Annotated in this window: 118 protein-coding genes, 5 tRNA genes and 2 pseudogenes (2 of these 125 only partly in view); 63 read left to right on the forward strand and 62 right to left on the reverse strand. The window is 61.4% G+C overall.

Going from position 1 to position 111378, the window contains the following annotated elements; translation table 11 throughout:
- The 6 genes from QM694_RS01115 to QM694_RS01140 form a co-directional block, all read right to left on the reverse strand.
- On the reverse strand, positions 1-204 hold the 5' portion of the coding sequence (locus QM694_RS01115; RefSeq protein WP_415005110.1) for an O-acetylhomoserine aminocarboxypropyltransferase. It extends 1074 nt beyond the left edge of the window; only the first 204 of its 1278 coding nucleotides appear in the window; its start codon is at positions 202-204; its stop codon lies off the left edge, out of view.
- A 76-nt stretch (positions 205-280) separates the two neighbouring features.
- Entirely contained in the window at positions 281-814 is a 534-nt protein-coding gene (locus QM694_RS01120) for a cytochrome b (protein WP_415005111.1), read from the reverse strand.
- Between the two features lie 53 nt (positions 815-867).
- On the reverse strand, positions 868-1398 hold the full coding sequence (locus QM694_RS01125) for a CoA-binding protein (RefSeq protein ID WP_415005112.1): 531 nt from the start codon (positions 1396-1398) through the stop codon (positions 868-870).
- Between the two features lie 56 nt (positions 1399-1454).
- Positions 1455-1823 carry a VOC family protein gene (locus QM694_RS01130; protein ID WP_415005113.1) on the reverse strand — a complete coding sequence of 123 codons (369 nt, stop codon included), beginning with the start codon at positions 1821-1823 and terminating at the stop codon, positions 1455-1457.
- Complete coding sequence (locus QM694_RS01135) at positions 1820-2611, reverse strand: enoyl-CoA hydratase (protein WP_415005114.1); 792 nt, start codon at positions 2609-2611, stop codon at positions 1820-1822. Before QM694_RS01135 ends, QM694_RS01130 begins: the two co-directional genes overlap by 4 nt.
- Positions 2608-3327: a hypothetical protein gene (locus QM694_RS01140; protein ID WP_415005115.1), complete on the reverse strand. Its 720-nt coding sequence runs from the start codon at positions 3325-3327 to the stop codon at positions 2608-2610. Before QM694_RS01140 ends, QM694_RS01135 begins: the two co-directional genes overlap by 4 nt.
- A gap of 251 nt (positions 3328-3578) precedes the next feature.
- Here QM694_RS01140 and rplM point away from each other — a divergent pair, with 251 nt between their 5' ends.
- Genes rplM through QM694_RS01155 form a run of 3 tightly spaced genes read left to right on the forward strand, consistent with a single transcriptional unit; the run spans position 3579 to position 5413 of the window.
- Positions 3579-4043: a 50S ribosomal protein L13 gene (gene rplM, locus QM694_RS01145; RefSeq protein WP_415005116.1), complete on the forward strand. Its 465-nt coding sequence runs from the start codon at positions 3579-3581 to the stop codon at positions 4041-4043.
- A 5-nt stretch (positions 4044-4048) separates the two neighbouring features.
- Positions 4049-4543, forward strand: coding sequence for a 30S ribosomal protein S9 (rpsI, locus tag QM694_RS01150; protein WP_415005117.1), 495 nt, complete (start codon positions 4049-4051; stop codon positions 4541-4543).
- 12 nt (positions 4544-4555) lie between these two features.
- Positions 4556-5413, forward strand: coding sequence for a carbohydrate ABC transporter permease (locus QM694_RS01155; protein WP_415005118.1), 858 nt, complete (start codon positions 4556-4558; stop codon positions 5411-5413).
- A 200-nt stretch (positions 5414-5613) separates the two neighbouring features.
- Here the strand turns inward: QM694_RS01155 and QM694_RS01160 are convergent, their stop codons facing one another.
- The 3 genes from QM694_RS01160 to QM694_RS01170 all read right to left on the reverse strand — a co-directional run bounded on the left by QM694_RS01160 (position 5614) and on the right by QM694_RS01170 (position 8671).
- Complete coding sequence (locus QM694_RS01160) at positions 5614-7425, reverse strand: PHA/PHB synthase family protein (protein ID WP_415005119.1); 1812 nt, start codon at positions 7423-7425, stop codon at positions 5614-5616.
- A 659-nt stretch (positions 7426-8084) separates the two neighbouring features.
- On the reverse strand, positions 8085-8459 hold the full coding sequence (locus QM694_RS01165; RefSeq protein ID WP_415005120.1) for a type II toxin-antitoxin system VapC family toxin: 375 nt from the start codon (positions 8457-8459) through the stop codon (positions 8085-8087).
- A complete protein-coding gene (locus tag QM694_RS01170; protein WP_415005121.1) occupies positions 8459-8671 on the reverse strand; it encodes an AbrB/MazE/SpoVT family DNA-binding domain-containing protein in 213 nt (70 codons plus the stop codon). The genes QM694_RS01165 and QM694_RS01170 overlap by 1 nt, the downstream gene beginning before the upstream one ends.
- A gap of 123 nt (positions 8672-8794) precedes the next feature.
- Here QM694_RS01170 and QM694_RS01175 point away from each other — a divergent pair, with 123 nt between their 5' ends.
- From QM694_RS01175 to QM694_RS01190, 4 genes are all read left to right on the forward strand, one after another.
- Positions 8795-10096, forward strand: a complete 1302-nt coding sequence (locus QM694_RS01175; RefSeq protein ID WP_415005122.1) for a homoserine dehydrogenase — start codon at positions 8795-8797, stop codon at positions 10094-10096.
- Positions 10097-10232: 136 nt separating this feature from the next.
- Positions 10233-12011: a single-stranded-DNA-specific exonuclease RecJ gene (gene recJ / locus QM694_RS01180; protein WP_415005123.1), complete on the forward strand. Its 1779-nt coding sequence runs from the start codon at positions 10233-10235 to the stop codon at positions 12009-12011.
- A gap of 52 nt (positions 12012-12063) precedes the next feature.
- Positions 12064-12139: transfer RNA gene (locus QM694_RS01185), tRNA-Glu, on the forward strand.
- Between the two features lie 54 nt (positions 12140-12193).
- Complete coding sequence (locus QM694_RS01190) at positions 12194-12706, forward strand: hypothetical protein (protein WP_415005124.1); 513 nt, start codon at positions 12194-12196, stop codon at positions 12704-12706.
- A gap of 20 nt (positions 12707-12726) precedes the next feature.
- Here the strand turns inward: QM694_RS01190 and QM694_RS01195 are convergent, their stop codons facing one another.
- Complete coding sequence (locus tag QM694_RS01195) at positions 12727-14625, reverse strand: putative bifunctional diguanylate cyclase/phosphodiesterase (protein ID WP_415005125.1); 1899 nt, start codon at positions 14623-14625, stop codon at positions 12727-12729.
- 212 nt (positions 14626-14837) lie between these two features.
- On the opposite strand from QM694_RS01195, the gene QM694_RS01200 reads away from it, so the two are divergent.
- Together QM694_RS01200 and QM694_RS01205 are read left to right on the forward strand one after the other, a co-directional pair.
- Positions 14838-15752: a class I SAM-dependent methyltransferase gene (locus tag QM694_RS01200; protein ID WP_415005126.1), complete on the forward strand. Its 915-nt coding sequence runs from the start codon at positions 14838-14840 to the stop codon at positions 15750-15752.
- Positions 15753-15855: 103 nt separating this feature from the next.
- Positions 15856-16971: a calcium-binding protein gene (locus QM694_RS01205; RefSeq protein WP_415005127.1), complete on the forward strand. Its 1116-nt coding sequence runs from the start codon at positions 15856-15858 to the stop codon at positions 16969-16971.
- Between the two features lie 20 nt (positions 16972-16991).
- Here the strand turns inward: QM694_RS01205 and msrA are convergent, their stop codons facing one another.
- From msrA to QM694_RS01230, 5 genes are all read right to left on the reverse strand, one after another.
- Entirely contained in the window at positions 16992-17717 is a 726-nt protein-coding gene (gene msrA, locus QM694_RS01210; RefSeq protein WP_415005128.1) for a peptide-methionine (S)-S-oxide reductase MsrA, read from the reverse strand.
- Positions 17718-17726: 9 nt separating this feature from the next.
- Positions 17727-19520, reverse strand: a complete 1794-nt coding sequence (locus QM694_RS01215) for a cytochrome c biogenesis protein DipZ (protein ID WP_415005129.1) — start codon at positions 19518-19520, stop codon at positions 17727-17729.
- The gene (gene msrB, locus QM694_RS01220; protein WP_415005751.1) at positions 19517-19954 is read right to left on the reverse strand and encodes a peptide-methionine (R)-S-oxide reductase MsrB; all 438 of its coding nucleotides are present in this window, start codon (positions 19952-19954) and stop codon (positions 19517-19519) included. Before msrB ends, QM694_RS01215 begins: the two co-directional genes overlap by 4 nt.
- Positions 19955-20133: 179 nt before the next feature.
- Positions 20134-21141: a phosphotransferase enzyme family protein gene (locus tag QM694_RS01225; RefSeq protein ID WP_415005130.1), complete on the reverse strand. Its 1008-nt coding sequence runs from the start codon at positions 21139-21141 to the stop codon at positions 20134-20136.
- A gap of 56 nt (positions 21142-21197) precedes the next feature.
- Positions 21198-22139 carry a succinylglutamate desuccinylase/aspartoacylase family protein gene (locus QM694_RS01230; protein WP_415005131.1) on the reverse strand — a complete coding sequence of 314 codons (942 nt, stop codon included), beginning with the start codon at positions 22137-22139 and terminating at the stop codon, positions 21198-21200.
- 273 nt (positions 22140-22412) lie between these two features.
- On the opposite strand from QM694_RS01230, the gene ehuB reads away from it, so the two are divergent.
- The 4 genes from ehuB (at position 22413) to QM694_RS01250 (ending at position 25384) form a co-directional block, all read left to right on the forward strand.
- Positions 22413-23291, forward strand: a complete 879-nt coding sequence (gene ehuB / locus QM694_RS01235) for an ectoine/hydroxyectoine ABC transporter substrate-binding protein EhuB (protein ID WP_415005132.1) — start codon at positions 22413-22415, stop codon at positions 23289-23291.
- Positions 23292-23297: 6 nt separating this feature from the next.
- Complete coding sequence (gene ehuC / locus QM694_RS01240; RefSeq protein ID WP_415005133.1) at positions 23298-23954, forward strand: ectoine/hydroxyectoine ABC transporter permease subunit EhuC; 657 nt, start codon at positions 23298-23300, stop codon at positions 23952-23954.
- 5 nt (positions 23955-23959) lie between these two features.
- Positions 23960-24616: an ectoine/hydroxyectoine ABC transporter permease subunit EhuD gene (gene ehuD / locus QM694_RS01245; protein ID WP_415005134.1), complete on the forward strand. Its 657-nt coding sequence runs from the start codon at positions 23960-23962 to the stop codon at positions 24614-24616.
- A gap of 138 nt (positions 24617-24754) precedes the next feature.
- On the forward strand, positions 24755-25384 hold the full coding sequence (locus tag QM694_RS01250) for a VPLPA-CTERM sorting domain-containing protein (RefSeq protein ID WP_415005135.1): 630 nt from the start codon (positions 24755-24757) through the stop codon (positions 25382-25384).
- Positions 25385-25453: 69 nt separating this feature from the next.
- Here the strand turns inward: QM694_RS01250 and QM694_RS01255 are convergent, their stop codons facing one another.
- Together QM694_RS01255 and QM694_RS01260 are read right to left on the reverse strand one after the other, a co-directional pair.
- Positions 25454-25756 (reverse strand): alkylphosphonate utilization protein, encoded by a 303-nt coding sequence (locus QM694_RS01255; RefSeq protein WP_415005136.1) that lies wholly within the window; start codon positions 25754-25756, stop codon positions 25454-25456.
- A gap of 255 nt (positions 25757-26011) precedes the next feature.
- Positions 26012-26950: a cupin domain-containing protein gene (locus tag QM694_RS01260; RefSeq protein WP_415005137.1), complete on the reverse strand. Its 939-nt coding sequence runs from the start codon at positions 26948-26950 to the stop codon at positions 26012-26014.
- A gap of 94 nt (positions 26951-27044) precedes the next feature.
- Here QM694_RS01260 and QM694_RS01265 point away from each other — a divergent pair, with 94 nt between their 5' ends.
- Positions 27045-27788 (forward strand): SDR family oxidoreductase, encoded by a 744-nt coding sequence (locus tag QM694_RS01265; protein WP_415005138.1) that lies wholly within the window; start codon positions 27045-27047, stop codon positions 27786-27788.
- A gap of 13 nt (positions 27789-27801) precedes the next feature.
- Here QM694_RS01265 and QM694_RS01270 read toward each other — a convergent pair whose 3' ends face one another.
- The 4 genes from QM694_RS01270 to QM694_RS01285 all read right to left on the reverse strand — a co-directional run bounded on the left by QM694_RS01270 (position 27802) and on the right by QM694_RS01285 (position 32460).
- The gene (locus QM694_RS01270) at positions 27802-28518 is read right to left on the reverse strand and encodes a hypothetical protein (protein WP_415005139.1); all 717 of its coding nucleotides are present in this window, start codon (positions 28516-28518) and stop codon (positions 27802-27804) included.
- Between the two features lie 46 nt (positions 28519-28564).
- Complete coding sequence (locus QM694_RS01275; protein WP_415005140.1) at positions 28565-29902, reverse strand: acetyl-CoA hydrolase/transferase family protein; 1338 nt, start codon at positions 29900-29902, stop codon at positions 28565-28567.
- An 81-nt stretch (positions 29903-29983) separates the two neighbouring features.
- A complete protein-coding gene (locus QM694_RS01280; protein ID WP_415005141.1) occupies positions 29984-31810 on the reverse strand; it encodes a CopD family protein in 1827 nt (608 codons plus the stop codon).
- 68 nt (positions 31811-31878) lie between these two features.
- Entirely contained in the window at positions 31879-32460 is a 582-nt protein-coding gene (locus QM694_RS01285) for an SCO family protein (protein WP_415005142.1), read from the reverse strand.
- A 118-nt stretch (positions 32461-32578) separates the two neighbouring features.
- Here QM694_RS01285 and QM694_RS01290 point away from each other — a divergent pair, with 118 nt between their 5' ends.
- From QM694_RS01290 to QM694_RS01300, 3 genes are read left to right on the forward strand one after another with little or no spacing between them, the layout of a single operon-like run.
- Complete coding sequence (locus QM694_RS01290) at positions 32579-32848, forward strand: hypothetical protein (protein ID WP_415005143.1); 270 nt, start codon at positions 32579-32581, stop codon at positions 32846-32848.
- Positions 32849-32860: 12 nt separating this feature from the next.
- Positions 32861-33292, forward strand: coding sequence for a hypothetical protein (locus QM694_RS01295; protein WP_415005144.1), 432 nt, complete (start codon positions 32861-32863; stop codon positions 33290-33292).
- Positions 33293-33302: 10 nt separating this feature from the next.
- Positions 33303-34049 (forward strand): SDR family NAD(P)-dependent oxidoreductase, encoded by a 747-nt coding sequence (locus tag QM694_RS01300; RefSeq protein ID WP_415005145.1) that lies wholly within the window; start codon positions 33303-33305, stop codon positions 34047-34049.
- 3 nt (positions 34050-34052) lie between these two features.
- On the opposite strand, the gene QM694_RS01305 is transcribed toward QM694_RS01300, so the two are convergent.
- Complete coding sequence (locus QM694_RS01305; RefSeq protein WP_415005146.1) at positions 34053-34472, reverse strand: VOC family protein; 420 nt, start codon at positions 34470-34472, stop codon at positions 34053-34055.
- Between the two features lie 14 nt (positions 34473-34486).
- Here QM694_RS01305 and QM694_RS01310 point away from each other — a divergent pair, with 14 nt between their 5' ends.
- The 8 genes from QM694_RS01310 (at position 34487) to QM694_RS01345 (ending at position 40365) form a co-directional block, all read left to right on the forward strand.
- Positions 34487-35245 (forward strand): SIR2 family NAD-dependent protein deacylase, encoded by a 759-nt coding sequence (locus QM694_RS01310; RefSeq protein WP_415005147.1) that lies wholly within the window; start codon positions 34487-34489, stop codon positions 35243-35245.
- 311 nt (positions 35246-35556) lie between these two features.
- Positions 35557-36138: a cold-shock protein gene (locus tag QM694_RS01315; protein ID WP_415005148.1), complete on the forward strand. Its 582-nt coding sequence runs from the start codon at positions 35557-35559 to the stop codon at positions 36136-36138.
- A gap of 56 nt (positions 36139-36194) precedes the next feature.
- Positions 36195-36659 carry a DUF192 domain-containing protein gene (locus tag QM694_RS01320; RefSeq protein WP_415005149.1) on the forward strand — a complete coding sequence of 155 codons (465 nt, stop codon included), beginning with the start codon at positions 36195-36197 and terminating at the stop codon, positions 36657-36659.
- A 48-nt stretch (positions 36660-36707) separates the two neighbouring features.
- Positions 36708-36784, forward strand: a tRNA-Pro gene (locus QM694_RS01325).
- Positions 36785-36813: 29 nt separating this feature from the next.
- On the forward strand, positions 36814-37122 hold the full coding sequence (locus QM694_RS01330; RefSeq protein WP_415005150.1) for an ETC complex I subunit: 309 nt from the start codon (positions 36814-36816) through the stop codon (positions 37120-37122).
- A 1-nt stretch (position 37123) separates the two neighbouring features.
- On the forward strand, positions 37124-38251 hold the full coding sequence (locus QM694_RS01335) for a sterol desaturase family protein (RefSeq protein WP_415005151.1): 1128 nt from the start codon (positions 37124-37126) through the stop codon (positions 38249-38251).
- 20 nt (positions 38252-38271) lie between these two features.
- Positions 38272-38348: transfer RNA gene (locus QM694_RS01340), tRNA-Arg, on the forward strand.
- Positions 38349-38433: 85 nt separating this feature from the next.
- On the forward strand, positions 38434-40365 hold the full coding sequence (locus QM694_RS01345; protein WP_415005152.1) for a UvrD-helicase domain-containing protein: 1932 nt from the start codon (positions 38434-38436) through the stop codon (positions 40363-40365).
- Positions 40366-40538: 173 nt separating this feature from the next.
- Here the strand turns inward: QM694_RS01345 and QM694_RS01350 are convergent, their stop codons facing one another.
- From QM694_RS01350 to QM694_RS01360, 3 genes are all read right to left on the reverse strand, one after another.
- On the reverse strand, positions 40539-41144 hold the full coding sequence (locus QM694_RS01350) for a carbohydrate binding domain-containing protein (protein WP_415005153.1): 606 nt from the start codon (positions 41142-41144) through the stop codon (positions 40539-40541).
- 301 nt (positions 41145-41445) lie between these two features.
- Positions 41446-43185, reverse strand: coding sequence for a gamma-glutamyltransferase (ggt, locus tag QM694_RS01355; protein WP_415005154.1), 1740 nt, complete (start codon positions 43183-43185; stop codon positions 41446-41448).
- Entirely contained in the window at positions 43182-44084 is a 903-nt protein-coding gene (locus QM694_RS01360; protein WP_415005155.1) for a DUF4424 family protein, read from the reverse strand. The genes ggt and QM694_RS01360 overlap by 4 nt, the downstream gene beginning before the upstream one ends.
- Before the next feature lie 198 nt (positions 44085-44282).
- Here QM694_RS01360 and QM694_RS01365 point away from each other — a divergent pair, with 198 nt between their 5' ends.
- The gene (locus QM694_RS01365; RefSeq protein ID WP_415005156.1) at positions 44283-45164 is read left to right on the forward strand and encodes a hypothetical protein; all 882 of its coding nucleotides are present in this window, start codon (positions 44283-44285) and stop codon (positions 45162-45164) included.
- Positions 45165-45224: 60 nt separating this feature from the next.
- Here QM694_RS01365 and QM694_RS01370 read toward each other — a convergent pair whose 3' ends face one another.
- The 3 genes from QM694_RS01370 to QM694_RS01380 form a co-directional block, all read right to left on the reverse strand.
- Positions 45225-45743 carry a CreA family protein gene (locus QM694_RS01370; protein ID WP_415005157.1) on the reverse strand — a complete coding sequence of 173 codons (519 nt, stop codon included), beginning with the start codon at positions 45741-45743 and terminating at the stop codon, positions 45225-45227.
- 47 nt (positions 45744-45790) lie between these two features.
- Complete coding sequence (metC, locus tag QM694_RS01375) at positions 45791-46984, reverse strand: cystathionine beta-lyase (protein ID WP_415005158.1); 1194 nt, start codon at positions 46982-46984, stop codon at positions 45791-45793.
- A gap of 692 nt (positions 46985-47676) precedes the next feature.
- Positions 47677-47847, reverse strand: coding sequence for a hypothetical protein (locus tag QM694_RS01380; protein WP_415005159.1), 171 nt, complete (start codon positions 47845-47847; stop codon positions 47677-47679).
- Between QM694_RS01380 and QM694_RS01385 the strand changes: the two genes are divergently transcribed.
- The 5 genes from QM694_RS01385 (at position 47840) to QM694_RS01405 (ending at position 52017) form a co-directional block, all read left to right on the forward strand.
- Positions 47840-48052 carry a hypothetical protein gene (locus QM694_RS01385; RefSeq protein ID WP_415005160.1) on the forward strand — a complete coding sequence of 71 codons (213 nt, stop codon included), beginning with the start codon at positions 47840-47842 and terminating at the stop codon, positions 48050-48052. The two genes, QM694_RS01380 and QM694_RS01385, sit on opposite strands and share 8 nt — an antisense overlap.
- A gap of 47 nt (positions 48053-48099) precedes the next feature.
- The gene (gene gatB / locus QM694_RS01390) at positions 48100-49581 is read left to right on the forward strand and encodes an Asp-tRNA(Asn)/Glu-tRNA(Gln) amidotransferase subunit GatB (protein WP_415005161.1); all 1482 of its coding nucleotides are present in this window, start codon (positions 48100-48102) and stop codon (positions 49579-49581) included.
- 132 nt (positions 49582-49713) lie between these two features.
- Positions 49714-50493 carry a glutathione S-transferase family protein gene (locus QM694_RS01395; protein ID WP_415005162.1) on the forward strand — a complete coding sequence of 260 codons (780 nt, stop codon included), beginning with the start codon at positions 49714-49716 and terminating at the stop codon, positions 50491-50493.
- A gap of 21 nt (positions 50494-50514) precedes the next feature.
- The gene (locus QM694_RS01400; RefSeq protein WP_415005163.1) at positions 50515-51510 is read left to right on the forward strand and encodes an endonuclease/exonuclease/phosphatase family protein; all 996 of its coding nucleotides are present in this window, start codon (positions 50515-50517) and stop codon (positions 51508-51510) included.
- Between the two features lie 237 nt (positions 51511-51747).
- A complete protein-coding gene (locus QM694_RS01405; RefSeq protein WP_415005164.1) occupies positions 51748-52017 on the forward strand; it encodes an SEL1-like repeat protein in 270 nt (89 codons plus the stop codon).
- A gap of 11 nt (positions 52018-52028) precedes the next feature.
- Here the strand turns inward: QM694_RS01405 and QM694_RS01410 are convergent, their stop codons facing one another.
- Entirely contained in the window at positions 52029-52307 is a 279-nt protein-coding gene (locus QM694_RS01410) for a hypothetical protein (RefSeq protein WP_415005165.1), read from the reverse strand.
- A 147-nt stretch (positions 52308-52454) separates the two neighbouring features.
- Between QM694_RS01410 and QM694_RS01415 the strand changes: the two genes are divergently transcribed.
- The 7 genes and pseudogenes from QM694_RS01415 to QM694_RS01445 all read left to right on the forward strand — a co-directional run bounded on the left by QM694_RS01415 (position 52455) and on the right by QM694_RS01445 (position 57040).
- Positions 52455-52547: transfer RNA gene (locus QM694_RS01415), tRNA-Ser, on the forward strand.
- A 194-nt stretch (positions 52548-52741) separates the two neighbouring features.
- Positions 52742-52966, forward strand: a complete 225-nt coding sequence (locus tag QM694_RS01420; RefSeq protein ID WP_415005166.1) for a hypothetical protein — start codon at positions 52742-52744, stop codon at positions 52964-52966.
- A 19-nt stretch (positions 52967-52985) separates the two neighbouring features.
- Positions 52986-53192 (forward strand): annotated as a pseudogene (locus tag QM694_RS01425) (SOS response-associated peptidase); the annotation flags it as partial.
- Between the two features lie 573 nt (positions 53193-53765).
- Positions 53766-54206 (forward strand): TadE/TadG family type IV pilus assembly protein, encoded by a 441-nt coding sequence (locus QM694_RS01430; protein ID WP_415005167.1) that lies wholly within the window; start codon positions 53766-53768, stop codon positions 54204-54206.
- Positions 54207-54208: 2 nt separating this feature from the next.
- Positions 54209-55912 (forward strand): TadG family pilus assembly protein, encoded by a 1704-nt coding sequence (locus QM694_RS01435; RefSeq protein WP_415005168.1) that lies wholly within the window; start codon positions 54209-54211, stop codon positions 55910-55912.
- A gap of 151 nt (positions 55913-56063) precedes the next feature.
- On the forward strand, positions 56064-56705 hold the full coding sequence (locus tag QM694_RS01440; RefSeq protein ID WP_415005169.1) for a hypothetical protein: 642 nt from the start codon (positions 56064-56066) through the stop codon (positions 56703-56705).
- A gap of 92 nt (positions 56706-56797) precedes the next feature.
- Positions 56798-57040, forward strand: coding sequence for a hypothetical protein (locus QM694_RS01445; RefSeq protein ID WP_415005170.1), 243 nt, complete (start codon positions 56798-56800; stop codon positions 57038-57040).
- A gap of 1716 nt (positions 57041-58756) precedes the next feature.
- Here QM694_RS01445 and QM694_RS01450 read toward each other — a convergent pair.
- The gene (locus QM694_RS01450; RefSeq protein WP_415005171.1) at positions 58757-59092 is read right to left on the reverse strand and encodes a helix-turn-helix domain-containing protein; all 336 of its coding nucleotides are present in this window, start codon (positions 59090-59092) and stop codon (positions 58757-58759) included.
- Between the two features lie 3 nt (positions 59093-59095).
- Positions 59096-59287, reverse strand: coding sequence for a ribbon-helix-helix domain-containing protein (locus QM694_RS01455; protein WP_415005752.1), 192 nt, complete (start codon positions 59285-59287; stop codon positions 59096-59098).
- A gap of 117 nt (positions 59288-59404) precedes the next feature.
- Here QM694_RS01455 and QM694_RS01460 point away from each other — a divergent pair, with 117 nt between their 5' ends.
- The 5 genes from QM694_RS01460 to QM694_RS01480 all read left to right on the forward strand — a co-directional run bounded on the left by QM694_RS01460 (position 59405) and on the right by QM694_RS01480 (position 61688).
- Positions 59405-59734, forward strand: coding sequence for a hypothetical protein (locus QM694_RS01460; RefSeq protein ID WP_415005172.1), 330 nt, complete (start codon positions 59405-59407; stop codon positions 59732-59734).
- A 120-nt stretch (positions 59735-59854) separates the two neighbouring features.
- On the forward strand, positions 59855-60295 hold the full coding sequence (locus QM694_RS01465; protein ID WP_415005173.1) for a hypothetical protein: 441 nt from the start codon (positions 59855-59857) through the stop codon (positions 60293-60295).
- Positions 60292-60975 carry a hypothetical protein gene (locus QM694_RS01470; RefSeq protein WP_415005174.1) on the forward strand — a complete coding sequence of 228 codons (684 nt, stop codon included), beginning with the start codon at positions 60292-60294 and terminating at the stop codon, positions 60973-60975. The genes QM694_RS01465 and QM694_RS01470 overlap by 4 nt, the downstream gene beginning before the upstream one ends.
- On the forward strand, positions 60972-61433 hold the full coding sequence (locus QM694_RS01475) for a hypothetical protein (protein WP_415005175.1): 462 nt from the start codon (positions 60972-60974) through the stop codon (positions 61431-61433). Before QM694_RS01470 ends, QM694_RS01475 begins: the two co-directional genes overlap by 4 nt.
- A gap of 9 nt (positions 61434-61442) precedes the next feature.
- Complete coding sequence (locus QM694_RS01480; protein WP_415005176.1) at positions 61443-61688, forward strand: hypothetical protein; 246 nt, start codon at positions 61443-61445, stop codon at positions 61686-61688.
- A gap of 43 nt (positions 61689-61731) precedes the next feature.
- Here QM694_RS01480 and QM694_RS01485 read toward each other — a convergent pair whose 3' ends face one another.
- The 21 genes from QM694_RS01485 to gph all read right to left on the reverse strand — a co-directional run bounded on the left by QM694_RS01485 (position 61732) and on the right by gph (position 77583).
- Positions 61732-63321, reverse strand: coding sequence for a hypothetical protein (locus QM694_RS01485; RefSeq protein ID WP_415005177.1), 1590 nt, complete (start codon positions 63319-63321; stop codon positions 61732-61734).
- Between the two features lie 57 nt (positions 63322-63378).
- Positions 63379-63579 carry a hypothetical protein gene (locus tag QM694_RS01490; RefSeq protein WP_415005178.1) on the reverse strand — a complete coding sequence of 67 codons (201 nt, stop codon included), beginning with the start codon at positions 63577-63579 and terminating at the stop codon, positions 63379-63381.
- Positions 63580-63590: 11 nt separating this feature from the next.
- The gene (locus QM694_RS01495; protein WP_415005179.1) at positions 63591-63992 is read right to left on the reverse strand and encodes a hypothetical protein; all 402 of its coding nucleotides are present in this window, start codon (positions 63990-63992) and stop codon (positions 63591-63593) included.
- A complete protein-coding gene (locus tag QM694_RS01500; protein WP_415005180.1) occupies positions 63989-64429 on the reverse strand; it encodes a DUF5681 domain-containing protein in 441 nt (146 codons plus the stop codon). The genes QM694_RS01495 and QM694_RS01500 overlap by 4 nt, the downstream gene beginning before the upstream one ends.
- Positions 64426-64845 (reverse strand): hypothetical protein, encoded by a 420-nt coding sequence (locus tag QM694_RS01505; RefSeq protein ID WP_415005181.1) that lies wholly within the window; start codon positions 64843-64845, stop codon positions 64426-64428. The genes QM694_RS01500 and QM694_RS01505 overlap by 4 nt, the downstream gene beginning before the upstream one ends.
- Positions 64845-66494, reverse strand: coding sequence for a hypothetical protein (locus tag QM694_RS01510; RefSeq protein ID WP_415005182.1), 1650 nt, complete (start codon positions 66492-66494; stop codon positions 64845-64847). The genes QM694_RS01505 and QM694_RS01510 overlap by 1 nt, the downstream gene beginning before the upstream one ends.
- Positions 66494-68728: a hypothetical protein gene (locus QM694_RS01515; RefSeq protein WP_415005183.1), complete on the reverse strand. Its 2235-nt coding sequence runs from the start codon at positions 68726-68728 to the stop codon at positions 66494-66496. The genes QM694_RS01510 and QM694_RS01515 overlap by 1 nt, the downstream gene beginning before the upstream one ends.
- Positions 68729-68739: 11 nt before the next feature.
- On the reverse strand, positions 68740-69123 hold the full coding sequence (locus QM694_RS01520) for a hypothetical protein (RefSeq protein WP_415005184.1): 384 nt from the start codon (positions 69121-69123) through the stop codon (positions 68740-68742).
- A gap of 4 nt (positions 69124-69127) precedes the next feature.
- Positions 69128-69313, reverse strand: a complete 186-nt coding sequence (locus QM694_RS01525; protein WP_415005185.1) for a hypothetical protein — start codon at positions 69311-69313, stop codon at positions 69128-69130.
- A 182-nt stretch (positions 69314-69495) separates the two neighbouring features.
- Complete coding sequence (locus QM694_RS01530; protein ID WP_415005186.1) at positions 69496-70587, reverse strand: PAN domain-containing protein; 1092 nt, start codon at positions 70585-70587, stop codon at positions 69496-69498.
- A gap of 122 nt (positions 70588-70709) precedes the next feature.
- Complete coding sequence (locus tag QM694_RS01535) at positions 70710-71432, reverse strand: hypothetical protein (RefSeq protein WP_415005187.1); 723 nt, start codon at positions 71430-71432, stop codon at positions 70710-70712.
- A gap of 5 nt (positions 71433-71437) precedes the next feature.
- Positions 71438-71653 (reverse strand): transcriptional coactivator p15/PC4 family protein, encoded by a 216-nt coding sequence (locus QM694_RS01540; protein ID WP_415005188.1) that lies wholly within the window; start codon positions 71651-71653, stop codon positions 71438-71440.
- On the reverse strand, positions 71653-71955 hold the full coding sequence (locus QM694_RS01545) for a hypothetical protein (RefSeq protein WP_415005189.1): 303 nt from the start codon (positions 71953-71955) through the stop codon (positions 71653-71655). Before QM694_RS01545 ends, QM694_RS01540 begins: the two co-directional genes overlap by 1 nt.
- Positions 71945-72136: a hypothetical protein gene (locus tag QM694_RS01550; protein ID WP_415005190.1), complete on the reverse strand. Its 192-nt coding sequence runs from the start codon at positions 72134-72136 to the stop codon at positions 71945-71947. The genes QM694_RS01545 and QM694_RS01550 overlap by 11 nt, the downstream gene beginning before the upstream one ends.
- 5 nt (positions 72137-72141) lie before the next feature.
- On the reverse strand, positions 72142-72333 hold the full coding sequence (locus QM694_RS01555) for a DNA-binding protein (RefSeq protein WP_415005191.1): 192 nt from the start codon (positions 72331-72333) through the stop codon (positions 72142-72144).
- A 122-nt stretch (positions 72334-72455) separates the two neighbouring features.
- Positions 72456-73055: a hypothetical protein gene (locus tag QM694_RS01560; RefSeq protein ID WP_415005192.1), complete on the reverse strand. Its 600-nt coding sequence runs from the start codon at positions 73053-73055 to the stop codon at positions 72456-72458.
- A gap of 100 nt (positions 73056-73155) precedes the next feature.
- Entirely contained in the window at positions 73156-74379 is a 1224-nt protein-coding gene (locus tag QM694_RS01565) for a tyrosine-type recombinase/integrase (RefSeq protein WP_415005193.1), read from the reverse strand.
- A gap of 206 nt (positions 74380-74585) precedes the next feature.
- The gene (locus tag QM694_RS01570) at positions 74586-75476 is read right to left on the reverse strand and encodes a hypothetical protein (RefSeq protein WP_415005194.1); all 891 of its coding nucleotides are present in this window, start codon (positions 75474-75476) and stop codon (positions 74586-74588) included.
- A gap of 5 nt (positions 75477-75481) precedes the next feature.
- Positions 75482-76492 (reverse strand): hypothetical protein, encoded by a 1011-nt coding sequence (locus QM694_RS01575; protein ID WP_415005195.1) that lies wholly within the window; start codon positions 76490-76492, stop codon positions 75482-75484.
- Positions 76493-76767: 275 nt separating this feature from the next.
- Positions 76768-76843: transfer RNA gene (locus QM694_RS01580), tRNA-Val, on the reverse strand.
- A gap of 65 nt (positions 76844-76908) precedes the next feature.
- Positions 76909-77583 (reverse strand): phosphoglycolate phosphatase, encoded by a 675-nt coding sequence (gene gph / locus QM694_RS01585; RefSeq protein ID WP_415005196.1) that lies wholly within the window; start codon positions 77581-77583, stop codon positions 76909-76911.
- 80 nt (positions 77584-77663) lie between these two features.
- Between gph and QM694_RS01590 the strand changes: the two genes are divergently transcribed.
- The 7 genes and pseudogenes from QM694_RS01590 to QM694_RS01620 all read left to right on the forward strand — a co-directional run bounded on the left by QM694_RS01590 (position 77664) and on the right by QM694_RS01620 (position 83766).
- Positions 77664-79139: an NAD-dependent succinate-semialdehyde dehydrogenase gene (locus QM694_RS01590; RefSeq protein WP_415005197.1), complete on the forward strand. Its 1476-nt coding sequence runs from the start codon at positions 77664-77666 to the stop codon at positions 79137-79139.
- Positions 79136-79832, forward strand: a pseudogene (gene rpiA, locus QM694_RS01595) (ribose-5-phosphate isomerase RpiA). The gene QM694_RS01590 and the pseudogene rpiA overlap by 4 nt, the downstream one beginning before the upstream one ends.
- A complete protein-coding gene (gene gor, locus QM694_RS01600; protein WP_415005198.1) occupies positions 79829-81196 on the forward strand; it encodes a glutathione-disulfide reductase in 1368 nt (455 codons plus the stop codon). Before rpiA ends, gor begins: the two are co-directional and overlap by 4 nt.
- A gap of 51 nt (positions 81197-81247) precedes the next feature.
- Positions 81248-81757 carry a sigma-70 family RNA polymerase sigma factor gene (locus tag QM694_RS01605; protein ID WP_415005199.1) on the forward strand — a complete coding sequence of 170 codons (510 nt, stop codon included), beginning with the start codon at positions 81248-81250 and terminating at the stop codon, positions 81755-81757.
- Positions 81754-82512 (forward strand): anti-sigma factor family protein, encoded by a 759-nt coding sequence (locus QM694_RS01610; protein ID WP_415005200.1) that lies wholly within the window; start codon positions 81754-81756, stop codon positions 82510-82512. The genes QM694_RS01605 and QM694_RS01610 overlap by 4 nt, the downstream gene beginning before the upstream one ends.
- Positions 82513-83118: 606 nt before the next feature.
- Positions 83119-83304, forward strand: coding sequence for a type II toxin-antitoxin system Phd/YefM family antitoxin (locus tag QM694_RS01615; protein ID WP_415005201.1), 186 nt, complete (start codon positions 83119-83121; stop codon positions 83302-83304).
- A gap of 42 nt (positions 83305-83346) precedes the next feature.
- Positions 83347-83766 (forward strand): GFA family protein, encoded by a 420-nt coding sequence (locus QM694_RS01620; RefSeq protein ID WP_415005202.1) that lies wholly within the window; start codon positions 83347-83349, stop codon positions 83764-83766.
- A 53-nt stretch (positions 83767-83819) separates the two neighbouring features.
- Here QM694_RS01620 and QM694_RS01625 read toward each other — a convergent pair whose 3' ends face one another.
- Entirely contained in the window at positions 83820-84410 is a 591-nt protein-coding gene (locus QM694_RS01625; RefSeq protein WP_415005203.1) for a DUF1989 domain-containing protein, read from the reverse strand.
- A gap of 39 nt (positions 84411-84449) precedes the next feature.
- On the opposite strand from QM694_RS01625, the gene speB reads away from it, so the two are divergent.
- From speB to QM694_RS01670, 9 genes are all read left to right on the forward strand, one after another.
- The gene (speB, locus tag QM694_RS01630) at positions 84450-85409 is read left to right on the forward strand and encodes an agmatinase (RefSeq protein ID WP_415005204.1); all 960 of its coding nucleotides are present in this window, start codon (positions 84450-84452) and stop codon (positions 85407-85409) included.
- 56 nt (positions 85410-85465) lie between these two features.
- On the forward strand, positions 85466-88387 hold the full coding sequence (gene ileS, locus QM694_RS01635; protein ID WP_415005205.1) for an isoleucine--tRNA ligase: 2922 nt from the start codon (positions 85466-85468) through the stop codon (positions 88385-88387).
- Between the two features lie 2 nt (positions 88388-88389).
- Positions 88390-88887 carry a signal peptidase II gene (lspA, locus tag QM694_RS01640; protein WP_415005753.1) on the forward strand — a complete coding sequence of 166 codons (498 nt, stop codon included), beginning with the start codon at positions 88390-88392 and terminating at the stop codon, positions 88885-88887.
- 45 nt (positions 88888-88932) lie between these two features.
- Positions 88933-89370 carry a hypothetical protein gene (locus tag QM694_RS01645; protein WP_415005206.1) on the forward strand — a complete coding sequence of 146 codons (438 nt, stop codon included), beginning with the start codon at positions 88933-88935 and terminating at the stop codon, positions 89368-89370.
- A 23-nt stretch (positions 89371-89393) separates the two neighbouring features.
- Positions 89394-91118, forward strand: a complete 1725-nt coding sequence (mutL, locus tag QM694_RS01650) for a DNA mismatch repair endonuclease MutL (RefSeq protein ID WP_415005207.1) — start codon at positions 89394-89396, stop codon at positions 91116-91118.
- A 169-nt stretch (positions 91119-91287) separates the two neighbouring features.
- Positions 91288-92325 (forward strand): MBL fold metallo-hydrolase, encoded by a 1038-nt coding sequence (locus QM694_RS01655; protein WP_415005208.1) that lies wholly within the window; start codon positions 91288-91290, stop codon positions 92323-92325.
- A 1-nt stretch (position 92326) separates the two neighbouring features.
- Positions 92327-92911: a histidine phosphatase family protein gene (locus QM694_RS01660; RefSeq protein ID WP_415005209.1), complete on the forward strand. Its 585-nt coding sequence runs from the start codon at positions 92327-92329 to the stop codon at positions 92909-92911.
- A gap of 378 nt (positions 92912-93289) precedes the next feature.
- Positions 93290-93496, forward strand: coding sequence for a hypothetical protein (locus QM694_RS01665; RefSeq protein WP_415005210.1), 207 nt, complete (start codon positions 93290-93292; stop codon positions 93494-93496).
- Positions 93399-99935 carry an RTX toxin gene (locus QM694_RS01670; protein ID WP_415005211.1) on the forward strand — a complete coding sequence of 2179 codons (6537 nt, stop codon included), beginning with the start codon at positions 93399-93401 and terminating at the stop codon, positions 99933-99935. Before QM694_RS01665 ends, QM694_RS01670 begins: the two co-directional genes overlap by 98 nt.
- A 14-nt stretch (positions 99936-99949) precedes the next feature.
- Here the strand turns inward: QM694_RS01670 and dhaK are convergent, their stop codons facing one another.
- From dhaK to dhaL, 6 genes are read right to left on the reverse strand one after another with little or no spacing between them, the layout of a single operon-like run.
- Entirely contained in the window at positions 99950-100933 is a 984-nt protein-coding gene (gene dhaK / locus QM694_RS01675; protein ID WP_415005212.1) for a dihydroxyacetone kinase subunit DhaK, read from the reverse strand.
- Positions 100930-101334, reverse strand: a complete 405-nt coding sequence (locus QM694_RS01680) for a hypothetical protein (protein ID WP_415005213.1) — start codon at positions 101332-101334, stop codon at positions 100930-100932. Before QM694_RS01680 ends, dhaK begins: the two co-directional genes overlap by 4 nt.
- Before the next feature lies 1 nt (position 101335).
- A complete protein-coding gene (locus QM694_RS01685) occupies positions 101336-102910 on the reverse strand; it encodes a phosphoenolpyruvate--protein phosphotransferase (protein ID WP_415005214.1) in 1575 nt (524 codons plus the stop codon).
- Complete coding sequence (locus QM694_RS01690) at positions 102903-103184, reverse strand: HPr family phosphocarrier protein (RefSeq protein WP_415005215.1); 282 nt, start codon at positions 103182-103184, stop codon at positions 102903-102905. Before QM694_RS01690 ends, QM694_RS01685 begins: the two co-directional genes overlap by 8 nt.
- The gene (dhaM, locus tag QM694_RS01695; RefSeq protein WP_415005216.1) at positions 103181-103573 is read right to left on the reverse strand and encodes a dihydroxyacetone kinase phosphoryl donor subunit DhaM; all 393 of its coding nucleotides are present in this window, start codon (positions 103571-103573) and stop codon (positions 103181-103183) included. The genes QM694_RS01690 and dhaM overlap by 4 nt, the downstream gene beginning before the upstream one ends.
- A complete protein-coding gene (gene dhaL, locus QM694_RS01700; protein ID WP_415005217.1) occupies positions 103570-104172 on the reverse strand; it encodes a dihydroxyacetone kinase subunit DhaL in 603 nt (200 codons plus the stop codon). Before dhaL ends, dhaM begins: the two co-directional genes overlap by 4 nt.
- A gap of 143 nt (positions 104173-104315) precedes the next feature.
- On the opposite strand from dhaL, the gene QM694_RS01705 reads away from it, so the two are divergent.
- The gene (locus QM694_RS01705) at positions 104316-104522 is read left to right on the forward strand and encodes a hypothetical protein (protein WP_415005218.1); all 207 of its coding nucleotides are present in this window, start codon (positions 104316-104318) and stop codon (positions 104520-104522) included.
- Between the two features lie 177 nt (positions 104523-104699).
- On the opposite strand, the gene QM694_RS01710 is transcribed toward QM694_RS01705, so the two are convergent.
- The gene (locus QM694_RS01710) at positions 104700-106235 is read right to left on the reverse strand and encodes an LTA synthase family protein (RefSeq protein ID WP_415005219.1); all 1536 of its coding nucleotides are present in this window, start codon (positions 106233-106235) and stop codon (positions 104700-104702) included.
- A 197-nt stretch (positions 106236-106432) separates the two neighbouring features.
- Between QM694_RS01710 and QM694_RS01715 the strand changes: the two genes are divergently transcribed.
- A complete protein-coding gene (locus tag QM694_RS01715; RefSeq protein WP_415005220.1) occupies positions 106433-107062 on the forward strand; it encodes a Crp/Fnr family transcriptional regulator in 630 nt (209 codons plus the stop codon).
- Here QM694_RS01715 and QM694_RS01720 read toward each other — a convergent pair.
- Positions 107059-108234, reverse strand: a complete 1176-nt coding sequence (locus QM694_RS01720) for an aminotransferase (protein ID WP_415005221.1) — start codon at positions 108232-108234, stop codon at positions 107059-107061. The genes QM694_RS01715 and QM694_RS01720 overlap by 4 nt on opposite strands.
- A gap of 68 nt (positions 108235-108302) precedes the next feature.
- Here QM694_RS01720 and QM694_RS01725 point away from each other — a divergent pair, with 68 nt between their 5' ends.
- Together QM694_RS01725 and QM694_RS01730 are read left to right on the forward strand one after the other, a co-directional pair.
- Positions 108303-109274: a quinone oxidoreductase family protein gene (locus QM694_RS01725; RefSeq protein WP_415005222.1), complete on the forward strand. Its 972-nt coding sequence runs from the start codon at positions 108303-108305 to the stop codon at positions 109272-109274.
- The gene (locus tag QM694_RS01730; protein WP_415005223.1) at positions 109274-110836 is read left to right on the forward strand and encodes a tetratricopeptide repeat-containing sulfotransferase family protein; all 1563 of its coding nucleotides are present in this window, start codon (positions 109274-109276) and stop codon (positions 110834-110836) included. Before QM694_RS01725 ends, QM694_RS01730 begins: the two co-directional genes overlap by 1 nt.
- Here QM694_RS01730 and QM694_RS01735 read toward each other — a convergent pair.
- Positions 110833-111378 carry the 3' portion of a trypsin-like peptidase domain-containing protein gene (locus QM694_RS01735; RefSeq protein WP_415005224.1) on the reverse strand. Its footprint extends 282 nt past the window's final position, so the window shows 546 of its 828 coding nt (coding positions 283-828); the start codon falls outside the window, past its right edge; the stop codon is at positions 110833-110835. The two genes, QM694_RS01730 and QM694_RS01735, sit on opposite strands and share 4 nt — an antisense overlap.

The raw sequence follows: 111378 nt of genomic DNA on the forward strand, positions 1-111378 counted from the left end.
GAGCACCGCCTGGGTAGGATTCATGATGCGGGTGTAGATATTGCCAAAGGCACGCAACGCGAAAAGGTCTGCGGCGTGTTTTACGTCATCGAAGACATAGGCGGTGGTCTGGTAGATCGGCGTGATGCGCGCGCCGGTCGCAGGATCTGGCGATGCCCCGGCGTGCAGCGCCAGCGTGTCGAAACCGGGTTTCCTCTCGGCCATGTCGTTCTCCCATGTGAAACAGGGCGGGAACCTTACCCTGCCTTTGGGAGAGCGGCAATTGCGGGAAACTAAACGCTCACATCGGCCGCATGCGCGACAGGAGATTGTCCCGGTTGATGAATTGATGCTTCAGGGCGGCCAGCACATGCAACGCCAGAAGCGCGATGGCGATATTGGCGCCAAGCCCGTGCATCTGCCCGAACGGGATGTCGGTGGCGATAGTTGGGAGGTGAAACAGTCCGAAAGCCTCGGCATTCTGGACGCCCGGCCTTGAACCTGAAAACCGCGAGAGAGTAAGCCATCCGGTGAGCGGGAGACTAATCATCAGCACATAGAAAAACCCATGCAGGATGTGAGCGCCGAGGGTTTCGCAGCGTGCGGTGGAGGGGGGAAGGGGCGGCGGCGGATTCATGAAGCGCCATGCCAGCCGGAAAATGGACAGCGCGAAGATCGTGACACCGATGGTGATGTGGAGCGATGGGCCGAATGCGTCTTCCGAGCCGCGCGGAATCCGGATCAGGTCTTCGCCCCAGAACAGCATGTAGATCATCAAGGCGGCGATGATCCAGTGAAGGGCGATGGCCACAGTGGTGTAACGGTCTCTTTGCATCCTGTTCTCCGTTCTTGTGGAAGACGGGCGCCAGGCAAAATTCCGTCGCGCGTTCAGTCTTTCGGCGCGAGGCCCAAGCTCTGCACGCGGCCGCTGGGATGCAAGGTTTGCTTGCGCGAAGAGATGACGCTCGGACTGCCGCCCACCCAGGCCCATTCGCCGGAGAGCTTGCCATATTCCATCTTGGGGCAGCGGTTCATCACCACCTTGATGCCTGCCGCCTCTGCTCTTGCCGCAGCCTCGTCATTGCGAACGGTAAGCTGCATCCAGATTACCTTGGGCAACGGAGAAAGGGCCAGGGCTTCATCGGTGATGGCGCCAGCCGCTTCGGAGTTGCGGAAGATATCCACCATGTCGATGGGCTGCGGGATATGCTTGAGGCTTCCATAGACCGTGCGCCCGAGGATTTCCTTTCCCGCCAGGCCGGGATTGACGGGGATTACCTCGTAACCCTTGTCGAGCAGATATTTCATGACGAAATAGGACGGCCGTAATTCATTTGCCGACGCGCCAACCATGGCGATGGTTTTCACCGTACGCAGGATGTCGCGGATATAGGCTGAATCGTAATTGTCGTGGTTCATGGCAGTTTCAAATGGCCGTTGTCGTCAAACGGGAAATGGGGATTGTAAGCCACTTCTCAAAGATGTCCGTCTGGATCGGTAAAATATCCCGAATAGCCGCCCCAGAATACCTTTTCCGCCGGGTTGACGATTTTTGCACCTGCCTGTTGCGCCTGCTGCATGACAGCGTCGGTCTCTGCCTCGCTGGAGGTATTCCACGCCAGCGACATGCCGCGAAAACCTGGCGGATGATCTGCGGACAGATGCGCGTCTTCCGCCAGGGCGTCGTGGCCGAACAGCCCCAGCACGATGCCGTTCATGTCAAAGAAGCAAACGCCTTCCTGGCTTGCAGAAGATGCCGTGAGCCCGAGGCGTTCATAAAAATTGCGTGCCCGCTTGAGATCAGAAACACCGAGCGTGACGAGTGTCAGGCGGGGCGAGATCATCCATGCGTCCATTCGGGCGGGCGCTTGGCGATGAACGCGCCGATGCCTTCCGCGGCATCGCGTGTCATCATGTTCTCTGCCATCACCTGCGCCGTCATGGCATAGGCGTCGGCGAGCGGCAGGCCGAGCTGCGGATAGAACGCCCGCTTGCCGATGCCGATGGTGTGCGAGGATTTGGACGCCACTTTCGCGGCAAGCGCCGCCACGGCCCCTGGCAATTCGTTGGGTGACACGACCCTGTTGACGAGTCCGAAGCGCAACGCATCCGCAGCGGAAAACACATCGCCGGTGAGCAGCATTTCCATGGCCTGTTTGGGCGATACATTGCGCGACAAGGCAACCATGGGCGTGGAACAGAACAGGCCGATGTTGACGCCCGGCGTGCAGAAGCCTGCCGCATCGCTCGCCACCGCCAGATCGCAACTCGCCACAAGCTGGCAGCCGGCTGCGCTCGCAAGCCCCTGTACGGCAGCAATGACGGGGCGCGGATGATTGACGATACTCTGCATCAACCGCCCGCAGCGCGTGAAAAGTCCGGAGTAATAGGCCGCTCCCTTGTCCGCGTCGCTGCGGCGGGCGGTTAGCTCTTTCAGATTGTGCCCCGAACAGAAGGCAGGCCCCGTGGCAGCGAGCACGATCACCCGCGCATCCGGATCATTGCGCGCGCCGTCCAGCGCATCTTCGATGGCCGCCATCATGGCTTCGGACAGGGAATTGCGCGACGCAGGATCATTCAGCGTCAGTGTCAGCACGCCACCGCTGAGCGCGCGGTGAAGAAGCCCGCTCATTCTTCCTCGGAATCGAGCTGCTTCAGCTTTTCGGCGTAAGCCGGGTCTTTCATCAATTCTGCCATCACCTTCTTGTTGTTGTCAGAAGGGAGCGTGGCCTTGAGCGAAGCGATCATCCTGTCCTTGATGTCCTGGGCCAGCGTGTTGTCATTCTGGATTTCAACAATCTGGTCGTTCACATCTTGTGTCGGATCATCTGTCGCTGCTGTATAGGCGAATCCGACGGAGGTGATGGCGAGGTTCCAGTCATCGACATTGGCGAACCCGGCTGCCTTGATGTCCGCCTCGAATTCTTTGCCCTTCGGATCCTTATCGACGAAGTCCTGCAGATTGTCCGTGGTGTCGAGATCGGTGCCGGCATATTTCGTCTTCACCAGCACATAGACATCGAGCGCGCGCTTGGCGATGTCGAGCGTCAGTTCCATCGACTTGATGTCGGGAATCTCGCCGAGGTTCACCTGATCGTCGCCATTGTCTAAATCGTCACCCGGCTGCGCCACGTCGGGGCCCGTGGGCGTATCATCATCCGCGCCCGGTGTGGTGGTTCCGTCATCCGTGCCCTTGGTATCTGGAACAGGCGGCGTGGGCGCCGTTGTCGTTTGCGCGGTCTCGACTTCGGGAAGCAGGCGGGACTGGTCCTTGGCGGCCGCAGGCAAGGCCATGCACAGCGCCAGCGCAAAACCCAAGGTCAGACAGGACTGAAACACACGCATCATCGGCAAATTCCTTGGCCATCTAGAGTATGGGAGACCGCCCTGTCCCGAAAGTGCCAAAGGCACTATTCCACGTTCTGTTGCCTTCCTGCAACAAGCATGGGTATCATGATACCGCATATAAATTTCCTAATGTTTCAAGGGGTATTTCTTGACACGGCGGGCCGCAACGCATATTCACCCCGCCATCGACAGGGGCGCTGGATCGCAAATCCGGGGCCTCTTTCATGTCAACACCAACTCGAGACATTCACATGACGACCTATACGGCGAAAGCCAAGGACATCGTGAAGAACTGGGTGCTGATCGACGCCGAAGGACTGGTTGTGGGCCGTGCGGCCGCCATCATCGCCAACCGGCTGCGCGGCAAGCACAAGCCCACCTTCACGCCCCACATGGATTGCGGCGACAACATCATCGTGATCAACGCCGAAAAGGTTCTGCTCACCGGCCGCAAGCGCCAGCAGAAGACCTATTATTGGCACACCGGCTTTCCGGGCGGCATCAAGGAACGCAAGGCCGACAAGGTGCTTGAGGGCAAATTCCCCGAGCGCGTTCTCGAGCAGGCAGTGAAGCGCATGCTTCCCGGCGGCCCGCTGAAGAAGAAGCAGATGACGCATCTGCTGATGTACAAGGGCGCGGAGCATCCCCATCAGGCGCAGAACCCTGTGAAGCTCGACGTCAAGGCGATGAATCCCAAGAATGCGGCGAGGGGCTGAGGAACATGGCTGAACAAACGACACTCGCTGACCTCGGCAAGGCCATGGGCGTTGCTGCGGCGGCATCCGCTTCCGCGGCAGGCTCGGCGCCCGCCAAGCCGAAGCTCGACAACAAGGGCCGCGCCTATGCCACGGGCCGCCGCAAGGACGCCATCTCGCGCGTCTGGGTGAAGCGCGGCTCCGGCAAGATCACCGTCAACGGCAAGACCATCGAGGCCTATTTCGCCCGCCCGGTGCTGCGCATGCTGGTGCAGCAGCCGCTGGTAACCGCCAACCGCGCCACGCAGTTCGACATCGAATGCACGGTGGTGGGCGGTGGCCTCTCTGGCCAGGCAGGTGCTGTGCGCCACGGCCTTGCCCGCGCCATGACCTATTTCGAGCCGGACCTTCGTTCGGTACTGAAGAAGGCAGGCTTCCTCACCCGCGACAGCCGCGCGGTGGAGCGCAAGAAGTACGGCCGCGCCAAGGCCCGCCGTAGCTTCCAGTTCTCGAAGCGCTAAGCGCTTCCGGACGTGCAGTCTTACGATTTTGCACAGGGCCGCTTCCGGGCGGCCCTTTTGCTTGCCCGCCTGCGCGATGTGCTGGCGGTGGCCGTAGTGGCGCTGTTCATGTTTCCGCTCCTCTGGTGGGCGCTGACGTCGTTCAAGATCCCGGCGGATATTTTCAACAAGGACCATGAGGTCTGGGCCTTCACGCCGACGCTCGGCAACTATGCCATGCTGCTGCCGGCCGTGGGGCCGGACCAGATGAACGCGGCCAGCGCCTTCCGCGATTCCCTGCTGATCGCTTGCGGGGCGACGTTGATCTCGTTGATGACTGGCATTCCCGCCGCCTTTGGCCTGTCCCGCTATGCCTCGCGCCACAAGGCAAAGATGCTGGCGTCGATCCTGCTGTTCCGCTTCCTGCCGCCCATCGCGCTGATCGTGCCGGTGGTGCAACTCGCGCATCAGACCGGCCTGTTCGATACGAGGCTGGTGGTTATGCTGATGCATGCGCTGCTTAATCTCCCCGTAGCGGTGCTGATGATGAAATCCTTCTTCGACGATGTGCCGACCGAGATCGATGACGCTGCGAAGCTGGACGGGGCAGGCGGCATCGGAACGCTGTGGAAGATCGTGCTGCCCATGGTGAAGGGCGGCGTGGCGGCGACGGCGATCCTCTGCTTCATTTTCTCCTGGGCGGAATTCCTGATGGCGCTGTTCCTCACCGTCTCGTTCCGCACCCTGCCGGTGCAGTTGAGCATTCTCGCGATGGGCGGGTGGGGGCCGCTGGCGGCGATGGCGACGGCGACGCTCATTCCCTGTTTCGTCTTCATCCTGCTGGTGCAGAAGGGCCTGGTGCGCGGCCTGATGCTGGGGATGCAGAAATAGCCCCCCAAAAGGATAGGGCCCGGAGGGGCAATCCGGGCCCTTTTTGAGGGTCTGCGCCATACAGGGGGAGGGACGGTTCTGCAGACCCGCCGGAGTGCCGGTCTGTTCAGCGGCACTCCGTATCCTTGATCCTGATATGGGGAGGCATTTGCGGATTTCCAGTCACGGGATGCCACGGATGATCGCAAAAACGTGATCGCCTACTCGCCGCGGGTGCGCACATAGGAGCCCGGCGCATCCTCGATCGCCTTGAGCTTGCCTTCGCCCGGAACGGGGGCGGTGACCATGGGGCCGGATTTTGGCGCGATCCAGGCGAGCCAGTCCGGCCACCACGAGCCCGGATGCTCGGTGGCGCCCTTCAGCCAATCCTCGACGCTCGCGGCGGGCGCGTCATTCGTCCAGTACTGGTATTTGTTGGCGTCCGGCGGATTTACAACCCCCGCGATATGGCCAGAGCCCGAAACCACCAGCCGCGTCTCGCCGCCCATGAACTGGCCGACCCGGAAGACGGATTTGAGCGGCGCGATGTGATCCTCCCGCGCGGCAAGATTATAGACCGGCAGCTTCACCTTCTTGAGGTCGATCCGCACATTGTCGAGCACCATGCGGCCCTGCGACAGCTTGTTCGCGAGATAGCATTCGCGCAGGTAGAAGGAATGGACCCCCGCCGGCATGCGGGTGGAATCGGCGTTCCAGAAGAGCAGGTCGAAGGGCATCGGCTCCTTGCCGAGCATGTAGTTGTTGACGACATAGGACCAGATCAGATCGTTGGAGCGCAGCAGGTTAAAGGCATCCGCCATGCGCGTGCCGGGCAGATAGCCCTTGTCCGACATGCGGTCCTCGATCCATTTCACCTGCTCCTCATCGACATAGACGAGAAGATCGCCCGCCTTTTCGAAATCGACCTGGGTGGTGAAGAAGGTGGCTGAACTGACGCGGGTGTCGTTCTGTGCCGCCATGTAGCCGAGCGAGGCGGCGGTGAGCGTACCGCCGATGCAATAGCCGATGACGTTCACCTTTTCCGCACCCGTCGCATCCTGCGCCGCCTGGATGGCGGTGAGGAAGCCTTCGCGCATGTAGTCGGAGAAGCTCTTGCGGCCCTGCGCCTCGTCCGCATTGACCCATGAGACGACGAACACCGTGAGGCCCTGGTCCACCGCCCATTTGACGAAGGATTTTTTCGGGTTGAGGTCGAGGATATAGAACTTGTTGATCCACGGCGGGAAGATGACCAGCGGATAGGCGAAGGTTTTATCCGTGGACGGAGCATACTGGATCAGCTCGAAGGTCTCGTTGCGGAACACGACCTTGCCCGGCGTGGTGGCGATGTTGCGGCCGATCTCGAAGGCCTTCATGTCGGTCTGCTTGATGCGCAGCCGCCCGTCGGGCGTCTGCAGATCTTCCTCGAGATGCTTGAGGCCCTCGATCAGATTGGCGCCATTGGTGGCGAGCGTGGTGCGCAGAACCTCCGGATTGGTGACGGCGAAATTGGATGGCGAGAGCGCATTGGCGATTTGTTCCACATAGAAGCGCGCCTTCTGCCGCGTGTGCTCGTCTATGCCATCGGCATTGGCCACCATCTCCTGCGCCCAGTTGGCGGTGATGAGATAGGCCTGCTTCAGCCAGTCGAAGACGCTGTTCTCCTGCCAGTCCTTGTCCTTGAAGCGCTTGTCGTTGCGGGCAGGCTGGGCTACTGGCGGCATGATCTGCCCGAAGGCGCGCGACCATGCGTTCTGCCAGAGCTGGCCATAGCCGTTCCACAGCCGCATCTGCGCATCCATGAGCTTCTGCGGATCGGCCATGTAGGATTGCGCGACCGCCGAGAGCGTCTTGCTCACCTGCTCCATGGGGGTGATCTGCGTATCGGCTTCCTTGCGCGCCAGATCGGGCCGGTCAGCGACGATGCGCGCGATGGTGGCGGCGTGCTCGAACACCCGCGCCATGTTCTGCGCGAACTGCACGGGGTCCGCGAGCCTGAAATCGGTTGCCGGTGGTTTGGTCTGGTCGCTCATGCCCATCTCTTGCGGTGGCTTGCGGGCAGTTTAGGGGCGAACCGGCCTGAGGGGAAACGGGAAAGTGGAAGAGGGGAAACGGGCATGGCTCATCCTTTGCGGGAGCGGGCATTTGCCTCCCCGGAAAATCCCTGCCCGCCAGTGAAGACGGCAAGGGACGGCGCGGGCGCTGCCCGGCGCGTGTGTGCTGGTCCTTTTGGGACCAGCGGTGGTGCGCCTTGCAGCGCCCGCCTCCGGCAGGACTTCTTCGCGGTATCGGAGAACGCTTCGGCTCTGTCCGCCTGGGACTGCCTAGCTGCCTTGCGGCACGGGGATCGTTATTATCCCCGGGGTTCTCCGGCCGCCCCCGGGAGTGAAGGACACGTTATCCTTCACCCGCGAGCCTGCCATTCCACCCCATCCAGGCTCACCGTCATGAGCAGGACCCCATATGGGGCGGAACGGGAAGAGGCATAGGAATAAAATCAGGAAATGTCAAGGAGAGATTTCCGCCCTTCCCATCTGTCATCCCGGCGGAAAGTCGGGAACCAGACTTCCAACCAGAACGCCAGTGGCCAAGTCTGGGCTCCGGCTTACCGCCGGAGTGACAGGTGAGAGTTGGGGTGAAAAAGATCAAAGATGTCGGCACACGCCTTCTCCCGCAAAGGAGAAGGAAAACATCACTGTTTGGCGTGATACCTCACCCCCGGCACAGACGTGAAATGCGCGTCCGAGGTGTGAAACTCGGCATTGGTCACCAGCGCGGTGGCGTAGATGATGGCGTCGGTGGCGTGAAGGCCGTGCTGGCGCGATTCTTCGGCCGCGCGGATGGCGATGGTGGTATCGAGCGGCGTCACGAGGCCGGTCATCGTGAAGGCGAGCAGGCGTTCGGCGTCCGCTTCACCGCGCTCACGCAGGCTCCATTTGTAAAGCTCATACTGCACCAGCGACGGCACGATGAGGGTGGCGGGCGATTGAAAATCGCCATGGAACTGCTGGCCCAGCGTAGACCCGGTGAGCCATTCGATCCAGATCGACGTATCAATGAGCCGCATCAGACGCGGTCGGTACGGTCGCGGTAGTTGGAAGCGTCGGCGCCCTTGGCGCTTCCGGCCAGGTCGGATGCCTCGGGCACGGGCATGACCAGCACGCCGCGCCCCTTGGGGATGAACATGAAGCGCTGGCCCGCCTGCCAGCCCTCAGCCTCGCGCACCTCTTTGGGGATGGAAATCTGGAACTTGCTGGAAAGCTTGGCTGTGGCGGTCATGATCTTACCCGTTATAATCGATCAAACATAGTAAGAAATATACTTGAGCGCAAGCTCGCTCCGCCCCTTCCTTGCCTTGCCCGCCGCTTCCCGCCATAAGGAGCGCCATTCTGGGAGGGGACGATGGCGGACGGGCTGCGGTTGGGAATTGCGGGGTTGGGCACCGTGGGCGGCGGGGTGCTGGACATTCTCGGCAGCCACGGCGCGCTGGTGGCGGCGCGGGCTGGCAAAAAGATTGAAGTGACGGCCATAAGCGCCCGCAACCGCTCGAAAAAACGCGCCGTCGATGTCTCCCGCCTCGCCTGGTTTGAAGACCCTGTGGCGCTGGCCAGATCGCCGGAGATCGACGTGTTCGTGGAACTGATGGGGGGCGAGGGCGACCCGGCGAAAGCCGCCGTCGAGGCGGCGATCGCTGCGGGCAAACCGGTGATCACCGCCAACAAGGCGCTGCTGGCCCACCATGGCGCGGCGCTGGCGCGGGCGGCGGAGGCGAAGGGTGTTTCGCTCAACTTCGAGGCGGCGGTGGCGGGTGGCATCCCCATCATCAAGACGCTGCGCGAGGGGCTGGCGGGCAACCGCGTGAACAAGCTGTTCGGCATCATGAACGGCACCTGCAATTACATCCTCACCAAGATGGCGAACGAGGGCCGGAGCTTCGCCGATGTGCTGAAGGAGGCACAGGCATTGGGCTATGCCGAGGCCGACCCCACCTTCGACGTGGGCGGCTTCGACACCGCCCACAAGCTGGCGGTGCTGACGGCGCTGGCCTTCGGCTCGGAGGTGAATCTGAAGGAGATTTCCATCGAAGGCATTGAGGCGATCACCCTCGACGATATCCGCAATGCCTCGGAGCTTGGCTACAAGATCAAGCTGCTGGGCGTGGCGGTTCTCCGCGAGGAGGGGATCGAGCAGCGCGTGCAGCCGACTCTGGTGCCCAAGGGCTCGCCCGTTTCCGATACCGATGGCGTGTTCAACGCCGTGGTGGTGAAAGGCGATTTCGTGGGCGACCTGATGCTGGAAGGCCGGGGGGCTGGCGCGCATCCCACGGCCTCTGCCGTTCTCTCCGACATCGTGGACATCGCGCGCGGCAACCATCGGCCGGCCTTCGGCGTTCCGGCCAGGGATCTGAAGCCCTATGTGGCCGCGCCGAAAAAGGCGCATGAGGGCGGCTTCTACGTGGCGCTGCAACTGCATGACCGCCCGGGCGCGGTGGCGGCCATCGCGCGCATCCTCGCCGATGAATCGATCTCCATTGAATCGATCGTGCAGCGGGGGCTTGAGAAGGATTCGCGGCGCGCCACGGCGTCGTTCATTTTAATTACCCATGACACGGTGGAAACCGCCATGCGCGCCGCCCTCGGCCGCATCGAGGCCGACGGCCACGTGGCCTCGCATCCCCGCATGATCCGCATCGAACGGCTGTGACCTATCTTGTTTCATCCTTCCCCCCGCGCGGGGGAAGGTGGCGCGAAGCGCCGGATGAGGGGGTGGCAGACGCCGGAGCGACCCCTCATCCGCCCCTGCGGGGCACCTTCTCCCGCAAGGGGAGAAGGAGAATGCCGTGACGGCCTTCCTCAACGTCGAACGCTCCCTCACCGGCAGGCGCTGGGAGGCGCGGCTGAAGGACCAGCGCCTCGCCGAGGCGATTTCGCAGCGCCATGAATTGCCCGACATGCTGGGCCGCGTGCTGGCGGCGCGGGGTGTGGGGATCGAGGAGGCCGAAGCCTTCCTGAACCCCACGCTCAGAAGACTGATGCCGCAGCCCTCCGCCCTCCGCGACATGGAGAAGGGTGCGGGCCGCATCGCCGATGCGGTGATGGCGGGCGAGCGGATCGGCGTCATCTCCGACTATGATGTGGACGGCGTCTCCTCCGCCGCCATCCTGCTGCTGTTCCTGCGCGCCGTGGGAAGCGATGCGAAGGTGCACATCCCCGACCGCATCACCGAAGGCTATGGCCCTTCCGCCGAAGCCGTCCGTACACTGAAGGATCAGGGGTCGTCCCTTCTGGTGACCCTTGATTGCGGGGTGATGGCGCATGATCCGCTGGCCCATGCGGCGGAACTGGGGCTTGAAACGGTGATCGTCGACCATCATCAGGCCAGCGCCACGCTGCCGCAAGCTTTCGCCGTCATCAATCCCAACCGGCAGGATGATGTGTCAGGCTTCGGCTATCTCTGTGCTGCCGGCGTGACGATGATCCTCATCGCCACCATCAACAAGCTGCTGCGGGCGCGCGGCTGGTATGGCGAGGCGCGGGCCGAACCCAACATGCTGCAATGGCTGGAACTGGTGGCGCTCGCCACCGTCTGCGATGTGGTGCCGCTGAAGGGTTTGAACCGCGCCTATGTCACGCAAGGCCTCAAGATCATGGGGCGGCGCGAAAATGTGGGATTGTCGGCGCTCTCCGATGTGGCGCGGCTGAAGCGCAAGCCCGATCCTTACGCGCTGGGCTTCGTGCTGGGGCCGAGGCTCAATGCGGCAGGGCGCATCGGCCATGCGAAGCTGGCGCTTAACCTTCTCATCACCAGGGACAAGGGCGAGGCCTATGGGCTGGCCGAACAGCTTGAGCGGCTGAACCGCGAGCGCCAGGAGATCGAACTCGCCGTCGTCGATGCCGCGCACCGGCAGGCCGAGGCGGCGATGGGCCGCGAGGGCCGCGCCGCGGTGCTGGTCGTTGCGGGCGAGGGCTGGCATCCCGGCGTGGTCGGGCTGGCGGCGGCAAGATTGAAAGAGCGTTTCGCGCTGCCCGCCTTCGTGCTGGCGCAGGCGAAGGGCGCTGCCGTGGCGGCGGGCTCCGGGCGCTCGATCTCCGGCGTCGATCTGGGGGCGGCGGTGCGCGCGGCGTTCGAGGCGGGGCTGATCGAAAAAGGCGGCGGCCATGCCATGGCGGCGGGGCTGACGGTCGCCATGGAGCGGCTGGGCGATTTGCGCGGCTTTCTCGATGACGCGCTGGCCGAGCAGGTGAAGGCAGCGTCCAACCGTTCGCTGCTGATCGACGGCGCGCTCTCGGCGGGCGGCGCCACGCTGGACCTGATCGAACTTTTGGAGCAGGCGGGGCCTTATGGCGCGGGCAATCCCTCGCCGATGTTCGCCTTTCCCGCCCATCGCGTGGTGTTCGCGGACAGGGCCGGGGGCGACCATGTGCGGGCGACGCTCGCCGCCAGCGACGGCCGCCGCATCAAGGCCATCGCCTTTCGCGCGCTGGGCTCTTCGCTGGGCGAGGCGCTCTTGGCCGAGCGCGATTTTCCGCTGCATATCGCAGGAAGACTGACGGTGGATGACTGGGGCTCTTCGCATGTTCCAGCCCTTCATATCGAGGATGCCGCCCGCCTCGCGTAACGCTTGCCAAGCCTTGCGAACGCCCCTATAGAACCCACGCTTTCGGGCACGGGCGCCCTTCGTCTATCGGTTAGGACGACAGCCTTTCACGTTGTAAAGACGGGTTCGAACTCCCGTAGGGCGCGCCAATCTCTCCTTGTAAATTTACCGGTCGACAAATGTTGCGGCTCTATGCTGCCCGCATGACAAGTCCTGCTGATTTCTCATCTTCCTTTTCCTTCGAGCGCAGCGCGCGGAGCGATTTCAGGATCTGGTTGATGCTTCTCGTGGGGATTGGATTTTTCTGGGCGGGGATCACGGTCGATCCCGATACCAATTGCGACGATTCCGGCAACTGCGCGCCGTGGCTTGTGCCCGTGGCCAAATGGATGGGCGCGGTTTTCGCCACGATGGGGCTTTGCGCGCTCTGGGTGAATCCCCGGCGCGGAAGCTGCATTGATGCGGCATCAGGGCATTTGCGGTGGTGGCAGTCGCGGGCGCCCGGGTTCAGCAACATGGAGGGAAGCATCGTCCCTTCGCGCATTGGACGCATCGTGATCGTCAACAAGAGCGAAGGGGATGACAAAGCGTATCTTTACGATCTCGATGGCGCATCTCAGGCGCATTTCAGCGGCGAGTGCATCCCCTGGCCATACCAGAATTGGGCACGCCGCCTCGCTGCCCAATGGCCGCATATCCTTGTCGAGGAAAAATAACTATCCCGCCTGGCGGCAGATCAATTTCTGCCAAGCCTGCGCGGTGCGGTGTCAAGGCGCTCGCCATCGCGCGCCCCGCGTGAACCGGAGGCGCCGCTACCCACCCGCCGCAGCTGGCCGACATTGATGGCCGTTGCGATGTCCGCCAGCGGCATGGGTTTTCCGAACAGGTAGCCCTGCAGATAGTCGCAGCCTTCGGCGGCGAGCGCATCGGCCTGCGCCTGCTCCTCGATGCCTTCCGCCACCACATGCATGTTCATGTCGCGGGCGATTGCGATGACGCCGCGGATGATCGCCAGATTGGCGCTGTTCTTGCCAATGCCTGCGACGAAGGACCGGTCGATCTTGATCTCCGAAAACGCATAACGCTGCAAATAGCTGAGCGAGCTGTAGCCGGTGCCGAAATCATCGAGGGCCAGTGAGACGCCGAGGCCGAGAAGGTCCTGGATGATCGAGGATACGATGGCCTCGCTGCCGAAGATCGCGGTTTCCGTCATCTCGAGAACCAGCCGGCTGGGCGCCATGCCCGCTTCGGCCAGCGCTTCCCGCACCGATTTGACGATGCCGGCCGAGCGCAATTGCGACGGCGAGATGTTGACGGCGATCTTGATGTGTTCGGGGAAGGAGGCGATCTGCCGGCACGCCTGCTTCACCGTCCAGTCACCAAGCAGTGGCATGAGGCCTGCCTCTTCGGCGAGCGGAATGAACTCGGCGGGGCTAACCCTGCCATTGCGCGGATGGTTCCACCGCATCAGCGCTTCCAGCGAGACAAGCTCATGACTCTGTGCGTCGATGATGGGCTGGTAATAGAGCTCAAGGGCATTTTCCGACAGGGCGGTCCTGAGTTCGGATTCGATGTCCTGCCGCCGCTGGTATCTGGCCTTCAGTTGCGGATTGAACAGGCAGAAATCATTGCGGCCCCGCTCCTTCACATCATAGAGCGCCAGGTCGGCATAGCTCAGAAGCTCCTTGGCGTTGCGGGTGTGGGTGGGGCAAACGGCCACGCCGACGCTCGCGCCCACCACCATGTTGTGGCCCTCGATCTCGATAGGCTGGCGGAGACTCTCGACGATCGCTGCCGCCAGGAGGGACAGATCGGCGCCGCCGGGAAGGTTTTCCAGCACGATGGCGAACTCGTCGCCGCCGAGCCGCGCGACGGTGGCCTGAAATCCTGATGCCGCGGCGGCGAGGCGCTTTGCGGCGATCCGCAGCACAAGATCGCCCGCGCTGTGGCCAAAGAGATCGTTCACCTGCTTGAACTTGTCGAGATCGACGGTGAGAAGAGCGGTCGTGCCGGTTTCGCGCGCCATCGCATCATGCAGCACTTCCAGAAACCGTGTGCGGCTGACGGCGCCGGTGATCATGTCCGTATTGGCCTGCCGCTCCACTTCAGCCAGCGCCAGCACGCGCTCGGTGGCATCCTGTATGGTGCCTTCGATGTAAAGCGGCTCGCCGTTTGCATTGCGCACATACCAGGCATTTTCGGTGATCCAGGCGCGCTCCTTGCTGCGGTGGCGGTAGACCTCCGAGACGAGGTCGCGCACATGGCCCTGCGTTTCCATGAGGTGACGGAAATAGTTCGCCCGGTCAGGATCGACATACCAGCTGCCGCCATGCCTGACGACGGCGGCGAGATGTTCTTCCTCGCTGTTATAGCCGTTGAAGGTGTAGAGCGCACGGTTGGCGCGCACTGGCGTGCCGTCCAGCTTGTCCCTGTAGATTCCGCAGACGGCGTTGTCGAACAGGCTCTGGTAATGATCACGCGGCTCGGCGGCAAGCTTGGCGGCGCGCGCCCTGCGCGGGGCAGGCTTTTCCGGGGCGGCGGCCTCAGGCTCCTTCGCGGCGGGCGCGCCTGTTCCCACGCAGCCGAGCAGGCTGGCGATCGACGTGAAAAGTTCCTTGTCCGACTGTGTGCTCATGCACCCGTTTCGCCCGATTGATATCCGACCATGACCATGAACTATTGAGATTGCCTTAGGGTTACCTCTCAAAACGTCCTGCCCGGCGCGCCGCCTGAATTGACAAGGCGTTAACGGAGGGCGGAGAATGCGGGTTGCGGAATTTTGTGGCTGCAGCCCTAGATTAAGATATTAACCTAAACTAGTGTCTGGCTTTCGTCCGGGAGCCACAGATGGACCGCGTGCTGCAGGCAGAATTTGCTGAACGGACATGTTGCATCAACTGCAAGGGGACGCATCTCACCGAACTGTCGCGTGGCGCGTATACGGACGAACCGCTGGCCGGATTTCTGGCTGCCGATCCCTGGGGTGAAAATCCCATGCCGTTCCTGCAGGAGGCGACATGGAGTCTGGTGCGATGCGACGATTGCTCCCAGGTTTTCCAGAGGCGGATTCTCACCGATGCATGGAACGAGCGGCGCTTTTCGCAATGGATGAGCACCGATGCCATCCGCGCGTTTGAAGACAGGCTGGGACCGGCCTTTCCCCGCCGCTTCGGGGCAGCGGCACGCCACGTCGAACACGTGCTGCGCATTGAGAAGCTGACGCGGCCGGTGAGAGCGGCCGGAGAGGCCGTGCGCATCCTGGATTTCGGCTGCGGCTTTGGCGATTTCCTCGAAGCCTGCGCGCATTTCGGGTTTGAGGCATCGGGCGTGGACCGGGCTCCGGCAAGGCGCGATGCGTCCGCCGTGAAGATCATGCCGTCCCTGCCTGAGGCGGCAGGGCCCCAATACCACGCCATCACGGCGTTCGAGGTGCTTGAGCATGTGGATGAACCATCGGATATTCTGGCGGCCCTGTCGGGGCACTTGATGCCCGGCGGCATTCTAGTGCTGGAAACGCCCGATTGCACTGGCGTGACGGACATCAAAACCCGCAGCGACTATCTGAAAGTCCACCCGCTCGAACACATCAATGCCTTCACGCACGGCACACTGAAATCCATCGCGGAGCGCAACGGTTTCTCCCTGATTTCGCGGGGCGCATCTTTGGTGACAACAGATCCGCTGCGGGTTGCCAGGACACTCGCAAAGGAAAGGTTGGGCCGCGCTGAAAACAGCACCCAGCTTTATTTCCGTAAAATTTAGCCTGGATTTGCAGGCTTGCGCGCGGCTGCAAAGCCTCTATCGTAGCCGTTCTGCCAAAGCCTCTTATCGTTCTGATCAACAGTTTGAACCTGGGAGATGATCCATGCCCGTGATCGGCGGATACAGCACGACGATGTATTATCTGAATGCCAATGAGCAGGCGCTCCTGTTGCCCACTGCGATCCTTTCGGTGGACAACAACCCGGGCATCCAGAACGCGCAGAATGACAGCGATCAGTATCAGACGGGATGCGTGGCGCGCATCCAGGGCTCACTCGTCAGCCTGAACGCCAATGCGCTGACATTCTATGCCGGGCCCGGAAATGTTGGAAACTTCGTCGTGACCGTCGGGCAAAACGGGCTGATCGACGCTTCTGTGAACCATGCGGCGGTCGTCGTGCAGGGCAGCGGAAATGTGATCAACAATGCGGGTGAAATCAATGGTGGCGTCGGGTTGTGGTGTGAGGCGTGGTCAGGCGGCGACGTGTTCAACTCCGGTTCGATCACCGGGTCGCGGTTCTCCGGCATCAAAGTTCTGAATTCGACGGCGGCCGATATCACCAACACGGGATCGATTGCCGGGCGTGGCGGCATCGAGCTGGCCAATTCAACGGCTCATATCGTCAATTCCGGTCACATCACGTCGAAAGATGCGGCACTCGCGGCGATCGATGGTGGCGCTGCATCAGCCGCGTTTGATGTGCGCAATACGGGAACGCTCACCGCCGTGAAGGATGCCATTGAAGGCTCAGGCTTCGACGACACCGTTTTCAACTTCGGCACGATTGACGGAAATGTCACGCTGGGCGGGGGGAACGACACGTATCGGGGCGCCCACGGAACGGCGCTCGCCGCCATCGACGGCGGCATTGGCAATGACCTGCTGATCGGCGGGCTGGGCGACGATACGCTGCTGGGCGGCGCCGGAAACGACCGGTTGAACGGCGGCGTGGGCGACGACACGCTGACGGGCTCGCAGGGCGTGGACCAGTTCATCTTCCAGAGCGGCGGCGGCAACGACACCGTGACCGACTTCACCAATGGCCCGGACAACATCAATCTCAAGGCGTTTCACCTTGCCAATTTTGCGTCCCTGAACGGGCACGCCCACAACGTGGCGGGCGGCATGGCGCTGGACCTCACATCCTTCGGCGGCGGGGTGATCATGTTCAACGGATTCTCCGTTGCGCAGTTTGACGTGACCGACGTGATCCTCTGAGCGCAGAGACTTTGCAGCGCTCAGCCTGAGACCTTGCTGTCTTTCACGAGCCTTGCGCGCGGGCTGTAGAGATCGGGGAACAGGCGGCTGAGATTATCCACCTTCGGCAGATCGTTGATGGCGATATAGGGGCTGTCGGGGTGGAGCGTCGCATAGTCCTGATGATAGTCTTCAGCCGGATAGAAGGTTTTGCCCGGCTCGATGCGCGTCACGATCGGCGCGGGGAAGGCCGAAGCCGTATCAAGCTGCTTGATATAAGCGGCAGCGACGGCGGCCTGCGCATCGCTCATCGGGAAAATGGCCGAGCGGTATTGCGTGCCGGTGTCCGGCCCCTGAAAGTTCAGCTCGGTCGGATTATGCCCCACCGAGAAATAGATTTGCAGCAGCGTGGCATAGTTTACGGCTGAAGGATCGAAGGTGATTTCCACCGACTCGGCATGGCCGGTATCGCCGCCGCTCACCGTTTCATATTGCGCCGTATCGGCAGCGCCCCCGGCATAGCCCGACATCACGTTCTTCACGCCCTTCACATGCTGGAATACCGCCTGCATACCCCAGAAACATCCGCCTGCCAGCACGGCCTTTTCCAGCTTGGCTCCTGCAACGGCGGGTTCCAGCATGGCGGGCGGGGCGATCTTGACCGCCTCTTCCGCCTGCGCCGAAGGCAGGGAGGCAAGGGCTGACACGCCCAGCGCCACGGCGGCGCAGGCCGAAAACATCCGTATACGGAGCGATGATGCGGTCATGGGTTTCTCCTATCCGAAGGTAAAGGCGAAGGCTTGCGCGCCGGGATCGAGGAAGCGGATTTCAAAGGTATGGTCGGTGACGGCACCGGACTGGCGGACAAGCTGGTAAAGCCGCTGGCCTGAGATCACGCCATTGCCGTCCGCATCAATATCAGCGCCGTGATCGGCGGCGGGCGGCTTGCCATCGAGCAGCACTTGAAAACGCACCGGCTTTCCATCGGCGGAGGGGCCGAGCACCAGATGCAGGTCACGCGCGTGGAAGCGGAAGGCGATGGCGCCGCCGGGCTGGTTCAGGCTGGCGTTTTCCGAGCTAACTGTCCAGTTGCCGCTGAGGCCCCAGTCATTCAGGGAGAGAGCCGAAGGTGCGGCATAGCTGGCAGCCGCATCCTTCACCTGGCCGCCGGGCGAGGTGAAATTCTCGGCGCGGTCATAGCCCACATAGGTTTCGGGCGATTTCACATTGTCCATGTCGGCCTGGGCTTCGGCGCCTGATGCGCTCACCTTCACGACATCCTGCGGCATGGCGTTTCCGTTGCGCTCGGCCAGAAGCTGCTGGATGACGCGCTCGGATTCCGCATACTCGCCTTCACCGAAATGATGGTGGCGAAGCTGGCCCTTGGCGTCGATGAAGTAATGCGCGGGCCAATACTGGTTTCCGAAGGCGCGCCAGATCGCGTAGTCATTGTCGATGGCGACGGGGTATGTGACGCCCAGATCCTGCGTGGCCTGCTTCACATTGCCGATGTTCTTCTCGAAGGCGAATTCCGGCGCGTGGACGCCGATCACCACAAGGCCCTGATCCTTGTACTTGTCGGCCCAGGCGCGGACATAGGGCAGGGCGCGCAGGCAGTTGATGCAGGAATAGGTCCAGAAATCGACCAGCACCACCTTGCCCCTGAGCGCCTCATTGGTGAGCGGCGGCGAATTGAGCCACTCGACAGCGCCATTGAGCGAGGGGAACTGGCCTTCGACAGGAAGGTCTCCGGGCTTTGCCATCATGGCGGGCTTGGCCGACATCATCATCGCGCCGCTGCCCGCCATCTGGTCATTGCTCATCAGCACAGACGATGTTGGCTTGGGCTTGGCGAGATCGAGAATGGACTGTTCGAGTGACGCGGTGCTGGCGAGCGATACGCGCGTGAGGAAGCTTGTATCGAGGCCCAGCGCGATTGCGGCCACACCGGCCAGAACCGCAACGCCCAGCGCCCGCCTGATCCATTCGCCCGCGCCGAGTGAACGCTTCATCGCCGCGAACACGCGCCCGCCGATCAGTAGCGCCAGCCCCAGTGACGTCGCGGCCCCCGCCGCATAGGCCAAGAGCAGCAGCGACGTGGTGGCGCTCGCGCCCTGCAAGGCTGCGCCCGTCAATACGAGGCCGAGGATTGGCCCGGCGCAGGGGGCCCAGAGAAGTCCCGTGGCAATGCCAAGCAGGAAAGACGGCCAGACCGACCCTCCCTGTGCCGTTGCATCGGAGGCATCCTGCGACAGCCGCGATCCCAGTGATACGAGAGGCCGCGTGAGACGTTCCGCGAATTGCGGGATCAACAGCGTGAGGCCGAACAGCGCCAGCAGCACGATTGCCGCCCAGCGGCCATATTCATTGGCGCGCACCACCCAGCCCCCGCCCACCGCCGCCAGCGTGGCGACACCTGCAAAGGTGAGCGCCATGCCGAGCAGCAGCGGCAGGCCGCTTTTGAGAAATGGCCTGTCGGCGCGCGCGAACACGAAGGGCAGCACCGGCAGGATGCACGGGCTGATGATGGTGAACACACCGCCCAGATAGGAGACGAGAAACAGGATCACGCGGCACCGGGCGTGAAGGTAAGGGCAATGCCGTTCATGCAATAGCGGAGTCCCGTGGGCGCGGGGCCGTCATTGAAGACATGGCCCAGATGGCCATTGCAGCGGGCGCAACTCACCGCCGTGCGCTCCATGCCGAACGAACTGTCGGACTTCTGGCTCACCGCATTCTCGAGCGGTGCCCAGAAGCTGGGCCAGCCCGTGCCGCTGTCGAACTTGGTCTTGGAGGAAAACAGCGCGAGCTGGCAGCCCGCGCAGCCGAAGGTTCCGGCGCGCTCTTCGTGAAGAAGCGCACTTGTGAACGGACGTTCCGTGCCTTCCTTGCGCAGCACTTCATATTGATCCGGCGTGAGCAGCGCCTGCCATTCCGCATCCGTGTGCGTCACGGTTACGGCAGCGCTTGCCGCCCGTATGGACAATAGTGAACAGCTTCCCATCGCAAGGGCAGCCGACATGCGGCTGAGGGAAACGAGAGCGGTGCGGCGCGTGACCATATGTGCATCCTCGAAACGGAAATTCTGATGCTGCTATGTTGATCGGCGCGCAGGAATTGTAAACTCACGCCGTTTCAACATTATGTTATGGAGTGTGGAGAAAATGAGATCAGGCGCTGCCATTAGCCGAAGCGGCTGAGATAGTCCTCGCACAAAGGGATCGTGCCCGCTGTAAAACCAGCCCCAAGCTGGCGCGGAAACTCCGCCTCGATGTGGGATGCCACCCATGCCACCAGAAGAATCCGCCGCAGCATGATGAAGGTCGGGATTTCGGCCTCATCGTCCTTCAGGATCGGCAGCACCTTGCGATAGCCCGCCTTCCAAGCATCGAGCAGAGCCGGAACCTGCGGCTCATGCTCATAGAAGGAGACGGGCGTGGCGGCGTCATACATATACCAGCTGAAGCCGCAATCATCGAAGTCAATGACTTTCACCTCATGGCCTTCGGTGAGCAGATTGGCCAGCCGCAAATCGCAATGGATGAGGCCGAACCGCTCCGGCGCTTTCCCATAGGCATTAAGCCTGCAACCGATCACCGTCACGGTGCGGGCGAAGATTTTTTCCATGGCTGCGTCCAGCCCCACGCCATCGCGCCACCGCCCCCAATGCGGCATGCTGCCGAGCGCTGATTTAAAATCCCAGATGAGGCGGGTGAACCATGGCGGCCTTTGCCATTTCAGCGCGTGGATGTGCATGCGCGCCGTGACTTCGCCCAGCGTTTCAAAAGGCCCCGAAAGATCCTCGCCAATCCCCGGTTCCGCACCCGTTTCCCAGCGCGACAGCACGATGTGGCGGGGGCTGAGAAGGCGCGGATGGGTGACATTTTGGATCGTATCACCATCGCGGCCCGCAACCGGAATGGGCGTTGCAACAACGCTGCTGTTCCGCAGCGCCACGCGCCATGCGAGCTCCGAGGCGATGGCGGCGCGCGAATGATAGCCATCACGGTGGACGCGCAGCGCCCAGCGGCGGCCATCCGGCGCTTCCACCTTGTAGGTCGCGTTTTCCGACAGATTGACGAGCGACACGGTGCAGTCCGGCGGCAGATCATAATGATCGAGTGCCGCCCGCGCCACATCGCGCAGGATGGACAATTGCTCCGCATACGGAAGACTATCGGATGCCGTCAACGCGGGGGCCCCTTGCCGTTATTCACGCCCGTCTCTAGGGGGCCGGGCGGGAAAATTCAATCCGGCACGCCCAGCCCCATGATGTGCGTCTGGCCTTCGACCAGCGCGTGCGTGAGACGCCACAGAACGTAGCCCGCTTCCGGCGCCGTCACCTCGCCGGTCACTTCGCCATATGTATTCTCGGCAATCGCCAGAACGCAGCCCTTGTCCACGCGCTGGCCCGCTTCCACGCGATAGCGGTAGAAGCCGCTTTGCGGCGCTTCGAGCCAGAGATAGCGGCTGACGATTTGCGGCGCGCGGCGGGGCGGGGGAGCCTGCTCGATCATGCCCAGATATCTGGCGATGCGCAGCACGCCCTCATAGTGGAATTCGACATTCGCTTCTTCCATGAGGCCGATGCGGCCCGCTTCGGAAAACGCCGCGTGCTGCTTTCGCGTGGCGCGGCCCGTGCAACTCCGCCCCGGCGCTTTGAGATGTGACGGATCGAGCCTGACGATGAGTTCGGCATCGAAACAGCGCGCGATCTCCATGTTGCGCTGGTCGAATGCGGCATCGCCCACCGTCTGGCATACCGTGAAATGCGAGACGTTTTCGCACAGGTCGCCGCCATGCATGTCGACGAAGCAATCGGCATCGGCGGCCCAGTTGAGCAGGGCATCCGCAACCGCCTCAGAAAAAGTGCCGCCGGCGCGGCCGGGGAAGGAGAAGTTGATGTTTTTGTTGTCGAGCGGGCAGACATATTGCGAGCGATTTGGCACGGCGGGGAGATTGACGATCGGCATGATCGACACGCGGCCCTTGAGCGTTTCCGGGTTGAAGCCGCGCTGCAGGCGGATCGCCGCCTCGATGCTCGAGGTCTCATTCACATGCACGCCCGCGATCACTGCCAGCCGAGGCCCCGGCATTTTGCCCACAACGTCAAGAACGGGGAAGGACCATCCCTGCAGCGCCGGTGCATCAAAGGTGATCATGCTTTTTGACAGGGCTTTGTTGGTCACGGGCGGTGCTCCATATGGCGATGCGGCAAGGTCATATAATAGGATTATTGTGGAGGAACCCCAGAAAAATGACGCTTTTCAACCCGTTTGGAATGATTGGCCGGGTCAAGCCCAGCTATAGAAAAAAGGAGTGAGGATGCGGAGGCACCCGCCCCGGTTGAGAGGCGCGGTGCAGGGCTTAATTCGCCACGGGCAGGGCTCTCGATATTGCATTGCTGGAAGTTCATATCGTAGGATTATTGCGAGGGAACACATACAGAAGGAAAATCTCCAATGACCATTCTCCACATTCAGCGCCGCCAGTTCTTGCGCGGCGGCATGGCTCTTGCGGGCGCGACGCTGCTGCCGCCGCTCGCCTTCGCGGATACGACGCTTGACCGCATCAAATCGTCTGGCACCGTGTCGGTGGGCATCGCCAACGAAAAGCCCTATGGCTTCGTGGACACGGACGGCAAGCTGAAGGGCGCGGTGCCCGACATCATCTTTGCGGCGCTAGCGCCGCATGGCCTGAAGGAGATGAAGGCGGAGATTTTGGAATTCAACGCGCTCATTCCCGGCATCAATGCCAACCGCTTCGATATTGTGGGGGCGGGCATGTATATCCGCCCGGCGCGCTGCGAGGCGATTGCCTTCACCAATCCGGTCACCCGCGCGGGCTATGGCTTCGCGGCGCTGAAAGGAAATCCCAAAAATCTCCACAGCCTTGCCGATGCCGCCAAATCCGATGCGCTGGTCGGCACGCAGAACGGCTCGGCGCAGGTGGAGGAACTCTCCAAGGCTGGCATTCCCAGCGAGCGCGTGGTGCTGTTCTCCAACGCCACCGAGGCGCTGGCCGGCATGAAGGCGGGCCGCGTGGACGTGATCTATTTCCCCGGCCTTGAACTGGGCGACCTGCTGAAGACGGCCAATGATGCGGCGGTCGAACGTGTCGATCCCTTCACCCAGGTGATCGGCGCCGATGGCGTGCCGGAATATGGCTATGGCGCGTTGGGCCTGCGCAAGGGCGACACCGATCTCAAGGCCGTGCTTGATGATGAGATCGCCAAGATGCTGGCCTCCGGCAAGCTGCTCGAGATCATCAGCGCCTATGGCTATGGCAAGGATGAACTGCCGCTTCCCACCGACACGGCGGAAAAACTCTGCAAAGCCTGATGCTCCGTGTGGAGTAGCCTCGCGCCCACTCTGCAAATCCTGCCGCAGCTCCTGAAAGGGGCTGCGGTGACGCTTGAGATCACGGCGATGACCGCCGTGGTGGGCGCTGTTTTGTCCTTTGTGATTGCCTTCGCGCGCATGTCCGGCAACCGGCTGGTGAGCGGGGCGGCGCGCGTCTATATCGAGATCCTGCGCGGCACCTCAGCACTCGTGCAGCTTTTCTATCTCTTCTACATCCTGCCGGTGTTCGGCATCACCATGGGGCCGATGACCACGGCTGTGGTGGGGCTTGGCCTCAATATGTCGGCCTATGGGGCGGAGGTGGTGCGGGCGGGCATCCAGTCCGTCGATGAGAAGCAATATGAAGGCGGCGCCGCGCTGGGCCTCACGCGCTTTCAGGTGATGCGGCTCATCATCGTGCCGCAGGCCGTGCTGGTGATGCTGCCGTCGCTCGGCAACCTGCTGATCGAACTGATCAAAGCCACCTCGCTCGTCTCGCTCATCACGCTCACCGAACTCACCTTCTCCGGCCGCCAGATGGTGGTGACGACGGGGCGCACCTTCGAGGTGTGGGGGCTGGTGCTGCTGATCTATTTCTGCATGGCCTATCCACTGACCTTCGCCGTGCGCGCCGCCGAAACGCGCGCCGCCCGGTTCCGGTAGCGCCGATGTTCAACTGGGATTTCGCGCTGAGCCTGCTGCCCGAATTGTGGAAAGGCTTCAAGATTACCGTCATCGCCACGCTGGGCGGCTTTGCCATTGCGCTGATGGTCGGCGGGTTGCTGGAGGCCGGGCGGCGCAGCGGCTCACGCGCCGTGAAAAGATTCTGTGATGGCTATATCGCCTTCGTGCGCTGCACGCCGCTGCTGGTGCAGCTTTATTTCGTGTTCTACGTGCTACCTTCCTATGGCATCCGCTTCAACGCGCTGACCACCGGTATTCTGTGCCTTGGCCTGCATGTTGGCTCCTATGTGGCCGAGGTTTACCGCGCAGGGATCAATTCGGTGGCAGCGGGACAGTGGGATGCGGCGAAGGCCCTGGGCCTTAGGCGCTGGATGATCTGGGCCAGGGTGATCCTGCCGCAGGCAGCGCCGCCCATGCTGCCGCCGCTCGGCAATCTCTTCATCGGCCTGTTCAAGGAAACGCCGCTCCTCGCCGCCATCACGGTGATCGACCTGTTCGGCGCCGCCAACGCCATTGCCGGGCGGACCTTCAAATACAACGAGCCCTATACGCTGGCAGCGCTGTTCCTGCTGCTGGTCAGCCTGATCGCTGCCTTTGGCGTGAACCTGCTGGAACGGCGCTATGCAAGGGTGAGGCGGTAGCCGCCGGATGTCCGGTGCCTGAAACCCGCGATCTCCACCCCGCTCAATTAAAACGTGAATTAAATTTGATTGACGCGCGCGGTGATTGCTGATTGGTTAACAAATTGTTAACGCGGGGGCGTCACGAGGGAGACTGAGATGGTTTACCGCCGTTTGATGACGGGTTTGGCCTTTGGCGTTCTGGTGGCTGCACCTGCCCATGCGACGATCATCAATTTCGATGATCAGGGGTTAGTAGGCCCCGATGTTTTTGCCAGCGCAACGCCTTCGCCCCAGCACCTGGATATCGTTGCGGGCGGCGTAACCGCATCCTTTGACGGCGGCGTCATTTTGACGAACACCGCCTTTCTTCCCGCCAATGAAACATCCGTTTATGGCACCGCTTATTTTGGTACCGAGTTGTCCAATCCGCTTACCATCACATTCAGCCACTCCATCACGAATTTCTTCGTGGATGTCCTCAATGGCCTGGGCAGCGACGTGACTTACCAACTGTCCGACAATGCCGGAAACAGTTCCACATTTACGCTCGCGCCCAATCTGGACGGCGGCAAGACCACCATTGGATTTGCGGCCACGGGCACAGTGGTGACCTTGCTGGCGTTAAGCGGCAACCAATGGGATTTCTTCGTCGACAATATCGGTTTCAATGAAGCCCTGCCGCCTGACGTGGGTTCAGTTCCGCTTCCCGCCGGCCTGCCGCTTCTGGCGACCGGCATTGGCGCATTGGGCTTCCTGCGCTGGCGCAGAAATCGCGCCGCGGCCTGATCCTTCTCATCATCTGCCATTGCGCGTGACTGCCGCCAACCAGTTGGCGGCAGAATTGCGTTGTCGGTCCTACCGCTTGCGCACGAATTCGGCGCGCAGCACGAGGCCCTTGATGGTGTCATGGCGGCAATCGATTTCTTCCGGGTCATCAGTAAGGCGGATCGACCGGATGACCGTGCCCTGCTTCAGCGTCTGGCCCGCGCCCTTGACCTTGAGATCCTTCACCAGCACGACCTGATCGCCATCGGCGAGGACATTGCCCACGGAATCGCGCACCTGCGATTTCGCCGCCGCTGCTGCGGCCACTTCCTCAGGCGATTTCCATTCGCCCGTTGCCTCGTCATAAACATACTGGTCGCTGTGATCGGTCATCGTGTAATCCTGTTCAGGCAAGTCCATTCCAATGACGGCGGCGGATAGCACGGATTGCGTGTCTGATCACGGTATAACGTCAGGGCCGTGGCCGGTGTCCTCATGCGCAGCGCCGAGGCCGATGCCAAGGCCGCCCATTCCCATCCCGCCGCCGCACGGCAGTGATCGATCCGACCGTCACATCGATGAGAGGCACAGTCGCGCCAAGAAGGCCCCAAGGAGTTCTGCCCAAGGCGTGGAGTTGGGCCTGGTGCGTCAAGCCGCAGCGCCCACGTTCCGCCCTCTGGCATTGCTCCGCGCGTAGCGCCCTGGCGGCTGTCCAACATGACGGCTGAAGGCTGTGCTGAAGGCGCTTGCCGAACCATAGCCCACACGCTCGGCCACTTGACTGACATCGAGATCGGTTCGCCGCAGAAGGTCTTTGGCGACTGCCATCCGCCAGGCGAGCAGATATTCCATGGGAGGCAAGCCGACGTAGCTCGAAAACCGCTCGAAGAAAACGGAGCGTGAAAGGGCTGCTTCCTTCGCGAGGTCCGCCATTGTCCATGCCCGCGCGGCATCGTTATGCATGAGTTTCAGCGCGGCTGCGAGGCGGGGATCGCTTAGCCCGCGCATCAGCCCGGCTGGGGCAGCCAGTGTTTGCTGCGACCGCAATGCTTCGACGAGGATGAGTTCGGCCAAGCGGGAGAGCACAAAATCGCGTCCGGATTTTTCATCGTCCGCCTCGCTGCCGACAAGGCGCATCAGCGCCGAAAGCCGTTCCTCGCCCCGCACGTGAATGACCGCCGGGAGGAGTGACAGGAGTACGCCCGGTTCATCGCCGCCGAATGCAAAGTAACCGCCCTGGATGCGCACCTCGGGTGGCCCCTGCTGGTCTCCGTGACGCACATCTTCCTGCGCGCGCGCCGCTGCGGACACATCGATGGGCGTGGGCTTGATGGCTGGCGATGCCGGTTCGCCCCCGTTCATGGTGAAGCCCGGCGTTGTCGGCAGCAGCACGAAATCGCCAGCCTGCAAATGGAACTCATCCTGACCATCGACGGTCAGGCGGCACGATCCTTCGAGTATGATCGCGAAGCTGGGATGGCCGAAATCGGAATAGCGGACGCTCCACCGGCCCGCGCCGCTGATACCCTTGGTGAAGACAGTCTGCGGACGCAGAAGTTCGATAATGCTGGAGAGCGGATCAATCATTTTAGGACGATAGCAAACGTTTGGCGGATTCAGAAGCATATATAGTCCGGCTTGGCGTGATTATTCTGAGTTCATCAATCGAAGGAGATGAACGATGAAAACCATTTTGATCACCGGTTGCTCGTCGGGGTATGGACTCGAAACGGCGCGCTACTTCCTTGCCCGGCAGTGGAAAGTCATCGCCACGATGCGCAACCCCCGCAGAGAAGCCTTCCCGCCTTCCGAAGCGCTCAGCGTGCTGCCGCTGGATGTTACCGACCAGAAAAGCATCGCGGCAACTGTCGAGCGCGCGGGCCAGATCGACGTGCTGGTCAACAACGCGGGCATCGGCATTGTAGGCGCCTTTGAGGCAACGCCGATGACGCACATCCGCAAAGTTTTTGACACCAATACATTCGGGACGTTGGCGATGACTCAAGCGGTCATTCCCCAGATGCGGTCGCGCCGGTCTGGTGTAATCATCAACATCACGTCGAGCGCCACTCTCGCGCCTATGCCCTTGGCGGCGGCATATACTGCCAGCAAGCAGGCAGTTGAAGGCTTCACCGGCTCGCTTGCCCATGAGCTCGGCTACTTTAATATTCGGGTCAAACTTGTGGAGCCTGGCCACGCACCTACCACGAGCTTCGCGCACAACACGGCGCTGTCGATTGCTGATCTCATCCCCGAGGCTTACACTGGCTTTGCCGCCCCGATCTTTGAAGCCTTCGCAAAACCTGCGCTGACGACCAGGGAAATCGATGTGGCGGAGGCCGTATGGCGAGCCGTCCATGATGTCGGCGGCGGGCTGCGCTATCCCGCCGGGGCTGATGCGGTAGCGCTTTCACGCGCGGTATGAACTTTGTTGCGGATCACCGGTGATGCGCATCCTCGTCTTCATCCAGCGTGGCAGCGCCCAGGCCGCCCATGCCAAGCCCCGCACCCATCCCGGCGCCCATGCCCATTCCCATGCCAGCGCCCGCGCCTGAACCCTTGCCGCTGCCATCGCCCTGATCGCGGCTGCGGGACGATCCGCCGCCGCTCGCGGGCTGCCGCGCCGGGCCTTGCGCGGGAAGCTCAAGACCGGCGGGAATGGGATCGAGGTCCAAGGCCTCGCGGATGAAGTTGCGCAGAGACACCACAAGATCATGCGTGTGGACGGCGTGGCCCGCCACCAGTTCACGCGCCGCATCGCGCGCCAGGCGCACGTGCTCTTCAGTGCCCAGCAGGATGATGTCGGAGAGCGCCGCCTCCACCGCATCGCGGATGCGCCGGGCGCGTTCGGAACCGCCTTGGGCGATTTCGGCGGGGAGTGCCGTGGCCTCCTCCGCCGCGCGCTCGCGCTGCCGGATGTCGCGGAGATGCGAGGGATCGACGGCAAGATTGCCGGTGAAGGAGCCGCCCAGCGTCTTGTAGGCGGCAATTAGCGTCTTGAGGCGCTCGTTGATCTGCCGGTTGGCCCGCTCGCGCCGCTGCTGGATGGTGAGCATCATGATGAGGCGGATGCCGACGCCGATGGCGGTGACCAGCACCAGCCCGCCCAGCGTCACCAGCAGCCCCTGCCACGAACTGAAGTCAATGTTGCGCATCGGGTTCTTATAACCTCTTCTCCCGCAAGGAGAGAAGGAAGAGGTTTTAAAACGTCACGCCTCTTGGAATGAGCCGGTGCTCATAGGCCTGCCGCTCCAGTTCCTCGCGGAAATCGGGGTGGGCGATGGAGATCAGCGCCAGCGCACGCTCCGGCACGGTTTTTCCTTTAAGATTCACCATGCCGTATTCGGTGACCACATACATGACATCAGAGCGCGGCGTGGTGACGATGTTGCCGGGCGTGAGATTGAGCACGATACGGCTCTTCGGTTCGCCGCGCTTGGTGTAGGTGGACGACAGGCAGATGAAGGATTTGCCGCCCGAAGAGGCATAGGCGCCGCGCACGAACTGCAATTGCCCGCCCGTGCCGCTGATGTGGCGGTGGCCATCGGACTCCGACGCGCATTGCCCCTGCAAATCAACCTGCGTGGTGTTGTTGATCGACACCACGCGGTCATTCTTCATCACATTCTGCGGCAGGTTGGTGAAATCCACCGCGCAGCAATTGAAATCTTCATTGTTGTGAAGGCCGTCATACATGGCCTTGGAGCCTAGCGCGAAGGAATAGGCGACCTTGCCGGGATCGACCTGCTTGTGATCGCCCTTCACCAGTCCTTTTTCATAAAGCGTCATGATGCCATCGGTGAGCATTTCCGACTGGATGCCGAGGCCTTTAGGCGCGGCGTGCAGAAGCTGCGCGCACACCGCATTAGGCATGCCGCCGATGCCGATCTGCAGGCAGGAATTGTCGCCGATCTCCGAGGCGATCAGCTTGGCGACCGCGACATCATTCTCCGTGGGCGGAGGATTGGGAAGTTCGGGCGCGGGCTGATTTTCGCCCTGGATGATGTAATCAACCTCGCTGATGTGGACGCCGTTTTCCATGCCGCAGCAATAGGGATTGCCTTCCGCCACCTCAATGATGACGAGCCTCGCGCGCTCCAGCGCCGCGCGGTGCCAGAGGTTGGAGGCGCTGAAATTGAACCAGCCGTCCTTGTCCATCGGCAGGCATTTGAAGATCACGATGTCCATGGGCGCGTAGAAGCGGCGGTAATAATCGGGAATTTCGCCGAGGTTCACCGGCTGGTAGCTGGTGCGGCCCTTGTCATGCTGGCGGCGGTCGTAGCCCGAGAAGTGATGGCTGAACCAGTAGAAATGATGGCCGTCCGGATCCTGCTCCAGAACGGCGCGCGGCCGCATGGAGAGGCAGCTGCGGATCTTCACGTTGGAAAGCTCGGGTGCGCGGGCGGCCAGCGCCTTGTCGAACACATCGGGCTGGCACAGGCTGGTGCCGAAATCGAGCCACATGCCGGATGTGACGAAGCCCGCCGCCTCTTCGGCCTTGATGAGCCTCGCTTTGCCCTTGGCCGTTCTCAGTCCCATTCGGATCGTCCCCTTGGAGTGTTTTCTTTTGGGCCTATCCCGCATGAAAGGGAGCGTCAAGGCAAGAGGCCGGAAGGCCGCCTAATGATGGTGTCCCTGGCTGACGAGAACGATGCGGGGCTCCTTGGCAAGTTTTTCCGCTTCATCAATAATTTTGGAGGCAGGGGGCAGCGGGCCTTCATCGGCACGCCAGCGGGCGCGCACATAGCCGAAACGGTCGATCAGGAATTCCATGTGCTGCACGGTGGGGTTGCCGTCATCGGGGTCGGGATTGCGAAGGCTGCGGCGGTAATAGGCCCATGTATTGAGAACATCCTGCACCTCGGACGAAACAGTCAGAATGCCGGGAGGGACGGGGCCATTGGTGGCAGCGATCACCACCACGCCGGATTTGTCGAAATCGGCTCCCGCTTGCGCGAGTTCCGCTAGCCGGTCCGTGGCCTGATCCTGATCGAGAACGAGCAGCACGGCCTTGCTGCCAGTGAGATCGCTGAGGGAGGCCGGATCGCCATCGGCATCGGTATAGTCAAAGCCGATGGCCGGGATGACAGGCTTCATCGGTACGATCTCCGGCGAGAGCGTGATGGACTGGGCGGAAGAAGTGAGAAGACGCACAAATTTGCCAAGGTCCCAGCGGTCCTGCTCGCTCGTGGTGTCGGCCACGCCCACCATCGCCGTATCGGGCTTGCCATGGGTGATCCACCAGTAGAGATCGCCATCGGTATGGTCCGCCGTATGGGGTTGCGTGAGATCAGCGGCGCGCGCACCCGACATCTGCATGAGCTGCCCGTCGCCGTGCCCTGCGCGGCCATGGCACAGGGCGCATTCCCTGCGAAATACCTTGCGCGCATTGGCGAGATTTCCCGCCGCATAGGCGCTCGGAGATGTGGCGTAAGTGGTGGGGTAGGCCGGAACCGCCAGCGCCGTGCCGCCGATGGCGATGGCGCCGCCGCCGAGCATCACCATTAAGGCTGCCAGCGGCAGGCGGCGCAAGGCGAGGGCCGCAGCAGCGATGGCCACAAGCACGAGGCCTGCGAGCAGGTGCCAGGCAATAGGCCATTGCACAGTGCCATTGGCCCACAGCAGCAGCGGATCGAGCCGGAAAGAAAGAGGCCACGAAATGTCATCGTGCCGGCCCGGCACGCTCTGCGACATGAAGGCCGCCAGTGCCAGCATGCCCAGACCCGCCAGCGCCTCAAGGCCAAGCGCCAGGCGCGGGCGCATTGCGGCGGAGTTCAGTACCCGCCAGCGGAGCCATGCCGCGCAGGCGAGCGCCAGCGGCAGAAGCACCAAAGTCTTAACCAGCAGCACGCGGCCATAGGAAGTGCCAAGGAAAGCAGGCCAGCTGCCGAGCTGGAACAGCGATGCCACCACACCCGACACGACGGCCGTTCCTACAAGTGAGAGGGCAAGTGGCGAGAAAACACGCAGCCGTATCAGGAGATCATCCCGGTCCCGCACAAGGGCCAGCGCGCAGACTCCACCAATCCAGCACGCACCGGAGGCCACATGAAATCCATGCAGCACCATGGACGGAAGCGGAGGTACAACGGTGGCCGCATGGCCGGAGAACGGCGCCAGAAACAGATTGAGCACCAGCGCTGAAAGCAGCGCGCCGGCGGGAGCGCGCACCACAAAGAGAAGGACAGTCAGGCCGGTCAACGCCAGCCGCGCCGCCAGGACATTGCCGGACCATGTGTCGAACGCGAGAAGGCGGAGTGGTTCAAGGGCAAGTAAACCCGCATCCGGCGCCGCGACGTAGCCTGCCCAGACCAATTGCGCGGTCATGAAAAGGAATGCCGCCAGCATCAGCGATCTTCCGCTGCGTGGCCGCAACTGCCCGATGATCGTGCGGCCCGCCAGAAGGGTGATAAGGGCCGTGCTGGCGAAGCGCAAAAGCCACAGCATTACAAGCACCTCATCCTGCCATCTTCCCGCATGCCTGATATTGCTCCGTGCATACCCGGACTGGCAAGTCAGCCGCCCGCCAGAAGACGCTTGAGCTTGGCTATGCGCGTATCAGGATTTTCGCCGAAGGTGAGCGTGCTTTGCAGCGTGCCGTCCCGCCCCATCAGATAGACCGTTGCGGTGTGGTTCATCGTGTATCCTCCCTGTCCATCCGGTACTTTTTCGAATACGGCGTGGAAGGCCTGCAGGATGCGCGTAAGTTCGTCTTTTGTGGGGATGAGGCCATCAATACGCGGATCGAAATTGGAGACGTAATCCTTCATCACCTGCGCGGTATCTCGCTCCGGGTCCACCGTGATGAAGAATAGCCGGAAATCCTTGGCCTCGTCTCCCAGCGTGTCGAGCGCATTGGACATATCGTAGAGCGTCGTCGGGCAGACATCGGGGCAATGCGTATATCCGAAAAACACGCCATAGGGCTTGCCCTTGAGGCCGTCCGAATCCACCACACCGCCTTTGGCCGACGCCAGCCGGAAGGGGCCACCAATGCTGACGGATTGAACGGGCTGCTCCACCTGCAGGGGCCACAGGAGATAGGAACCGGCGAAGGCGAGCAGCAGGAGGGCGAGGAGGGCAAGGGCTTTCCGCATGACGCTCTCGTGTCAGCTGCGGTTCACCCTGTCTACATCCGAAAAGCCGCAGTGCTTGCGCGGGAACCGGGAAAGGCCGAAAGTCTTATCTATCACCTTTTTGTGAGGAGGGTGCCCCATGGCCCGCAAGACGATGAAGCAGGAACTTGAAGACCTTCGCGCCGAACTCGAGCGCGTGCGCAAGATGAAGGCCGAGGATTTTTTGCCGCAAGGCCTGTCGCCGGAGATGCAGCAGAAGGTGGATGATTTGCGCGGCAAGGTTACGGACGCGCAGGACAAGGTGCAGGGGCTTTTGACCGACGCCCGCGACGCCACCAAGGCCAATCCGCTGGCCGCCGTGGCGGGGGCGCTGGTGGTTGGCTTCGTCATCGGCAGCCTGTTGCGCTGAGGAGAGGCTGACATGAATATTTCCGGCTTGCCGCGCAACGCCAGGCTTTATCTCCGCGCCGAAGGGCTTTCCGCCCAGCTTCGCCTGCGGGCGATCTGCATGAAGGTGGCGTTTCTGGTTGTCGCCTTGGCCTTCGCGCTCTTCGCCTTCGTGTTGCTGAACATGGGGTTGTTCGCCTGGCTTACCCCCATGTGGGGGCCGGTGTGGACGCCTGCGGGACTAGGTCTCATCAACCTTGGCATTGCCCTGCTGTTTGTGCTGGCGGCGATGGGAACGAAGCTTGGTGCTGATTTCAACACCGCGCAGGCCATGCGCGCCGCCGCCCTCGACCAGCTTGAGGATGACCTGACGCCTCGGGCCAGCGATATTCCCGGCTGGAACAAGGCGCGCAGTTTCGCTCCGCTGGTGGCTGCGGTATTGGATGCTCTGAGACGCAGGAACTGACGGAGCATCAATGTTCGACGATCTGAAGGGCAAGGCCGTGGTGGTGACCGGCGGCGTGACCGGCATTGGCGGCGCGGCCTCGCTCGCCTTTGCCGAAGCGGGCGCGAAGGTGCTGGCGCAATATCACGGCGGCGGGCCGGAACTCGCTGCCATCGAAGCGGCTGGCATTTCTACCCTGAAACTCGATCTTACTGAAACCGACGGCCCCAAGCGCCTGATTGACGAGGCGGTGAAGCGGCTGGGCGGCCTCGATGTGCTGGTGAACAATGCGGGCGGCCTCGTCGGGCGCATTCCGCTGGCCGAATTGACCGATGATTTCATCGATACGGTGTTCGACCTCAACGTGCGCCAGCTCGTGCATTGTTGCCGCTTGGGGGCGGAGGTGATGAAGGCGAAGAAAGAGGGCGCGATCATCAACGTCACCTCGATCGCGGCGCGCAATGGCTCAAGTCCCGGAGGTTCGGTCTATGCCGGCACGAAAGGCTTCGTGACCTCCTTCAGCAAGAGCATCGCGCGCGAACTGGTAGGCCATGGCATCCGCGTGAACTGCGTGTCGCCCGGCACCATTCACACGGCCTTTCACGTGCGCTTTTCAGATGAGGCAAAGCTTGAGGCGACGCGCAGGGCCATTCCCATGCAGCGTTTGGGCGCAGCGGAAGATTGCACGGGCACCTTCCTCTATCTCGCCAGCGGCAGGGCCTCGGGCTATCTCACCGGACAGGTGATCGAGGTGAACGGCGGTCAATTGATGGCGTGAGGCTTACCAGCTTCCGGTATTGGCCATGCTGCTCCACGGCTCGGTCACGGCAAGCGCCGCGCCCTTCTGCAATAGCTCGATGGAGATTCCATCCGGCGTCTTGATGAAAGCCATGCGGCCATCGCGCGGCGGGCGGTTGATGGTGATGCCCTGTTTCTGCAGCTTCGCGCAGTAATCGTAGATGTCGTCGACCTCCAGCGCCAGATGGCCGAAATTGCGCCCACCGGTATAGACCTCTGGATCCCAATTGTAGGTGAGTTCAACCGGCGCATCGGGGCTTTCGGGCGCCGCCACGAAGACCAGCGTATAGCGCCCCTTGTCATTCACATGGCGGCGCTGTTCCACGAAGCCCAGTTTGTTCACGAAGAAATCGAGGGACTGGTCAAGGTTCGACACGCGGATCATGGTGTGGAGATATTTCATGGGGCTTCATCCTGTTGAATGATGAAATCATAGAGGAGCTGGCGGGCAGGGTCCAGCAGGCGCGGCGGATGGTGATCTTCACGGGCGCTGGCGTCTCCACCGATTCCGGCATTCCCGACTTCCGCTCGCCGGGGGGCTTCTGGACAAAGCACAAGCCGATCGAATATCGCGAGTTTCTCTCATCACCCGAAACGCGAAAGGAAGCGTGGACGCGCTTCTTCGCCATCCACGATACGATCACCAAGGCTGTGCCTGGCGAAACGCACCGCGCTATCGCGCGCCTTGCCGAGCGCGGCAACGTCGCCCGCGTGATCACCCAGAATATCGACGGGTTGCATCAGCGCGCCGGAGTGCCACATGACCAGGTGATCGAGATTCACGGCAACGGCAGCCTCGCGCGCTGCCTCTCCTGCGGTGCGCGCCATGAGATCGCTGAGGTGAGGGAAGCGATGATGGAGACGGGAGAACCGCCCGCGTGCGGCACGTGTGGCGGCATTGTCAAATCCGCCACCATCTCCTTCGGTCAGGCGATGCCCGAGCAGGAGATGGCCGATTCCCGCGCGGCCACGCTGGACGCCGATTTGTTCTTTGCCGTGGGCTCGTCGCTGCAGGTGTTTCCGGCGGCGGGCTTCCCCGTGACGGCATCACACAACCACACACCGCTGGTGATCATCAACCGTGAGCCAACCGGCCTCGACGGGCTGGCGCAACTGGTGATCCACGCGGACGCGGGGCCCGTGCTGGGGGCCGTTGTGGCGAAGCTTGCCAACTGAGTTCGCGCGATTCGGCGGCGCGCGAAGCGTCCAATTAAAAAAATTCAATCTTCGCGCCGCGCGCTGTATGATGCAACCGTGCAACAGAAGGGTTCTTCGCTTTTCCACGCACCCGGCGATTCATCCAAGGATTTGAGCCTCTTGTTGTATGTGCGAAGGACTGCAACCGGTTGTCTGCCTCGCGCGTCCCCACTTATCCACACGCGGCGTAACGCTGCACTCTGTACAAAATGCTGCAGTTTGCGCAGAGTAATCCAAGGCGGGGCGTGTTGATAAGACCATAGAGGCCGCCACAACGGTTGGGTAAAGTCATGGCGGCGAGCGGCATCCTGCGGGATGATGAAGTCAAGAGCCTGAATGAAGCGCCGGAAGCTGGCGTTCGTATTCTCCAGATCAGCGGACTTGTGAAGTGGTTCGATACGGGGCGGGGCTATGGCTTCGTGATCCCCGACAATGGCCTGCCGGACATTCTGCTCCACCTCAGTTGCCTGAAGCGCGACGGCTTTGAAGCGCCGCTCGAAGGAGCGCGCATCACCTGCGAGGCGGTGGCGCGGCAGAAGGGCTATCAGTGCCTGAAGGTTCTCTCGGTTGATCTTTCAACCGCCATCCATCCCGTCGAGCGCAAGAGCCGCGCGCACAACACCGTGGCGCCGTCGAGCGGCTGGGTGAAGGCGAAGGTGAAGTGGTTCAACCGCGCGCGTGGCTTCGGCTTCGTGTCGGAAGGCGAGGGCTCGCCCGATATTTTCGTGCACATGGAAACCCTGCGCAAGACGGCCATCACCGAGCTTGTTCCCGAAAGCTGGATCTATGTGCGCTTCGGCGAAGGCCCCAAGGGCAACATGGCCGCCGAAGTGCGCCTCTCCCTCGAAGGCGGTCCCGCCCACACCAATTGAGGCGTGCGCTCCTGAGCCATTGTTCCGTCACCTTTGGCCCTGATAGGCTGGCGATCATGCGCCGCGTGTTCCTGAGCTTCCTCCTGTCGCTGTTCTTCCTTCTGCCCGCCGTGGCGGAGGACGCGGCACCGCTGATGAAGATCGAGCCCCTGACGGTGGCGACCGATGGCGATGCCACCATGTTCACGGTGGAAATTGCCGATACGCCCGCTTCGCGCGAGCGGGGGCTGATGTTCCGCCAGCGCCTGCCCGACAAGCACGGCATGCTGTTCGATTTCGGCCAGCCGCGCGAGGTCGAGATGTGGATGAAGAACACCAATATCCCGCTGGATATGTTCTTCATCCGCCCCGACGGCACCATCGCCTATATTGCCGAGAATACCGTGCCGCAGTCGCTTGATGTGATCGGCGTGCGGGAAGCGGTGAAGGCCGTTCTGGAGGTGCCCGCCGGGACCGCTAAGAAGCTGGGAATCCGGCCCGGCGACAAGGTTTACCACCGCATTTTCGGCGACACGCAGTAACCTTGCCGGATCAGCCGCTTTTCGATATGTGAGCAGCACACGGGCAATCGGGGTGTAGCGCAGTCTGGTAGCGCACCTGCCTTGGGCGCAGGGGGTCGTCAGTTCGAATCTGGCCACCCCGACCATCCGTGACAAACACAGGAGCCTCAACGCGATGCCCGCCGTCCGCATTTACAAGCCCGCCCGCAACGCCATGCAATCCGGCAAGGGCAAGACCGGCCAGTGGCTCTTGCAGTTCGAGCAGACCGAGCCCCGCACCCAGGACCCGCTGATGGGCTGGACCTCCTCCGCCGATACGCGCCAGCAATTGAAGCTGTTCTTCGACACGGTGGAAGAGGCGGTGGCCTATTGCGAGCGTGAAGGTTTGGCCTACACGGTTTATCCCGACACGCCCAAGCGCCTGCAGAAGAAATCCTACTCCGACAATTTCAAGTTCGGCCGAACAGAAAACTGGACGCACTGAGATGACCGGCCCCTCGTTCCGTGAAAAACTGAGGGGCGAACTTGAAACGCCGCTCGATCAGCGAAAGTTTGGATCGGGCTGGCTGTCGGGCACGCTCGCCTTCCTGCTTGGTGTGGCCGTGTTTTTCCTGGCGCTGTGCCGGATTTTTCCAAATGCGCTGGCCACGCCGCAACTGGCGGCGGCGATTGCCAACCCGGCGTTTCACTGGGTACTGATTGCCCTGATGATCCTGGCCTTCGCCTTGGCGATGCTGAACCTCGTGATGAGGCCCAATCCTGTCTTGGGCTTTGCCGCCATCGCGCTCACGCTGGCCGCCGCGCTGATCTCGGCCCTGAAGCCCATGCCGGATGGTGATGGGGTTTATTTCGGCCTCGATTTCTTCGTGCTGAACGTGGTGCTGACCGGCATGCTCTTCGTGCCGCTGGAGCGGCTGTTTCCGAAGCGCCGTGAGCAGCGCCTGTTCCGCACCGAATGGCGGGAAGACCTGTTCTATTATTTCATCTCCTCGATGCTGATCCAGGTGCTGACTTTCCTTGCCATGGCGCCCGCAACCGCCGTGAACGCGGTGACGCCGTGGCAGAGCTTCCGCGCCATGATCAGCTCGCAATGGCTGGTGTTCCAGGTGATCGAGATCATGTTCCTTACCGATCTCGTGCAATATTGGGTGCACCGCGCCTTTCATCGCGTGCCCGCTCTCTGGCGCTTCCATGCCGTGCATCATTCCGCGCAGTCGCTCGACTGGATTGCCGGCGCCCGCATGCACATTCTGGAAATCATCGTGCTGCGCGGACTGACAGCCATTCCGATGTTCACGCTGGGCTTTAGCCCGCTGGCCATCCAGATCTATCTGCTGATCGTCTATTTCTATTCCGCCTTCATCCACGCCAACATCGGCTGGACGCTGGAGCGCGTGAGCCCCTACATGGTGACGCCGCGCTTCCACCACTGGCATCATGGCGTAGAAAGGGAAGCGATCGACGTGAACTTCGCCATCCACTTCCCGCTGCTGGACCGGCTGTTCGGCACCTATCACATGCCGGAAGGCCGCTGGCCCAAGGGCTATGGCGTGGGCGGTCACCCGGTGCCGGGCGGATACTGGAAGCAGTTCCTCTATCCGTTCCAGAGATGATGCGCTAAATCCGGGTTCAAGGCCCCGTAGCTCAACTGGATAGAGCACCTGCCTTCTAAGCAGGGGGTTGCAGTTTCGAGTACTGCCGGGGTCGCCAAATCACTGTAACTGTTGCCAGAATCCTTCCACCTCTCTACCAAGGCATATATGTGGCGTTGGCCAATAGAAGGGCGGATTGTAAGTTGGCATGGTTTGACGGATTGACGCCGGGAACACCGGCACACAGCATTGCATCTACCGTGAATGCGCGCGTCCGCGTTGTTGCCGGACCCGGCACGGGCAAGTCCTACGCAATGAAGCGCCGTGTCGCGCGATTGCTTGAATCTGGTGTCGCGCCCAATCTTATTCTTCCGGTGACGTTCACACGGGTTGCAGCCCAAGACCTTCACCGCGAGTTGGTTGGCATGGCTGTGCCCGGCTGCAACGCGCTGAATGCCCACACCCTTCATAGCCTCGCGCTGCGCATCTTGATGAGGAACCACGTTCTGGCTGCAACAGGTCGCATCCCGCGCCCGCTCAATGATTTCGAGACGGAGGCGATGATATATGACTTGATGACGGCGACCCGGAAGAAGAAAGAGGTCGCGGCGCGTCGGCAAGCATACGAGGCGGCATGGGCGCGACTGAACAACCAAGTTCCGGGCTATGCCCCATCGCCTGAGGATGCTGCATTTCAGCATGACCTGCTTGCGTGGCTGCGCTTCCATCAGGCCATGTTGATTGGTGAAGTCATCCCGGAAGCCTACCGCTACTTGTCGGCCAATCCGGGTGCGCCAGAGCGGGCGGAGTTCAGCCACATTCTGGTCGATGAATTCCAAGACCTGAACAAGGCAGAACAGGCAGTTATCGAACTGCTGTCGAACGCTGCAGACGTGTGCATCGTAGGCGACGATGATCAGTCGATTTACAGCTTCAAACACGCCCACCCAGACGGTATCCGCGATTGGCTGGTTGCGAATGCAGGCGCGGACGATCTGAGCTTGGTAAACTGCCAGCGGTGTCCTACTCGCGTCGTTGATATGGCGAATGCGCTGATCGCGCACAACGTTCACCGCCCGGTTCCACGCCCCCTCATCTCTATTCCAGCAAAAGGTCCGGGCGACGTAAGCATTCTGCAATTTCCAAACCTTGACCGAGAGGTCGTGGGAGTTGTGACCAGAATCCAGCAGATGATTGCGGCAGGAACACCGGCGGGGGACATCCTTGTCCTTGCGCAGAGCCGTGCTGTTGGGACGCCGATATACGAGGCTTTGCTTGCGGGCGGCGTTCCCGCCCGATCCGAATACACGGAGTCAGAGCTGGAAAAAGAGGACGCGCAGCGTGCTTTCGCGTTGCTCAAGCTGTTCGCCAATCAGGATGATCGGGTTGCCCTCCGCTGGCTTGTCGGCAAAGACGGAAACAACTTCCACGCGGCAGGCTATCGGCGTGTCAGAAACCATTGCGAAACAACAGGACTGTCCCCGTGGCAGGTGTTCAGCCAGTTGAGCGCGGGCGTCCTTAGCCTGCCGCACACTGGGCCAATCGTGAGTTCCTTCAATGCGCTTGTTGCCGAATTGAATGCACTCGCGGCGTTGCCAGACTTGGCGGCGGTTGTCGATGCGCTTTTCCCTCCGGGACAAGCCGAGACGCGAGAGTTGCGTGAGATCGCGGTGGGATTGATAGTGGCTGATCCAACAATAGATGCACCGTCGCTGGTCGGGGAACTGATCTCCGCGATCACACAGCCCGAAATCCCAACTGACGTTCAAGAAGTCCGCATCATGAGCCTTCACAAAAGCAAGGGACTGAGTTCGCCTGTCACGATCATTGCTGGGTGCGTAAATGGCTTGCTGCCGAGAGCGCCTAAGGTGGCGCTTACCCCGATGGAGCAGCAGCACTACGACGAAGAACAGCGCAGGTTGTTCTTCGTGGGCATCACGCGCGTGAAGGCCGACCCTGCCAACGGGAAGCCCGGAACGCTGATACTGACCTACTCACAAGAGATGCCTCTTGCTACCGCGATGAATGTTGGAATTGCTCCCGCCTACGTCAACCATGGAACGGCGGTGCTGCATGCAAGCCGATTCATCGCTGATATGGCACCTGCGGCTCCTGCGCCGATCTTTGTTCCATAGATCGGCTAAGTCTGGTTGCTAATTCACCGTTGGGGTGAAGAGGCTGGGCCGCCCACATCTGGTCGGAGCGTTATGGATGCCAGACCGTATGCCCAGATGTTCGCCCAAGTACAGCCCCGACAAAACCAGCCCCGGATGGCCGGAGCTGGTTTGTCATAAATCGCTGGAAAGGATCAGGCCGCCTTGGTGGCCTTGCGGCGGCGGACTGCGCCAGCGCCAAATGCTGCGGCAAGGCCGCTGCCCAGCAAAACCACGCCAGCCGGAAGCGGAACGGCCGAGATATCCACGGCGTCAATCAGGACGTCCTTGGAGGGCGTTGCGCCGGAGCTGAAGTTCATGCTCAGCTGGTAGCTGTCAGTTGCAGCGACCGTGAACACGTAAGTGTAAAGCGTCCACACGCCGACCGGCACATCAGTTGTGCTGCTGGAATTGGTGAGGGACGACAGCACATCGGCGCCAACGGAAGAGGCCAGGGTGAAGCTGAACGGGTTAGCGGCGCCAGAGGCCGTCGCATACAGGGCGAAGGACAGCGTATACTGCTGCCCACCGCTCAAGGCCACGCTCTGCGAAATGCTTTCCTGGGCATTGTCATCCACGAAGAAAGCCGCGTGCGTGCCTTCGTAATTCGGCACCGCATCACCATAACCCGTAGTGTTGGAGCCGCCGGTCGTAAGCACCGTAATGCCAATGCCAGGCGTCGTGCCCGAACCAGCATAGGTCCAGCCCGTGAGATCTCCTGTTTCAAAGCCGCCATTGGTGACGATGGAGGCGGATGCCATTCCTGCAGACGCCACAAGCATTCCACCCGCGAATGCAGCAGCCAAAATCCCGTTTTTCATGTCGAATACCCTCGGTGTGGCCGGAACAGACAAACAGTCCATCGCCGAGGGAGGGGAAACGCCACAGGAATTCCCCGCCGTCTCAGGCAACAACCCAGCCTTGCACAAAGGTTAACAATTGGTCAATGGGGAATGTAAAAGAAATCTTGCAATCGTGGCGAAATATCGATTTATTATTAAGAATTAAGGTCGCCGCGCGCAGAATCGCAATAAACCTGCCGTTGCGTCAGGCACCAAAAGGTCAGAAACCTGCCGCACTGCCAGCCGGGCGGCGGTCGTCGTGGCCGCCATAGAACACACCTGGCAAGGTTGGGGAGAGAGCCGCAGCATCGTTGCCTGAACTCTGTGCGGTATCGGCATCGCCTGCCGCAGGCCCGACCAGCAGGGATTCAGCGGCGCCCCACGGGCTTTGCTCGGCGATCTTGTAACCCATGCCTTCCAGCACGTGCTGCGTATCCGCGGAAAGCGTGAAGGGTTCGACGGTGATCTGGTCGGGCAGCCATTGATGATGGAGGCGGGGCGCATCGACAGCTTCCTGGATCGTCATGCCGTGATCCACCACATCGAGGATCACCTGCAGCACGATCGAGATGATGCGCGAGCCGCCGGGGCTTCCCAGCACCATGAACACCTTGCCGTCCTTCTTGACGATGGTGGGGCTCATGGAACTCAGGGGCCGCTTCCCCGGCTGGATGGCGTTGCGCTTGCCCTGCACGAGGCCGAAGAGATTGGCCGCACCCGGCTTGATGGTGAAATCATCCATCTCGTCATTCAGGAAGAAGCCTGTGTCGCCGGCGATCACCTTGGCGCCGAACAGGGCGTTGATGGTGTAGGTGACGGCAACGGCGTTGCCCGCCTTATCGATCACGCTGTAATGCGTGGTTTCCGTTCCCTCATGCGGCGGCGTGCCGGGCTGAACTTCCATCGAGGTGGACGCCTTCAGCGGATCGATTTTTGCGCGAATTTGCGCCGCATAGTCTTTCGACATCAGGCGTTCGAGCGGGTTGGCAACAAAATCCGGATCGCCCAGCAGGAAGTTGCGGTCGACGAAGGCGTGGCGCATCGCCTCCACCATCACATGCACGGATTGCGCGGAATGAAACCCATATTGGGCAATTGGGTAGCCTTCGAGGATGTTGAGAATTTCGCAGAGCGTGGTGCCGCCGGAACTGGGCGGGGGCGCGGAGACCACCACGAAGCCGCGATAGCTGCAGGTAACGGGCGGCAGCTCCTCCACCGAATATTTCCGGAAATCATCCGTAGACAGAACACCACCATGAGTCGCGCTGGCCGCAACGATCTCATCAGCGATGCGGCCCTTGTAGAACGCATCGGTGCCGCCATCCGAGATGGCTTGCAGCGTACGCGCGAGGGCGGGCTGGGTGAGCCGGTCTCCGGCTTTCCAGACGCTGCCATTGTGCAGGAAGGCTGTGGCATCGGCGGGAAAATCCTTGGCCGAGCCATTGAGGATGTTGGCATCGCCTTCGGTTAGCACGAAACCTTCGGACGCCAGCCGGATTGCGGGCGCCATGATGATCGCGCGCGGCAGGCTGCCATAGCGGGTGAGAAGTGCATCGAGCCCCATCACCGTGCCGGGCACGGCGACAGCCTTGTAACCTTGAAGGCTCAGGTTCTCGATCACTTGGCCCTTGGCATCGAGAAACATATCGGGCGTTGCGGCCAGCGGCGCCTTTTCGCGGAAGTTCAAGAAGATGTCGCGCCCATCCTTCAAATGCAGCGTGGCGAAGCCGCCGCCGCCCAGATTGCCGCAGCAGGGATTGGTGACGGCCAGCGCATAGCCCACCGCCACGGCGGCATCGATGGCATTGCCGCCTTGCTTGAGAATCTCCACACCCACATCGCTGGCCAGATGCTGCGAGGTGACGGCCATGCCGTTCTCCACCTTCACCGGATCGTGCGTGAAGGCCTGTGCGGCGCTCGCCGCAAAAAGCGCGAAGATAAGTGCGGGGAAAAATCTCATGGCTGCATGGGAGAGAGCAGCAGCAGCCGGAATTCATCGGTGGGATAGAAGTCTTTCTTCCGCATCTCGAATTGGGTTGGCCCGGTCTTCTTCACGCCGTCGCCGCAGAAGCTGATGATGGTGTCGGGGCTTTCCTTGTCGACGGTGAGGTGGAAATCCTCAATCGATCCCTGCCAGTTGGCGCCGGTGGTGAGGATATATTCGAGCGTCCGCTGGTTCAGATAGGGATTGTCGGCGCCGCCTTTCACGATGGCCTTGTGGATAGCGGCAGCAGTACTCTGGTCCACGCAATAATCGCGGCCCACGTTCTGCTCCTTCAGCGCACTCTCGTAGAAGAACGTGGCGCCAACGGCGGGCGTGTAGTTGTGATGCACCTTGATCTCGGCCTTGGCGGGAAAGGTCTGCTCCCAGTAATAGGTGGAGCGCAGCGTCCATGCCGGCCGTGGGCCATCGTCATCGGTGACGATCGCCCCAAGCGTCACCAGCTCCTTGAGCTTGTCGGCCGGAACGGCTTTCAGCGTCTTAGCTGTCTCATCGCTCAGCGGATTGAGCGGAATGCCGAGTGCGGTGAGCTTGTCTGTCACGTCGAGCGTGGCCGACAGTGCGCGCATCTCGATCTTGGGCACAACATCCTTGCCATCCGCCGAGACGGCGAAATTCATATAGTTTTCCTTCTCCGGCTCCGGAATCGAAATGTCGGAGTTGAGATAGTTGTCCGGCTCGATGTCCGGCATTGGAAAGGCGACGAGATAGGTTTTGGCCTCATCGGCATTGTTGCGGAACACATAATCGACCGAGACCTTCGAGGGCGAGATGAACAGGTCCTCCTTCACCATCGTCACCGTGTCGGCGCGCACCAAGACCAGCCCGCCCGCCCCCAGCGTGGCAATCGAAGTCATTGGCAAGGGCAGGGGATGCAAACAGGGCTGCGGCGGCGAACAGGGCAAAGCGGTTCATGGCGGCACTCCAATCAGGAACCGTGAACGCTAAGGTGCGCGGGCGCGATTTGGAAACAAAAAAATTCCTTGGCTCGCATCTGCAGAACGAAGGCTTGAGGGTTCATTGCCGCTACTCTGGCAATATGCTGGAATGACGGCATGATAAAAATTCCGGCAATCACACTGCCTCTCGCACCGCAAGGATGGTTCGACTACAAGTTTTACCTGCTTTCAGATGGAACTCTGGCGGTGCTGCGCGCGGACCGCGACATCAACGGGCAGCATCAGGCTTGGCGCAACAACAACATGGTGGGTCCCAATCCGAACTATCTGATCGAGAATGGCCGGCTTTCGGTAATCAATGCGGAGGGCGAAAGCAGCTACATTAACCTGCCTTCAGTCATATTTCCTCTGGTTGACCGCTTCCCTGATGGGCGCTGGCTCGTGGCGGCAAGCCGGGCCGGGCGTGAGGACAAAAACGGAATGGTTCTCCACGCGGACGGCAGGCCGCTAAGCTCGTTTCATCTCGGTGATGGAATAGAGCACATCCGTTGTTCCCAAGATGGAACTATCTGGGCCGGTTATTTCGATGAAGGCGTCTATGGCGAGACGATTGGTCAGAGCGGAATCGCTCAGTTCACACCAAATGGCGAACAAGTGTGGATGTACAATGATCCGGTGGGATCCAGACCACTTTTTGTTGATGATTGCTATGCACTCACATTGAATGGCAACGAATTATGGGCATGCTTTTATAGCGATTTCCCAATCATGCGCATTGTGGATGGCCGGGAAACATTTTGGCGGAATACTCTGAGTGGCGCCAAGGCATTGGCTGTCGAGAATTCCTTTGTCCTTCTCGCTGGAGGGTATGGCGCCGACAAAACACGTTTGTCGCTTTTGAAATGCGACGGAGAACGAGCGCACATAATTGGCTCCTGCAATCGCCCGGAATTCGAGAATGCTGCGCTTCTGCAGGGGCAATCCTCGGCAATTCACATTGTGAAATCAGGGCGCGTGGACCCGAATTACCGTTTCTGAGGTCTTGGCGCATTTCGGCGTCTGAAGCGTTTCTCCGTGAACCGGTAGTGCATCCTCAAATCATTGCTGCAGATAATCGCCGCACTTGGGCGCGGGGAGATTGCCCCATGGCATGACAGGCACGCTGGAGGTGGAATTCTGCGGGCTGCCTTCGATGATCTTGTCGCTGTAGGAGAGATAGACCAGCACATTGCGCTTGGCGTCGCAGCCACGCACGATCTGCATCTTCTTGAAGAACAGCGAGCGGCGCTGGCGGTAGATTTCCTCGCCCTGCGTGAGCTTGGCCTTGAAGGTGACGGGGCCGACCTGGCGGCAGGCGATGGATGTTTCCGAGCGTTCCTCGGCGAAGCCCGCCCAGCCTTTCCAGCCGCCCACTTCCGGCACCGTGAAATAGCAGGCGATGCCATCGATGGTCGGATCATCGATCACATAGGTGGCAAGCTTCGCATCGGGCGACAGCAGGCGGAACACTGTCGATTTCTTGAAGATCAGTTCCGGATCGTCCGCATCTTGTGCCAAGGCGGGCGCCACGGCGAGAAGTCCAAAGGCGAAAGCGGCAGCGCGGGCGATGGAACGCATGGGTGAAATCTCCTTTGGCCGCACAGATGGGAGTGGGGAGCGGCGGTTCAAGCGTTGGCCTTCAGCGCCGCGAAGCCTTCGCGCAGATCCTCGATGAGGTCTTGCGGAGATTCGAGCCCGATGTGGAAGCGGAGGCCCTGTCCTTCCGCTGTCCATGTGGTGGCGGTGCGGTGCGGCTTGAAGGGGATGGCCAAGCTTTCAAAGCCGCCCCAGCTATAGCCCATGCCGAACAGCGAGAGGCGGTCGAGAAACGCATCCGCGGCGATCTGCGCGCAGGGTTTGAGCACCACCGAGAAGAGGCCCGACGCACCGGTGAAATCGCGCTTCCAGATTTCATGACCCGGCGCGTTGCTGAGCGCGGGATAGAGCACGGTGTCCACTTCAGGCCTTGCCCGCAACCATTCCGCCACATGGGTGGCGTTCTTCATATGGCGCTCCAGCCGCACATCCAGCGTGTGGATGCCGCGCAGCATGAGATACATGTCGTCCGGCCCCGCGAACTGGCCCATGCCTTCATAGGCCGCCTTGAACTGCGGCCATGTTTCGGCGGAACAGGTGACGGTGCCCATCATCGCATCGGAGTGGCCGACCAGATATTTGGTGCCGGCCTGAATGGAAATATCGCAGCCATGGGCGAAGGCGTTGAAATAAAATCCGCCGCTCCAGGTGTTGTCGAGCGCCACGAGGCAGCCTGCTTTGTGCGCGGCTTCGGCGATGGCGGGGATGTCCTGCACCTCCATGGTCTGAGAGCCCGGGCTTTCGCAATAGACCACGCGCGTGTTGGGGCGGATCAGCTGCGCGATGCCGCGGCCGATCAGCGGATCATAGTAGGTGGTCTCGACGCCCAGGCCTTTGAGCAGCGTGTCACAGAATTGCCGGCCCGGATGATAGACGGTATCCACCATTAAAAGGTGGTCGCCGGATTTGAGAAAGGCGAGGAGCGCCGTGCTGATGGCCGCGAGGCCTGAAGGGCACACCTTCGCCGCATGTCCGCCTTCCACCAGTGCCACCGCCTCTTCTACGGCGCGCGAGGTGGGCGTGCCGCGGCGGCCATAGACATATTTCTGCGTGGGCTCGCGCAACGCCGCCGCATTGGGGAAGGTGACGGTGGACCCGTGATAGACGGCGGGATTGACGAACCCGTGTTCGCTATACTCCCGCCCTGCGGCGACGAGTTTCGTTTGCTGGGACAGGCGGGAGAGATCAGGCTTCGATTTCGACATGGGGCATCCGGTTTCCATGCCCTCCGCCTAGCATGGCAGGCCAAGGAAAGAAACGCCGCGGCCCTGCGTCAGGGTGCGAGGGTATATCCCTCCGACGCATCGGTCCGGCGCACCCAGTATTCGGCTTCCGGACGCGGCATGCCATTGGCGAAGGCCGAAACCACGGTGACCAATCCTTGCGGCGCATAGCCGAGGCAGATTTTAAGGCTCTCAATTTGCCATATGACAGCCTTGAACCTGCGCCCTTGTATTCTTATGCTGTCTCTCGATTGGACGGGCGCAATACTTGTTATTTTGGGCCTGGGAAACCCTGTGACGGCGCCCAGCCGCCAACAGGGAGTGAACAAAATCAAACTATGCCATTGTTAACTGATAAATTAGGCACGGCCATGATCTATCCAAAAATACGATACCCTGATGATTTCGATGAATGGGACTTTGTGGACATGGAAGAGCTTGGTGCGGAAAGAGTCCAGGTTGATATTTCTCCTGATCAAACGGTTTACCTCCAATTCATGACACCCGCTCGAACTCCTAAGCAATCTAGATGGCCTAGAAACGGTCGGAATTCCTTGTTTCAATTCAGGCAGATTGGTTGTTGTGAAAAAAGTGACACGAGAAAATATCGCGAAATCTGTCGCCTATTTGCATGAAGTGGGGCGGTTGCTCGACAAGAACGACAATTCTTCGCGCGACATCGGATCAGAACGTTAAGCGCCGTCGCCAGAGCAGGCCGAGCCAGTTAAAAGAATGATTGTCATGAAGGTGGTTGAGAGCGCCAGCTTCATGGTGTGTTCCTCCACAAACCGGCATCCTGTATTGCCGGAGTGTTCGGCCAGCGTTAAAGTTTCGCCGATGTCTCCCCTTGCGAAATTGATCATCAGAGCGCTCCGCATCGGCGCCATCGGCACGGCGGTGTTCTCGGGCGCTGTCCTCATCCTGCGCCTGTGGCTCCACTATCAGTCCGGCGCCTTCGTGACGGCGGACACTGGCTTCCTTGCCGTGGTGGCGGTACTGTTTTTAGGCAGCATCTGGCTGGCCAGAAGTGTGGGCCGGGAACTCCGGCGGGATGCGGGCAACCCTTGAACCTTGAGGCCCCAGCGGCTAGCAAGGCGGCGAGAAAAGGAAGACCCATGCAGACCTCCGCCGCCCGCATTGCCGACAAGAAAGACTGGATCAAAGGCGCCACCGGCGACTGGGAGGTGGTGATCGGCCTTGAGGTGCACGCCCAGGTTCTGGCCAAGTCCAAGCTGTTTTCGGGCGCCTCGGCGGAATTCGGCGGCGAACCCAATGCCCATGTGTCGCTCGTCGATGCGGCCATGCCTGGCATGCTGCCGGTCATCAACCGTTTCTGCGTGGAGCAGGCGGTGAAAACCGGCCTGGGCCTCAAGGCGGAGATCAACCGCCGCTCGGTATTCGACCGCAAGAACTATTTCTATCCCGACCTGCCGCAGGGCTACCAGATCAGCCAGTACAAGCAGCCGGTGGTGGGCGAGGGCGTGGTGCAGATCGACCTCGACGGCGGCAAGACGGTGGAGGTGGGAATCGAGCGCCTGCATCTGGAGCAGGACGCCGGAAAATCCCTGCACGACCAGCATCCTAGCATGAGCTTCGTGGACCTGAACCGCTCGGGCTGCGCGCTCATGGAAATCGTGTCCAAGCCCGACATGCGCTCGGCTGACGAGGCCAAGGCCTATGTCACCAAGCTGCGCCAGATCATGCGGTATCTCGGCACTTGCAACGGCAACATGGATCAGGGGAGCCTCCGGGCCGATATCAATGTCTCGGTGCGCCGCCCCGGCGGCGAGTTCGGCACACGTTGCGAAATCAAGAACGTGAACTCCATCCGCTTCATGGGGCAGGCGGTAGACTATGAGGCGCGCCGCCAGATCGGCATTCTTGAGGATGGCGGGTCGATCGACCAGGAAACCCGGCTTTACGACGCCCGGAAGGGCGAAACTCGCTCCATGCGCTCCAAGGAAGAGGCGCATGACTACCGCTATTTCCCCGATCCCGACCTTTTGCCGCTCGAACTGGACGAGGCCTGGATCAGCCGCATCGAGGCATCCCTGCCGGAACTGCCGGACGAGAAGACGGCGCGTTTCGTGAAGGATTATGGGCTCTCAGCCTATGATGCCGCCGTTCTGGTGGCCGAGCGCGCCTCCGCCGACTTCTTCGAGGAGGTGGCGAAGGGCCGGGACGGCAAGACGGCTGCCAACTGGGTCATCAACGAGCTCTTTGGAAGGTTGAACAAGGAGGGGAAAACCATTGAAACCACTCCCGTTTCCGCCGCCCAGCTGGGCGGGATCGTGGACCTGATCGGCAATGGCACTATTTCCGGAAAGATCGCCAAGGACGTGTTTGAGATCGCCTGGACGGAGGGCGGTTCTCCCGCCGACATCGTGGAAAAGCGCGGCCTCCGGCAGGTGACCGACACCGGCGCCATCGAAAAGGCCGTCGATGACATCATCGCCGCCAATCCGGACAAGGTGGAGCAGGTGAAAGCCAAGCCCACCATGCTGGGCTGGTTCGTGGGGCAGGTGATGAAAACCACCGGCGGCAAGGCCAATCCGCAGGCGGTGAGCGACACGCTGAAGGCGAAACTGGGCCTCTGACGGCGCCCAACCCGGCTTTCCACCGGGAAAATTCACAAGCTTTCTCAAAACCTTACTTTGCATTTCCCTATCCGGGAATTCTCCGCTATAGTCCGTAGGCTGAATTTCTAGGGGCTCGGGGAGGACGATCAAATGGCAAAGACAGCCAAAAAGGCTGCGAAGAAGGCTGCCGCAAAGCCGGTGGCGAAGAAGGCGGCAAAACCAACAGTCAAAAAGGCGCAAGCCAAGCCCGCCGCGAAGAAACCGGCCGCACCGGCCAAATCTTCGGGATCATCGGCGGACAAGGGACGCTTCACGCTCTACGGCAACATGACGTCCGGCCCCACCTATACGGTGGGCCTCATGCTGGCGCTGAGCAGATATCCCTTTTCCTATATTCACGTGAACCTGCGCGAGGGACAGCACAAGCAGGCGGATTACCTGGTCAAGAACCGCTATGGCCAGGTGCCAACTCTGCGTGACGGCCAGACCTTCTATGTGCAGTCTGCCGCCGTTCTCGAACATCTCGCGCACAGCCTGCAGAAGTTCGACGGCAAGACCGAGCAGGAAAAGAACCGCATCATGGAATGGCTGTTCTGGCAGTGGGACAAGCTCTCCCTCCCGGTGCTGCGCCTGCGCGCCCGGGCGCGGGGCTTCCGCCAGTTCGGCGATGAAGTGCGCATGCTCTATGATACCGAGGCCAAGGCCGCCTTCGCGGTGCTGGAGCAGGAACTATCGAAATCCGACTGGATCGTCGGCAAGCGCCCCACCATTGCCGATATCGGCATCTATGCGGTGACCCGTTACACGGCGGAGGCGAACATCGACCTCTCGCACTATCCGCATTTGATGGAATGGAAGAAACGGTTTGAGGCGCTTCCGGGCTTTGGCACTCCTGAACAGATCCTGCCGATGGAGAGCAGGCTCATCTGACGCATCCGGAGCGATGCCTCAGTGACGGACCCTGACCTTGCCCCGGCGGACGCATCAGCGCCCGCACCCGTAAAGCGCCGCACCTTCGGCCGGGTGGAATGTAATCTCGGCATGCTGCTGGGCCTCGTGGGGCTGGGCGCGGGAAGGTTGGGCCATCTGTGGATCGCCTTCGACGTTTTCGCGCAGTTCACGCTGCAGTTCGCGCTGATTGCCGTGTCCTTCGCCATCGGGCGGCTGATGCCGGTGGCGCGGGTGACGACGGCCTTCCTGCTGATCCTCATCGGCCTTGTCGGCATCGGCGCCTGGCCGCAGATCGCCGCCCTCACGTCTCCGGTGATCGGCGCGGTGAAGGGGGGGCAGAAGCCCATCAAGGTGGCGAGCTTCAACACCTGGTATGAGAACCATGACGCCGAGGCGGTGGGCAAAGAGCTGCGCCGCCTCGACGCCGATATCCTCACCGTTCTGGAATTCGGCCCCAACAAGCGTCACCTGCTGGCTGCGCTGAAGGACGTCTACCCCTACCAGGCCGATTGCTTCACCCAGGATTATTGCCAGCTCGCTATCCTGTCGAAGTTTCCGATCCTCTCCTCGCAAGGCAGGATCGGCTGGGAAGGCGCGCCCTTGCTGATGGCGAAGCTGGGCCCCGAGGGCGGCAATCTCACGGTCTTTGCCATCCACACCATCCGCTTTCCGCATTCCCGCGCCCAATACCGGCAGGTGAAGGCGCTGGCCGATCTGATCGACCTGACGCCCGGCCCCAAGCTGGTGATGGGCGATTTCAACGCCACGCCCTTCTCGCGCATCGCCGCCACGCTGGCGAACCAGACGGGGCTGCAGCGCCTCACCATGCTGCCCTCATGGCCGAGTTGGGTGGGCCTCCCGCAAATGGCCATCGACCATATCTATGTATCGCCCGGCATCGGCGTGGTGGCCGATGAACGGCTGGGCGAGCCCTCGGGCTCCGATCACTTTCCCATCACCATGACTCTGGCCGTTCCCACAGGCGAAAACCCCTAAACGCAGGCGTGGTTTCCGCTTCGCTAACAGCCGGTAGGCTTGCCCTGTCCGCCATTAACCCAAGTGCTTGAATTCATTTGGGAGCCTTATAAAGGTGCGGAACCTGCGGCCGCGCCGTTCATTTCCATTTAAGCGTGCTGCTTAACCGGCTGTTTCGCGCCGCGAGTCAAATTCATCTCAAGCCCGCAAGACCAGCCGCAGAGCCGGAGAGGGCGATGAAACAGACGGGGACGGACAATGGCAAAGATCGAAATCAACGGCGAATCGCAGGCAGAAATCATCCCGAATGCGGCGACCGCCGACATTCTGTTTGAACTGGGCATGATGTATTGCCTGGGCCGCGACGTGGCGCAGGACTATGTGGCTGCCCATAAATGGCTGAACCTTGCCGCCATGAAGGGCAGCGAAGATGCCCGCGCCTACCGCTGCGAACTGGCCCGCGAGATGACTTCGGCACAGGTGGCTGAAGCGCAGCGCCAGGCCCGCGCCTGGCTGACGATGCACTGAGGCGATAAGCCTCAGTAATCGATGAAGTTGCTCTTTCCGTTGAGATCGTGACTGTTTTCAAAGTGGTTCAGCTGACTGCTGAACTCCTGGGCGCGGCGGGCCCGGCCGTAAATGTCGGACTCATAAATATCGACCTGGGTATTAAACCGGTCTTCCTCGCTGTTGAGCGGGGGCAGGGCGTTGGAACCGGGCGCATAGTTGAGGCCGCCGGGAATGAAATTCTCATAGGCATGCGCCTGCAACGGAAGAGCCAGCGTGAGCAGGGCCGCCGCCATCAAAACCTTGCGCATGTTCAATACCCCACATCCGATTCTGCTCAGCCAACAATCGCGGCGAAGCAGCGAAGAATTCGTTAAGCCTCAATATGGGCCGGAAATGTCCGCGCCGCAATGCCTGCCCTTGCATCATGGGCCAAATCTTGGCAAAAGCCAGCCGCCGGAGACGTGGCCGAGTGGCTGAAGGCAACGGTTTGCTAAATCGTCATACGTGTTACAGCGTATCGAGGGTTCGAAATCCCTCCGTCTCCGCCAAATTTTTATCATAGTGAACTGAATTTATTACGTTTTATTCAGAGGGCATTTTGCGTGCCCTACCATTTGTCCTACCAAGCCTCTCCTATCGCCTGATCCCGCTCCGTCCGGCCAATAGGTCTTGACTCCTATTTCACGAAAGGAACATATAGCGAACAACTACGGACGCTCACGGCCTGCCACGAGGTTCAGCCATGCCCGCCAATCTCCCCATGTCGTTCTCTGACCGGCAGTACTTTGTCGATGGGCTGGCGACGGTCAGGAACCTGGCTTCGGAGTGTGGCAGGGGCGAGCATCCCAAAGGCTCACCGCTTCAGGACCGCTGCTTCGCCCTGATCACCGCCGTTGACGGCGTGATGGCCGAGCTTCTGGGCGACCACAGCTTTTCAAACGTCCGCGCCGCCAATCCCCAGCAGTAAGGAGTGCCAGCCCATGAAAACCACGGACCTGTTTGCCTTCCTGACCACGGAGCCGAACCAAGAGGTTGCAGCGATCCATCCGAAGGCCATGCCGGCGATCCTGACCACGGAGGCCGAGCGGGAAATCTGGCCCAACGAAAGCTGGGACGAGGCGAAGGCGCTGCAACGGCCTCTGCCGGACGGCTCCCTGCGCATCGTGGCGAAAGGCGAGAAGCAGGATGGGTGAGTTCCTTTTATCTGGTTCCGCCGCCTCACTGATAGTGCAGGTCCTTGAACGCCAGCTCCCCCTTCTCGTGGCACCACATGCACGGGATTGACGGGTTGATCTTGTGGAGCCTCAATCTTTGGCCTTCTCAGGCGGAGTAAAGGTGACGGACGCGCCGGGGCCGCACTAATCCGCCTGGAACTCGGTCCACGTCGCGCCCTGCAGGGCATAGCTATCCTTGATTTGTGCCAGATTAAATCAACAGCAAAACATTCTTTGTATTCTATTGACCTTTCTATGTACTTTCGAGCGGCGTTCTCGATAGCCATCGTTAACGCCATCCAAAATTCCACTTCAAAGCGGACAGTGACGCTAAGTCAATATAATAACTAGAAAAATTCATAGGTGTACATTTTTGAAATAGCGCACAATTTTCCGCGGCTTTCGGCCTATGTATCGTCGGAACGAAGTAGTTAACTGCGTTTAGCCGGACTTTCCCTAGCGTTATTCGATAAATTGAAGTGTCAATTTAGGAATCCGTAAGCACGACAAGTCGGATTGTGGTCGTGTCACAACTGTGGAAAGGGCGAGGCTATGACCTTCTCTCCATTACCGTGCCGCATCTCGAAATTTCGCGCCAACGAAAGCGGCGGAGCTGCCGTTGAGTTCGCGCTTTCGGCACCGGTTTTCGTGTTGCTGCTGCTAGGAATGCTTGGGTATGGAATTTACCTTGGTACCGCCCACCAGGTGCAGGAACTGGCGACCAATTCCGCGCGCACCGCCCTAGCTGGCTTGAACACGGCCGAGCGCAACTCTCTGGTCGCCAGCTTTGTGGCCAGCAATATCGGCAGCTACAGCTTCATCGACAACAGCAAGCTGCGCTACATGGTGAGCAACAGCGCCGACCAGAACGAAGTCATCGTGACGGTCAATTACAACGCGGCCGAGCTGCCGATCTGGAGCTTGCTTCCTGCGTCCCTGCTACCGTCTAAACAGATTATCCGCACGTCGTCGGTACGCATCGGAGGGCTCTGATCATGCGCCGGAGCGTGCGGGCATTTCTACGCGATTCAGGCGGAAACATCGCCATCCTGGCGGCTCTGTGTTTTCCCGTTTGCGTAGCAGCCACGGGGCTGGGCGTTGACGAGGGTTCAATCTATCTCGAAAAAACCAATCTGCAATCGGTCACCGATCTCGCGGCGATCGTTGCCGCCTCCAACATCGATAAAGCGGAAAAGGCGGCGTCGCAGGCGTTTAAGGATAACGGCTTTGTGCCACAGGATGCGCTTGGCGGCGGCGGCATTGTCTCCGGCGAAGCCAACGACAGCCCGGTGGTCTCGGTCCAGCGCGGGCATTACTCGGCAGACACCAGCGTGCCCGTCGCGCAGAGATTCACAAACAATGCCACGCCTTACAACGCCGTTCGGGTCGATGTCAGCAAGCCCGCCACGCTCTATTTCCAGGCCATGTTCCGCAAGCCGCCGACCATCAAGGTCAGCGGCATTGCCAGCACGACGCCGGAAGCCGCCTTCAGCATCGGGTCGCGCCTCGCGCAGGCGGATGGCGGCATTGCCAATGGGGTGCTGGGAGGCCTGCTTGGCACAAGCCTTTCGCTAAGCGTCATGGATTACAACGCCCTGCTCTCGAGCCGCGTAAATGTGCTCTCTTTCATGGACGCGCTCGCCAGCGAAATGAACATCCGGTCCGGCACCTACAATGATCTTCTCAGCGCCAATGCCACCATGGGTCAATTCGGCAGCGCCCTCGCCGACGTCACCGGAGATCAGGCAAGCGTCAACACCGCCGTCAGAGACTTTGGCCGCGACGCCAAATATTCTTCCGTCACCATTCCCCTGAGCCATATGTTTGATCTGGGATCGTCAGGCAATCTGCGTATCGGCCAAGGCTCTGCAGCACTGGATGCGACGGCGAATGTGATGGATTTGATTACGTCTGCCGTAACGGTCGCAGACGGAACCCATCAGGCAACGGTCAATCTGGGCGCTACGCTGCCGGGTCTTGCGGCTACCTCCCTCACGGTCGCCATCGGAGAACCGCCGCAGCATTCGCCCAGCTTTACCGTGGGCGGAACGGGAAGCATCGTGCGCACGGCGCAAACGCGTTTGCGTCTCATCGCCACCATTGGCGGGTCTGGCGTTCTCAATGGCCTCAGCATCAGACTGCCGCTCTATCTCCAGCTTGCCTACGGCGAAGCCACGGTCTCTTCCGTTACATGCCCCGGCGGGCAAGCCACACATGCCATGGTCAATCTCGCCGTTACACCGGGCGTGGCCGACACCTGGATCGGCGAAGTTTCCGGCGGAGGCCTAGCCGATTTCACATCCGCCACGCCGGTTTCAAAGGCAACACTGATTGACGCTTCCCTTGTGAAGGTAACGGGGCAAGCGCACGTCAACATCGGCAGCATGTACCCGCAGACAGTGCCCTTCGATGCTTCGGACATTGCGGCGAACAAGGTCAAGACGGTTTCCAGTAATGAACTCACCCAGTCGCTTACTGCATCGCTCGTCAGCAATCTTGATCTCAGCGTACAACTCGGCGGGTTAAGCCTGCTTTCCACGGGCGCTGTTACGGCATCGCTGAAGGGAACGCTCTCCAGCGTCACACCCACACTTGATTCGGCGGTCAACACGATCCTTGCCCTCGCAGGCGCAAAAGTCGGATCGGCCGATGTCTGGATCGACGGCGTGCGCTGCAGGATGGCGGTGCTGGTGCAATGAAAAATCTTCACCGAGCCCGTTGCGGGTTCTGCGATCCACAATCTCTTTCAGGAATTTTCGGTGCGTGATGCGCTTCCCCGTGGATGGGGAGCCTTTCAACTCCGGAGATAGAGAGCGGCTACGGCTGCGTGTGTACAAAATGGAGAGTTACATGCGTAAGAATTTTCGCAAGAACGTGCTGACTATCGCCTCCATCGCCTTTCTCGCTTCGGCGGCTGGCGCATATGCTGACGGCCTCGGTGGACTGGGGAACGCCGTCGGCAACACGGTGGGCGGCTTGGGAAATACCGTGGGTAACACTGTCGGCGGGCTTGGCAAAGCGGTCGGAAACACTGTCGGCGGTGTGACCAAAGGCGTCTCCACAACGGCATCGGCCACGGTTGGAACGGCAAACTCCCTCGTGAGCGTCAAGGCGGATTCAGCCCTGATCGGCGGCATCCACGCCCGCCTCGGCGTCCTGACGCCGAAGCAGCTCGTCAAGCTCTGCGTGTCAGCCGGCGGCGGCAAGGGCTGCGGAACCGGCACTCCGGCACAGGTCAAGAGCCTGATTGACGCCCGCTTGAGCGTTCTCAAGCGCAATCAGCTTATCGCACTTTGCGTCTCGGCAGGCGGAAGCTGTGGCGTCACGCGCGCCGCCGTTGCCACGCCGGCACAGCCGCCCAGGACAGGCGATGGCGGCAATGGCGGCAAGACAGCCAGAAACATTCCGCTGACCTGCATGAAAATCATGAACAGCCCGGCCTCCTACGAAGCAGGCCTCGTCAGCCTCTGCCGCCAGATGGCGGCGCGGTAACACCACCGGAAGCCCGTCTCCCGGGGCGGGCTTTTCAATTCTTTGAGGGGGATTTGCCAACGTGTCACAAGCAGTGCCTCCGGAGAACGTGCATGAAGTCAAACCTTATCCCTCTCATCGACAACCGTATTGCCGAGTTTCTTAAGGCTGACATGACCGTCGATATTCCCCAGATTGTCAAAGAATTGGGCGGTAGTACGAAAATCCCGCGCGCTGAACTCTCCCGGCTCGTGGCCGAACGGGCGATACGGTCGGGAGCAGTGAAATATTGGGATTATCCGGTTTCTGAGCCAGAGCTGCCACCTGACGCGGGCTTTTTGACGAGCGTCAAATAAGCCTGGATTTCTTCAAGGCCAGTTTCGCTCAGGCCGGTGATCGCGGCAATGGGCTGTTGATCCACAGCGAGCAGGCTCTCCGGAAATGCGTAGCCCGCCTCGATCAACGCGCAGATACTCTGCTCTGAAAGGCCCCGGTCCATAAGCGGATGTAGTTTTTCCATGGCCGGGAAAACGCTCCAAATCGCGCGGTTTGCCGTGCTGGCGGCCGGGGCAGGTTCATATCGAAGCGGACGAAACAGAAGCTTTTATGTTCTCAAGGGGACGGACAGCGCACACAAAACGGCCCGTCGAGGGGGCATTAAAGTTGACGGAACCATTCTGTGGCAAGCGCGGTGAGCAGGAAGCGCCCGCCGCCAAGGTAGACAAAACCTATGGAGGTTTCGTCAAGCCGGTTGCTGGCCTTTTAGCAAATGCGGCAAGGATTGATGCCGATTTAATCCCCGATAGGAATAATCGGCCCGTCGATTTGCACTGGAACAACCGGACCGCTTAAGTCGAAAGTCATTGTGAATCTCCATGTTGACGGTTTGAGGCTATCGCAGGCCGCAGGATTTGGGAAGACCTGGGCGTTACGTCACGCTTTACGTTACTGCCCGCAGCCGCAGGACGGGCTTTCCGCGCCGTCGCAGCACTGCTGCATACCGTCACCGGCACAGCCGCAAACGCCGTGGTGATGAGAGCAGCAGCCGCTTCGGGCCTCCTGCCAGAGCGATATGGCAGGCGATGGCGCCGGAACCGGGCAGTTTGTGATGGTGTCCGCAGACATTCCGCAGAGGCTTGCCGGATCGCCGTCGCTCGCCCATGCCGGGCCGTTGAAAGCCAGCGCCGCGAGGATCCCCAGAACCCCACCCAGCTTCATTGCCCCCTCAGCTACAGCGCCTTCGCCGCATCAGCAACCCACCGAAAAGCGCAGTCGCAAACAATGGGAAAGCCGTGGGCAGTGGAACCGGGGACGGCGAACCACCCGAAATCGTCAAGTAGTTTATAGAGGCAGCGAACGCCCCGGTGCAAAACGTGAGATCAGAACAATCCTTGAAGCCGAAAGAGCCCGTCCCAATTCCGTTGCCCGGCCCACTCACTGTGGAAAACCAAGAGAGTGACGCCGCCAGATCAACGACATTGGTTGAGTTGCTAGAGCCAACTGAGAACACAAGGCTCAGGAGATGATTTCCGGAACTGTCTGCGAATTGCTGATCGAGTTCAAAAATAATTGTGGCGAGGCCACCCGCCACGGTCTTGGTCATATGGAATGTTGCAGGCTCACTACCAACGTATGAAACAGTTCCTTCGCCATCTACCGAGAGGGACAACGACAGCAGCGCAACTTGACCACTGATAGAGTTCTGACGTGCTAGTCGTTACCCTGCTGGTGTCCAGCGTTGGGTCGAACGAAAACGTCGCATAAAAGTTGGGATTGACTATGCCCGTTGCAAGATCAATCCCTGAACCATGCCCAAACACATTCCCCGAAACTAGGCCCGCGAAACTCGGAAGAGTGCCAGCATAAAATGCGGCGACAAGGAGCGCGGCACGCAAAAACACCCCACGAGCAACAGACATGGAGCCCCCGTTCAAGATTGGTTGCTTGAGATCGAAAGTTAACAATAGTTAAAATTAGTCGCGCACTAGAGTCAATGGCCTTCTGGCGTGAGTTTGGAGGCTTTGATAGCGCGCCGTGCCTCTTCCCGCGTCACACCAAGTTCGCGGGCTGCCTTATTGATCCCGCTTTCGGGCCTGCCGACCTTTAGAGCCGGATATTAGCAACTGAGCTGTATGGCGAAGGGCTGCTTTTGCGACTTCAATCTGTTCCTTATCGGCAGTACCGGTAGCGGCAGGTCTATTGTAACGCCTTGTTACTGGCTTGCGAAGTTTCTCACGCCACTTTTCTATGTCACTCGCGGTCACGAAATATTTGTTTCCTATGTGCTCGCACTCCAACTCACCTTTGCGGATCGCCGCTCGAAGGGTGTTCTTGGTGATTCCGCCATTTGGGAAAAAGTAGCTGACCGCCGCATCCAGAGGGAAAGGCAGATTTTTCTGATCCGACATCGCTTAAAACAACCCGCGCCGCTTCAGAAATTCCGTGAGTATCTGCCGGATCGTTTCCGGCCTGGACTCCGCTCCTGTCGCTTCCATGTGCTTGTCTACAGCGGAGAGAAGGTCAGGGAGAAGGCGGACGTTGATTTGCTCGCCGCGCCCGGTGGCCGGACGCCCGCGAGAACGCTTCGCAGCATCTTTTTTCATGGTATCCAAAAATAGTTGTTGCGGTGGTCAGTATTTTAGGATACCACAATTGCAGGCCAAGGGGAAGCAGCGAACTTCCCCAAGGCCCTAACCAAACCCGCAATTGGAGTTGCGAACATGGCTACCATCAATTCTACCACAACCCCGTCCCGTTTTCACAATCTCTCTCCCACCATGCTTGCCGATCTGATTGGCGAGCTGGACCGGAAGGCGAAGGCCGCCACCGCCGAACTCGACGCCGCCAAGGATGCCTTCAAGGCCCGTGGCATTCTCATTGCCGAAGGTGACGCCTTTGCCGTGATGATGCAGAAATCCATCCGCCAGACGCTCGATACCACCGCTGTGAAGGCCGCGATGGGGCAGGAATGGGTGGACGATCATTCCAAGCTGGCGGAAGTGACCAGCCTGCGGATCACCGCCTGCAACAAGGCGCTCGCCGCCGCCTGATTACTGGCCCGGCCCCAAGGGTATGTGTGTCACGCACATACCCTTCGGGCGGCGCGGGGTGAGTGCATCACACCCTCACCTTTCCACCATTCCCCAATCTGAACCACGGAGGACAGCCCCATGGCTGATTTTCTGAACGGCATGCCTTTGCCCGAATCCCGGCAGGGCATCGAGGACATGATCGAAGCCCTGATCGCGCGGCTCGACGCTGCGGACGATGATCCGGACCTTGAAGACACTGGCGACGATGAACCAACCCTTGGCGCTGCCGACAGCGGCTATGGCTGGTCCGGCCATAATCTCCTGCATTCCCATCAGCCGATGAGCGATGAGTGCGAGGCTGACGCCGACAATGAGCCGAGCCTTGGCGCACTGGAGCGCCATCCCGGCCCCTTCGAAACCAGGCAGCGCAGCCAGTTGTCATGGGGAGCCAGCGGCACCGATGACCGCGAGGACGCCTGCGAGGACGAAGGCTGGCAGGACGATCAGGAGAGCGAAGGCCCGCTCGACGCCGTCCGCCACTGGCCTTGCAACCCCATCAGCTTTGGAGCAACCCCATGACCATCTCACTGAACCGCCGCGCCATGCTCGCGGCATCCGCCGCCGTGGCAACCGTCTCCACCGTGCCTGCCCTTGCCATGGCTCCCGATGGCGAGGCGCAGCTTCTGGAGGCCCTTGCCGCGATCCGCGACGCCGCCGCCCTGTGCAGGCGGGACAGCGCCTTCCTTGACGGCCTGATGGCCCAGCATGCCGCCGCACGGCCTGCCCTGCCGGAGGTCTGCCGCTTCCACGATGAAGACGTGCAGGCCTTCGACCTGCCGCGCCCGGCCAACCCGGACAGCGATGGCACGTTCTATACCCCATGGGACCGCAAGGAACTGGAGGACTGGAGCCTCTATCGCCGGGTCACAGGCGGAGAGGCCGCGAACCAGCGGCGTCTGGAAATCCTCGCCGCCCTCAAGGCATGGCGCGCGGAAGGCGACCGGCTTGAGGAAGCTATGGGCGTCACTGCCGCAGAGACGGCATGGGAAGCCCGCCTGCAGGAGATGGACAACGCCACCGAGCGCCTGGCGGCGCTTGAGGCCAGCACCATGCAAGGCGTCCGGGTGAAGCTGGTGGCGCTGCACGAAATCGCCGCCTTCGAGAACATGGAACCCACCGAGGTTGGCGAGGACTGGCGCATCAACACCATGGCCTCCAGCATCCTGTCCGATCTTCTCCGCTTTGGAGGTCTGCAATGAGCAAGCCCGACTATTCCGCCACGCGGGTTCTGGAGGTTATTCCGCCCCAGCACCTTGCCACCATGGAGGCCATGCCGGCCGCAGAGTTGCGCGCCATGCAGGATGTTATGACGTCTTTGGGCGACGTGGCGCAGGCGTTTCACTGCCAGCCTCGTTTCACCAAGCATACCGGCCCGAAAGGCTCTGTGGTGCCCACGGAGCCGGGCAATATCCTCGAGGACGTCATCAACCTGCTCGCAACTTACGCCACGGCTGCGGCGGCAATCTCGGCTGCTGCCGAGCCGGTCACTGCCAATGACGCGAACGACAAGGCTTGGACGCTCTTGCAGTATCACGCCAACAACTTGGCCGACGACCTGCCAGCCTTCGTTGCCCTCGCCGCCGAAATGGCAAGAGATTGGGACGACGCGCGGGACCGAGACTGGATCAAGGAACACACCACCGGCAAAGCCGCATAGGAGGCTGGGATGCCAACCAATCGTAGTAACGCAATCTTCGACGCCAGCGTGAAGCTGGAAACCGCCAACTCCCTGCTGCGCAGCCTGATCCTGATCTTTCAAGTCAGGGGCAAGCACAGCGATGTGACGGACCATGATGTGATCAACGTGCTTTACGATGTCATGGACCGAACAGTGGCGGCAGAGGAGGAACTCGACCGCCTCTATGGACTGGAACCGGGCCAGCCCAAGCAAGCGGCCAAGAAAGCCGCCTAGACGCACAGGGAAGGCCGTGGGCGGGGCTGCTATCTCACATTTCCTATGTCGGGCGCCCAAAGCGACGCCCGATTGTGCTGTCTACAAAGTCGTCAAAATCCCGACTAAAAAGCGGCTTTGCGGCTTGGACCAACTCCGGGAAGGCGCGCTTTAGGTAGGGGAGCAGTCCCCAGCTGGTCATTTCGCCACCAGCGAATTTTCTTTCCACGAACTTCTCTACACCGATAGAGCGAATTACCTGGACAGCTACCTCCAACTCATCGACCGAGCACAAAATATAAGGGCTATTGATCCGCATGTCATCGGGAACGCCGTGGGCTCGACATTCTTCAATGACAAGACGGTCAAGTTCCGAATATGTGTAATCTCCGAACACATGCCAATTTTCCAAAGTCACGACTAATGGGAAAATCGCTTTTTCGGTTGTTGCCTGAAAATGAGGGTAATGCCCGGCTCTACAATCAGCGATATTTCGGTAGGTCTGCGCTACTGCTTTCGCTACATATTTCAGCTGATTGATCATCGGCGCAATGTCCAGCAGAGCAGCTTTAGCGTCCATGGTAAGGCGTTTCAATTTTACCTCGACAAACAACGCTGCTCGATCATCCCACACAATCCAATCCACTGAATCGAGTTGGCGCTTGCCGATTGAATATTTTGTCTCCGCGGCGATTCGTGCGCCATTTTCGCCCATGCTTCTGGATAGAACCTCTCCAACATACGCCTGCAACGACGAGCCGAGTGCATTGCCAAAATCGGGATGATCGTTCAGGTCATAATAGAGGCCGGGGCCAAAGCGCCAAAACAGAAGGGTGGGTTGGGCACACAGAAGTTCTGTGCGTCCGTCAAACTCGATTCTGATTAGCGGTTTTGCCCGGAGCGGATTATAGGAATAAGAGTACCGCTCATCATACGCTTGCGCATCCTTTAGCGCACTGCGTATCTGATCTAGACCGCACGAGCACAACGAAACGAAACGCGCAACTGTATCTTCCGATATACCTTTGATGTTTGATGCTATCGGCTCGCGAATGATAAATTTTTCTAGGACCATTCCGAGGGCCGCCAAACCACAAATGAAAATGTCTTGAATGCTTATTCCAATCCGCTCGCGTGCGATCCTATTAATCTCTTCAGAATTGTATATCTTGAGATATCGAGCCATCACCACCCGGCTGGGGGGATGGGACTGCCAGGGAAATTGCCTATGGCTAATTCTGGCAACTTCAACCAATATGTTTTCGTGATCCCCGTATTCTTCGCTGATGCGCTCTTCTAAGAATTTGAGCCGATTGAATAGATTTGCAAAGTCACCCCAACGCCTCAATGACTTAGTTGAAACGGGCGCTGTAGTCGCGTTCAAAAAAATTTCTCTGGTAAGGGTTTCCAGTTCCCATTCCGATATCAGAGCTTGGCGTTGAGACGCCGCTTTGACCCTGAAATCCACATCCATATCGGTAGGAAGTTGAAATTCTTTCATCTGTAGCCATTGGGTGTAGGCCCAAATGGCATAAATCGACTCACGCAACGAATAGTTGGAGCAGGCATTTCGGAATGGTTTGTATAGATCGTAGACGGCCATACGTCCCAATATATTGAGGATAACCTCCGAGTCGAGCTTGTGATCCGGCAATGGCTATCCGCTGGACCCCGCAGCGCGAGGACATAGAACGACAACCATTCTTTCTGCCTAAGCCGCCTCGCCGTTCAGCCAGTAGCTGTTGCGCTCCACGAGGTCACGAACCAGCACCAGAGCATTGCCATTTCCGTCGAGCGCCGGGGTGCGATCCGGTTTGACGATAACGCGGCGGATTTCCGTGATTGCCTCATGGCCGGTCTGGGGCGCGGCCTTCTCCAGCTGCTCAAGGCGGGTTGCGAGTGACTTTGCCATGGTGTTTCCTTTCAGGCCGGTACGTCTGCAAGATCGGATTCGGTCAAACCTTCAGCGGCATATCTCGCCAGCAGCTCAGCCCGTGTCAGCCCGTCTCGCTCCGCCTCGGCCCTCATGCTTTCGCGGATGCTGGCCTGCAGCTGGCTGATGCGCTCATCGAGGAACTCATCTGAAACGGCATCGAGCGGGACAGGACGCCAGAGCGGCAGATCGGCGGCATGCGGTGAACTCGAGGCCGTGAACCCCTGGCCTTTGCGGTGCGCGGCTGTGCGGGCAGCAACGACGCGGGGGTCACTGTCGCCACCGTCAGGAACACGCATCACGATAACGGTGGCTTCGGTCAGTTCCTTCGGCCCTCCCCATCTGGAATGGGATTCCAGCCGCGTGATGCGCTTGTCCTGGGTGGCGCTCATTTGCCGCTCTCCGCTTCCAGCCGTGCGATGCGCTGTTCAAGCTCCCGGCGCTCGATGGCCGCGCCCACGTTCTCGATTACGGCGGACACGTCCCGCGCCTCGTCGGGCGTGATGTCGCCGGAGCCGAGCGCTTCCAGAACCTTGGCGCTGGCAGCCACAAGGCTTTCGACGCCGCTGATGTTGCCGATGTCGAGGCGGATCGGCCGGGACTTGCGCGGGGGCAGGATGCGCTCCAGACAAAGCCGCAGGGCCTGCCCGTCGCCTTCCAGTGCCATTTCGACGGCCTTGCGCGTCAGGGCCTCAGTCTCCCCATCCAGCAGCTTCTCAGCCGCCAGCGTGGCCTTATTGCGCGATCCTGACGGCCTTCCCGCTGGATTGCCGCTCTGGCCGGGCTGGAACCGGGAATCCTGTTTCGCTTCTGCAGGATCAGGCATCATTGCAGGCGCTGTCCGTCTTGGAACACGCCCAGATCGGCGAGCGTCGTTCCGGCCTGCTGTTCAAGGTACTGGCGGGCGTTGAACAGGCCGGTGGCAATCTCCTCGCAGCCGCTCTTGACGAACTGCGCCAGGGCGGGCGTGTCACCCTCTTCCGCCGTCTCCGCCATCCTGTGCAGGAAAACGGCAACACAGCGCGCCGCGTCGATCATCATGGCGGCGTCAAGGCCGGATTTCGGGCGGTGCATCATCATCGCGCCGCGCAGGACTTCGAGGGTGGCAAGCGCCAGTTCCGAGTCTTCCGCTCCTGCCTGCGCGCGGCTGAACCATTCGAGCCCCTGTTCCTGCATGGCACGGGCGAGCGGGAGAAGCTCAGGGCTTTCCGGTTCTGCGGATTTGCGTTTGCGCTGCTTTGCCATCAGTGGGCGGCTTCCAGCGCACGGGACAGCATCGAGGCGATGAGCGCCTTCTGGGCCGATGGTGACACCTTCTCGCCGATGCGGGCTGCCGCACCCAGCTTGTTGCCGACTTCACCGACGACGCGCGGCGATGACGCCAAAAGCAGAGGCAACAGCAGGGGATTGAGCCAGGCGGCGGCATTGCCTCCGCCCATGGCGACGGCCTTGGCGAGGACACCCTTTGGCAGCACAGAGGCCATCTCGCGGCCCGCGATCGATGATTTCAGATTGGGGGCGCCAGCGTCCTGAAGCTGCTCGAGCAGCTTGCCGCGCCGGTCGTTGGTCATGGAGGTGCGCAGCTTGTTGATCACGGTGTCGGGGGAGACGTTGCTGCCCGGAACCAGCGATTTCTCAAGGTCGCTTTTGAGGTTCATGGCGGCTTCGTAGTCGCCCATCGCCTTGCGATATTCAGGCACTTGCTCGATGATGGCATCCTTCACCGCATTGGTGGCGGTGGTGACGAGGCGGCGCTCGTTGGCGGCATTGCCATCCGTGGCATTGGGCTGCATCCGAGAATAACGCTGCTTGAGTGCGTCCATGGCGATGGGCGTCCGGCCCTGCGGATGGGACTCCCATTCATCAAGCAGCTTCTGCATCTGGTCGAGCTTGGCAAACTCGGCGGGCGTTCCCTTGTTGAGGGGCGCATAGGCAGCGGCATTGGAGGCAAGTTCGCCTTCTCCTGCCGCCTGTTCCGGGAAGCCAACCTGGAGCGATTGCCGCAGTTCATCGAGCGCCTTCCGCACCGGATTGGTATCAACCACCGCGCCACTGTTGGCGGTGGACTGCATGTTGGCGCGATATTCGGCGCTGCGCTTGTCGGCAAGGCTGCCCATGGCATCACGCGCCTGGCCGATGATGGCCTCGTCGGGGGTGTTGCCGCGCATCGCATCGCGGAAAGCCTTGCCGGACTCGTCGCCCATCAGGAAGCCCCGGATTTGATCCTTGAGGCTGTTCCCAGCCGCTGCGGCGCTGCGATAGCCGGAGAGGGCAGATTCCCGGATCGCTTCAGCGGGCGCGCCAGTGGTCAGCGAGAGCGGCCAGCTTGCGGCATAGCCCGCACCTTTCGTCACTCCCTTGCCGGCCACGGCAGCGGCCTTGAATGGATTGGTCACGTCAGCGGCGGTGGCGAGCGCACGGGGGAGCATTGTGCCTTCCAGCATTGGCACGCGGGCCGCTGCACCGGCACCACCAGACAGGAGCATCGAGGCATCGCCGAGCGCGCCAACCGGGTCTTCGATCATCGTCCGGCGGATGTTCTGCATGCCGCCGTAGCGGTCCCGCATGCCCTGCGCGAGAGCGGACGCCATCTGCATGTCATGGCCCGGCGTCATGTTCATGAACTCAGGCGTGACAGCGTTCCATGCGTGACCCAAGCCGCCGCTGATCAGCGCGCCGGTGTTGTCCACGGTCTGGAGGGGATGGCTGACGGCGTCATAGATACCCGACGCCATGCGCTTCGCAGAGGGCAGGATGTTGCCGGGCAACTCGCTCCAGCTTGGCTGCTGCTCGTCACTGACATGCTGTTGCAGGGCTGCAAGCGCGCCTTCCTCGTTCTCGCCATCAACCTGATACTGAGCGCCATCCGGCCCGGTAATGAGGAACGTTGCCATCAGGGGGATACCTTCTGGATCGTGTAGCCGTTGATGACTGTCGGCCCTTTGCCGCCCGGCGCAATGCCGTGGCTGGTGAGCCATCGAACGGCTTCCTCGTCGCTCTTCAGCATGCGGGAGCGGCGCGTTCCTTCGATCTGCTCCGCTGAATACTGTCCCGCACTTGGCCTATTGCCTGCGGGGCGATCCGGGCCCTGTGGCGTCATGTAGGTGGCAGGGACGTTGGGAATGTCGAACAGCGCGCGCACGCGGTCATTGCCTTCCTGGCCCTCAGGATAGACCCGGTTCAAGTCGGCATTGAAGCCGCGCGCGATTTCCGCATTCGCTACCTTGCCGATGTGGATCAGGCGGCGGATCGAGGATTCATCGAGCGTGATGGATCCACCTGCGGCCTTCTCGGCGAATTCGCGGTCAGCATCGGAGATTTGCGTGCTGCCCACTGTCGATTTGAGCAGTGCCGCCACTTGCGGCGCAATGGCGGCGCGGAAGGTTTCCGTATTGGTGACAGCGGATGGGTCGGCACCGAAATAGGCAGCAATCTTCTGGAGCGCGAGTTGCTGATTGGCGAACTGGCCGGTGATGATGCCGCCATCAAGAGCGCGTTCCGCATTTTCGAGGGCGCGATAGCCAGACGCTGCCACACGGGCGGCATCGGCGCGAGCCTTCGTCTCATCGAAGATTTTATCTTCTTTCACACCGCTGCCAGCCCCAACGCTGATGTTTGTGACTGGCGTTTTGGATTTCTCCCATGTGCCATAATCGACGGGCTGGCGGCCCGCCGCTTTCTCCTGCGCTGAATAATATTCATACTCCTGCACCGATGACGGCTGCCTGGTGTTGCCGCTGTCGGGAGCTACGATCCATTTACCGGCTTTGGGATCATACAACCTGCCATCCCCGGCATTCACCAGTGACGTGTCTGGATGCTGGAGCTTCTCGAGCTGAGCTTGCTTGATCGCCAGATCAACCTTGTCGGCCTCGCTGGGATTGGCCCGCGCATATTCCTGCTGAAACGCATCGAGGATCATCTTCTGCTGGGCCGGAGGCATCCAGACGAAATTCGGACTGCTGATTGTCTGCTGCAACACGGCCAGCCTATCGTTGCCTGCCGGGGCTGTTCCGCCATCCTGTGCAATGCCGGTTTGCTGGGGCAGAGAAGGCCCGCCAGCGGGCATGGGCTGCTGGATGGGCGGTTGCGCCATACGGGGCGCAAAGGGATTCCAGCCTCCACCCTGAGTCACGGAGCCGCCTTGCAGCACGGCACGGTTGCGCGGATCGATTGCGCCGCCGTCCTTGGCCGCCGCCGTCATGTTGAGGCGCTGGAATGCCGTCATCGGGCGTTGCTGGACCGGCTGCTGCATCGGTGGCGCTGCAGCGGGGATGACCTGCGGCTGGGGAACGGGCTGCTGCGCTGGCGGGGCAACGGCTGCCGCGCCGTTGAAGCTGAGGCCCATCGGCGGCTGGGCCGTGGCAGGGGTGTCAGCGGCGGGCTGGACCGTAGGAGCGCCATTCTGCGCCAGCAGCGCCATGGCCTTGGCACGGTGCGCCGCCATCTGGTTGTTCACCTTGTCGGCCACGGTGCCCGGAGCGCCGCCTGCCGCTGCATCGCTGGCTCCGTACCGGCCAACCTTCCCGGCATTGATGGCGCTGTAAATGTCCATCAGCCCCATGCCGGGCTTCACGCCAGCATCGGTAAGGTATTTCGCAACAGCGCCATTCGCGCCAAGCTGGGAGCCAACCGGGTTGTTCCAGTCCACCCCGTATTGCTGGGCCTGCGGCTGGCCGAACTGGATGAGGCCCTTGTGCTGGCCCCATTTCGTGGTCGGCCCCGCTTTCGTGGGATCGAACGTGCCTGCCGTCTCATAGGAAATGGCCGTGGCGAGATCGACGGGGCTGATGCCAAGCGCATTGGCGGTCTGCACAATACCGTCTTTGACGTTGGCGGGCACCGATGCAGGCGCTGAGGCTGTTTCACGTGAAGCGCCGGGAGCAAGCACGTTGCCCCAGAATGCGTTGCTGAAATCCCTGCTCGCGCCAGTGCGCATCCGGGTTTCGTCACCGTTGACGCGGTTCATTGCCGCGTAGCCCATCATCATGGGGATCAAGCCCGCCGACTGCATGAGGCGCTGCGCTGCCTCTTTGCGCCGGTCCAGATCGTCCGGTGAGATGAAACCATTGCCGCCGCCGCCGAAGGCATCGGAACCGTTCATCAGCAATCCAAGCAGTCCGCCCATCGCGCGTTCCTTCAGCCCGAGTTCCAGTTTGTCGCATAGAGGCCGCCGCGCGGCTGGTACCGGAGATACGCCGGATCGATTTCTCCCAGACCGCTGCGGTTGGCGGTGTTGCGCATCATGTTGGAAAATGCGCTGTCACCGTTCGGCAGCATGCCGTTGGCTTGCGATGGCTGCTGCTGCCCGGACCCCTGCATCATCGCGCCGCCCATGATTTGCGGAAGGATGCCGCTTTGGGAAAGCAGGAAGTGCGCCGCCGCCTGCCGGGGATCGTTGCTCTGGGGAGCGCTGGTGAAGGTGTTGGCGGAAAAGCTGCGGGGAAGCTCCGCCCCCATTTTGCTGTCGCTGTTGAAACCGAATGGATTACCGGTGCGGAGCAGATTGCCAAGAATGCCCATGAGACTATTCCTCCTCGCTGTCAGGATCGCGCGATGCCGGGCAGGGCGCATCGAGGCGCTGCAATTCGGCGAGCACGCATTGGCGCACGATGGCGCTCATGCCCCGCGATTCCGAACGCGCGGCGGATTTCAGGCGATGGCTGAGACTTCGGGGAATGCGGACGCGCAACACGGCGTCGAGGTGGCTCATTTCCAAACTCCGGACAAGCGCCGTCATCACGACAGTGGCTTTCGTGCGGAGGACGTTACTACAAATCGCGAGTCCCGGAAAGCATAAGTTGGGGACAACGCGAAGAAATCTGCCCCTATATTTATATATAGAAATATCTCGCGCCCGCCTGCGTACTGCGCACCTTCGCGCAGCCCTGTCGTTTAATTCGACAAGCGTTTGACGCCAGAAATGGCGATGCGAGTCTTGACTGGCGCCGGTAGATAACTCTTCAGCCAGCACATGGAATGGCGGCTCGTATAGGTGAAGGCCATGCACCGGCCATCCTGTTCGCAGGTTTGAAGGCAGGCCACGAATGCCACGCCCTTCAAGCTCGCATAGTCCGCACCCGGCAAATCAGTCTTCTCGAACACAGTGATCGAAGATTGATGAAGCTGGCCTTCAATCTCTGCGCGGTACCCGGTTTCCGCGTTGGGATTGCCCACAACCATTGAACCACTGGCCTTCAGAAAACAGGCGGCGTTTGGCCGATTGAATGTAAACGCCATGCAGTTGCTGTTTCCTGTGCAGGCTGACGCGCAATCATCGGCAGAAATGTTGCGGATTGGCATGCGCGGGAGATCGAATCCGAAAATATCATATCCGGCAACGCGTTTGAGTCTGCTGAGGCCGCCTGTTCCAAATCCGCTGGTGTCTGGGCGCTGGGTCGCAGGCGCAGGCAATGAGACTGTAGGGACGGGCGTTGATGCAGGCGTGTTATTGATGACCTCCATCTCGAGGCCCAGCGCCTTCGCCTGGTCAGGGGTTAGCCAGTTCAGGCTCTCATTGGGGTTTCGTTCTGTCGCAAAGGCAATGAACGACTGTGTTAGGCCGAGTTGACCGAGATAGGCTCCAACGAGGGCATTTCCAGCCCCTGTGACCTGTCCGTCGTCGCCATTGTAAGCGGCATGGAATCCGATCTGTGCAACCGGGCTCATGAGGCGCTTCGTGCCGCCCAGCCAGATCAGCGCGCAAGCCGATGCGCACCGCATGCCGTTATCTACCCATGTCACATACTCTTTAAGACGGATTGCCTTTCCGATTTCCAGGCCAGCATTAAGATTGCCGCCGTCGCTGTCGAGCAGCACAACTGCCTTGGGAACATTCAGGGCAATGCTGACGAATTTCTGTTCATCGCCGCGCTGCAATTCGCCGGAGACTTGGATTATACCCAAATCAGGGGTCGATTCCGGGCGTAGGACTATTTCCGCTGCCGATGCCGCGAGCATCTGCGCGAAAAGGCCAATAAAGGCCATACAGAAACCACCGATGCCGTGTCGAAGGCCCATTCTCGTATTCAGACCCAGAACTTGCGGTTTGTCGAATCCTATTCAGATGGATTGATAAGCAGGGCTTAAACAATTCGCCCAAATGCGGTTCAACGCTTGACTGCGCGAGCCAGAAATGGCGTTTGAAGTCGTGAAGGGATGCTGTTGCCGCCATCCGCAGGACGCCCGCTTGCTACGGCGCCTTGGGGGGCGCGCTTCGCGGGCTTCTGTGCTGGCTTCGGAGTGAGTGGCGTCACCCTGTCTGCCGTACCTCCCATGGTAGAATATAAAGGTGGCGCACTGGTGCAACCGTCAGCCCCTTCCAAATGGCCCTCACGGTTGCATGGGTGCAACTGTAATGACGGAAGCGACGTCGTTTTTGGGCCACGGTTGCGTGGGTGCAACTGTACGGTTGCGCTGGTGCAACCGTGTTCTGAACTTGCTGCCTCCCATTTCAGAAACTCTTTCGATGCCAGAGCGCCGGACTTGTCACACCGATAGGCGGTAAGCCTGTACTCGGCGGCATGCCGATCCTTGATGTTGAAGCCGCCTTGACGGGCGAGAGCCAAGAAGCCCCGCTCGATCAATTCGGCGATGGCGCGCGAGGCCGTTGCCTTGTTGACGCCCAATCGTTCGCCCATGACGCGGGCGCTGGCGATCAGCAATCCATTGTTGCCGCCGTCATAGAGGCAGGCCATTTCGATGTAGGCGGCACGCGCCGTCATCGGCAGTGAGCGCCACGCCGCCGATTTCAAGAGATAACGCTCAATTGCTATAAAGCTGGACAGGGTGTTGCCACCCCGTCCTGTCTTGTTGTGTCGGCGGCGCGCCATCGCTCTCAGCCCCCTTCGCTTTCGAGCTGCTGCAGCGCGGCGATCAGTTCCGGCAACTTCTCCGCCTTGACGGCTAGTCCCTGCTTGCCGGGCTTCATCGTGCCGTCATCGTCGGCGCGATACCACGTCCGCACGTTGACCAACTCGTGACCGCGATAGGACTCACGGCTGATCCTGACTTCTTCGCGGCTGTTCTTCTGAATAATGAAGGTTTGCGCCATCAAGCGGCCTCCTTCACATCAGACGTTTCCAGCACCTCGACCTGTGACCGCAGAACGTAGCGCGCGTGCGTGCCGGCAAAGGCCCCGCCATGCTTTTCGTCTATGGTTTCGATGTCGAGGCCATGTGCGCGCTTCAATTTGAAAACGTAGTGGCTCCAGCGCGGGCCGGGATTGTCGATGGGCGTGCAACCGCGCTCACCCATGCGGAGTAGTTCCAGCAGCGCCCAGGCATCGCGGCCCGTCGCCGTGAAGGTGCCGCCATCAGCGAGACGGCGGCCTGTGACTGTGAGCCTAGCGGCCATCGCGCACCTCCAGAAGCGATACGGTTGACCAGCGATCCACCGTCCAGCCCACGACAAGCGGGGCACGATGGCGTTGCGCAGTTACGGGAGCGGTGGTAAGGGAGGGTGTTCCGCCAAGAACATTCTTCCCGCCCCGCGCGCCGGTCTCAATGCCGACGCCGGGGCGTTTGATTTTCTTCATGTTGGTTACGCGGCCTCCTTTGCAGAAGGCAGGCTGTTGAGCCAGGCTTCCAGATCATCTGACATGATCAGGGTCTTGCGCCCCAGCTTTTTCGCACGCAGCGCGCCTACGGCAATCGCTTCATGCAGAGTCGTCAATCCGCAACAGGCCATGTGGGCTGCCTCTGTGCGGGAGTAAGCAAGCGGCTGTTTAGCCATTTCTTCCTCACAAATGGCCGGATTGCCCCGGCAAGCGCGTCAGCGTTCGTGCTAACACGTGAGGTTATGAGGCTCGCCTCAGGGCATTAAAATCCACCCTGGAATTATTATTCGAATAATAATTACGGTTTCAAATTCTTGTTCGGTTTGGCTGGCGAAGCCCCGGCGATCCAACGGCTCCAAAGTGCATCCTTGGCATCCGAGCTAAAGGATGAGGCTTTTTTCCCATTTTTCGTTGAGGGAGTGGTTGTGAGAGTTCTCTTGACGATATTATAGCGATTTTTGATCGCCGCTGGTGTGGTGTTTGACCACCGTTCTCCGCGATGGCTTTTCTTGAACTGTTTGCAAGCTTCGATGACTGTGCATTTCTGCCCCTTCACGATTTGGTCTATTTTTGTGACGAGCTCGACGTCAAGATCGAGGGAATTTTTGTGAGGCGCACCTCTGCGCTTTTTGTCGGCTCTTGCTCCAATTGCAAATCCCGGAACCCAGTCTCTAAGGACCGCGAGAAGGAGTTTGAAGTCTTTCATGGGATCGTCTCGCCGGATTTTGTAATGCGCGGCAAGCAGTTTGTGTTTGGCGTGAAGCTCTTCGAGTAGCGCCTGATCCACGCTTTGTCCCAGAATCAAACTTTTCATCTTGAGGCTGTCGGCGTCAATAGGGGCAAGCAATTCAGCCGGGTAACTTAGCGTTTTCCCAATAACATGCTTATGTTCAACCATCTTGCGCGCACCTTCGCTGCACCGTGAGTGGTGCGCCGGGCAACCTGCGGTGCAGCAGGTGTTCGGGGATCAGCCTAGCCCGGCGCGTCTTGCGATTTTTTCATGTTCTCCGGATTTGCACAACCTTGCCACCGGCCTTCGGCTCACAGAATGCCGCCCATGCGTCCATGAGCTTCCGGCGCTTCTCGAACTGGTCGCCGCGCCGGTAGGCGGCTTCGGCCTTGTCGCTGATGCTATGGGCAAGGGCATGCTCGCAGGTTTCGTGGGGGAACGAGGTCTGCTCCGATGCCCAATCGCGGAAGGTCGAGCGGAAGCCGTGCACCGTGATATCGTCCCGCTTCATGCGCCGGAGCTGCATCGTCATTGCCATGGCGGAGAGAGGCTTGCCCCGGCTGTTCCCCGGAAACAGGAATGAGGAATGCTTGTAGCGGGCGAGGCTCTTGAGAAGCTTCACGGCGCGATCCGTCAGGGGAACGCGGTGTTCATGGCCTGCTTTCATGCGCGTGGCTGGAATCGTCCAGATCGCCTTGTCCAGGTCGATCTCGCTCCAGTCGGCATTGAGAACCTCTCCCGACCGGCAGGCCGTGAGGATGGCAAGTTCGAGGGCCAAGGCTGCGCTTGATTTCCGGCTGCGCAGTTCGGCCATGAAGGCGACCATGTTGTCATAGGGCAGGGCTGCGTGGTGGCCCCGTGTGAGGCGCTGGCGGGCTGGGAGCAGGGTCTTGAGGTGGCCGCGCCATGCGGCAGGGTTCTCGCCTTCCCTGAAGCCACGGGCGCGGGCGGCGTCGAGGATGTTCTCAATGCGCCCCCGCAGCCGTGAGGCCGTTTCAGGCACCTTCGTCCAGACCGGCTGGAGCACCTTGAGCATCGCTTCGGTGTCGATCTGGTTGATGGGCTTGGACCTGATGGCGCTGCAATAGGCATCGCCCAGGGTCATTTCCCACTGCGCGATGTGCTTCTCGTTCCGGAACTTGGCCTTGTGGGTCTTGATGTAGTCGTCAGCGAAGGCCCCGAAGGTGGGGATGGTCTTGTCGGCCTTGGCGCGGGCGTCGCTGCCCATGACGGTGATCGGATCAGTTCCGGCGCTGACCAGTCTCCGTGCCTCTGCCGCCTTCTCGCGCGCGTCCTTGAGGCTGACGCCACCGGGGCCAGCACTTCCCAAGCCCAGCTCCCGGCGCTGGCTACCGAAGCGATAGAAGAACGTCCAGCGCCTGCCGCCGTTGGGCGAGATGGCGAGATAGAGGTTGCCGCCATCGGAATGACGGCCCGGCTCCTTCAGCGTTTCCACCTGCCGATGCGTGAGCTTGTGCAGCTTGCCTGCCATGGTGCCCTGAAATCCCGTTCTGCCCTACCACATGTCCTACCACGGAACGCGGCTCCAGACAAACGGCTGCGGACGCCCGCGGGCTTCTGCGAAGAATAGACCAATAAAACAGGCGATAACTGCGAGCCTCGGCGGGTGACGGCAAGCGCCAGCGGATGACAGTTCGGCGGACTCCGTCTCCGCCATGCATTCCTTGCCAGGCTGTTTTACATCCTCATTCCCACCGCTGGCGGAAAACGGCCGGGATCATCTCCGGATTGGGGAACAGCCGCATAGTGAAGATATGACTGGGTAAAACGCCCCCGGCCAGAGGTGGCCGCAGCGAGAAAATTACCGTAGCCGAACAGATTGGCCAGAGGTACTTGTGCCGTGATCACCGTGCCGCCCGGCGTGTCTTCGGCCCCTGTCACCACGCCTCTGCGGGTGTTCATATTCCCGATGATGTGGCCGATCGCTTCGGCAGGGGTGGTCACCGTCACGTTCATGACAGGTTCGAGCAGAATGGGAAAGGCGAGCGCCAGCGCCTCCTTGAACGCAGCGCGGGCGGCGATCTCGAATGTGGCCACGGATGAGTTTGTTTCGTGAAATGCGCCGTCCAGCAACACAACCCGGATATCGACGACGGGCATGCCCATGATCGGTCCTGCATGGAGGAGGGAACGCACGCCGCGTTCAACTCCAGCCACGTATGCTGATGGAATTGACTCTTTGGAAGCGTGGTTCTTGAAACTGAAACCTCCGTCCCGGCTGTTTGGCCCGGCCTCCAGAATCACGCGCGCAAACTGGCTGTCACCAAACTGCTGCCGTTTGTGCGTATAGTCAGCAGATGTCTTGCGTGTGATTGTTTCGCGATAGGCGGCTTCCGGCGCCCCGATATGAAGATCAATGCCGCGCGCGCCGAGCGATTTGATCACATCATCCAACTGCGCCTCATCATTGCCGCCGAGCACGATGGCTTCATCATCAGCCATCACGTAAGACAGCGAAGGATCAAGGGCCACCATGGAGTCAATCGCTCTCTGCAACTCAGGCAAGTTTGCACGGAGCTTTGGCGCGATGCGCATATGGATGAGGGCAGGCGAAGCGCTCCGCGTCATGCCGGCTAGTCTTCCAGCATCGCCGCCTGAGAGCGATTGTCAGCCTCAGCCAGCTCCTTCATGTGATTGAGTACGCGGAAGTGGATGTTGCGCACAATGTCTTCCGCCCACCAGTCGAAATACGGCGCGGGCCTTACGAAGATGCGATACCAACTCGTCGCGATGACTGTGGTCGTCCCGTCGGGATTTTCCTCCAGATAAAGCTGGCCCTTGTCCAGGCTGAAATGCCCGATGATCTCGGGGTGATTGGGCTGCGCCGTGACCTTGAACGTCATCACCTTGTTGGGAACGATCTCGGTGATCTGCTCGTCGAAGGCGATGCCGTTGGTAAAGCGGCATTGCCGCTCCGCGCCAATTGCGGCAGCACTGGCCGTCGATTGCACCGGCATGGGCAAGCCGATGCGCCAGAGCCAATAGTCAGGCGGATTGGTGTTGTCAGGATAGGAAACAATATAGCGCCAGACGCGGTCCGGCGGCGCGTTGATGGTCACCGCATCGCTGATCGCGTTGGAATAGCTGGGAGGCGATGCCTCGGTATCAATGACGACGGCCAGCACGGCCAGCGGAATCAGGACGGCGCGAAAGGTGCGCTGATTTCTGGAAATTGCGAAGGCCCTGCCGGTGGCCAGCCCCACGCCCATGATGCCGCCATAGAGGGGAAAGGCCATGATCAGGCAGATGACTCCTTCGCCCAGGAACAGCATGGCGAGAAGGTAATCAAGCAGCAGCATCAGCGCGCCGAGACCGCCACATGTTTTAAGAGGGTTTGGAAGGTTCCCCGCGATCAGCCCCGCGATGGCGCCCTGGATGAAAGGCAAGATCAAGAGCAGGCTGATGCCGAGTTGCGGTTCAAGAAGATGCCCGGAAAAAACGGAGATTCCCATGAACAGCTTGATCAATATGGCCGCGGCATAGGGAAGTGCCACAACCGCCGCGCCGCCAAACCCGCCCCAAAGCAGGGCGGCAAGATATCTTTTCCGCGATAGCGCGCCTTCCTTCGTATCGTCCGTCGGCATCGAATCAACGCCTCCTTCGGGACCGAACAATAGTCCGTTTCCCATGTTGGCATGGCGGAGGCAATTGGGCAGGTGTCACGCCTCACAGCGCCATTGCCGCCGGACTCGCGAAAGCAACACGGGCAGCAGATTTTCGTTTAGAAGAAATCTTCCAAGCCTGAACGGTTGTGCCAACTCAGTTTGGAAAGTAAGGCGTTTGCCGGCAAATCCCCGCGCGGGCTATGCTGCGCGCCGAATGCCGAAAAGGGGTAGAAATCCGGATGCAAATATCGAGATGGTGGGCGATACTGGACTCGAACCAGTGACCCCTGCGATGTGAACACAGTGCTCTACCAACTGAGCTAATCGCCCGCTTGAGGGTGAGCGGGGTATAGGCGGGGCGGGGGATTGAAGTCAAGGACGCGAAACGGCCCGCTTCACTCCTTCACAAACAGCGCCATCAGCGCGTCATAGCCCTCGTCATAATGCGCGATCATCCGGTCGGGGTTGTAGCTGGCGACGGGCTGTGGCGTGTAGCCAAAGGGAACGCCCAGCACCGGCACGCCGGCCGCGCGGGCGGTGAGGATATCGGTCTCGCTATCGCCCACCATCACCGCTTCAGGATCATCGAATCCGAGCCGCGTCACGGCCTCCCGGAACGGGCGGGGATCAGGCTTGGAAATGCCCAGCGTATCCGGCCCGATCACCGAACCAAAATAATGCGTCATATCCAGCGCCGCGAGAAGCTGGACGGAAAGTCCCTCAAGCTTGTTCGTGCACACGCCAAGCCGGATGCCCTCTGCCTTGAGACGGTCAAGCAGCGGCAGCAGGCCCGGAAACACCGTGCTGCCCTCGCAGATATGCCGGGAATAGAACGACACGAATTCATGATAGGAGGGCTCGACGTCGAAATTCTCCGGCAAGCCGCCCGTCGCGGCGAAACCCCGCGTAATCAGCGCCCGGGCACCATGGCCCACGAACACCCGCACTTCATCGAGCGAAATCGGCCGCCGCCTGTGGGCCGCCAGAACATGATTGGTGGCGCGCATCAGGTCGGGCGCGGTGTCCACCAGCGTCCCGTCCAGATCGAAAATCACCACGCGATCCGCCATGCAGCCTCCGCACATCTGGCCCGTTTGTTCCCTGAGCGCCGCCATGCTAAGAGCGCGCCCGACCGGACAGGAGACCGACCATGGATATCCGTAAGACCCAGCTACTGCGCGACATACTCAAGGACAAGTCGCTGCTCAAGGACAAATGCTATATCGACGGCAAGTGGGTGGGGGGCAAGGCCGCCATCGACGTGACGAACCCTGTCGATGAAAGCGTCATCGGCACGGTGCCGAAGTTGGGCGCCGCCGAAACGAAGCAGGCGATTGAAGCGGCGCAGCGGGCGCAGAAAGACTGGGCGAAGAAATCCGCCAAGGAGCGCGCCGGCATCCTGCGCAAATGGTTCAACCTCATGATGGAGAACCAGGAGGATCTGGCGCAGATCATGACGGCGGAGCAGGGCAAGCCGCTCGCCGAATCGCGCGGTGAAATCGGCTATGGCGCGTCCTTCGTGGAATTCTTCGCCGAGGAGGCGAAGCGCATCTATGGCGAGACCATTCCCTCGCCCTGGCCCGCGGCGCGCATGGTGGTCATCAAGCAGCCAGTGGGCGTGGTGGCGGCCATCACCCCGTGGAACTTCCCCAATGCGATGATCACCCGCAAGGCTGGCCCGGCGCTGGCGGCAGGCTGCGCCTTCGTGGTGAAGCCCGCCAATGAAACGCCTTTCTCGGCGCTGGCCCTGGGTGAACTGGCGGAGCGCGCGGGCATTCCAGCGGGCGTTTTCTCCGTCATCACCGGCGTGTCGCGCGAGATCGGCGCGGAGATGACTTCCAACCCGATCGTCCGTGCGCTGACCTTCACGGGATCGACCGAAGTGGGCCGCGTGCTGATGGCGCAATGCGCGCCCACCATCAAGAAGGTGGGGCTGGAGCTCGGCGGCAATGCCCCCTTCATCGTCTTCGATGACGCCGATCTCGATGCGGCGGTGCAGGGCGCCATGGCCTCCAAGTACCGGAACAACGGCCAGACCTGCGTCTGCGCCAACCGCATTCTCGTCCAGGAAGGCGTCTATGATGCCTTCGCGTCGAAGCTTGCAGAGGCGGTGAAGAAACTGAATGTCGGTGACGGCGCGCAGAACGGCGTCACCACCGGCCCGCTCATCAACAAGGCCGCTGTCGCCAAGGTGCAGGAGCATATTGATGACGCCGTGAAGAAGGGCGCCAGCATCGTGTTGGGCGGCAAGCCGATGGGCGGCAATTTCTTCGAGCCGACGCTGCTCCGCGATGTGACGGCGGCCATGGCCGTAGCGCGTGAGGAGACGTTTGGGCCGGTTGCGCCGCTCTTCAAGTTCAAGACCGAGGAGGAGGCCATTGAAATGGCCAACGCCACCGAGTTCGGCCTCGCCTGCTATTTCTATTCGCGTGACATCGGCCGCGTCTGGCGCGTGGCGGAAGGCCTCGAATACGGCATGGTCGGCATCAACGAGGGCATCATATCGACGGCGGAAGCGCCCTTCGGCGGCGTCAAGGAGAGCGGCCTTGGCCGCGAAGGCTCGCGCCATGGCATCGAGGAATATGTGGAAATGAAATACATGCTGATGGGCGGGCTGGCGAAGTGACATCCGAAGACCTCAAGAAAGCCGCCGCACTTGCGGCGCTGGACTATGTGAAGCCGGGCATGAAGGTGGGGCTGGGCACCGGCTCCACCTCAGCCCATTTCGTGACGGCGCTTGGCGCGAAGGTGAGGGCAGGGCTGGACGTTCTCTGCGTTCCCACTTCCGGCCAGACACACAAGCTGGCGGTCGAAAATGGCATCACCATCACCGATCTCGAAAAGCATCCCTTTCTCGATATCGCCGTCGACGGCGCGGACGAGTTTGACGGCAAGTTCCAGTTGATCAAGGGCGGCGGCGGCGCGCTGCTGCTGGAGAAGATCGTCGCCACCTCGGCGCGCTACATGATCGTCATCGCCGATGAGTTCGAAGCGTGTGGACACGCTGGGCAAGTTTCCGCTGGCCGTGGAAGTCATTCCCTTTGGCGTCGCGGCGACGGCGTGGAAGATCGAGCGCGCGCTCAAGATCTGCAATCTCACCGGCAAGCTGACGCTGCGCATGAAGGATGGTAAGCCGTTTCGCACCGACAGCGGCAACGCCATCATCGATGTGTCGATCGGCAGCATTCCCGATGCTTCGCGGCTGGATCCGCTGCTCAAGAGCGTTCCCGGCGTTGTCGATCATGGCCTGTTCATCGGCATCTGCGGGATCATCCTGATGGCCGGCAAGGACGGCGTGAAGACGTTCCGCAAGGCATGACAACCTACGACTACGATCTCTTCGTCATCGGCGCGGGTTCGGGCGGCGTACGCGCCGGGCGGATCGCCGCCAAACATGGCGCCAAAGTTGCGGTGGCCGAGGAATACCGCGTCGGCGGCACCTGCGTGATCAGGGGCTGCGTGCCGAAGAAACTGCTCGTCTACGCATCGAAATTCGCCGAGGATTTCGAGGATGCGGTGGGTTTCGGCTGGACGTCGGAGAAAGTCTCCTTCGACTGGGCCACGCTGATCGAAAACAAAGACAAAGAGATCGACCGGCTCAACAAGGCCTATATCCGCAACCTTGAAGGCGCGGGCGCTGAGCTGATCCTTGAACGCGCAGTGCTGGAAGATCGCCACACCGTGCGCCTCGCCTCGGGCCGTAAGGTGACGGCGAAATATATCCTGATCGCCACCGGCGCCACGCCGTTCGTGCCGCGCCATCTGCCCGGGCACCAGCTGGCGATCACCTCCAACGAGGCGTTCCATCTGGAAAAATTGCCGTCGCGCATCGTGATCGTCGGCGGCGGCTATATCGCGGTGGAATTTGCCGGCATTTTCTCCGGCCTCGGCGTCGAGACGGTGCTGCTCTATCGCGGCGAGCAGATTCTGCGCGGCTTTGATGACGATTTGCGCAATCATCTTGCCGCCGAGATGATCAAGAAAGGCGTTGAGCTCCGCACGGAGACCGATGTCACGCGCATTGACCGTTCGGGCGATGGCGTGCGGGTCACGCTTGAGGGCGGCGCTGCCTTTGGCGCCGGGCAGATCATGTTTGCTACCGGGCGCATCCCTAATGTTGCGGGGCTCGGCCTTGAAGCGGCGGGCGTAGAGCTCACGCCGCACCACGCGGTGAAGGTCGATGACTATTCCCGCTCCTCCGTCGACAATATTTATGCGGTGGGCGATGTGACCAACCGCGCCAACCTGACGCCGGTGGCGATCCGCGAAGGCCACGCCTTTGCCGACACAGTGTTTGGCGGCAGGCCCACCAAGGTGGATCACAGCCTGATTCCCACGGCTGTCTTTTCGCAGCCCGAGATCGGCACCGTGGGCCTGACCGAGGAGGAGGCGCGTCGGCAGGTGAAGGCGGTCGATATTTACAAGACGAGCTTCCGCCCGATGAAGAATACCGTCTCCGGCCGCGACGAGCGCACGCTGATGAAGCTGGTGGTGGATGGCGAGACAGACCGCGTTCTGGGCTGCCATATCTGTGGGCCGGATGCCGGGGAGATGGCGCAGCTTCTGGGCATTTCGCTCCGTCTCGGCGCCACCAAGGCGGATTTCGACGCCACCATGGCGGTGCACCCGACGGCGGCTGAGGAACTCGTCACGCTGCGCGACAAATGGCAGCCGGGCCGCTGAGGGAATAGGCGGCAGGCTCCGGGCGTAACGCTCGAAAGGCCTTGAAACCCCATGGATTTCCGCACCCAGCTTGCCGCTGAACTGCCTCACCTGCGCCGCTTTGCGCGTGCGCTGGCTGGAGATGCGGCGCTCGCTGATGATCTGGTGCAGGATTGCATCGAGCGCGCCATCGTGAAGGGCCACCTTTATGACCCGGCGCGCCCCTTGCGGGCCTGGCTCTACGCGGTGCTGCGCAATCTCTTCATCAGCGGGCTCAGGCACCAGAGCCGGTCCATGGTGGTGAAGACCGTGGACGATCTGGCCGATGGCGAAGGCGCCGTGGCGCCCGAGCAGGAGCACCGGCTCTCCGCCTCTCTGGTGGCGGAGGCGCTGGAACGCCTGCCCGCCCAGCACCGCGAGGTGATCGTGCTCGTGGGGCTTGAGGAGATGAGTTACCGCGACGCGGCGGAGATCATCGGCGTGCCGGTGGGCACCATCATGTCGCGGCTGGCGCGGGCGCGGAGCGCGCTCCGGCAAATCCTGGAGGACCGTGGGCATACCGTGCTCCGGCGTGTGAAATGAGCGAGCTGAAATCAATCGAAACATGGGCCTTGAGCGCCTATGTGGATGGCGAACTGGAAGCGGGCGAGCGCGATGCCGTGGAACGCCTGTTGCGCGACAATCCGGAAGCTCGCGCCACGGTGGAGGCTTACCGCCAGCAGAATGAGGCGCTGAAGCGCGCCTATGACGGCGTGCTGGACGAGCCGGTTCCGCCGGCGCTTGCAGCGGCTTTGGCCCAGCCCGCGCGGCGGATGGCCCGGACTTGGGTGTCGGCTGCGGCGGCTGTGGGATTGCTGGCCGTGGGCGGATTGGGCGGCTGGCTGGCGGCGGACCGTCAGGCCTCGCCCGCCGAGACATTTGCCGATGCGGCGCTGGCCGCGCATGAAATTTATGCCCCCGAGGTCAAGCATCCGGTTGAGGTGTGGGCCGATGACCGCGACCATCTGCAGGCCTGGCTCTCGAAGCGCGTGGGCGTGAATTTCGCCATCCCCGACCTTGAGGCCGAAGGTTACGCCCTGGTGGGCGGCAGGCTGCTGGCGGTGGATGACAAGCCTGCGGCGCAGATCATGTATGAGGACGCGAAGAAACAGCGCATCACGCTGCTGCTGACCGCCAACCCAGCCCACACCGAAACGGCGCTCCGGATCGAGCACAAAGGCCCGCTCATCTCCTGCTACTGGCTGGGCGACCGCCTCGCCTTCGCGCTGGCCGGCGAGATGGACGAAGCGCCGATGATGCAACTCGCCCGCAAGGTCTACGACACCTTCGAGAGCTAATGGCGGCCAAGCAGCATCATCGCCAGACGGCGACAGCGCGAAAGTGAACCTGTGCTGACGGCGGGCGGCCCCCGCGCCGGAGAGGGTGGAGGGGAATGCCGGAGCCGGGGCTCACGCAATCCGGGAGGAATGGGGAAATCGAGGGGCGCTTGCGCCCGGCTTTGCGGCGCGGGGGTGACCTTTGGCATGCAGCGCTTCGGCTCTGCTCGCCTGGAGCTGCCTAACGGCCTTGCGGCGCGGGGCTCATAGTGGCCCCGGGGCTGCACGATAAGGCCCGGGACCGGTGCTGCGTTACGGCACCGGGCGCGGGACCCGCGGGCTGTTTCGCGATACCGGGACGCTGTCGACATCGTCCCCTCCTTTGGAACAGCCCGAGAGGGATATGGTCATAGAATAGGAATAAAGTCAAGATATTTGTTTTTCTCCCTCTCCGCGAGAGCGAGACGGGGTGATTGCCATTTTTCCCGTCATTCTGGCGCACGCCAGAATCCCGCTTCAACCTTCGGCAAGCGGAACCCTGATTGTCATCCGGGTGACGGGAGAGCGTGGCAGTATGGCTGTATGCGGATGCTTGCAATAGCTCCGTCTTTCCCGCAAATCTTCCGCATGCGCCAGATCAGTCGGACACAGCTTCGCAAGAATTTCAGGACCGTGATGGACAGTCTTGAGCAGGACCGCGATATCGTGATCGTCACGCGCAGGGGCCGCAAATCCGCCGCTGTGCTTATCGCCTATGATGAGTTCATCGGTTTCGATGAGGGCACGCGCATAAAAGAGTCAGCGCAACCATAAAAGGCCTGACAACGGCGTGCGCGCCGTTGGGAGAGATCGCCAATGCCCGATGATCATCACACCGCCTCATGCCACTGCGGGGCGGTGAAGTTCAGCGTCAGGCTTTCGGACGGGTTCAACACCATCCGGCGCTGCACCTGTTCCTATTGCCGGATGCGCGGGGCCATTGCCGTTTCGGCTGAGCTTGCGGACATTGCCTTCATCCGGGGCGAGGACAACCTCACGCTTTATGAATTCAATACCCGCACGGCGAAACATTATTTCTGCAAGACCTGCGGCATCTATACCCACCACCAGCGCCGCTCGAACCCGAAGCTGTTCGGCATCAACGTGGCCTGCCTCGATGGCGTGAGCCCGTTCGATTTTGTCGAAGTGCCGGTGATGGATGGCGTGTCGCATCCTTCCGACACCGGCGGCGCCGCGAGGGTGGCGGGGGTGCTGCGGTTTGAGAAGACGAAGTGACGGCCTTCAACCTGTCTTCCCGGCTTCCGCCGGAAAGACAGGTTTGAACAGAGTCACATCACCTCGAAATGCGCTTCCGTGGTGATGCCGTTGTTGATGGGGAGCAGGTCCTGCGGGCAGGCGGAGAAGGCAACGATCGCATCCATCTCGGCGCGGAACACCACATGGTCGCCGGGCTTGCACAGGCAGTTGCCCCATTCGAGCGCGCCGTCCTGCCGCCACGGGATGTTCATGAAGGTGTTGAGCGAGGGCGGGCAATAGGGAACGAAAATTCCCAGCTCCATCAGCCCCGCGTGCATGTTGTCGCGGCAGTTGTCGTGATAGTGCGTGCAGCCCAGAAGCCCGTAGCGTTCATTGTCGCAAGGGGCGATCAGCGTGTCGTGGCGGCCGGGCGAGGTGTCCTCTGTGAGAGTCAGGATGGGGCGGCGGCGGTTGGTCACCATCTTGTCGCCCACCACGGGATAAAGCCGTTCCCAGAAGGCGCGGCAATGCTCCATGCCCATATATTCACGGAGATCGCCCGCGTTGAAGGCCCAGGTGTCGACGATCTGGTTGCCATGGGTGTTGATGATCTTCACCGACTGGCCCTTGGAAAGCCTGACGGCCTTGCCACGGCGGGCCGGAATGGTCTGTAATCCGCTCATTGAAAACTCCCTCTGATCTCCTCTCTTAGCTTGCAGGACATGATGAAAAAAGACCCGCGCTTCCAGCCCGTCGATGCCGCCGTAACGCCGCGCTTTTCCGGCATCGCCACCTTCATGCGCACGCAGAAACACGAGATTTCCGATGATCTTGACATCGCACTTTGCGGCGTGCCCTTCGACATCGGCGTGAATTACCGGAGCGGCGCCAGGCAGGGCCCTTCCGCCGTGCGCGAGGCGTCCCGCCTGATTCGCCGCGTGCACCCCACATCGGGCATCGCGCCCTATGACATCTGCAACGTGGCGGACGTCGGCGATGCGCCGGTGAACCCCATCGACCTGCTCAAATCCATCGACATGATCGAGGCCTTCTTCCAGAAAATTCACGCGGCAGGGGCGGCCCCCATCTCGATCGGCGGCGACCACACCGTGCCGCTGCCCATCCTGCGCGCCATTGCGAAGAAAGAGCCGGTGGGCATCGTCCATATCGACAGCCATGCCGATACGCTGGATTCGATGGCCGACACCAAGATCAACCATGCCACCACCTTCCGCCGGGGCGTCGAGGAGGGGCTGATTGATCCGAAGCGCGTCATCCAGATCGGCCTGCGCGGCTCGCGCTTCTCGCCCGACGACATCAAATGGGGTCAGGACAACGGCTTCACCTGCATCACCATGGATGAATATGAGGAAAAGGGCCGCGCGGCGGTTTTGAAGGAGATCGACCGGGTGACGGGCAAAGGCCCCACCTACATCACCATCGACATTGACGGCATCGACCCCGCCTGGGCGCCTGGCACCGGCGTTCCCGAAATCGGCGGGCTCACGCCGCGCGAGGTGCAGATGATGGTGCGTTCGCTCCGGGGCAAGCATCTGGTGGGCGGCGATATCTGCGAGGTGGCGCCCTGCTATGATCCCACCGGCATCACCGCCGTGGTGGCCGCCAACCTGATGTGGGAAATGCTCTGCGTCATCGCCGACAGCAAGGCCAAGCGGAGTTGATTGCCGGGGCCTTTGGGCGCTGCTAGAAGCGCGCCCAGAGAGATTGGACGCCCCAGATGAACGACAAGACCGAAAAAAACGACCGCTACCGCGACACCGTCTTCCTGCCGAAAACCGACTTCGGCATGAAGGCGGGCCTGCCGCAGAAAGAGCCCGAGCTTCTGAAACGCTGGGAGGCGATGGGGCTTTACAAGCGGCTGCGCCAGGAGAGCCGGGGCCGGCCCAAATATGTGCTGCATGACGGGCCGCCCTATGCCAACGGCAACCTGCACATCGGCCACGCGCTTAACAAGATCCTGAAGGACATCGTGACGCGCTCGCGCCAGATGTCGGGCTTCGATTCCAACTATGTGCCGGGCTGGGACTGCCACGGCCTTCCCATCGAATGGAAGGTGGAGGAGGACTACCGCGCCAAGGGCAAGAACAAGGACGCAATCCCCATCAACGAATTCCGCGACGAATGCCGGAAGTTCGCCGCCCACTGGATCGATGTGCAGCGCGCGGAGTTCAAGCGGCTGGGCGTCACGGGTGACTGGGACAATCCCTATCTCACCATGAACTACCGCGCCGAGGCGCTGATCGCCAATGAGCTGATGAAATTCGCGGACTCAGGCCAACTCTATCGCGGCTCGAAGCCGGTGATGTGGAGCGTCGTCGAAAAGACGGCACTGGCCGAAGCTGAGGTGGAATATCAGGATTACACCAGCGACACGATCTACGTGAAGTTTCCGGTGAAAGAGCTTCGCACCGGATGGGAAGATGCGCTGCGGGATTTTGTTGGTCTTTCCGAACAGCACCTGGGCGATCTCAAATCGGCAAGCGTCGTTATCTGGACGACAACGCCGTGGACCATTCCGGGTAACCGCGCCATCAGCTTTTCATCGAAGATCAAATATGGCCTTTATCAGGTGACGGGTGCGGCCGAAGGCAACTGGGCGAAGGATGGCGACAGGTTTATCCTCGCAGACCGCCTTGCTGAAGAGGTGATGAAGGCGGCGAAGGTTGAAAGTTACGCGCGCCTTGCCGATGTTGATCCGGCGATCCTTACTTGCGCTCATCCGCTCGCGCCGTTGGGCTACGATTTTCCCGTCCCGCTGCTCGACGGCGATCACGTCACCGATGATGCCGGCACGGGTTTCGTCCACACCGCCCCCGGCCATGGCGCGGATGACTATAACATCTGGATGGACAAGGTGGGCGGCCCCATCCCCTTCACCGTCAACGCCGATGGCGTGATGACCAAGGAAGCGCCGGGCTTCGAGGGCCGCACTGTCATCACGGCGAAGGGCGAGAAGGGCGATGCCAACGAGGCGGTGATCAAGGCCCTGATCGATGCCGGAATGCTGATCGGCCGGAGCCGCCTCAAGCATCAATATCCCCATAGCTGGCGCTCGAAGAAGCCGATCATCTTCCGCAACACGCCGCAATGGTTCATCTCCATGGAAGCCAAGGGCCTGCGCGAGATCGCCTTGAAAGCCATCGACGATACGGCCTTCTTCCCGGCCTCGGGGCAGAACCGCATCCGCGCCATGATCGAGCAAAGGCCCGATTGGGTGATCTCGCGCCAGCGCGCTTGGGGCGTGCCCATCGCCATTTTCGTGAACAAGGACACGGGAAAAATCCTCAATGATTCCAAGGTGAACCAGCGGATCGTTGATGCGTTTTTGCAAGAAGGCGCCGATGCCTGGTTCGCGGAGGGCGCGGCTACCCGGTTTCTGGGCCGCGATTACAATTCGCAGGAGTGGGAGCAGGTCCGCGACATTCTCGATGTGTGGTTCGATTCAGGCTCGACCCATGCCTTCGTGCTGGAACAGCGGCCCGATCTCAAATGGCCGGCCGATCTCTATCTCGAAGGGTCTGACCAGCATCGCGGCTGGTTCCATTCCTCGCTGCTCGAAGCCTGCGGCACGCGGGGCCGCGCGCCCTATGACGCGGTGCTCACCCACGGCTTCGTGGTGGCCGAGGATGGCCGCAAGATGTCGAAGTCGCTCGGCAACATCGTGACGCCGCAGGAAGTCATCAAGCAATCAGGCGCCGACATCCTGCGCCTGTGGGTGGCCTCCGCCGATTATGCCGAGGATCTGCGCCTCGGGCCTGAAGTGCTCAAGACCAACATCGAGGCCTATCGCAAGCTCCGCAACACCATGCGCTATATTCTGGGCTCGCTTGAGGGCCTCAAGGATTGGGAGACCGTCTATTACAGGGATATGCCGGAGCTGGAGCGTTACATCCTCCACCGCCTGCATGAGCTGGAAGGACAGGTGCGCGCCGCCTATGAGGTGTTCGACTACAAGCGGCTCTTCGCGCTCCTCACCAATTTCATGACGGTGGACCTGTCGGCCTTCTATTTCGATATCCGGAAGGATTCGCTCTATTGCGATCCGTGGTCCAGCAACCGCCGCCGGGCCTGCCGCACGGTTCTGGACCAGCTGTTCCATTGCCTCACCACCTGGTGGGCGCCCATCCTCACCTTCACCATGGAGGAGGTGTGGCTGTCGCGCTTCAATGGCGAAGGCTCCTCCGTGCATGTCATGCAATTCGCCCGCACCCCCGATGAATGGGCGAATCCCGCGCTGGCCGAAAAATGGGAGAAAATCCGCAGCGTCCGCTCGGTGGTCACGGGCGCGCTCGAAATCGAGCGGCAGGTGAAGAAGACCATTGGCTCCGCCCTCGAAGCCGCCCCTGATGTCTATGTCAACGATCCCGCACTCCGGCAGGCGCTGGACGGCGTGGACCTTGCCGAAATCGCCATCACCTCGGGTGCTACGCTGAAGGATGGCGAAGGCCCCGCCGATGCCTTCCGGCTGGAGAATGTGCCGGGCGTTGCCGTGGTGTTCAAGCCCGCCGAGGGCAGGCGCTGTGCCAGGTCGTGGAAGATCACGCCGGAGGTGGGAAGCGACAAACAGTTCCCCGACATTACGCCCCGCGATGCCGAGGCCGTGCGCGAATGGGAGCACCGCTTCGGAAAGACGGTGTGAGCATGCTGAAGCTGTGGAGCGCCCGCGCCCCCCTCATTCTGGCGCTGGCGGCGCTGATCTTCGGCCTCGACCAGACGCATAAATGGTGGATGCTGGACGTGGTGGGGATCGGCGACCGGCAGCCCATCACGCTCACCTCTTTCTTTGAGCTCGTGCTGACGTGGAACTACGGCATTTCCTATGGCCTGTTCCGCACCCATGCTCAGGGCCTGCTGATCGCCTTGAGCCTTCTGGTCACGGTGGCCTTGTGGCTGTGGGCCAACCGGGCGCCCAAGCTGTTCACCTCCGCCGCCCTGGGGCTGATCATCGGCGGTGCGCTCTCCAATGCGCTGGACCGGGCGGTGCACGGGGCGGTTGCGGATTTCTTCCATTTCCATGTGGGCAGCTTCAGCTGGTACGTGTTCAACCTGGCGGATGTGGCCATCGTTGCGGGTGTGGGGCTGCTGCTGTATGAATCACTCGGCCTTCCGTCAGGGCGCGCCCGTCACGGAAATGCCTGAATTTCGAGCGAATTTGCTGGAATTCGCCGTTGGAGTTGCGGACTGATGAAATTTGCCCCGATGTTTCTGGCCGGTGTGGCGGCGGTTGCCCTTGCGGGTTGCAGCAGCATGACGACCTCGAATCTGCTGGGTGACGACAGCCAGAGCGTGAAAACGGCGCAGGCGCACCCTGACCTCACCATGCCGCCCGATCTCCAGCTTCACCCGCCCAGCGAGGCTGCGGCCTATGCGGCGCAGCAGCCGGCCGTCGCGGCTCCCGCCACGAAAATGGCATCGGTGCCAACCACTGTCGCGTCAGCCCCGGCGGTGCAGGGCGATGTCTACGAGCGGAACGGCATTTCCAAGACCAAGCCGGATGGCACCCCCAAGACGCAAGCCGAACTGGACGCCGAACTGAAGGCGATCTATCTCGCCAAGAAGCGCCAGCAGAACCCCAACTACGGCACCATCAAGAACATCGGAAATATCTTCTCCGATGGCTGATCCGCGCCCGCTATGATGCGGACATGCGAATCCGAAGGCTCTCCGAAGGCACCATAAACCGCATCGCGGCCGGCGAAGTGATCGAACGCCCGGCCAGCGTGGTGAAGGAGCTTGTCGAAAACGCCGTGGATGCCGGCGCCACCCAGATCGACGTGGCCTTCCGCGGCGGCGGCAAGACGCTGATCCGGGTCAGCGATGACGGATCAGGCATGGACGCCGCTGATCTCGAACTGGCGGTGGAGCGCCACGCCACCTCCAAGCTCTCCGACGATGCGCTGATCGACATCCGCTCTTTTGGCTTTCGCGGCGAGGCGCTGCCGTCCATCGGGGCCATTGCAAGGCTGTCGATTGCCTCGCGCCTCAATGGCAGCGGGCAGGGATACAGCATTGCCGTTGAAGGCGGCGAATTGCGCGCCACCCGGCCCGCCGCCTTGAACGGCGGCACAGAAGTGGATGTGCGCGATCTCTTCTTCGCCACGCCCGCCCGTCTCAAATTCCTCAAAACCGATCGCGGCGAAACGGCAGAAGCGGCGGAAACCTTGCGTCGCATCGCCATGGCGCATCCCGCCATTGGCTTCAGCTTCGTGACCGAGGAGCGGCGTCTCATCGATGTTCCGGCGGGTGATACGGAAGAGGAGCGAATCCGCAGGCTGGCGGGGCGCGAGTTCATGGAAAATGCCGTCGCCTTCGACGCCGCGCGCGAGGGGCTCAACGTCAGGGGCTATGCCGGGCTTCCCACCTGGTCGCGTGCCCAGAGCACGCAGCAATGGATGTTCGTCAACGGCAGGCCGGTGCGCGACAAGCTCCTGGCCTCGGCCATCCGCGGCGCCTATGCCGATCTGATGTCGCGAAGCCGCTATCCCGCCGTCGTTCTGTTCGTCACCTGCCCGCCAGAGCGCGTGGACGTCAACGTGCATCCCGCCAAATCGGAAGTGCGCTTCCGCGACGGCGCACTGCTCCGTGGGCTGATCATTTCGGCGATCCGCCGGGCCCTGGCGAAAAGCGGCCAGAAGGCGGATTTGCATCTGGCGCAGGCCACGGCGGAAAGTTTCCGCCCCGCCATTTGGCCCGCCGCCCCGCAAGGAGGCTTTACAGAGCGGCAGGACGCCTTCGCGATGGACATGCCCCTCGCGGCGCCCTCTCACGGCGAGGAAGCACCCGCTGCCGATCATCCCTTGGGCGCGGCGCGGGCGCAGCTTCACGGCAATTACATCGTGGCACAGACGGCAAGCGGCATGGTGCTGGTGGATCAGCACGCGGCGCATGAACGGCTGGTCTATGAACGGCTGAAGCGCGAGCGCGAAGGCGGCAGGATCGCCACGCAGCCGCTTCTGGTGCCGCAGGTGATCGACCTCGATCCGGTGCTGGCCGAGCGCGTGGCAGGCGCGGCGGATGTTCTGGCGCAATCCGGCCTGGCCGTCGAAGCCTTTGGAGAGGGCGCCGTGCTGGTGCGCGAAGTGCCAGCCGCTCTTGCCCATGGCGATGTGGCGGGCCTCGTGCAGGATGTGGCGGATGAACTGGCGGAGCAGGGCGTTTCCACCCGTATCGAGGACCGCATCAATCACATCCTCGCCACCATGGCCTGCCATCACTCCGTGCGCTCCGGCCGCGCCTTGCGCCCGGACGAAATGAACGCGCTGCTGCGCGAGATGGAAGCGACGCCCAATTCCGGCCAGTGCAACCACGGCCGCCCCACCTTCATCGAGCTGAAGCTCGCCGATATCGAGCGGCTGTTCGGGCGGAATTAGGCGGCGCGATGATGGCATTCCGGGGCTGTTGCGCGCCGGAATTGGCGCCTCAAAATCACAAGGAGTCACAGGGGCCGATTTGCGCTATGATCAGATGCCGGTTCGGCGTGACCAGGCCCATGGCGCGGGCTAACATGAGCGGCACGATTTAGGCCGGGATGGGCAAGCGATGATTTTCAGGCAATTGTTCGACAGTGTCTCCGGCACCTATTCCTATCTGCTGGCCTCGCGCGCTGGCGGCGAGGCACTGATCATCGATCCGGTCATCGAGAAGGTGGACCGCTATCTGACGCTGATGCGCGAACTCGACCTTCGCCTCGTCAAGGCCGTTGACACTCATCTTCACGCCGATCACATCACTGGCCTCGGGGCGTTGCGCGACCACACCCACTGCATCACCGTGATGGGAGAGCAGACGAAGGCCGATGTCGTCTCCATGCGTCTGGCGGATGGTGACAAACTCACCGTGGAAGGCCTGTCCATGGATGTAATCTACACGCCAGGTCACACCGATGACTCTTACAGCTTCGCGATGCAGGACCGCGTTTTCACCGGCGACACGCTGCTGATCCGCGGCACCGGGCGCACCGATTTCCAGAATGGCGATGCGCGCCAGCAATATGATTCGATTTTCAATCGCCTGTTGCGCCTGCCCGATCACATGATGGTGTTCCCGGCTCATGACTATAAGGGGGATACGGTTTCAACGATCGGCGAGGAGAAGCGGTACAATCCGCGCCTGCAGGTGAAATCGGTGGATGACTATGTGGCGCTGATGAACGGACTGAACCTGCCCAACCCGAAGATGATGGATGTGGCGGTTCCCGCCAATGTGAAGATCGGATTGCACCAGCAGGAGATCGCGCGGAAAGGCTGGGCGCTTTCTCCTGCGCAGGCGGGCGCTCTGGGCCAGCAGGGCGCTGCCGTGCTGGTGGACCTGCGGGAGAAGAGCGAGCGCGAACGCCACGGCGTGATTCCCGGCTCGCTGCACGCGCCTTATGCGGCCTTGCAGGAAAATCTTCTGCCCGGCGGCATGCTGCATGCGCTGGCCCTCTCAGCGGGCAAGCAGATCGTGTTTTATTGCGCCTTTGGCGAACGCTCCGCCATGGCCGTTCAGGCGGCGCAGGATTCAGGCATCGCGGCGCGCCATATCGAAGGCGGCATTGACGCATGGAAGAAGGCCGATGGCGCAGTGGTGACGCTCTGAGATGCAGCGCGTTTTCCTGATCCGCCACGGCGAAACGGAATGGTCGCAGTCGGGCCGTCACACCGGCCTCACCGATTTGCCGCTTCTTCCTGAAGGTGAGGAAGATGCGCTGGCGCTGGCCACGCGCCTCTCTGGCATTCAATTTGATCATGTTCTCAGCAGCCCTTTGCAGCGCGCCCAGCGCACGGCGGACCTCGCGGGACTGGGTCCGGCCGAGATCGAGCCTGATTTGGCCGAATGGAACTATGGCCGCTACGAAGGCCTGCTCTCCGCGCAAATCAATGCCGAAACGCCGGGCTGGAATATTTATCGCGATGGTTGCCCGGGAGGGGAGTCTCCATCGGATGTCACAGCCCGTGCCGGTCGGCTGATCGCCCGCCTGCGCGCGATGGAAGGAACCATCGCACTGTTCAGCCACGGCCATTTCAGCCGCGCTCTGGCGGTGCGATGGATCGGCCTCGGAATCGAAGAGGCGCAACATCTTCTCTTCGGCACTGCGTGCTTTGGCATTCTCGGCTACGGCCATAACCGGATGGATGAACCCGCGCTGGCCTTGTGGAACATGCCGCCGCGGGAATTAGCGTAAATCACGCCAAAAGTTTCAATTTTAATATTCACGTTATAGTTGAGTTATTGAGCCGGTTCCGCCGAAGCACTTTACTCGCGGCTGAAACGCCAGTCATGCAGCACCGGCTGAGCGCTGCAGCGGCGGCCATTAAAAGAATTGGCGCGATATCATTAACGAATTTGAAATATATTGGAAAATCATAAACATAGCGATTTTTCAGCGGCTTGGGCCATTGCTGAAGAATTCCCAAACAGTTCTTTCCTGCTCAGTAATTACTCGTTGAGGACATGCCGGGCATTCGTTTGCCGCATGCGCAACCTTGAGTTTAAGTGACCGTGGGCAAAAGTTTCCTGCGGCGCGATTTTCGCGCGCAAGCAAAGTTCGGGAGAACGGCAGATGGCGAACAGCAATGCAACGACGAGCACCGACAGCATTACCCAAACGACGGGCGCGGACACGCTGACTGTCACCAATACCAACCAGATCCAATCAACCGACGTGTTCGATGGCGCGGCCGGTACTGAACTCGATCCTGATTTCGGGCTCGTCGGGTGTGACGGTCAGCCTGACCGCAGCCGCGACGACAACCTTCAAGAACTATGAAGGTATCACCTTCGACAACACCTCGGGCACCTCGAGCGCCACCTTCAACGCCTCGAACTTCGGCACCAATCTCATTTCAAATTCCGCCATCATCACCGGCAATACTGGCACCCACCAGCTCTACATCACCGGCGCATCGAGCTTCACCGCCGCCGGCTGGACATTTTCGTCGTGGAATTCCGCCGATCTCGTGTCGATCACCGGCACCTCATCGGCCGACACCATCACCGGCAGCTCGCAGGCCGACACGATCACCGGCGGCGCAGGCGCCGACACCATGGTGGGCGGCCTGGGCGCGGACACCTTCGTTCTTTCCGCCACCACCGATCTCGCCACGGGCGAAACCATCAATGGTACGCTGGAATCCGGCACGCTCGACACCATCCGCCTCGACGCCGCAGGCAGCTATAACTTCTCGACTTTCAGCACCATCACCAACATTGACCAGATCCTGGTCAACACCAACGCCACCGGCTTCGTGCTGACCGTCAACGACAGCATGGTGTCAACCGCCGACTACTCGCAGGACGGCATCACCGGGGAACTGAATATCGGCGCCAACGTCGCCATGACGAACGGCATCACGGTGAGTGCGGCGGGCCTGACGGGCTCCAACCGCATCATCACCGACGGCACCAACCTTGGCGGTGCCGACACGATCACCGGCGGCGCGGGCAATGACTGGCTGAACGGCGGCGCAGGCAATGACTTGCTCACCGGCGGTGCTGGCAATGACGTGATCACCGGCGGCGCGGGCGTCGATACGATGACTGGCGGCACTGGCTCCGACACCTTCGTGATCACCACCTCCACCGATCTCGCAGCCGGCGAAACGATCAACGGCACTTCGGAAGCGGCTGGCCTGGACACGCTGCGCCTTGACGGCGCGGGCACCTACAACCTTTCCACCTTCACGACCATCACCAACATCGACCAGATTTCGCTCAACAATACGAGCTCGAGCTTCACGTTGACCATCGCCGACAGCCAGGTTTCGACCGCTGACGGCAATCAGGACGGCACGGTTGGCGACCTGAACATCACGTCCGCCGCCACGTCTGCCTCCAACACCATCAACGCATCGGCGCTCACGGGCACCAACCGCATCAACCTCGACGGCACCTATATGTCGGGTTCCGATACCATCTCGGGCGGTGCGGGCGCTGACACGATCATCTCGGGTGCTGGCGCCGATACCGTCACGGGCGGTGCTGGCAATGATACCATCAACGGCGGCGCGGGCGCTGACAACCTGACGGGCGGCGCGGGTGCCGACACCTTCGTGGTGAGCGCAGTTGCCGATCTCGCGGCTGGCGAAACCATCAACGGCACGCTGGAAACGGCGACGCTTGATACCATCCGCCTGGATGCGGCGGGGACCTACAACCTCTCGACCTTTACCACCATCACCAACATCGACCAGATCACCCTGAACCAGAACGCTGCAGGGTTCAGCATCACGGTGGCGGACAGCCAGGTATCGACTGCCGATGGTAACGTCGACGGCACGGTGGGTGACATAATCATCAATTCCGCCGTGGCGATGACCAATGGCGTGACGATCAATGCCTCAGGCCTGACGGGCACGAACCGCATCACCGTCACCGGCACCAATCTCGGCGGCGCCGACACGATCACCGGCGGCGCGGGTGCGGATTCGCTTTCGGGCGGTGCGGGCAACGACACCATCACTGGCGGCGCGGGCAACGACACGATTGACGGCGGCACTGGCGACGACACCATGGTGGGTGGCGCGGGTAACGACAGCTATACCGTCGACAGCGTCAATGACGTGGTGACGGAAAACGCCAGCGAAGGTACCGACACGGTTCTGGCCTCCATCGCCTACACGCTCGGCAACAACGTTGAAAACCTGACCCTCACCGGCACTTCCGCCATCAACGGCACCGGCAACGCGCTGGCCAACACCATCACCGGCAACAGCGGCAACAACACGCTGGACGGCGGCGCGGGTGCCGACACCCTGGTGGGCGGCGCTGGCGATGATATCTATATCGTCGACAATACGGGCGACGTGGTCACCGAAAACGCTGGCGAAGGAACAGACACCGTCCAGGCCAGCGTTACCTATACAATCGGAACCAACGTCGAAAATCTCGTGCTGACCGGCACATCGGCGATCAACGGCACAGGCAACAGCGGCAACAACACCATCACCGGCAACAGCGCCGCCAATACGCTCGACGGCGGCACGGGCGCCGACACGATGATCGGCGGCTTGGGCGACGATATCTATGTGGTCGACAACGCCGGTGACGTGGTGACGGAAAATGCCAATGAAGGCACCGACACCGTCCAGTCCTCGATCACCTATACACTGGGTAACAATGTTGAAAACCTGACACTTACCGGAACTTCGTCCATCAATGCCACCGGCAACGCACTGAACAATATCATCACCGGCAACAGCGGCGACAACGTCATCAACGGTGGCCTCGGCGACGACACCATGGCAGGCGGCGTCGGCAATGATACCTACTACGTTGACAGCGTGAACGATGTGGTTACCGAAGCTGCGAGCGCCGGCACCGATACGGTGAACGCCTCGATCAGCTACAATCTGGGCGCCAACATCGAGAACCTGATCCTCTCGGGAACGTCCGCCATCAACGGCACCGGCAACGCGCTGGCCAACACCATCACCGGCAACAGCGCCGCCAATGTGATCGACGGCGGCACGGGCGCAGACACCATGATCGGCGGCGCCGGCAACGACACCTATGTGGTCGACAACACGGGTGACGTGGTGACCGAGAACGCCTCGGAAGGCACCGATCTCGTCCAGTCCAGCGTGACTCATACGATCAGCGCCAACGTGGAGAACCTCACGCTCACCGGCTCCGCCGCCATCAGCGGCACCGGCAACACGTCGGACAACATCCTCATTGGCAACAGCGGCAACAATACGCTGACCGGCCTCGCCGGCAACGACACGATCGACGGCGGCGGCGGCAACGACACCATGATCGGCGGCACGGGCGACGACACCTACGTGGTGGACAGCGCAGGCGACGTGGTGACCGAGAACGCATCCGAAGGCACCGACACAGTGCAGGCGAGCGTCACCTTTACGCTGGGCGCCAACATCGAAAACCTGACACTGACCGGCACCAACAACATCAACGCCACGGGCAATACGCTCGCCAACATCATCATCGGCAACAGTGGCGACAACGTGATCGATGGCGGCGCGGGCGCCGACACCATGTCCGGCGGGCTCGGCAACGACACCTATGTCGTCGACAATGCCGGTGACGTGGTGACGGAACTGGCGGGCCAGGGCACCGACACGGTGAACGCGTCCCTGACCTTTACGCTGGGCGCCAACATCGAAAACCTGACGCTCACCGGAACTGCCAATATCAATGGCACCGGCAATGGCAGCGACAACACCATCACTGGCAACAGCGGCAACAACATCATCGACGGCGGCGCGGGCGCCGACACGATGATCGGCGGCGCGGGCGACGATACCTATTTCGTCGACAACGCCGGCGACGTGGTGGTCGAAAACGCCGGTGGCGGCAACGACACGGTGCAGACCGTGTTCAGCTTCACGCTGGGCGGCAACATCGAAAACCTCGTGCTGCTCGGCACGGATTCGATAAACGGCACTGGCGACTCGGGCAACAACGTCATCACCGGCAACAGCGGCGCCAACGTGATCGATGGCGGCGCGGGCGCCGACACCATGGCCGGCGGCCTGGGCGACGATACCTACGTCATCGACAACGTGGGCGACGTCGTGACCGAAAATGCCGGCGAGGGCGTTGATACGGTGATCGTCAACCGCACTTACACGCTGCTGGCGAACTTTGAAAACCTGACCCTGTCGGGCACCGACAACATTAACGGCACCGGTACCGCCGACGACAACGTGATCACCGGCAATGCCGGCAACAACGTGCTGACCGGCCTCGCGGGGAACGACACGCTGGATGGCGGCGCGGGCGCCGACACGATGATCGGCGGCACAGGCGACGACACCTACGTCATCGACAACGTGGGCGACGTGGCGACCGAAAACGCCGGTGAAGGCATCGACACGATCCGCACGCTGTTCACCACCACGCTCAGTGCCAATTTCGAAAACCTCACGCTCTATGGCGCTTCGGCGGTGAACGGCACCGGCAACAGCTCGGATAACGTGATCACCGGCAATGCTGCCGTGAACACGCTGATGGGTCTGGCCGGCAACGACACGCTGAATGGCGGCGGCGGAAACGACATCCTGATCGGCGGCACGGGCAATGATACCTATATCGTCGGCAACACCGGCGTGACCATTACTGAGCAGCTGGGCGAAGGCACTGACCGTGTCATGGCGTCGATCAACTATACGCTGGGCGCCAACATCGAGAACCTGACGCTGACGGGCACCGGCAACATCAAGGGTGTAGGCAACACACTCGACAACATCATTGTCGGCAACAGCGGCTCCAACACGCTCGATGGCGGCGCGGGCGCCGATACCATGCGCGGCGGCAACGGCAGCGACACCTATATCGTCGACAACGTGAACGACGTGGTCATCGAAAACGCCGGACAGGGCACCGACACGGTGCAGTCCAGCATCACTTACACGCTGAGCGCCAACGTCGAGAAGCTCACGCTGACCGGGACCGCCAATATTGATGGCACCGGCAACGACACGATCAACACGCTGACAGGCAATGCCGGCGTGAACACCCTGTACGGACTGGGCGGCAATGACACGATCGACGGAAAGGCGGGTGCCGACATTATGTACGGCGGCCTGGGCAACGACAGCTATGTTGTTGACAACGCAGGTGACATCGTCGTGGAGAACGCCGGGGAAGGCACTGACCTTGTTTTGTCCTCGGTGACCTACACGCTGGGCGACAACATCGAAAAGCTCTCGCTCAGCGGCTCTGCGATCATCAACGGCACGGGCAACAGCCTCGACAACACAATCACCGGCAACATCGGGAACAACGTGCTCTATGGCCTCGACGGCAACGACACGCTGAGCGGCGGACGCGGCGCCGACACCATGGTGGGCGGCACGGGTGACGACTACATGTATGTCGACAACACTGGCGACGTGGTGGTCGAAAACGCTAACGAGGGCATCGACACAGTGAGTTCGTCGATCACCTACACGCTGGGCGCCAATGTCGAAAATCTTCTCCTGTCCGGCGTCTCGGCGATCAACGGCAGCGGCAACGAGCTCGATAACGTCATCACCGGCAACAGCGGCGCCAACTCGCTCTACGGCTATGACGGCAATGACACGCTCAATGGCGGCCGCGGCAGCGACGTGATGGTCGGCGGTCTCGGCAACGACACTTATGTCGTTGACTCCGTGGGTGACTCGATTACGGAGCTGAGCGGCCAGGGCATAGACACGGTGCAGAGTTCGATCGCCTACACCTTGGGCGCCAACCTGGAGAACTTGACGCTTCTTGGTGGCAGCAACATCTCTGGCACCGGCAATACACTCGACAACATCATCACCGGCAACGCGGGGACAAACACCCTGACCGGCCTGGCCGGGAACGATATCATCGATGGCGGAACGGGCGGCGACACGATGGTGGGCGGCTTGGGTGACGACACCTACTATGTCGACAACGTGAAAGATGTTGTGACGGAACTGACGGGCGAAGGAACGGACTCTGTCTATTCCTCGATCAGCTTCACGCTGGGCACCAATGTCGAGAACCTGACACTGACCGGCACCAAGAACATCAACGCCATCGGTAACGCCAGCAACAACATTCTGACCGGCAACGATGGCAACAATACGCTGAATGGCGGCGCGGGTGCCGACACGATGGCGGGCCATAACGGCGACGACATCTATATGGTCGACAATGCCGGCGATGTCGTGACCGAGGCTGCGAATGAAGGCACCGACACGGTGCAGTCGAGCATTACCTACACGCTGGGAAGCAACCTCGAAAACCTCACGCTCACCGGCACCTCCGCTATCAACGGCACCGGCAATGCGCTCGACAACACGCTGATCGGCAACTCTGGCAATAACACGCTGGTGGGCGGCGCTGGCTCTGACACGATTTACGGCGGTGACGGCAACGACATCATTAACGGTGGCGCGGGCGTCGATTTCCTGCAGGGCGGCGCGGGCGCCAACACCTTCGTGTTCTCGGCCCTGACCGACAGCGGCACCACCGTCGATCAGGCGGATGAAATCCAGGATTGGCTGACAGGCAACAAGATCGATCTGTCGGCCATCGACGCCAACTCCACGGTGGCGGGCGATCAGGCCTTCACGATCGACACGGACGGCTCCTTCAGCGCCGGCGAGATTTCGCTGACGCAGGTTGGCAACGATCTCGTGGTGAGCCTGAACACCAATGCCGACTCGAACCCCGAGATGGTGTTCATCGTGAACTTCGTCTCCTCGCTCTCGGCCTCAGACTTCATCCTCTAAAAAGGCTTTCCTGTTCACACGCCCCACCGCAAGGTGGGGGTGTGGACGGGAGAATCCCACAGGGCCGCCGTCTTGCCGTCCAGCATGGTGACGGTGAGCGAGCAGCCCGCCATGTCGAGCGACGTGACGTAATTGCCCACCAGCGAGCGGACGGCGCGGATGCCGCGCGCCTTCAGCCGCTCTGCCGCCGCGTGATACATCAGGTAAAGCTCCATCAGCGGCGTGCCGCCGAAGCCGTTGACGAGAAGAAGTGCCTCACCCGTGCCATTGAGATCGCCCGCGATGGCGGCCACCATTTCATCCGCGATGGCATCGGCGGACATCAGTTTCACGCGCCGCCTCCCCGGCTCGCCATGAATGCCAACGCCCATCTCCATTTCATCGTCCGCAATGGCGAAGGTGGGCTTGCCGGCGGCGGGCACCGTGCAACTGGTGAGCGCCACGCCCATGGAACGGGTGGCTGAGTTAACTGTATCTCCTAACGCCTTCAGGGCCGCGAGATCGGCACCTGCTTCCGCAGCAGCACCGGCAATCCGTTCCACGACAAGCGTTCCCGCCACGCCGCGCCGCCCCGTGGTGTAGGAGGAATTCTCCACCGCCACATCGTCATTGGTGATCACGGTGGCGACGGAGCCCGATGCCATCTCGCGCGCCATGTCGAAGTTCATGACGTCACCTTCGTAATTCTTGACGATGAACAGAACGCCGCCGCCGGTATCGACAGCCTCCGCCGCTTCCAGCATCTGGTCGGGCGTGGGCGACGTGAAGACCTGGCCGGGGCAGGCGGCATCCAGCATGCCGAAACCCACAAAGCCCGCATGCAGCGGCTCATGGCCGGACCCGCCGCCCGAGATCAGTGCGGGCTTGCCTGCCTTGAGGGATGTCCGCCGCACGAATTTGCGCTCCGGACCCAGTTCCACAATGTCGGCATGGGCGGCGGCAAAGCCCTCGAGGCTTTCAGCCAGAACGTTGTCGATGCTGTTGATGAGTTTCTTCATGGGCGTTTCCTCTTGGGCGGGGTTTCTTCCATCAGGCGGGCAATGTCGCGCACCAGCGTGGTGACGAGCGTGTGGAGCTTCGCATTCCGCAAATCATCGCCGAGATCGGGCAGGGCGATGGCGCGGGCAGGGTGTTCGGGCTGCACAGCCTCGAGACGCGAAGGATGCGCCGCCGCATAAGCCGAGAGAAACTGTTTCCGCTCGCCCGGTGAAAAATGGCAGACCTCGAAAATCGTGTCGAGATGCGCCGCCGGAATGGGCGTGGGGTAGAGCGGATTGCCGATCTGGCTGATGAAGCTGCGGTTCTTGGAGAGCGCGGTGGCAAGCCTCTGCCGGGTGCCGGAGGGGCGCTTGGCGATCACCTCCGCCAGTACCTGCTTGTAGGCCGCGACGCCCGCCATCTCAGATCTCCGCCAGCGCGGCCTTGACGCGCGCCACGCGCGCCGGGGCCACGGAGAGGGTGGTGAGGCCAGCCGCGATCAGGGCTTTCAGATGCTGCGGTGCGCTGGCCATATCGCCGCACAGACTGACGGGAATGTTCCGTGCGCGGCCAAATTCCGCAACATCAGCAATGAGCCGGATGACGGCGGGATTGGCGGGATCGTTGAGCGGGGCGACCGAAGCCTCGTCGCGCGACGCGGCCGTCACATATTGCGTGAGATCATTGGAGCCGATGGAAAAGAACGCTGCGCCGCCAAACGGCTCGGGCGCGATAGCCACCGCAGGCACCTCCACCATGATGCCGAGCGGCGGGCGTACGGCGGCAATGCCCTCGCGCGCCAATTCGGCCAGGCACTCGTCGAGCAGACGCGCCGAAGCGGAAAGCTCCTGCGGCACCGTGACCATGGGGATCATGATCTTGAGCGGCCCATGCGATGCCGCCCGCGCCAGCGCCCGCAGCTGCGTGCGGAACACATCAGGGCGCGCCAGGGTGAGCCTCACGCCGCGCAGGCCAAGGAAGGGATTGTGCTCGCCATCGGGCGTCAGACCGGCAATCGGCTTGTCGCCGCCGATGTCGAGCGTGCGGATGGTGACGGGCCGCCCTTGGGCCCATTCCACGAAACGGCGGTAGGCGCGGTATTGCTGCTCCTCATCCGGCAGCGGCGCGCCATCGCGGAACAAAAATTCCGAGCGCATGAGTCCGATGCCATCACAGCAGCGCACGTCGAGATGATCTGTTTCATCGACGCCCGCAAGATTGACAAGAAGCTCGATGCGCATGCCATTCTTCAGCATTGCAGGGCGGAGGAGAAATTCCGCTTCCCGCGCTGTGGTTGTGGCCAGCGCCTCTTTATCGCCCTCAATCCGTTCTGCGTCATCAGGCGCCGGATCGAAGATCACCACGCCCGTTTCGCCATTCACGGCGGCCGTCACAGCGCAATTGATTGGCCCAAGCCCGGTAACCATGGGAATGCCGCGGGCCCGGGCCAGCATCGCCACATGGCTGTTAGGGCTTCCATGTGAGAGCGCGATGGCCCCGCCCGCCGACCAGTCGGTGGAGAGGAACAGGCTGGGCGCAATGTCGTCGCCCGCCAGCACCGCGCCCGGCTGCTGCGTCGAGTGCGTTTCGCCCGCAAGGTGGCGCAGCACGCGGTCGCGCATGTCGGTGAAATCGGCTGAACGGGCGCGAAAGGCCTCATCCTCTGCTGACTGGTATTCCGCAATATTATGATCGAGCGCAGCGCGCCACGCCTTGTCCGCCGCCTCGCCTTTGGCAATGGCCGCGAAGGCGGGGGCGCTCAGTTCGTCATCCTCCAGCATCGCCGCCTGAAAGGCCAGCACATCCGCGCCGTCGCCGCCCACTTGCTCCGCGAGATTCAGAATGGCGGTGATGGACTCTGCGATGGCGTCTTTGAGCGCTGCCGCTTCTTCCGCCGCCGTGCCGGCCGTGCGGCGCGCGTTCGCCGCGCCGCCGATCATCCGCACCGGCCCCAAGAAGATGCCGCCAGAAGCCGCTGTGCCTCTCGCTTCACGCATCGTCGAAGTCGCGTTCGACCAGCGCGATCAGATCGGCCACGGCCTTGAACGCGTCAGCGCCACTGGCCCTGAGATAGAGCGTTTCATGCTGCGGCAGTTTCAGCGCCATCACCTTCACGATGCTCTTGGCGTCGATCCACGGCCCATCCGCCGCGCGGGCGATCTCGATGGTTGAGGAAAACCCCTTGGCAACCTTTGTGAGCTTCACCGAAGGCCGCGCATGAAGGCCCGTTTCATGCCTGACAACCACATGCCCCGTCACTGGCTCGCTCATTGCGGGGAAAGCTCCTCGGCGGTTTTCTTGACATCTGCGAGGGACGATCCACCCCACGCCTCCGTTGCGGCCATCACAGCGCCCTCCACGATGGGCGCGTTGCAGATGACGATTTTCGATTGCCGCTCCGGCGGCATCATCTCGATCGCCATTTCGCTGTTGGTTTCAGCCCCGCCGAGATCGACGAGGATGGCAACGCCCGCATCCGACCATGCGGCATCGATGGCCGCCATGATCTTCTCGACGCTGGTGCCAAGCCCGCCATCGGGATTACCGCCGCAGAAGCCCAGCGGCACTTCGTCGCCCACCATGCCGCGCACCATGACAGCCGCGCCCTTCGCCACATCAGGCGAGTGCGAGACGATGACGATGCCAACCTTGCCGCTCATGCCGTGCCCTCCAGAACATCGCAAACCGCCCGCACCATGATGGCGCTGGACCTGGCGCCGGGGTCCATGTGTCCGATGGACCTGTCGCCCAGAAACGAGGCGCGGCCGCGTATTGCCTTCATCGGTACCGTGGCCTCAGCCCATCCGTCCACGGAGGATTTTACGGTTTCAAAACTGGCGCCGCCCGAGGCGAGGAGGACGGCCAATGGCGACAGCACATCCAGCATCGTCTTGGCCCCCACATCCGACTTACCGCGCGCTTTGAGAGAGTCCACCGCGGCCGAGAGCGCCCGCGCCGCATCAGCCACGGTTGGATCGGCGGGAAGCTCCTTCGCGAGCGTCAGGAACAGGGTGCCGTAAAGCGGCCCCGATGCGCCGCCCACCTTCATCACCAGCGTGGTGCCGATGGCCTTCAGCGCCTCGGGCAGCGGCAGGGCTGAGATCTTCGCCCTGTCGGCCAGCACCGCTTCGAAGCCGCGTTTCATGTTGAGGCCATGGTCGGCATCGCCAATGGCGGAATCAAGAGCTGTCAGTTCATCGGCGGACGCAATGATGCGGGATGAAACCGTGCCGATGAGCGTGTCGAGAGGAAGGGTCATGGGACTTCCGATGTTTAGTGATTTGTTTACAAGATACGAGATCACTAAACTTCGCAAGTAGGTCGCTGTGCGGGTGCGAAGAAGGCGGTTTGCAGTGCGGCACGGGCAGGGCTAGAACGGAGCCTCAGCAACAGGAGTGCGCCATGGCATTCGAATCCCTGCAGGCCCAGCTTGCGATGCTCATCAACCAGATCAACACCCAGCCCGAGGATGTGCACGAGCTTTATGAGCGCATCGCACAGATGCTGGGCGAGTTGAAAGCCACCGGCCAGCCGCTGCCCGCCGATCTCGTGGAATTCGAGAAGCGCATGGAAGCCGAATTCCCCAAGGCCGCGCCGAAGAAGGCGTAGCGGCTTCAGATCGGGTGCGCGGAGAAAATCTGGTTGTGGATCACCGCTTCGGCGGGCTTGACCGCCACCTGTTCATCGCTGCCGCAATGCTTGGTGAGATAGCGCATGTAGCGGTCGGTGATACCAAGTGAGAGCTTGTCGGTGACGAGCGGCGTCAGGCAATAGAGCGGCTTGCCGTCAATCGAAATCGCGGATGGCGTTGATGTCTTCCGAATTGCTGGAGATCAGCACCGGAATCTGGTGCAGGCGCGGATCGTCGTCTGTCTTGATGCCGATCTTGGTCTGATGCTCGCGGATGCCCGGCAGGTGATCGCCGAACACGATCAGCACATAGGGCTTGCCGCGCTTCTTCAGCGCCTGGTCGAAATCGGCCAGCGCCTGCGTCGCCCCGGCAAGGCGGTTATGATAGTCGCTCATGCCCGGATTTTCCTCGCCGTTCAGCATGTCGCCCTGCGCATCCGGCACGAAAGGCCCATGCGTCTGCACGGTGACAAGGAAATCGAACTGCGGCTTGTCGTCGGAGAGTTTTGACAGCACGTCGGCATAAAGCCCCGCATCGAGCGGCCAGCCATTGGGTTGCACGGTGAGCTTCATGTCGTTCTGGCTGTCGAAGCTGGCGAAGCCCAGGAGCGGATAGACCTTGTCCCTCAGCCAGAAGCGCGGGTCGAAATTGTGATAGGCGCGCGACGTATAACCAAGCTCCGTCATCATGCGCGGCAGGGCGCGCGAGGCTTGCGAGAAATACTGCACGTAATGCTGATAGGGGATGATGCCCGATTTCATGCTGTGGATGGGAATGCCGGTCAGCACCTCGAATTCCGAATTGGGCGTGTTGCCGCCATAAACAGGCGAAATGCCCTTGGCCTCGGCAAAGCCCGCCGCCGTCAGCGTGTCGATGGGGGAATGCGGATCAGAGGGATCGCGCCACCACGCTTCACCCAAAATGATGAACACATCCGGCGGCGGCTCGGAACGCGAGACGATGGTGGGCGGATCGCCATCCAGCGCGTTCATCGCCGTCTTCACTTCATCGTCAGTGAAGTTGTGAAGCCTCAGGCCCGCGCTGGAGAAATAGAGGTGCGTGCCGATGCCGTTCATCCGTTCGCTGGCCGCCTGGTTGAACGGCAGATCCTGTATGCCAAGCCAATAGTCGTTCACATGCATGAACTGGACGACGGACTCGAAGCGGTAAGTTGAGAGCAGCCCCACGCACACCGCGAACAGCGGAATGCTCCAGCGCCGGAAGCGCAGCGATACGGCGGCATACAGCGCCGCCGGAATGATGAGCGCGCCCATCAGCCATCTGTCCCAGCTCACATAGCCAAGGAGATGCGTGCTCTGCCCCGCGAGGAATAGATCACTGACTTGAAACGGCTCGCCCGTCGAGTCACGCTTGATGGCTGAGATGGTGCCAATGAACAACAGGCTGGCGGCCAGCAGCAGACTGGCTGGAAACAGCCGGATGAAGGCGGCAAATACGCCCAGCATGATCATCGGGATCACCATGCGGGCGAGATAGAAGTGCCACATGGTGCGCCCCTGCAGGAATTCCGGCGTCCACTGGCCAAGAAAGGCGCTGACGCCCAGCAGCAACAGATAGGCAAACACCAACTTTAGCAGCGGGCCTTTGGCAAAATTCAGCGCCGCCAAGCAGAAGCGGCAGGCGCGCGAAAGCTCTCCGGTCTCGGCCGGCACACGAGGGGGCGTGTTCATGGGGAAAACGCTATGCCCGAAAATTAGGCCCAAATGAAGATGGGATGACGGAATTGCGACACGCCGGTAACGCAATGCTAAGGTCTTACGCGGCAACCCATCATTGGCTTCCACCGCTGATTGTGATATTTGTCACATTCATGTTGGTGCGGGGCAATGCAACGGCGGGGGACATTTACGGCAGGATGCCGTGGGCGGTGCGGCGGGCCTTTGTCTCGGCCGCCATCCCGATGACGCTGAACCAGCGCGAAACCCTGTTCCACGCAGGGGACAGCGGCGATGGCTGCTACTATGTGCGAAGCGGCGTGGTGAAAGCCTCGGTGATCGCCCGCGACGGGCAGGAGCGCCTGCTGGCCATGCTGGGGCCGGGGGCGCTGATCGGCGAGATTTCGCTGATCGACCAGCAGCCCCGCTCGGCCACCATCCAGGCGCTGCGTGATTGCAGCCTTCTGCATCTCACCAGCACGGCCTTCTACACGCTCGCCGATTCAAATCCGATGATTTACCGGCAGGCCCTGCGCATTCTCGCCCAGCGCCTGCGCGGCACCAATGACAGCGCGGTGGCGCAGAGCACCGCCTCGGTCGCCGGGCGGGTGGCGCGGGCCTTTACCTCCCTCGCTGAAGGGTTGGGCGTGCGCCTTGACGAAAGCCGCATCGTGCTGCCGCACCGCATCACCCAGAGCGACATTGCCGGCATGGCGGGTGTCGCGCGCGAGAACGCCAGCCGCGCCATCAACGACCTGCTGCGCGAAGGCGTGCTGGGCCGCAACGGCAGCTTCTACGTGATCGAACGCGCGGGGGAGCTGAAGGAGTTGTCGGAAATCTAGCTTCTCGGCTGGCTCTCGGCCAGCCGTTCAGCCACCGCTTCCATCAGGCTCTGGTCCACATTGGCGAAGGCGAGGCGGAGGTAGTCTTCCTGGTTGGGGCCGAACATCGAGCCGGGCAGGCAGAGAAGGTCATGCTCCGCCGCCAGCCGCATCGCCACCGCCTTGGAGGCTTCGCCGCGGAAGGGATGGCGGAGATAGGCGAAATAGGCGCCGGAACTCACGAGCTCAAAGCTAAGGCCGGGGCGCTTCAACGCCGCGCGCAGCTTTTCGGTGCGGGCCAGCATCATCGCCTTCTTGCCGTTCTTCCACGTGTCGAGGTGGCCCAGGCCAAACAGCGCCGCGCGCTGCGAGATATGCGGCGGGCAAATGGTCATGGTGTCGAGAATCTTGTCCGCCTCCGCCATGAAAGCGGGGCCGGCGATGATGGAACCCGTGCGGTAGCCCGTCATCGCGAAAATCTTGGAGAAGCTGTAAAGCTGAACGAATGTTTCGCGCCAGTCCGGTCGCTGGAACAGATTGTGCGGCGGCGCGGGGTCGGGGCGGAAATCCTTGTAGGTCTCGTCCATGATGAGGGCGATGCCGCGCGCCTGCGCCAGTTCGTAAAACGCCGCGATCACCTGCGGCGGATAGATGGCGCCCGTCGGGTTGTTGGGCGTGCAGAGCAGGATGGCGCGCGTCTTGCCATCAATCACCGCCGCCGCATCCTCAGCCGAGGGCCATGCGCCTTCAGCGCTAAAAGCGGAGATATAGCGGGGCTCGATTCCCAGCATGCCCAGCCACATGGCGTGGTTGAAATAATAGGGCAGCGGCACGACGATGTTGTCGCCAGCCTTGGCCACCGCCATCACGGCCGTCGCGAAGGCCTGATTGCAGCCCGCGGTAATCGCCACGTCTTCAACCGAGATGGTGCCCTTGTAGTCTTCGGCCATGTGATGGGCCAATGCCTCGCGGAGCGCGGGCAGGCCGCGAATGGGTGTATAGAGGCTGGTCTCGGGCTCATGGGCGGCGCGCGCCACCTCATCCTGCAGCGCGTCGGCGGGGGGATAGCTGGGCACCGCCTGGCAGAGGTTCAGGAGATCGCGGTTGCGGGGGCCGGGCTTCACCCATTTCTGCGCCTCTGCAATGGGGGGAGCCTCGACATGTGAAACGGCCGTATTGACGGCATAAGCCATTCTGGGGCACCACCCTTATTGAAACGAACTGCGGCGGAAAATGCCGCGAGCCTCGGAAAGGTGCAAGCATGAAAGCGATCAAGTTCAGCGAGACGGGCGGCCCTTCGGTGATGAAACTTGTGGATGTGGATGTTCCCAAGCCCGGCCCCGGCCAGCTTCGCGTGCGGCAGACGGCGATCGGCTTGAACTATATCGACACCTATCACCGTTCAGGCCTCTATCCCCAGCCATTGCCCTCCGGCATCGGCCTTGAAGCGGCGGGCGTGGTGGAAGAGGTCGGCCCCGGCGTGAAGGGCTTCAAGCCGGGTGACCGCATCGCCTATGGCACCGGCCCCATCGGCTCCTACGCCGAGGTGCGGAACCTGCCCGCCAACCGCATGGTGAAAATTCCCAAGGCCATTTCGGACGAAACGGCGGCGGGGATGATGCTGAAGGGCATGACAGTGCGCTATCTGCTGCGCGCCACTTACAAGGTGAAGCGCGGCGAAACCATCCTGCTGCACGCGGCGGCGGGCGGCGTGGGCCAGATCCTCAGCCAGTGGGCGAAGGCCTTGGGCGTGAAGGTGATCGGCACCGTGGGCTCCGACTCCAAGATGCAGGTGGCGAAGGACCAGGGCTGCACCTGGGTCATCAATTCCTCGACTGAGGATGTGGTGGCGCGGGTGAAGGACATCACCAATGGCAAGGGCGTGCCGGTTGTTTATGACGGCGTGGGGCAGGCGACCTTCATGACCTCGCTCGATTGCCTGAAGCCGCGCGGCCTGATGGTGAGCTTCGGCAATGCCTCCGGCCCGGTGAAGGCATTTGACCTCGGCATTCTTTCCACCAAGGGCTCGCTCTATGTGACGCGGCCGACGCTGATGTCCTATACGGCGAGCGATGAGGAGTTGCATGAGACGGCGGACGACCTGATCGAGATGATCAAGTCCGGCAAGGTGAAGATTCCGGTGAACCAGCGTTACGCGCTGGCCGATGCCGTGAAGGCGCATGAGGATCTGGAGGCCCGGCGCACCACCGGCACGACGATTCTCATTCCGTAATGGCGGGACCCAAGCCGAATATCCAGGAGACGCTTGCCGCGATTTACAAATCGCTGGAAGCGGGCGCTTTCGAGCGCGCGGAAACAATCGCGCGGCATTTGCAGCAGGCCTATCCGCGCCGCGCCGATGTGAATGACGCGCTTGGCCAAGTGCTGCTGGCTGCCGGCCTGTTTGATGAAGCCGAAACATATTTCCGCCGCGCGGTGGAGGGCGAGAAAAACAACCCGGACTATCTTGGCAATCTGGGGCGCGCGCTGCGCAGCATGGGGCGGGTGACGGAAGCCGAGCCGCTTTTGATGCGGGCGCTTGCCATCGCGCCGCGAAATTTCTCGACGGCCTGGCAATTGGGAAAATTTTGCCTCGACACGGGCCAGGGCCGCCGGGCGATAGAATTTTTCGGCAAGGCACAGACACAGGCACCGCCACGCGCGCGCGAAGCGATCAGGCTCGACCTGATTGAAGCGCTGGTTGGCCTGGGCGAAACGGAGCAGGCCAAGACTGAAATTGAGCGGGGCCTGTCCAGCGGATATTACGCGCCTCAACTCATCGCGCAGCTTGCCGCGCTGTCTCGCGCCGATGCGGGCGGCGAAGTTTATCGCGTCATCGAAGAACAGTTGCAGCGCCGTGACCTGCTGGCCAAGGATCGCCGCGTGCTTCTCCTCAGCAAGGGAACGATTCTTGAAAGAGGCGGGGACTATGACGCAGCATATGATGCCATTGCGCAGGCGAAGCGCACGACGGCATCGGCCACCGACATCGAGGGCTTTGGCCGCAATGCCGGTCTTCGTGTTGCGACTTTTTCACAGAACATGATTGAAAGCCTTGGCCGCCTCTATGGCACGCCGGGAAACCGATACGTGTTCGTGGTTGGGCTTCCGCGGACTGGCACCACACTGGTGGAGCAGATTATCTCCCGGCACAGCGAAGCCGGGGGCATGGGCGAATTGGAAACGATGACCTATGTGGCCGCTCAACTGCGTGGTGTGGGGCCATTTTCGGCATTGGGAGAGCGGCTGGCGGCAATGGGGCCAGCGAAGGTGAAAGCCCTGGCGGCGATTTATGCCGGTGTTGCGGAGCATCTGGCGCCCGGCAAAAAATGCGTGATCGACAAGATGCCGCACAACTTCCGCCATATCGGGGAAATCGCCATCCTGTTTCCGGAAGCGCGTTTCATTCACTGCATGCGCCATCCAGCGGACAGTTTCATATCGGCGTTCCAGAACGACATGGCGCCGTCGCATGGTTACAGCTACGCGCCGGAAAACTATGCCGCCTATTACGCCCACTATATGAAGCTGATGGATCACTGGAAGAAGGTGTTGCCCGGGCGCTTCTTCGATGTTTCCTATGAAACGCTTGTCACTAAACCGCGCGAGACAATTGAAAGCCTGCTCTCATTCCTCGGCTTGCCTTGGGAAGAGGCGTGCCTGAGTCCCCACGAAGGCAAGGATACCGTGCGGACGTTCAGCAATGTGCAGATCCGGAGCCCGATCAACGCCAAGTCCATCGGCAGGTGGAAGCCTTATGCGAAATATCTTGCGGCGCTGACGTCCGCCAGTTAACCGCTTGGGCAGGCCGATGTTGGTTTCGCCGCCAGCGCCGTCCACTGCGCCGAACAGCTGACATGGCTGCACAGGAAGCCTGCGAGGGCAGGGGCAGGCACCGCATGGGCGAGATTCAGCAAGTTCCCATTGGAATCCGTCAGTGTGCTGACGACCATGCCGATCAACTGGCCCTGCTGGTTGAAAAGCGGCCCGCCGGATTCACCCTTCTGCGTTCCCAGATGCAGCACCAGGGCATCGGGATAACCGAATTGCCCATAGCTGACGGGCCTTCCGAAATGCATGGCCTGCAGCGTGCCGACGCGGGCCGTGTCGCCCTGCGCATGCGGCTTGCCGAGCGAATAGACTACGCTTCCGGGCACCACACACTGGTTTGACGTGGGCGAGACGGCCTTGCCCGAAAACCCTTTCAGCTTGATGAGCGCCATGTCGTTGGTGGGAAGAACATCGACCACGGTGCCGGAATAGATGCGGCCATTGGCGGCCCGCGCCGACACGGTATAGCCGGGCTTCACGGCCACATGCGCGGCCGTCATCACATA

The sequence above is a fragment of the Aestuariivirga sp. genome (assembly GCF_047602625.1).
In the GTDB taxonomy this organism is placed as follows: domain Bacteria; phylum Pseudomonadota; class Alphaproteobacteria; order Rhizobiales; family Aestuariivirgaceae; genus Aestuariivirga.

What these genes read in the sequence shown, in the direction of transcription:
- QM694_RS01295 (WP_415005144.1), top strand. Translation starts at nt 32,861, where the DNA reads ATGAATATTTCCGGCTTGCCGCGCAACGCCAGGCTTTATCTCCGCGCC.
- QM694_RS01300 (WP_415005145.1), top strand. Translation starts at nt 33,303, where the DNA reads ATGTTCGACGATCTGAAGGGCAAGGCCGTGGTGGTGACCGGCGGCGTG.
- dhaK (WP_415005212.1), bottom strand. Translation starts at nt 100,933, where the DNA reads ATGAAGAAACTCATCAACAGCATCGACAACGTTCTGGCTGAAAGCCTC.
- QM694_RS01175 (WP_415005122.1), top strand. Translation starts at nt 8,795, where the DNA reads ATGGCGGACGGGCTGCGGTTGGGAATTGCGGGGTTGGGCACCGTGGGC.
- QM694_RS01690 (WP_415005215.1), bottom strand. Translation starts at nt 103,184, where the DNA reads ATGAGCGAGCCAGTGACGGGGCATGTGGTTGTCAGGCATGAAACGGGC.
- QM694_RS01335 (WP_415005151.1), top strand. Translation starts at nt 37,124, where the DNA reads ATGACCGGCCCCTCGTTCCGTGAAAAACTGAGGGGCGAACTTGAAACG.
- QM694_RS01120 (WP_415005111.1), bottom strand. Translation starts at nt 814, where the DNA reads ATGCAAAGAGACCGTTACACCACTGTGGCCATCGCCCTTCACTGGATC.
- QM694_RS01285 (WP_415005142.1), bottom strand. Translation starts at nt 32,460, where the DNA reads ATGCGGAAAGCCCTTGCCCTCCTCGCCCTCCTGCTGCTCGCCTTCGCC.
- QM694_RS01610 (WP_415005200.1), top strand. Translation starts at nt 81,754, where the DNA reads ATGAGCGAGCTGAAATCAATCGAAACATGGGCCTTGAGCGCCTATGTG.
- QM694_RS01165 (WP_415005120.1), bottom strand. Translation starts at nt 8,459, where the DNA reads ATGCGGCTCATTGATACGTCGATCTGGATCGAATGGCTCACCGGGTCT.
- QM694_RS01170 (WP_415005121.1), bottom strand. Translation starts at nt 8,671, where the DNA reads ATGACCGCCACAGCCAAGCTTTCCAGCAAGTTCCAGATTTCCATCCCC.
- ehuD (WP_415005134.1), top strand. Translation starts at nt 23,960, where the DNA reads ATGTTCAACTGGGATTTCGCGCTGAGCCTGCTGCCCGAATTGTGGAAA.
- QM694_RS01665 (WP_415005210.1), top strand. Translation starts at nt 93,290, where the DNA reads ATGGCGAACAGCAATGCAACGACGAGCACCGACAGCATTACCCAAACG.
- QM694_RS01465 (WP_415005173.1), top strand. Translation starts at nt 59,855, where the DNA reads ATGGCTGATTTTCTGAACGGCATGCCTTTGCCCGAATCCCGGCAGGGC.
- QM694_RS01575 (WP_415005195.1), bottom strand. Translation starts at nt 76,492, where the DNA reads ATGCCGACGGACGATACGAAGGAAGGCGCGCTATCGCGGAAAAGATAT.
- QM694_RS01315 (WP_415005148.1), top strand. Translation starts at nt 35,557, where the DNA reads ATGGCGGCGAGCGGCATCCTGCGGGATGATGAAGTCAAGAGCCTGAAT.
- QM694_RS01420 (WP_415005166.1), top strand. Translation starts at nt 52,742, where the DNA reads ATGCCCGCCAATCTCCCCATGTCGTTCTCTGACCGGCAGTACTTTGTC.
- QM694_RS01125 (WP_415005112.1), bottom strand. Translation starts at nt 1,398, where the DNA reads ATGAACCACGACAATTACGATTCAGCCTATATCCGCGACATCCTGCGT.
- ehuB (WP_415005132.1), top strand. Translation starts at nt 22,413, where the DNA reads ATGACCATTCTCCACATTCAGCGCCGCCAGTTCTTGCGCGGCGGCATG.
- rplM (WP_415005116.1), top strand. Translation starts at nt 3,579, where the DNA reads ATGACGACCTATACGGCGAAAGCCAAGGACATCGTGAAGAACTGGGTG.
- QM694_RS01540 (WP_415005188.1), bottom strand. Translation starts at nt 71,653, where the DNA reads ATGGCGCAAACCTTCATTATTCAGAAGAACAGCCGCGAAGAAGTCAGG.
- QM694_RS01720 (WP_415005221.1), bottom strand. Translation starts at nt 108,234, where the DNA reads ATGGCTTATGCCGTCAATACGGCCGTTTCACATGTCGAGGCTCCCCCC.
- QM694_RS01250 (WP_415005135.1), top strand. Translation starts at nt 24,755, where the DNA reads ATGGTTTACCGCCGTTTGATGACGGGTTTGGCCTTTGGCGTTCTGGTG.
- QM694_RS01520 (WP_415005184.1), bottom strand. Translation starts at nt 69,123, where the DNA reads ATGGGCATTCTTGGCAATCTGCTCCGCACCGGTAATCCATTCGGTTTC.
- metC (WP_415005158.1), bottom strand. Translation starts at nt 46,984, where the DNA reads ATGGAAACCGGATGCCCCATGTCGAAATCGAAGCCTGATCTCTCCCGC.
- QM694_RS01660 (WP_415005209.1), top strand. Translation starts at nt 92,327, where the DNA reads ATGCAGCGCGTTTTCCTGATCCGCCACGGCGAAACGGAATGGTCGCAG.
- QM694_RS01620 (WP_415005202.1), top strand. Translation starts at nt 83,347, where the DNA reads ATGCCCGATGATCATCACACCGCCTCATGCCACTGCGGGGCGGTGAAG.
- QM694_RS01645 (WP_415005206.1), top strand. Translation starts at nt 88,933, where the DNA reads ATGAAATTTGCCCCGATGTTTCTGGCCGGTGTGGCGGCGGTTGCCCTT.
- QM694_RS01500 (WP_415005180.1), bottom strand. Translation starts at nt 64,429, where the DNA reads ATGATGCCTGATCCTGCAGAAGCGAAACAGGATTCCCGGTTCCAGCCC.
- QM694_RS01190 (WP_415005124.1), top strand. Translation starts at nt 12,194, where the DNA reads ATGACAAGTCCTGCTGATTTCTCATCTTCCTTTTCCTTCGAGCGCAGC.
- QM694_RS01280 (WP_415005141.1), bottom strand. Translation starts at nt 31,810, where the DNA reads ATGCTGTGGCTTTTGCGCTTCGCCAGCACGGCCCTTATCACCCTTCTG.
- lspA (WP_415005753.1), top strand. Translation starts at nt 88,390, where the DNA reads ATGCTGAAGCTGTGGAGCGCCCGCGCCCCCCTCATTCTGGCGCTGGCG.
- QM694_RS01275 (WP_415005140.1), bottom strand. Translation starts at nt 29,902, where the DNA reads ATGGGACTGAGAACGGCCAAGGGCAAAGCGAGGCTCATCAAGGCCGAA.
- QM694_RS01410 (WP_415005165.1), bottom strand. Translation starts at nt 52,307, where the DNA reads ATGCGCAAGGTTTTGATGGCGGCGGCCCTGCTCACGCTGGCTCTTCCG.
- QM694_RS01370 (WP_415005157.1), bottom strand. Translation starts at nt 45,743, where the DNA reads ATGCGTTCCATCGCCCGCGCTGCCGCTTTCGCCTTTGGACTTCTCGCC.
- QM694_RS01380 (WP_415005159.1), bottom strand. Translation starts at nt 47,847, where the DNA reads ATGATCAATTTCGCAAGGGGAGACATCGGCGAAACTTTAACGCTGGCC.
- QM694_RS01160 (WP_415005119.1), bottom strand. Translation starts at nt 7,425, where the DNA reads ATGAGCGACCAGACCAAACCACCGGCAACCGATTTCAGGCTCGCGGAC.
- gatB (WP_415005161.1), top strand. Translation starts at nt 48,100, where the DNA reads ATGCAGACCTCCGCCGCCCGCATTGCCGACAAGAAAGACTGGATCAAA.
- QM694_RS01365 (WP_415005156.1), top strand. Translation starts at nt 44,283, where the DNA reads ATGATAAAAATTCCGGCAATCACACTGCCTCTCGCACCGCAAGGATGG.
- QM694_RS01590 (WP_415005197.1), top strand. Translation starts at nt 77,664, where the DNA reads ATGGATATCCGTAAGACCCAGCTACTGCGCGACATACTCAAGGACAAG.
- QM694_RS01200 (WP_415005126.1), top strand. Translation starts at nt 14,838, where the DNA reads ATGGACCGCGTGCTGCAGGCAGAATTTGCTGAACGGACATGTTGCATC.
- QM694_RS01685 (WP_415005214.1), bottom strand. Translation starts at nt 102,910, where the DNA reads ATGCGTGAAGCGAGAGGCACAGCGGCTTCTGGCGGCATCTTCTTGGGG.
- QM694_RS01680 (WP_415005213.1), bottom strand. Translation starts at nt 101,334, where the DNA reads ATGGCGGGCGTCGCGGCCTACAAGCAGGTACTGGCGGAGGTGATCGCC.
- dhaM (WP_415005216.1), bottom strand. Translation starts at nt 103,573, where the DNA reads ATGAGCGGCAAGGTTGGCATCGTCATCGTCTCGCACTCGCCTGATGTG.
- QM694_RS01440 (WP_415005169.1), top strand. Translation starts at nt 56,064, where the DNA reads ATGCGTAAGAATTTTCGCAAGAACGTGCTGACTATCGCCTCCATCGCC.
- gph (WP_415005196.1), bottom strand. Translation starts at nt 77,583, where the DNA reads ATGGCGGATCGCGTGGTGATTTTCGATCTGGACGGGACGCTGGTGGAC.
- QM694_RS01605 (WP_415005199.1), top strand. Translation starts at nt 81,248, where the DNA reads ATGGATTTCCGCACCCAGCTTGCCGCTGAACTGCCTCACCTGCGCCGC.
- QM694_RS01710 (WP_415005219.1), bottom strand. Translation starts at nt 106,235, where the DNA reads ATGAACACGCCCCCTCGTGTGCCGGCCGAGACCGGAGAGCTTTCGCGC.
- QM694_RS01290 (WP_415005143.1), top strand. Translation starts at nt 32,579, where the DNA reads ATGGCCCGCAAGACGATGAAGCAGGAACTTGAAGACCTTCGCGCCGAA.
- QM694_RS01550 (WP_415005190.1), bottom strand. Translation starts at nt 72,136, where the DNA reads ATGAAGAAAATCAAACGCCCCGGCGTCGGCATTGAGACCGGCGCGCGG.
- QM694_RS01510 (WP_415005182.1), bottom strand. Translation starts at nt 66,494, where the DNA reads ATGGCAACGTTCCTCATTACCGGGCCGGATGGCGCTCAGTATCAGGTT.
- rpsI (WP_415005117.1), top strand. Translation starts at nt 4,049, where the DNA reads ATGGCTGAACAAACGACACTCGCTGACCTCGGCAAGGCCATGGGCGTT.
- QM694_RS01305 (WP_415005146.1), bottom strand. Translation starts at nt 34,472, where the DNA reads ATGAAATATCTCCACACCATGATCCGCGTGTCGAACCTTGACCAGTCC.
- QM694_RS01395 (WP_415005162.1), top strand. Translation starts at nt 49,714, where the DNA reads ATGGCAAAGACAGCCAAAAAGGCTGCGAAGAAGGCTGCCGCAAAGCCG.
- QM694_RS01435 (WP_415005168.1), top strand. Translation starts at nt 54,209, where the DNA reads ATGCGCCGGAGCGTGCGGGCATTTCTACGCGATTCAGGCGGAAACATC.
- QM694_RS01405 (WP_415005164.1), top strand. Translation starts at nt 51,748, where the DNA reads ATGGCAAAGATCGAAATCAACGGCGAATCGCAGGCAGAAATCATCCCG.
- QM694_RS01705 (WP_415005218.1), top strand. Translation starts at nt 104,316, where the DNA reads ATGGCATTCGAATCCCTGCAGGCCCAGCTTGCGATGCTCATCAACCAG.
- QM694_RS01725 (WP_415005222.1), top strand. Translation starts at nt 108,303, where the DNA reads ATGAAAGCGATCAAGTTCAGCGAGACGGGCGGCCCTTCGGTGATGAAA.
- QM694_RS01670 (WP_415005211.1), top strand. Translation starts at nt 93,399, where the DNA reads ATGGCGCGGCCGGTACTGAACTCGATCCTGATTTCGGGCTCGTCGGGT.
- QM694_RS01270 (WP_415005139.1), bottom strand. Translation starts at nt 28,518, where the DNA reads ATGCGCAACATTGACTTCAGTTCGTGGCAGGGGCTGCTGGTGACGCTG.
- QM694_RS01490 (WP_415005178.1), bottom strand. Translation starts at nt 63,579, where the DNA reads ATGGCAAAGTCACTCGCAACCCGCCTTGAGCAGCTGGAGAAGGCCGCG.
- QM694_RS01570 (WP_415005194.1), bottom strand. Translation starts at nt 75,476, where the DNA reads ATGACGCGGAGCGCTTCGCCTGCCCTCATCCATATGCGCATCGCGCCA.
- QM694_RS01130 (WP_415005113.1), bottom strand. Translation starts at nt 1,823, where the DNA reads ATGATCTCGCCCCGCCTGACACTCGTCACGCTCGGTGTTTCTGATCTC.
- msrB (WP_415005751.1), bottom strand. Translation starts at nt 19,954, where the DNA reads ATGGGAAGCTGTTCACTATTGTCCATACGGGCGGCAAGCGCTGCCGTA.
- QM694_RS01505 (WP_415005181.1), bottom strand. Translation starts at nt 64,845, where the DNA reads ATGGCAAAGCAGCGCAAACGCAAATCCGCAGAACCGGAAAGCCCTGAG.
- QM694_RS01330 (WP_415005150.1), top strand. Translation starts at nt 36,814, where the DNA reads ATGCCCGCCGTCCGCATTTACAAGCCCGCCCGCAACGCCATGCAATCC.
- QM694_RS01615 (WP_415005201.1), top strand. Translation starts at nt 83,119, where the DNA reads ATGCGCCAGATCAGTCGGACACAGCTTCGCAAGAATTTCAGGACCGTG.
- QM694_RS01350 (WP_415005153.1), bottom strand. Translation starts at nt 41,144, where the DNA reads ATGGCATCCGCCTCCATCGTCACCAATGGCGGCTTTGAAACAGGAGAT.
- QM694_RS01530 (WP_415005186.1), bottom strand. Translation starts at nt 70,587, where the DNA reads ATGGCCTTTATTGGCCTTTTCGCGCAGATGCTCGCGGCATCGGCAGCG.
- QM694_RS01430 (WP_415005167.1), top strand. Translation starts at nt 53,766, where the DNA reads ATGACCTTCTCTCCATTACCGTGCCGCATCTCGAAATTTCGCGCCAAC.
- QM694_RS01655 (WP_415005208.1), top strand. Translation starts at nt 91,288, where the DNA reads ATGATTTTCAGGCAATTGTTCGACAGTGTCTCCGGCACCTATTCCTAT.
- ileS (WP_415005205.1), top strand. Translation starts at nt 85,466, where the DNA reads ATGAACGACAAGACCGAAAAAAACGACCGCTACCGCGACACCGTCTTC.
- QM694_RS01565 (WP_415005193.1), bottom strand. Translation starts at nt 74,379, where the DNA reads ATGGCAGGCAAGCTGCACAAGCTCACGCATCGGCAGGTGGAAACGCTG.
- QM694_RS01360 (WP_415005155.1), bottom strand. Translation starts at nt 44,084, where the DNA reads ATGACTTCGATTGCCACGCTGGGGGCGGGCGGGCTGGTCTTGGTGCGC.
- speB (WP_415005204.1), top strand. Translation starts at nt 84,450, where the DNA reads ATGATGAAAAAAGACCCGCGCTTCCAGCCCGTCGATGCCGCCGTAACG.
- QM694_RS01195 (WP_415005125.1), bottom strand. Translation starts at nt 14,625, where the DNA reads ATGAGCACACAGTCGGACAAGGAACTTTTCACGTCGATCGCCAGCCTG.
- QM694_RS01255 (WP_415005136.1), bottom strand. Translation starts at nt 25,756, where the DNA reads ATGACCGATCACAGCGACCAGTATGTTTATGACGAGGCAACGGGCGAA.
- QM694_RS01445 (WP_415005170.1), top strand. Translation starts at nt 56,798, where the DNA reads ATGAAGTCAAACCTTATCCCTCTCATCGACAACCGTATTGCCGAGTTT.
- QM694_RS01455 (WP_415005752.1), bottom strand. Translation starts at nt 59,287, where the DNA reads ATGAAAAAAGATGCTGCGAAGCGTTCTCGCGGGCGTCCGGCCACCGGG.
- ggt (WP_415005154.1), bottom strand. Translation starts at nt 43,185, where the DNA reads ATGAGATTTTTCCCCGCACTTATCTTCGCGCTTTTTGCGGCGAGCGCC.
- QM694_RS01480 (WP_415005176.1), top strand. Translation starts at nt 61,443, where the DNA reads ATGCCAACCAATCGTAGTAACGCAATCTTCGACGCCAGCGTGAAGCTG.
- QM694_RS01470 (WP_415005174.1), top strand. Translation starts at nt 60,292, where the DNA reads ATGACCATCTCACTGAACCGCCGCGCCATGCTCGCGGCATCCGCCGCC.
- QM694_RS01205 (WP_415005127.1), top strand. Translation starts at nt 15,856, where the DNA reads ATGCCCGTGATCGGCGGATACAGCACGACGATGTATTATCTGAATGCC.
- QM694_RS01560 (WP_415005192.1), bottom strand. Translation starts at nt 73,055, where the DNA reads ATGGTTGAACATAAGCATGTTATTGGGAAAACGCTAAGTTACCCGGCT.
- QM694_RS01545 (WP_415005189.1), bottom strand. Translation starts at nt 71,955, where the DNA reads ATGGCCGCTAGGCTCACAGTCACAGGCCGCCGTCTCGCTGATGGCGGC.
- dhaL (WP_415005217.1), bottom strand. Translation starts at nt 104,172, where the DNA reads ATGACCCTTCCTCTCGACACGCTCATCGGCACGGTTTCATCCCGCATC.
- msrA (WP_415005128.1), bottom strand. Translation starts at nt 17,717, where the DNA reads ATGACCGCATCATCGCTCCGTATACGGATGTTTTCGGCCTGCGCCGCC.
- QM694_RS01525 (WP_415005185.1), bottom strand. Translation starts at nt 69,313, where the DNA reads ATGAGCCACCTCGACGCCGTGTTGCGCGTCCGCATTCCCCGAAGTCTC.
- QM694_RS01495 (WP_415005179.1), bottom strand. Translation starts at nt 63,992, where the DNA reads ATGAGCGCCACCCAGGACAAGCGCATCACGCGGCTGGAATCCCATTCC.
- QM694_RS01535 (WP_415005187.1), bottom strand. Translation starts at nt 71,432, where the DNA reads ATGGCGCGCCGCCGACACAACAAGACAGGACGGGGTGGCAACACCCTG.
- QM694_RS01140 (WP_415005115.1), bottom strand. Translation starts at nt 3,327, where the DNA reads ATGATGCGTGTGTTTCAGTCCTGTCTGACCTTGGGTTTTGCGCTGGCG.
- QM694_RS01515 (WP_415005183.1), bottom strand. Translation starts at nt 68,728, where the DNA reads ATGGGCGGACTGCTTGGATTGCTGATGAACGGTTCCGATGCCTTCGGC.
- QM694_RS01555 (WP_415005191.1), bottom strand. Translation starts at nt 72,333, where the DNA reads ATGGCTAAACAGCCGCTTGCTTACTCCCGCACAGAGGCAGCCCACATG.
- QM694_RS01625 (WP_415005203.1), bottom strand. Translation starts at nt 84,410, where the DNA reads ATGAGCGGATTACAGACCATTCCGGCCCGCCGTGGCAAGGCCGTCAGG.
- QM694_RS01730 (WP_415005223.1), top strand. Translation starts at nt 109,274, where the DNA reads ATGGCGGGACCCAAGCCGAATATCCAGGAGACGCTTGCCGCGATTTAC.
- gor (WP_415005198.1), top strand. Translation starts at nt 79,829, where the DNA reads ATGACAACCTACGACTACGATCTCTTCGTCATCGGCGCGGGTTCGGGC.
- QM694_RS01460 (WP_415005172.1), top strand. Translation starts at nt 59,405, where the DNA reads ATGGCTACCATCAATTCTACCACAACCCCGTCCCGTTTTCACAATCTC.
- QM694_RS01265 (WP_415005138.1), top strand. Translation starts at nt 27,045, where the DNA reads ATGAAAACCATTTTGATCACCGGTTGCTCGTCGGGGTATGGACTCGAA.
- QM694_RS01135 (WP_415005114.1), bottom strand. Translation starts at nt 2,611, where the DNA reads ATGAGCGGGCTTCTTCACCGCGCGCTCAGCGGTGGCGTGCTGACACTG.
- QM694_RS01450 (WP_415005171.1), bottom strand. Translation starts at nt 59,092, where the DNA reads ATGTCGGATCAGAAAAATCTGCCTTTCCCTCTGGATGCGGCGGTCAGC.
- mutL (WP_415005207.1), top strand. Translation starts at nt 89,394, where the DNA reads ATGCGAATCCGAAGGCTCTCCGAAGGCACCATAAACCGCATCGCGGCC.
- QM694_RS01260 (WP_415005137.1), bottom strand. Translation starts at nt 26,950, where the DNA reads ATGATTGATCCGCTCTCCAGCATTATCGAACTTCTGCGTCCGCAGACT.
- QM694_RS01475 (WP_415005175.1), top strand. Translation starts at nt 60,972, where the DNA reads ATGAGCAAGCCCGACTATTCCGCCACGCGGGTTCTGGAGGTTATTCCG.
- QM694_RS01320 (WP_415005149.1), top strand. Translation starts at nt 36,195, where the DNA reads ATGCGCCGCGTGTTCCTGAGCTTCCTCCTGTCGCTGTTCTTCCTTCTG.